This window comes from Caballeronia sp. ATUFL_F1_KS4A (genome assembly GCF_023630905.1).
Taxonomy (GTDB): Bacteria; Pseudomonadota; Gammaproteobacteria; order Burkholderiales; family Burkholderiaceae; genus Caballeronia; species Caballeronia zhejiangensis.
On the sequence record NZ_JALQEB010000013.1, the window covers coordinates 1 to 113584 of the forward strand.

At 63.5% G+C, this 113584-nt stretch carries 104 protein-coding genes, 2 tRNA genes and 1 riboswitch (1 of these 107 cut by a window edge); of the genes, 45 read left to right on the forward strand and 61 right to left on the reverse strand.

The features are described from left to right. A partial coding sequence (locus NCS03_RS11530) for a PLP-dependent aminotransferase family protein (protein ID WP_502799951.1) occupies positions 1-569 on the reverse strand: 569 nt, incomplete at its 3' end. A 166-nt stretch (positions 570-735) separates the two neighbouring features. Next, positions 736-834, reverse strand: a riboswitch (ZMP/ZTP riboswitch). 206 nt (positions 835-1040) lie between these two features. On the opposite strand from NCS03_RS11530, the gene ydfG reads away from it, so the two are divergent. The 9 genes from ydfG (at position 1041) to NCS03_RS11575 (ending at position 7770) form a co-directional block, all read left to right on the forward strand. Then, the gene (gene ydfG, locus NCS03_RS11535) at positions 1041-1787 is read left to right on the forward strand and encodes a bifunctional NADP-dependent 3-hydroxy acid dehydrogenase/3-hydroxypropionate dehydrogenase YdfG (protein WP_239295118.1); all 747 of its coding nucleotides are present in this window, start codon (positions 1041-1043) and stop codon (positions 1785-1787) included. Between the two features lie 127 nt (positions 1788-1914). Next, positions 1915-2376, forward strand: a complete 462-nt coding sequence (gene ybgC / locus NCS03_RS11540) for a tol-pal system-associated acyl-CoA thioesterase (protein WP_250440166.1) — start codon at positions 1915-1917, stop codon at positions 2374-2376. Between the two features lie 165 nt (positions 2377-2541). Beyond that, positions 2542-3219: a protein TolQ gene (gene tolQ, locus NCS03_RS11545; protein WP_008342801.1), complete on the forward strand. Its 678-nt coding sequence runs from the start codon at positions 2542-2544 to the stop codon at positions 3217-3219. 15 nt (positions 3220-3234) lie between these two features. Beyond that, positions 3235-3678 (forward strand): protein TolR, encoded by a 444-nt coding sequence (gene tolR, locus NCS03_RS11550; RefSeq protein WP_008342802.1) that lies wholly within the window; start codon positions 3235-3237, stop codon positions 3676-3678. Continuing rightward, positions 3675-4778, forward strand: coding sequence for a cell envelope integrity protein TolA (gene tolA / locus NCS03_RS11555; protein ID WP_034471522.1), 1104 nt, complete (start codon positions 3675-3677; stop codon positions 4776-4778). The genes tolR and tolA overlap by 4 nt, the downstream gene beginning before the upstream one ends. Positions 4779-4904: 126 nt before the next feature. Further along, entirely contained in the window at positions 4905-6197 is a 1293-nt protein-coding gene (gene tolB, locus NCS03_RS11560; protein WP_008342805.1) for a Tol-Pal system beta propeller repeat protein TolB, read from the forward strand. A 55-nt stretch (positions 6198-6252) separates the two neighbouring features. Next, positions 6253-6759: a peptidoglycan-associated lipoprotein Pal gene (gene pal / locus NCS03_RS11565; protein WP_008342807.1), complete on the forward strand. Its 507-nt coding sequence runs from the start codon at positions 6253-6255 to the stop codon at positions 6757-6759. A gap of 36 nt (positions 6760-6795) precedes the next feature. Beyond that, the gene (ybgF, locus tag NCS03_RS11570; RefSeq protein WP_008342809.1) at positions 6796-7545 is read left to right on the forward strand and encodes a tol-pal system protein YbgF; all 750 of its coding nucleotides are present in this window, start codon (positions 6796-6798) and stop codon (positions 7543-7545) included. A gap of 149 nt (positions 7546-7694) precedes the next feature. After that, positions 7695-7770: transfer RNA gene (locus tag NCS03_RS11575), tRNA-Lys, on the forward strand. Positions 7771-7835: 65 nt separating this feature from the next. Here NCS03_RS11575 and NCS03_RS11580 read toward each other — a convergent pair. Beyond that, complete coding sequence (locus NCS03_RS11580; protein ID WP_250457441.1) at positions 7836-8429, reverse strand: hypothetical protein; 594 nt, start codon at positions 8427-8429, stop codon at positions 7836-7838. Between the two features lie 176 nt (positions 8430-8605). On the opposite strand from NCS03_RS11580, the gene NCS03_RS11585 reads away from it, so the two are divergent. Beyond that, the gene (locus NCS03_RS11585; protein ID WP_250529191.1) at positions 8606-9670 is read left to right on the forward strand and encodes a helix-turn-helix transcriptional regulator; all 1065 of its coding nucleotides are present in this window, start codon (positions 8606-8608) and stop codon (positions 9668-9670) included. 4 nt (positions 9671-9674) lie between these two features. Here the strand turns inward: NCS03_RS11585 and NCS03_RS11590 are convergent, their stop codons facing one another. Both NCS03_RS11590 and NCS03_RS11595 read right to left on the reverse strand, forming a co-directional pair. Beyond that, a complete protein-coding gene (locus tag NCS03_RS11590) occupies positions 9675-13124 on the reverse strand; it encodes an ATP-binding protein (protein WP_250529192.1) in 3450 nt (1149 codons plus the stop codon). Between the two features lie 3 nt (positions 13125-13127). Next, positions 13128-14384 (reverse strand): metallophosphoesterase family protein, encoded by a 1257-nt coding sequence (locus NCS03_RS11595; RefSeq protein ID WP_034471513.1) that lies wholly within the window; start codon positions 14382-14384, stop codon positions 13128-13130. 149 nt (positions 14385-14533) lie between these two features. On the opposite strand from NCS03_RS11595, the gene NCS03_RS11600 reads away from it, so the two are divergent. Further along, positions 14534-14788: a hypothetical protein gene (locus NCS03_RS11600; RefSeq protein ID WP_175980481.1), complete on the forward strand. Its 255-nt coding sequence runs from the start codon at positions 14534-14536 to the stop codon at positions 14786-14788. Here NCS03_RS11600 and rsmA read toward each other — a convergent pair. From rsmA to NCS03_RS11620, 4 genes are all read right to left on the reverse strand, one after another. Next, positions 14770-15585, reverse strand: a complete 816-nt coding sequence (rsmA, locus tag NCS03_RS11605) for a 16S rRNA (adenine(1518)-N(6)/adenine(1519)-N(6))-dimethyltransferase RsmA (protein ID WP_250529193.1) — start codon at positions 15583-15585, stop codon at positions 14770-14772. The genes NCS03_RS11600 and rsmA overlap by 19 nt on opposite strands. A 27-nt stretch (positions 15586-15612) precedes the next feature. Then, positions 15613-16584 carry a 4-hydroxythreonine-4-phosphate dehydrogenase PdxA gene (pdxA, locus tag NCS03_RS11610; RefSeq protein WP_239295124.1) on the reverse strand — a complete coding sequence of 324 codons (972 nt, stop codon included), beginning with the start codon at positions 16582-16584 and terminating at the stop codon, positions 15613-15615. A gap of 4 nt (positions 16585-16588) precedes the next feature. After that, complete coding sequence (locus tag NCS03_RS11615; protein WP_008342825.1) at positions 16589-17932, reverse strand: peptidylprolyl isomerase; 1344 nt, start codon at positions 17930-17932, stop codon at positions 16589-16591. A gap of 135 nt (positions 17933-18067) precedes the next feature. Continuing rightward, a complete protein-coding gene (locus NCS03_RS11620; RefSeq protein WP_239295125.1) occupies positions 18068-20458 on the reverse strand; it encodes an LPS-assembly protein LptD in 2391 nt (796 codons plus the stop codon). A 227-nt stretch (positions 20459-20685) separates the two neighbouring features. Between NCS03_RS11620 and NCS03_RS11625 the strand changes: the two genes are divergently transcribed. From NCS03_RS11625 to purB, 3 genes are all read left to right on the forward strand, one after another. Next, the gene (locus NCS03_RS11625) at positions 20686-21711 is read left to right on the forward strand and encodes an aminoglycoside phosphotransferase family protein (RefSeq protein ID WP_250529194.1); all 1026 of its coding nucleotides are present in this window, start codon (positions 20686-20688) and stop codon (positions 21709-21711) included. Between the two features lie 6 nt (positions 21712-21717). Next, positions 21718-22419 (forward strand): N-acetylmuramate alpha-1-phosphate uridylyltransferase MurU, encoded by a 702-nt coding sequence (gene murU / locus NCS03_RS11630; protein ID WP_250529195.1) that lies wholly within the window; start codon positions 21718-21720, stop codon positions 22417-22419. Positions 22420-22495: 76 nt separating this feature from the next. Beyond that, a complete protein-coding gene (purB, locus tag NCS03_RS11635) occupies positions 22496-23884 on the forward strand; it encodes an adenylosuccinate lyase (protein WP_239295128.1) in 1389 nt (462 codons plus the stop codon). Between the two features lie 48 nt (positions 23885-23932). Here purB and NCS03_RS11640 read toward each other — a convergent pair whose 3' ends face one another. From NCS03_RS11640 to edd, 7 genes are all read right to left on the reverse strand, one after another. Continuing rightward, on the reverse strand, positions 23933-24430 hold the full coding sequence (locus NCS03_RS11640; protein WP_008342835.1) for a gluconokinase: 498 nt from the start codon (positions 24428-24430) through the stop codon (positions 23933-23935). 10 nt (positions 24431-24440) lie between these two features. Next, the gene (locus NCS03_RS11645; RefSeq protein ID WP_239295129.1) at positions 24441-25805 is read right to left on the reverse strand and encodes a GntP family permease; all 1365 of its coding nucleotides are present in this window, start codon (positions 25803-25805) and stop codon (positions 24441-24443) included. Positions 25806-26472: 667 nt separating this feature from the next. Then, positions 26473-27600, reverse strand: coding sequence for a YadA family autotransporter adhesin (locus tag NCS03_RS11650; protein WP_250529216.1), 1128 nt, complete (start codon positions 27598-27600; stop codon positions 26473-26475). Then, the gene (locus tag NCS03_RS11655) at positions 27509-28711 is read right to left on the reverse strand and encodes a DUF2827 family protein (protein WP_250529196.1); all 1203 of its coding nucleotides are present in this window, start codon (positions 28709-28711) and stop codon (positions 27509-27511) included. Before NCS03_RS11655 ends, NCS03_RS11650 begins: the two co-directional genes overlap by 92 nt. After that, on the reverse strand, positions 28708-29868 hold the full coding sequence (locus NCS03_RS11660; RefSeq protein WP_284504344.1) for a DUF2827 domain-containing protein: 1161 nt from the start codon (positions 29866-29868) through the stop codon (positions 28708-28710). The genes NCS03_RS11655 and NCS03_RS11660 overlap by 4 nt, the downstream gene beginning before the upstream one ends. A gap of 527 nt (positions 29869-30395) precedes the next feature. Then, complete coding sequence (eda, locus tag NCS03_RS11665) at positions 30396-31028, reverse strand: bifunctional 4-hydroxy-2-oxoglutarate aldolase/2-dehydro-3-deoxy-phosphogluconate aldolase (protein ID WP_250529197.1); 633 nt, start codon at positions 31026-31028, stop codon at positions 30396-30398. Between the two features lie 91 nt (positions 31029-31119). Then, on the reverse strand, positions 31120-33072 hold the full coding sequence (gene edd / locus NCS03_RS11670; RefSeq protein WP_239295135.1) for a phosphogluconate dehydratase: 1953 nt from the start codon (positions 33070-33072) through the stop codon (positions 31120-31122). Positions 33073-33371: 299 nt separating this feature from the next. Between edd and NCS03_RS11675 the strand changes: the two genes are divergently transcribed. Both NCS03_RS11675 and NCS03_RS11680 read left to right on the forward strand, forming a co-directional pair. Further along, positions 33372-34211: a MurR/RpiR family transcriptional regulator gene (locus tag NCS03_RS11675; RefSeq protein WP_241814131.1), complete on the forward strand. Its 840-nt coding sequence runs from the start codon at positions 33372-33374 to the stop codon at positions 34209-34211. A gap of 86 nt (positions 34212-34297) precedes the next feature. Beyond that, on the forward strand, positions 34298-36163 hold the full coding sequence (locus NCS03_RS11680) for a hypothetical protein (RefSeq protein WP_250460666.1): 1866 nt from the start codon (positions 34298-34300) through the stop codon (positions 36161-36163). On the opposite strand, the gene NCS03_RS11685 is transcribed toward NCS03_RS11680, so the two are convergent. The 9 genes from NCS03_RS11685 to NCS03_RS11725 form a co-directional block, all read right to left on the reverse strand. Next, complete coding sequence (locus NCS03_RS11685; RefSeq protein WP_239295138.1) at positions 36150-36566, reverse strand: CopD family protein; 417 nt, start codon at positions 36564-36566, stop codon at positions 36150-36152. The two genes, NCS03_RS11680 and NCS03_RS11685, sit on opposite strands and share 14 nt — an antisense overlap. A gap of 12 nt (positions 36567-36578) precedes the next feature. Further along, positions 36579-37850: a glutamate-5-semialdehyde dehydrogenase gene (locus tag NCS03_RS11690; RefSeq protein WP_250435180.1), complete on the reverse strand. Its 1272-nt coding sequence runs from the start codon at positions 37848-37850 to the stop codon at positions 36579-36581. Positions 37851-37938: 88 nt separating this feature from the next. After that, positions 37939-39030, reverse strand: a complete 1092-nt coding sequence (holA, locus tag NCS03_RS11695; RefSeq protein WP_008342853.1) for a DNA polymerase III subunit delta — start codon at positions 39028-39030, stop codon at positions 37939-37941. Positions 39031-39052: 22 nt separating this feature from the next. Continuing rightward, entirely contained in the window at positions 39053-39562 is a 510-nt protein-coding gene (locus NCS03_RS11700) for an LPS-assembly lipoprotein LptE (RefSeq protein WP_409014118.1), read from the reverse strand. A gap of 92 nt (positions 39563-39654) precedes the next feature. Then, complete coding sequence (leuS, locus tag NCS03_RS11705; protein ID WP_250459013.1) at positions 39655-42249, reverse strand: leucine--tRNA ligase; 2595 nt, start codon at positions 42247-42249, stop codon at positions 39655-39657. A gap of 192 nt (positions 42250-42441) precedes the next feature. Next, positions 42442-42882: an ExbD/TolR family protein gene (locus NCS03_RS11710; RefSeq protein ID WP_250529198.1), complete on the reverse strand. Its 441-nt coding sequence runs from the start codon at positions 42880-42882 to the stop codon at positions 42442-42444. A gap of 10 nt (positions 42883-42892) precedes the next feature. Further along, positions 42893-43558: a MotA/TolQ/ExbB proton channel family protein gene (locus tag NCS03_RS11715; RefSeq protein ID WP_239295143.1), complete on the reverse strand. Its 666-nt coding sequence runs from the start codon at positions 43556-43558 to the stop codon at positions 42893-42895. A gap of 6 nt (positions 43559-43564) precedes the next feature. Further along, positions 43565-44362, reverse strand: a complete 798-nt coding sequence (gene dapB / locus NCS03_RS11720) for a 4-hydroxy-tetrahydrodipicolinate reductase (RefSeq protein WP_250529199.1) — start codon at positions 44360-44362, stop codon at positions 43565-43567. Positions 44363-44480: 118 nt separating this feature from the next. Then, entirely contained in the window at positions 44481-45281 is an 801-nt protein-coding gene (locus tag NCS03_RS11725; RefSeq protein ID WP_033537302.1) for an outer membrane protein assembly factor BamE, read from the reverse strand. A gap of 194 nt (positions 45282-45475) precedes the next feature. Between NCS03_RS11725 and fur the strand changes: the two genes are divergently transcribed. Continuing rightward, positions 45476-45904 (forward strand): ferric iron uptake transcriptional regulator, encoded by a 429-nt coding sequence (gene fur, locus NCS03_RS11730; RefSeq protein WP_008342866.1) that lies wholly within the window; start codon positions 45476-45478, stop codon positions 45902-45904. A 141-nt stretch (positions 45905-46045) separates the two neighbouring features. Here the strand turns inward: fur and NCS03_RS11735 are convergent, their stop codons facing one another. Both NCS03_RS11735 and NCS03_RS11740 read right to left on the reverse strand, forming a co-directional pair. Continuing rightward, positions 46046-46555, reverse strand: a complete 510-nt coding sequence (locus NCS03_RS11735; RefSeq protein ID WP_008342867.1) for an ureidoglycolate lyase — start codon at positions 46553-46555, stop codon at positions 46046-46048. Positions 46556-46634: 79 nt separating this feature from the next. After that, positions 46635-47963 (reverse strand): C4-dicarboxylate transporter DctA, encoded by a 1329-nt coding sequence (locus NCS03_RS11740; RefSeq protein ID WP_239295146.1) that lies wholly within the window; start codon positions 47961-47963, stop codon positions 46635-46637. Between the two features lie 228 nt (positions 47964-48191). Here NCS03_RS11740 and NCS03_RS11745 point away from each other — a divergent pair, with 228 nt between their 5' ends. After that, positions 48192-48887 carry a FadR/GntR family transcriptional regulator gene (locus tag NCS03_RS11745; RefSeq protein ID WP_250529200.1) on the forward strand — a complete coding sequence of 232 codons (696 nt, stop codon included), beginning with the start codon at positions 48192-48194 and terminating at the stop codon, positions 48885-48887. A 53-nt stretch (positions 48888-48940) separates the two neighbouring features. On the opposite strand, the gene gap is transcribed toward NCS03_RS11745, so the two are convergent. Continuing rightward, positions 48941-49951, reverse strand: coding sequence for a type I glyceraldehyde-3-phosphate dehydrogenase (gene gap, locus NCS03_RS11750; RefSeq protein WP_250458997.1), 1011 nt, complete (start codon positions 49949-49951; stop codon positions 48941-48943). A 47-nt stretch (positions 49952-49998) separates the two neighbouring features. Then, positions 49999-52053: a transketolase gene (gene tkt, locus NCS03_RS11755; protein WP_239295147.1), complete on the reverse strand. Its 2055-nt coding sequence runs from the start codon at positions 52051-52053 to the stop codon at positions 49999-50001. 432 nt (positions 52054-52485) lie between these two features. Here tkt and NCS03_RS11760 point away from each other — a divergent pair, with 432 nt between their 5' ends. Both NCS03_RS11760 and NCS03_RS11765 read left to right on the forward strand, forming a co-directional pair. After that, positions 52486-52899: a VOC family protein gene (locus NCS03_RS11760; RefSeq protein ID WP_008342874.1), complete on the forward strand. Its 414-nt coding sequence runs from the start codon at positions 52486-52488 to the stop codon at positions 52897-52899. Positions 52900-52952: 53 nt separating this feature from the next. After that, entirely contained in the window at positions 52953-53690 is a 738-nt protein-coding gene (locus NCS03_RS11765; RefSeq protein ID WP_008342875.1) for a 16S rRNA (uracil(1498)-N(3))-methyltransferase, read from the forward strand. Positions 53691-53755: 65 nt separating this feature from the next. Here the strand turns inward: NCS03_RS11765 and NCS03_RS11770 are convergent, their stop codons facing one another. The 3 genes from NCS03_RS11770 to NCS03_RS11780 all read right to left on the reverse strand — a co-directional run bounded on the left by NCS03_RS11770 (position 53756) and on the right by NCS03_RS11780 (position 57523). Then, complete coding sequence (locus NCS03_RS11770) at positions 53756-54319, reverse strand: barstar family protein (protein ID WP_008342876.1); 564 nt, start codon at positions 54317-54319, stop codon at positions 53756-53758. 4 nt (positions 54320-54323) lie between these two features. Then, the gene (locus NCS03_RS11775) at positions 54324-54818 is read right to left on the reverse strand and encodes a guanyl-specific ribonuclease (protein ID WP_250529201.1); all 495 of its coding nucleotides are present in this window, start codon (positions 54816-54818) and stop codon (positions 54324-54326) included. A 410-nt stretch (positions 54819-55228) separates the two neighbouring features. Next, positions 55229-57523: an NADP-dependent malic enzyme gene (locus tag NCS03_RS11780; RefSeq protein WP_008342878.1), complete on the reverse strand. Its 2295-nt coding sequence runs from the start codon at positions 57521-57523 to the stop codon at positions 55229-55231. A gap of 242 nt (positions 57524-57765) precedes the next feature. Between NCS03_RS11780 and thiL the strand changes: the two genes are divergently transcribed. The 3 genes from thiL to NCS03_RS11795 are packed head-to-tail and all read left to right on the forward strand — an operon-like array spanning position 57766 to position 59806. Beyond that, a complete protein-coding gene (thiL, locus tag NCS03_RS11785) occupies positions 57766-58755 on the forward strand; it encodes a thiamine-phosphate kinase (protein ID WP_250529202.1) in 990 nt (329 codons plus the stop codon). Next, positions 58745-59278: a phosphatidylglycerophosphatase A family protein gene (locus NCS03_RS11790; protein ID WP_239295150.1), complete on the forward strand. Its 534-nt coding sequence runs from the start codon at positions 58745-58747 to the stop codon at positions 59276-59278. The genes thiL and NCS03_RS11790 overlap by 11 nt, the downstream gene beginning before the upstream one ends. 27 nt (positions 59279-59305) lie before the next feature. Continuing rightward, positions 59306-59806, forward strand: a complete 501-nt coding sequence (locus NCS03_RS11795) for a CinA family protein (RefSeq protein ID WP_008342881.1) — start codon at positions 59306-59308, stop codon at positions 59804-59806. A gap of 265 nt (positions 59807-60071) precedes the next feature. On the opposite strand, the gene pyrF is transcribed toward NCS03_RS11795, so the two are convergent. From pyrF to mpl, 16 genes are all read right to left on the reverse strand, one after another. After that, positions 60072-60884 carry an orotidine-5'-phosphate decarboxylase gene (gene pyrF, locus NCS03_RS11800; protein ID WP_250529203.1) on the reverse strand — a complete coding sequence of 271 codons (813 nt, stop codon included), beginning with the start codon at positions 60882-60884 and terminating at the stop codon, positions 60072-60074. 79 nt (positions 60885-60963) lie between these two features. Beyond that, positions 60964-62067 (reverse strand): aldose 1-epimerase, encoded by a 1104-nt coding sequence (locus tag NCS03_RS11805; protein ID WP_250529204.1) that lies wholly within the window; start codon positions 62065-62067, stop codon positions 60964-60966. A gap of 87 nt (positions 62068-62154) precedes the next feature. Next, on the reverse strand, positions 62155-63030 hold the full coding sequence (locus NCS03_RS11810; RefSeq protein ID WP_250529205.1) for an SMP-30/gluconolactonase/LRE family protein: 876 nt from the start codon (positions 63028-63030) through the stop codon (positions 62155-62157). Continuing rightward, positions 63021-63809, reverse strand: coding sequence for an SDR family NAD(P)-dependent oxidoreductase (locus tag NCS03_RS11815; protein ID WP_250529206.1), 789 nt, complete (start codon positions 63807-63809; stop codon positions 63021-63023). Before NCS03_RS11815 ends, NCS03_RS11810 begins: the two co-directional genes overlap by 10 nt. Before the next feature lie 704 nt (positions 63810-64513). Further along, positions 64514-65530 carry an L-arabinose ABC transporter permease AraH gene (gene araH, locus NCS03_RS11820; RefSeq protein WP_175982767.1) on the reverse strand — a complete coding sequence of 339 codons (1017 nt, stop codon included), beginning with the start codon at positions 65528-65530 and terminating at the stop codon, positions 64514-64516. A gap of 18 nt (positions 65531-65548) precedes the next feature. Beyond that, on the reverse strand, positions 65549-67063 hold the full coding sequence (araG, locus tag NCS03_RS11825) for an L-arabinose ABC transporter ATP-binding protein AraG (RefSeq protein ID WP_250435194.1): 1515 nt from the start codon (positions 67061-67063) through the stop codon (positions 65549-65551). A 56-nt stretch (positions 67064-67119) separates the two neighbouring features. Further along, a complete protein-coding gene (locus NCS03_RS11830) occupies positions 67120-68127 on the reverse strand; it encodes an arabinose ABC transporter substrate-binding protein (RefSeq protein WP_008342889.1) in 1008 nt (335 codons plus the stop codon). Between the two features lie 131 nt (positions 68128-68258). After that, a complete protein-coding gene (locus NCS03_RS11835) occupies positions 68259-69035 on the reverse strand; it encodes an SDR family oxidoreductase (RefSeq protein ID WP_250529207.1) in 777 nt (258 codons plus the stop codon). Then, positions 69032-69709 (reverse strand): 2-dehydro-3-deoxy-6-phosphogalactonate aldolase, encoded by a 678-nt coding sequence (locus NCS03_RS11840; protein WP_008342891.1) that lies wholly within the window; start codon positions 69707-69709, stop codon positions 69032-69034. Before NCS03_RS11840 ends, NCS03_RS11835 begins: the two co-directional genes overlap by 4 nt. Positions 69710-69724: 15 nt before the next feature. Further along, on the reverse strand, positions 69725-70699 hold the full coding sequence (locus NCS03_RS11845) for a 2-dehydro-3-deoxygalactonokinase (RefSeq protein WP_250458972.1): 975 nt from the start codon (positions 70697-70699) through the stop codon (positions 69725-69727). Then, positions 70696-71625, reverse strand: coding sequence for an IclR family transcriptional regulator (locus NCS03_RS11850; RefSeq protein ID WP_008342893.1), 930 nt, complete (start codon positions 71623-71625; stop codon positions 70696-70698). Before NCS03_RS11850 ends, NCS03_RS11845 begins: the two co-directional genes overlap by 4 nt. Before the next feature lie 348 nt (positions 71626-71973). After that, a complete protein-coding gene (mtgA, locus tag NCS03_RS11855; RefSeq protein WP_250529208.1) occupies positions 71974-72732 on the reverse strand; it encodes a monofunctional biosynthetic peptidoglycan transglycosylase in 759 nt (252 codons plus the stop codon). A 1-nt stretch (position 72733) separates the two neighbouring features. Then, positions 72734-73576, reverse strand: coding sequence for a shikimate dehydrogenase (gene aroE / locus NCS03_RS11860; protein ID WP_250435197.1), 843 nt, complete (start codon positions 73574-73576; stop codon positions 72734-72736). Next, a complete protein-coding gene (locus tag NCS03_RS11865; protein ID WP_033536347.1) occupies positions 73573-75627 on the reverse strand; it encodes a ribonuclease catalytic domain-containing protein in 2055 nt (684 codons plus the stop codon). The genes aroE and NCS03_RS11865 overlap by 4 nt, the downstream gene beginning before the upstream one ends. A gap of 62 nt (positions 75628-75689) precedes the next feature. Continuing rightward, positions 75690-76289 (reverse strand): YqiA/YcfP family alpha/beta fold hydrolase, encoded by a 600-nt coding sequence (locus NCS03_RS11870; RefSeq protein WP_250529209.1) that lies wholly within the window; start codon positions 76287-76289, stop codon positions 75690-75692. Further along, the gene (mpl, locus tag NCS03_RS11875) at positions 76286-77689 is read right to left on the reverse strand and encodes a UDP-N-acetylmuramate:L-alanyl-gamma-D-glutamyl-meso-diaminopimelate ligase (RefSeq protein ID WP_250435199.1); all 1404 of its coding nucleotides are present in this window, start codon (positions 77687-77689) and stop codon (positions 76286-76288) included. The genes NCS03_RS11870 and mpl overlap by 4 nt, the downstream gene beginning before the upstream one ends. 201 nt (positions 77690-77890) lie before the next feature. Here mpl and NCS03_RS11880 point away from each other — a divergent pair, with 201 nt between their 5' ends. From NCS03_RS11880 to NCS03_RS11920, 9 genes are all read left to right on the forward strand, one after another. Beyond that, positions 77891-78538: a hypothetical protein gene (locus NCS03_RS11880; protein WP_008342899.1), complete on the forward strand. Its 648-nt coding sequence runs from the start codon at positions 77891-77893 to the stop codon at positions 78536-78538. 18 nt (positions 78539-78556) lie between these two features. After that, positions 78557-79096: a TlpA family protein disulfide reductase gene (locus NCS03_RS11885; protein ID WP_175982757.1), complete on the forward strand. Its 540-nt coding sequence runs from the start codon at positions 78557-78559 to the stop codon at positions 79094-79096. Positions 79097-79623: 527 nt separating this feature from the next. Beyond that, positions 79624-80097, forward strand: a complete 474-nt coding sequence (accB, locus tag NCS03_RS11890; protein WP_008342903.1) for an acetyl-CoA carboxylase biotin carboxyl carrier protein — start codon at positions 79624-79626, stop codon at positions 80095-80097. A gap of 154 nt (positions 80098-80251) precedes the next feature. Next, positions 80252-81619, forward strand: coding sequence for an acetyl-CoA carboxylase biotin carboxylase subunit (gene accC / locus NCS03_RS11895; RefSeq protein ID WP_008342904.1), 1368 nt, complete (start codon positions 80252-80254; stop codon positions 81617-81619). A gap of 25 nt (positions 81620-81644) precedes the next feature. Further along, positions 81645-82547: a 50S ribosomal protein L11 methyltransferase gene (gene prmA, locus NCS03_RS11900; RefSeq protein ID WP_008342906.1), complete on the forward strand. Its 903-nt coding sequence runs from the start codon at positions 81645-81647 to the stop codon at positions 82545-82547. Positions 82548-82597: 50 nt separating this feature from the next. Then, positions 82598-83911: a zinc-ribbon and DUF3426 domain-containing protein gene (locus tag NCS03_RS11905; protein WP_250502632.1), complete on the forward strand. Its 1314-nt coding sequence runs from the start codon at positions 82598-82600 to the stop codon at positions 83909-83911. Positions 83912-84029: 118 nt separating this feature from the next. After that, complete coding sequence (tpx, locus tag NCS03_RS11910) at positions 84030-84530, forward strand: thiol peroxidase (RefSeq protein ID WP_008342910.1); 501 nt, start codon at positions 84030-84032, stop codon at positions 84528-84530. 120 nt (positions 84531-84650) lie between these two features. Beyond that, complete coding sequence (locus NCS03_RS11915; RefSeq protein WP_008342912.1) at positions 84651-85589, forward strand: carbohydrate kinase family protein; 939 nt, start codon at positions 84651-84653, stop codon at positions 85587-85589. A gap of 17 nt (positions 85590-85606) precedes the next feature. Beyond that, positions 85607-86086, forward strand: coding sequence for an outer membrane lipoprotein (locus NCS03_RS11920; protein ID WP_008342914.1), 480 nt, complete (start codon positions 85607-85609; stop codon positions 86084-86086). A gap of 225 nt (positions 86087-86311) precedes the next feature. Here NCS03_RS11920 and NCS03_RS11925 read toward each other — a convergent pair whose 3' ends face one another. The 4 genes from NCS03_RS11925 to NCS03_RS11940 form a co-directional block, all read right to left on the reverse strand. Then, positions 86312-87001: a histone H1-like DNA-binding protein gene (locus NCS03_RS11925; RefSeq protein ID WP_034471475.1), complete on the reverse strand. Its 690-nt coding sequence runs from the start codon at positions 86999-87001 to the stop codon at positions 86312-86314. 31 nt (positions 87002-87032) lie between these two features. After that, the gene (locus NCS03_RS11930) at positions 87033-87362 is read right to left on the reverse strand and encodes a hypothetical protein (RefSeq protein WP_250529210.1); all 330 of its coding nucleotides are present in this window, start codon (positions 87360-87362) and stop codon (positions 87033-87035) included. A gap of 103 nt (positions 87363-87465) precedes the next feature. Further along, positions 87466-88707, reverse strand: coding sequence for a ribonucleotide-diphosphate reductase subunit beta (locus NCS03_RS11935; RefSeq protein WP_008342919.1), 1242 nt, complete (start codon positions 88705-88707; stop codon positions 87466-87468). Between the two features lie 693 nt (positions 88708-89400). Beyond that, the gene (locus NCS03_RS11940; RefSeq protein WP_008342924.1) at positions 89401-89613 is read right to left on the reverse strand and encodes a DUF3820 family protein; all 213 of its coding nucleotides are present in this window, start codon (positions 89611-89613) and stop codon (positions 89401-89403) included. 122 nt (positions 89614-89735) lie between these two features. Here NCS03_RS11940 and NCS03_RS11945 point away from each other — a divergent pair, with 122 nt between their 5' ends. Then, the gene (locus NCS03_RS11945; protein WP_250440202.1) at positions 89736-91133 is read left to right on the forward strand and encodes an MFS transporter; all 1398 of its coding nucleotides are present in this window, start codon (positions 89736-89738) and stop codon (positions 91131-91133) included. Positions 91134-91977: 844 nt separating this feature from the next. On the opposite strand, the gene NCS03_RS11950 is transcribed toward NCS03_RS11945, so the two are convergent. The 4 genes from NCS03_RS11950 to NCS03_RS11965 all read right to left on the reverse strand — a co-directional run bounded on the left by NCS03_RS11950 (position 91978) and on the right by NCS03_RS11965 (position 97428). Further along, positions 91978-94980 (reverse strand): ribonucleoside-diphosphate reductase subunit alpha, encoded by a 3003-nt coding sequence (locus NCS03_RS11950; RefSeq protein ID WP_008342928.1) that lies wholly within the window; start codon positions 94978-94980, stop codon positions 91978-91980. A 574-nt stretch (positions 94981-95554) separates the two neighbouring features. Then, entirely contained in the window at positions 95555-96157 is a 603-nt protein-coding gene (gene ampD, locus NCS03_RS11955; protein WP_051996471.1) for a 1,6-anhydro-N-acetylmuramyl-L-alanine amidase AmpD, read from the reverse strand. Next, positions 96154-96492, reverse strand: coding sequence for a PP0621 family protein (locus NCS03_RS11960; protein WP_034471463.1), 339 nt, complete (start codon positions 96490-96492; stop codon positions 96154-96156). The genes ampD and NCS03_RS11960 overlap by 4 nt, the downstream gene beginning before the upstream one ends. A gap of 27 nt (positions 96493-96519) precedes the next feature. Further along, on the reverse strand, positions 96520-97428 hold the full coding sequence (locus NCS03_RS11965) for a cytochrome C assembly family protein (RefSeq protein WP_008342934.1): 909 nt from the start codon (positions 97426-97428) through the stop codon (positions 96520-96522). Between the two features lie 110 nt (positions 97429-97538). Between NCS03_RS11965 and ffh the strand changes: the two genes are divergently transcribed. After that, on the forward strand, positions 97539-98906 hold the full coding sequence (gene ffh, locus NCS03_RS11970) for a signal recognition particle protein (protein ID WP_008342937.1): 1368 nt from the start codon (positions 97539-97541) through the stop codon (positions 98904-98906). A 124-nt stretch (positions 98907-99030) separates the two neighbouring features. After that, positions 99031-99582 (forward strand): hypoxanthine-guanine phosphoribosyltransferase, encoded by a 552-nt coding sequence (locus NCS03_RS11975; RefSeq protein ID WP_008342939.1) that lies wholly within the window; start codon positions 99031-99033, stop codon positions 99580-99582. Positions 99583-99627: 45 nt separating this feature from the next. On the opposite strand, the gene NCS03_RS11980 is transcribed toward NCS03_RS11975, so the two are convergent. Next, positions 99628-100227: a MarC family protein gene (locus NCS03_RS11980; RefSeq protein WP_008342940.1), complete on the reverse strand. Its 600-nt coding sequence runs from the start codon at positions 100225-100227 to the stop codon at positions 99628-99630. Continuing rightward, on the reverse strand, positions 100227-101963 hold the full coding sequence (locus NCS03_RS11985) for a proline--tRNA ligase (protein WP_008342941.1): 1737 nt from the start codon (positions 101961-101963) through the stop codon (positions 100227-100229). The genes NCS03_RS11980 and NCS03_RS11985 overlap by 1 nt, the downstream gene beginning before the upstream one ends. A 221-nt stretch (positions 101964-102184) precedes the next feature. Here NCS03_RS11985 and NCS03_RS11990 point away from each other — a divergent pair, with 221 nt between their 5' ends. Both NCS03_RS11990 and NCS03_RS11995 read left to right on the forward strand, forming a co-directional pair. Further along, positions 102185-102829 (forward strand): RNA pyrophosphohydrolase, encoded by a 645-nt coding sequence (locus NCS03_RS11990; RefSeq protein WP_008342943.1) that lies wholly within the window; start codon positions 102185-102187, stop codon positions 102827-102829. 149 nt (positions 102830-102978) lie between these two features. After that, a complete protein-coding gene (locus NCS03_RS11995) occupies positions 102979-103542 on the forward strand; it encodes a CNP1-like family protein (RefSeq protein ID WP_033537265.1) in 564 nt (187 codons plus the stop codon). 61 nt (positions 103543-103603) lie between these two features. On the opposite strand, the gene proB is transcribed toward NCS03_RS11995, so the two are convergent. The 4 genes from proB to rplU all read right to left on the reverse strand — a co-directional run bounded on the left by proB (position 103604) and on the right by rplU (position 106577). After that, positions 103604-104722 carry a glutamate 5-kinase gene (proB, locus tag NCS03_RS12000; RefSeq protein WP_008342948.1) on the reverse strand — a complete coding sequence of 373 codons (1119 nt, stop codon included), beginning with the start codon at positions 104720-104722 and terminating at the stop codon, positions 103604-103606. 25 nt (positions 104723-104747) lie between these two features. Then, complete coding sequence (cgtA, locus tag NCS03_RS12005; protein ID WP_008342949.1) at positions 104748-105833, reverse strand: Obg family GTPase CgtA; 1086 nt, start codon at positions 105831-105833, stop codon at positions 104748-104750. A gap of 146 nt (positions 105834-105979) precedes the next feature. After that, on the reverse strand, positions 105980-106240 hold the full coding sequence (gene rpmA, locus NCS03_RS12010; RefSeq protein ID WP_008342952.1) for a 50S ribosomal protein L27: 261 nt from the start codon (positions 106238-106240) through the stop codon (positions 105980-105982). A 25-nt stretch (positions 106241-106265) separates the two neighbouring features. Continuing rightward, positions 106266-106577: a 50S ribosomal protein L21 gene (gene rplU, locus NCS03_RS12015; protein ID WP_008342953.1), complete on the reverse strand. Its 312-nt coding sequence runs from the start codon at positions 106575-106577 to the stop codon at positions 106266-106268. Positions 106578-106834: 257 nt separating this feature from the next. On the opposite strand from rplU, the gene NCS03_RS12020 reads away from it, so the two are divergent. The 8 genes from NCS03_RS12020 to zapD all read left to right on the forward strand — a co-directional run. Next, the gene (locus NCS03_RS12020; protein ID WP_250519775.1) at positions 106835-107827 is read left to right on the forward strand and encodes a polyprenyl synthetase family protein; all 993 of its coding nucleotides are present in this window, start codon (positions 106835-106837) and stop codon (positions 107825-107827) included. Positions 107828-107867: 40 nt separating this feature from the next. Further along, positions 107868-107944, forward strand: a tRNA-Pro gene (locus tag NCS03_RS12025). Positions 107945-108087: 143 nt separating this feature from the next. Continuing rightward, positions 108088-109377 (forward strand): HlyC/CorC family transporter, encoded by a 1290-nt coding sequence (locus NCS03_RS12030; RefSeq protein ID WP_034471461.1) that lies wholly within the window; start codon positions 108088-108090, stop codon positions 109375-109377. A 71-nt stretch (positions 109378-109448) separates the two neighbouring features. Further along, entirely contained in the window at positions 109449-110618 is a 1170-nt protein-coding gene (locus tag NCS03_RS12035; RefSeq protein WP_250529211.1) for a GspE/PulE family protein, read from the forward strand. Beyond that, positions 110615-111820, forward strand: a complete 1206-nt coding sequence (locus NCS03_RS12040) for a type II secretion system F family protein (RefSeq protein ID WP_034471457.1) — start codon at positions 110615-110617, stop codon at positions 111818-111820. Before NCS03_RS12035 ends, NCS03_RS12040 begins: the two co-directional genes overlap by 4 nt. 31 nt (positions 111821-111851) lie before the next feature. Next, complete coding sequence (locus NCS03_RS12045; RefSeq protein WP_175982749.1) at positions 111852-112775, forward strand: prepilin peptidase; 924 nt, start codon at positions 111852-111854, stop codon at positions 112773-112775. Positions 112776-112796: 21 nt separating this feature from the next. Then, the gene (gene coaE / locus NCS03_RS12050; protein WP_175982748.1) at positions 112797-113402 is read left to right on the forward strand and encodes a dephospho-CoA kinase; all 606 of its coding nucleotides are present in this window, start codon (positions 112797-112799) and stop codon (positions 113400-113402) included. Positions 113403-113573: 171 nt separating this feature from the next. Then, a protein-coding gene (gene zapD / locus NCS03_RS12055; RefSeq protein ID WP_008342965.1) for a cell division protein ZapD crosses the window boundary here: on the forward strand, positions 113574-113584 show its 5' portion. 745 nt of this gene lie beyond the right edge of the window; only the first 11 of its 756 coding nucleotides appear in the window; it begins with the start codon at positions 113574-113576; its stop codon lies beyond the right edge, outside the window.

Consider the following 113584-nt stretch of genomic DNA (forward strand, 5'->3'; position numbering starts at 1 on the left):
ATCTTCGAAAGGCGCTCGAAATCGATCTTCAGCGCAAACGCCGACGCGCCCGCGACGATCAGCTTCGGCTTGTGTTCCTTGGCGAGCGCTTCGGTCTTGTCGTAGTCGATGTCCTCGGCTTCGTTCAGGCCGTAGCTCACGACGTTGAACCACTTGCCCGACATGTTGACCGGCGAGCCGTGCGTGAGGTGACCGCCTTCGGCAAGGCTCATGCCCATGATCGTGTCGCCCGGCTTGAGCACGGCGAAAAACACGCCCTGATTCGCCTGCGAGCCGGAGTTCGGCTGCACGTTCGCGGCTTCGGCGCCGAAGAGCTGCTTCACGCGGTCGATCGCGAGCTGCTCGACGATGTCCACATATTCGCAACCGCCGTAATAGCGCTTGCCGGGATAGCCTTCGGCGTATTTGTTCGTGAGTTGCGAGCCCTGCGCGGCCATTACGGCCGGGCTCGTGTAGTTTTCCGACGCGATCAGCTCGATGTGATCTTCCTGGCGGCGGTTTTCCTGCTCGATCGCCTTGAGCAATTCGGGATCGACATTGGCGAGGGTACTTTCGGCTCTGTCAAACATACGTTTTCCGTGAGATCAAAACAGGTTGACCGGATCGCGCGTGCGCCACGTTCGAAGCAGACGCAAAAGACGCTGGAAACCGATGGAGTCCAGGCGCGGCGGATAGAGGAAGAATCCGGTTTCGCGGAACGGACAGCCACCAGCAACGCAGCGACGGCGTGCGGATCTCAGCTGCCCAGGCGAACGGCAAAACGACGCTCCGCGCTTCCTGGTGGGTCGCTCCACCTTGAATCCGAAGATTCTATCGCCAGTCACGCGGGGTTTGAGCGTTGTAGTGTAATGGCCGGCCATGCTTTAGGCAACCGGCTTACAGGGCAATCGGACGGGCGCGCAGCCACGCTTAAAGCACGATCGTTCGCGCCCACGGTTGCTTGCCGCGCCGCATCAATGGAAGTACGCTTTGCGCCGTTGCCGGACGCGTCGCCCTGCGCGCGTCGGCTTTGCCCGTCTCAGTCCATTCGGAGTCCGCTCATGATCGTTTTTGTCACCGGCGCGTCGGCCGGATTCGGCGCCGCCATCGCCCGCACGTTCGTCAAAGGCGGCCATCGTGTGATCGCCGCCGCGCGTCGCAAGGAGCGCCTGGTCGCGCTGTCGAACGAACTCGGCGACGCGCTTCTGCCAGTCGAACTCGACGTACGGGACGAAAACGCCGTCCGCGACGCCGTCGCGGCCCTGCCCGACGCGTTCGCGCAGATCGACGTGCTGGTGAACAACGCCGGACTCGCGCTCGGCCTCGAACCCGCGCAACGCGCGAATCTCGACGACTGGAAGAACATGATCGACACGAACTGCACGGGTCTCGTGACGGTCACGCACGCGATCTTGCCGGGCATGATCGAGCGCAATCGCGGACATGTGTTCAACATGGGATCGGTGGCGGGCACGTATCCGTACGCCGGAGGCAACGTGTACGGCGCGACGAAGGCGTTCGTGCGGCAGTTCAGCCTGAACCTGCGCGCGGACGTCGCCGGCACCGCCCTTCGCGTGACGGACATCGAGCCGGGGCTCGTCGGCGGCACCGAGTTTTCGAACGTGCGCTTCAAGGGCGACGACAGCAAAGCCGCGACTGTATATAAGGATGTGCAGGCGCTCACGCCCGAGGACATCGCCGACGCGATCTACTGGATCGCCACGCGCCCGGCACACGTGAACATCAACGCGATCGAGATGATGCCGGTCGCCCAGACGTTCGCACCGTTGCAAATTCACCGCGGCTGATTCCGATATCTGCCTAAGGATTTGGCGGGGGTGCTTCCGGTTCCGGTAAAATGCCGCCGATGAATATTTGTCAAAATGCGAGCCAGATCGTGTTTATGAGCCTCTGCGCGAGCGGAGCGGCGCAAAGGTGAGTGATCCGTTGACTTTCGAGTGGCCGATTCGGGTGTATTACGAGGACACCGACGCCGGCGGCATCGTCTTCTACGCGAACTACCTGAAGTTCTTCGAACGGGCGCGCACCGAATGGCTGCGCGCGTGCGGAATCGATCAGCAGCGTCTCGCCGATTCGAGCGACATCCTGTTCGTCGTGAGACGCACGGCCGTCGAATATTCGTCGCCGGCGCGCCTGGATGACGTCATTCGCGTTGTAAGTCGCATCGAGCGCCTCGGCCGTGCATCGGTGGATTTTCATCAGGAAGCGTGGCGCGACGGCATGCTGCTCGCGAGCGGCGACATTCGCGTTGCCTCGGTGGATCGCGCGTCGATTCGTCCGGCCGCCATTCCGGATGCGGTGATCGAAGGATTGAAGCGCGGCCCGCACGCGACGCTCGCCGCGGCATCGCGCGGCGCAGATCAAGACCGAGCCTGAACGATGAACTCATCGCACACCGAAGCGAAACCGGGCATCGGGAACAGAGGAAGCATTAACGAGCATGAGCCGGCCACGGCACGGCTTTCGTTTGATTCACATCCATTTCACGAAAGCATGACGCTTTGACCGGACGCCCCTTTCGGGACGTAACAGCAGACCTTTATGAACAATACACAAGACCTGTCGATCATTTCCCTCGTCGTTCACGCGAGCCTGCTCGCGCAGGCCGTGATGGCGCTGCTGTTGCTGCTGTCGCTCCTGTCGTGGACCTTCATTTTCCGCAAGTGGTTTGCCATTCGCCGCGCGCGCGCGCAGACCGAGCGCTTCGAGCGCGATTTCTGGTCGGGCGGCGACCTGCAGGCGCTGTATCAAAGCGCGGCGAACAACCGTCACACGATCGGCGCGCTCGAGCGTATCTTCGAATCCGGCATGCGTGAATTCCTGAAGGGCAAGGAGCGCCGGATCACCGATCCGGGCGCGATTCTCGACGGTTCCCGCCGCGCGATGCGCGCCGCGTTCCAGCGCGAAATGGACGTGCTCGAAGCGAACCTCGCGTTCCTCGCGTCGGTCGGTTCCGTGAGTCCTTATATCGGTCTCTTCGGCACGGTGTGGGGGATCATGAATTCGTTCCGCGGTCTCGCCAATGTGCAGCAGGCGACGCTCGCGAACGTGGCGCCCGGCATCGCCGAAGCGCTCGTCGCGACGGCGATCGGCCTCTTCGCCGCGATTCCCGCAGTGGTCGCGTACAACCGCTACGCGCACGACATCGACCGTCTGGCGATCCGCTTCGAGACCTTCATCGAAGAGTTCTCGAACATCCTGCAGCGTCAGGCGCACTAACAGAAGGAGTCCGCGATGGCAGGCCCCATTCGTTCCAGCATGCGCGGCGGCTCGCGCCGCGCGATGGCCGACATCAACGTCGTGCCATACATCGACGTGATGCTCGTGCTGCTCGTCATCTTCATGGTGACGGCGCCGCTCGTTTCGCCCTCGATCATCAATCTGCCGACCGTCGGCAATGCGCAGCCGCAGGAGCAGCAGCCGCCGCTCGTCATCAACATCAAGGCGGACGGCAGCATGAACGTGCGCTACAAGGAAGAAGGCGGCGCGACGCAAGAGCAGAAGATGACGATGAACGATCTCAACAGCTTCGTGCTCAACCGTCAGGAATCGCATCCGGATCAGCCCGTCGTGATCGCGGCGGACAAAACCGTGAAGTACGAAGTCGTGATGAACGTGATGTCCGATATGAAGGCGCGCGGCGTGAAGCGCGTCGGATTGCTCGTCAAATCGCAATGACCCTTTCGCACAGGCCGACACGCGCATCGTCCGCGCGACCGAATCGCCCGCCGCGTGAACGCGGCACGGGTAAGGCGTTCGCGCTCGCGGCGTTGATGCATCTGCTGCTCGGCTGGTTCCTGTATCACGGCATCAACTGGCAGAACAACACGCCGGCGGGCGCGGAAGCGGAAATCTGGACCGAGATTCCGGACACGCCCGCGCCGACGCCGCGCCCTGCCCCGCCGCCGCCCGCGCCGGTGAAGGTGCAGCCCGCGCCGCCGCCGGCGAAGGACGAAGACGCGGACATCGCGTTGCAGGAGAAGAAGCGCAAGCAGCAGGAAGCCGCCGCGCGCGAAGCGCAACTCGCCGAGCAGCGCCGTCAGCAGGAAGAGGCGAAGCAGGAAGCGGAAGCGAAGCGTCAGCAGCAGCTTGCCGCGCAAGCCGCCCAGCAGAAGGCGATGCAGGACAAGCAGAAGCAGATCGAGCAGCAGCGTCAGGCCGACCTGCAGAAGCAGCAACAGAAGGCGCAGCAGGACAAGCAGCGTCAGCAGCAGCAAGCCGAAGCGCAGAAGCAGGAACAGCTCAAGGAGCAGAAGGAGAAGGAGAAGGAACAGCAGGAAGCCAAGGCGAAGGCCGACGCGCAAGCCAAGGCCAAGGCTGAGTCCGACGCGAAAGCGAAGGCCGCGGCGCAAGCGAAAGCCAAGGCCGACGCGGAAGCGAAAGCCAAGCTCGATGCCGAGCGCAAGGCGCGTCTCTCGCAACTGCAAGGGCAGTTGGGCGGCGGCACGGCGGGCAGCGGCGAAGGCCTGGCCAAGAGCGGCACCGGCAAGGGCGCGGGCGGCAATGCGACCTCGCCTGGCTACGCCGAGAAGGTGCAGCGTCGCGTGCGGCCGAACATCGTGTGGGCCGGCGAAACGGCCGGGCTCGAGACGGTCGTGTCGGTGCGCTGCTCGCCGTCGGGCACGCTGCTGTCGGCGAATATCACGCGCTCGAGCGGCAACGAGCAGTGGGATCAGGCGGCACTGCGCGCGGTACAGCGCTCGGATCCGATGCCGGTGGATATCGACGGCAAGGCGCCTTCGAGCTTCACGATCACGCTGCGTCCGGCGGGCGGTTAACGCGCTAGTCAGCAGTGAAGCGCGCTTGAAAGCTCGCATTAAGCAGCGGGAACGAAATGTGCGACCGCGGGTCTGTTCTGCAGTCCGCGGACACTTGAAAACGCTTTTATCTGGAACCTATACAGCATGAGTTTGATGACGAAGCTTGGCCTGAAAACGCTGGTCGCGTCCTGCCTGATCGCAGCCGGCACCGCTGCACACGCCCAGTTGAACGTACTCGTGACCGGCGTCGGTTCGACCCAGTTTCCGATCGCGACGGCCAATTTCGCCAATGAAGCGAGTTCGCCGCAGCAAGTCAGCGCGATCATTCGCCAGGATCTGCAGCGCAGCGGCAAGTTCACGAATATCGACGCCGGCAGCGCGCCGGTCGCGGAATCCGATACGGTCGATCTCGGCGCGTGGAAGGCAAAAGGCGCGGACGCGTTCGTGTCGGGTAGCGTGAACAAGCTGCCGAACGGCCAATACGAAGTGCGCTTCCGGCTCTACGACACCGTCAAGCAGCAGAACCTGGGCGGCCTGTCGCTCGTCAGCGCCGAAAGCGGCCTGCGCATGAGCGCGCACAAGATCGCCGACTACATCTACGCGAAGCTGCTCGGCGGCCGCGGCGTGTTCGCAACGCGTCTGTCCTACGTCATTCAGACGGGCGGCCGTTATCAATTGCAAATTTCCGATTCGGACGGTCAGGACGCGAAGATCGCCCTCTCCAGCCCGGAACCGATCATTTCGCCGGCGTGGTCGCCGGACGGCACGAAGGTCGCATACGTGTCGTTCGAGAAAAAGAAGCCGGTGGTGTACATCCACGACCTGCCGACGGGACGTCGCGTAGTCGTGTCGAATCAGAAGGGCAACAACAGTGCCCCGTCGTGGTCGCCTGATGGCCGCAAGCTCGCGGTCGCGCTCTCGCGCACGGGCAACACGCAGATTTTCGAAGTCAACGCAGACGGCTCCGGCCTGCGCCGTCTGACACAAGGCAGTTCCATCGACACCGAGCCGTTCTACTCTCCTGATGGCAACTGGATTTATTTCACGAGCGATCGCGGCGGCCAACCGCAGATCTACAAGATGCCGGCGGCGGGTGAAAGCGCCGGCGCGGCCCAGCGGGTCACGTTTGCGGGTGCGTACAACACCAGCCCGCGCGTGAGTCCGGACGGCAAGCAACTCGCGTACATTTCGCGCACTGGCGGCGGCTTCAAGCTGTATCTGCAGGACCTCGCGTCCGGCACGGCGACGGGGCTGACCGACACGACGCATGACGAATCGCCGAGCTTCGCGGCGAATGGTCAGTACATCCTCTACGCCACCCAAGTGAACGGACGTGGCGTGTTGGCAGCCGTTTCGACCGACGGTCGCACGCGGCAAGTCTTGTCAGTTCAGGGCGGTGTGGTGCGCGAGCCGTCCTGGGGTCCGTTCATGCAATAAGTCCAGCAATAACGTTTCACATACAACGTTCAGCTACAACACAAGGAGAGGTACCATGATGTCGAAACTTCGTATCGGCCTGGCAGTTGCGATGGTCGGCGCATTGGCGGCGTGTCACTCGGGCGTGAAGCTCGACGAAGGCCAGAACAAGGGTGCAGTCGGCACGCAGCCGAACCCGACGGACGTGAAGCAGGTCAACATCGACCCACTGAACGATCCGAACAGCCCGCTCGCCAAGCGCAGCATCTATTTCGACTTCGACAGCTATGCCGTGAAGGACGACTATCAGCCGCTGCTGCAACAACACTCGTCGTACCTGAAGAGCCATCCGGAGCGTCACGTCCTGATTCAAGGCAACACCGACGAACGCGGCACGAGCGAGTACAACCTCGCGCTCGGCCAGAAGCGTGCGGAAGCCGTGCGTCGTGCAATGTCGCTGATGGGCGTCGCCGATTCGCAGATGGAAGCCGTGTCGCTCGGCAAGGAAAAGCCGACTGCAACGGGTCACGACGAATCGTCGTGGGCACAGAACCGCCGTGCGGACCTCGTGTACCAGCAGTAATTTACTTAACGTAACCAGTCACGGGTGAGTCGCCCTATGTTGTATCGCTTTCCCTTGCTGCGCGCGGCCGCAGCCGCGTGTGTAGTCGGTTCGACGATGCTGAGTGCGCCCGCGCACGCCGGCGTCTTCGACGACAACGAAGCGCGTAAAGCCGTGCTCGATCTGCGCACGAAGACTGACAGCCTGTCCAGTCAGTTGCAGGCCGCGCAGCGCACGATCCTCGATCAGCAGAATCGTATCGACCAGCTCAATCAGCAGGTCGCGACGGTTCGTGGCCAGAATGAGGATCTGGCCAACCAGGTCGCCACGCTGCAGAAGCAGCAGAAGGACTATTACGCCGATCTCGATTCGCGCTTGAAGAAATTCGAGCCGCAGCAAGAGACGATCGATGGCGTGACGGGTTCGGTGCAGCCGGGCGAGACGGAAGCGTTCAACGCAGCGTCGACTCAGTTTCGTAACGGTGACTACAAGAATGCCGCGGCGTCGTTCAAGGCGTTCGTGGCGAAGTACCCGCAGAGCCCGTATCAGCCGACGGCGCGGTATTGGCTCGGCAATGCGCTCTATGCGCAGCGCGACTACAAGGGATCGACTGCGATCTGGCAGGACCTGGTGAAGAGTTATCCGACGCATCCGCGAGCGCCCGAGGCGTTGCTCGCAATCGCGAACAACCAGATCGAGCAAGGTCAGAAAGCGGCTGCGAAGCAGACGCTTCAGCAGATCATCTCGCAGTACGCCGGCACGGAAGTCGCGCAGACCGCGCAGAGCAAGATGTCGCAAGTGAAGTAAGCGAAGCCGAAGTTCGGAGTTTCGCGCCTCTCGAGGAGAATGCCCGCGGGCAATGGAGCCGCGGGCGTTTTTCTTTCGATGATTTGATGATTCTTCAACCGAGCGGGTTGACAGATTCGCGAATCGAAGTTTATAATTTTGCCTCTTTCGGGTCGTTAGCTCAGCTGGTAGAGCAGCGGACTTTTAATCCGTTGGTCACAGGTTCGAATCCCGTACGGCCTACCAAGTATCAGGTAAAAAGCCCAGTCATTGCGACTGGGCTTTTTGCTTTGGCCGTTCGGTCCTTCGCATCACTGTTCCAGCAGCCTTAGCCGCGGCGTGAGCTCGAGCGCGGCGACGGCCTCGAACATATCGTTCGCTTCACTCAACGCACGGTCCGCTTCGGCCTTGCGCTTCTTGTAGCTCGAATGTCTGTTGAACCCGGCGCCCAGCAGCATCACGCCGACCAACGCACTCGGCCAGACGAAGTACGCCGCGAGCAGGCACAACACGCCCCAGAACGTGTAGGGCCAGAGCTTCGGCTCGGCGGGTATCGAATTGCGCGCCATCTCGATTCGCGCGAGCGCCCGTTCCAGTCCTTCGACGCAACCGCCGCGCTCCCGCAACCGCCCTTCGATTTCATACACCGCGCGCATCGTCTTCTCCTTCGACGGAAGCGACAAGGAACCGATGTCCGTCAGCAAGCTGATCGATTCGTTGACTTGCGCGAAGGATGGCGCCAACGACGCGAAGGTCTGTTCATGCTCGGGAAGCGCCATCGCTTTGCGGACGTCCGAACGCCCCACGCAGACCCCGTGCGAAAAGAAATATTGCTGGATCGCGCGCGATGTCCGGTTCTTGAGACCCGCGAGAAATTCCTCGTTGGCCTGTTCCCTTCTACTCATTGTTTTCGCTCCTCGACATGCTGGGGCCTCATCCCCCGGCGCCGCTATTCTTTCCGCTTATGTCGAAGACCGTCACCCGAAAAATCCGAAAGCCTGATGGCCGCCCCGTCCGATCAAGACACGATTTGTCTCGATAGTTTCTATAATCAGGAGCAACCTTTCCTCGCCTGCGCATCATGACCTCCAGCCTCGACGAAGCCATCCTCCGCGTGCTCCCTACCGAGCGCGACGCGACCGCGTGGCTATCGACGCCCGAAGTCCGCAGACGTCTCGAAGAGCGCGGTCATCGCGTCGGCTATACGAAGAAGGTGCAGCGTCATCTGACGGCGCTCGAAGCCGATGCGCGCGTCGTATCCATGCTCAACGGCCGCGAGCTGCTCTGGCAGCGCAAGCCGTGGCTGCACGGCTTGCAGGAAGGCATGAGCGGTTTGATGAGCGCATCGGAGGCGGTGGCGTTTCACATCCTCCAGCGCTTTGCGGGCAACAAGCTGCCGAATGCCGTCACGCGCGACATCGATCCGCTGTTCAAGGCCGCCGAATCGCGGCTGTCGCAGGAAACGGCGGACAGCCGCATCTATCGCGCGTGGGCGGACAAGATCGATTCCGTCGATGGCGCTTTCACGCTGATTCGGCCGAAGCTGCGTCCGGAAATCTTTCAGACGGTCGCGACCGCTACGTTCTTCGAGCGCGAACTGCTCGTGCAGTATCGCGCGGCATATCGGGGCGAACGCAGCGACGAACCGCGCACGAAAAAGCTGTGGCCGCTCGCGCTGGTCGAATCCGCGGGCGTGATGTATATGGTCGCGCAAGATCCGAGTCGCGCGCCGCGTCCGGAGAAAGGCGAAACGGAATGGACGCGCGCGCTGTATCGGCTGGACCGGATTCGCTCGGTTTCCGAGTCGGGCGAATCTTTCACGTATCCGGACGATTTCAAGCTGCGCAAATACATCGAAACGCAGCAGGTCTTCGACTTTCTGCCCGAGCCGCCGGTGCTGCTCGAACTTGCGTTCGAAGGCAACGCGGGCAATCAGTTGCGCGAATCGCCGATGTCGAAGGATCAGAAAATCGACACGTTGCCCGACGGCCGCATGAAAGTCACCGGCACCGTCACGCCAAGTCTCAAGCTGCGCTGGTGGCTGCGCGCGCTCGGCGCGGGGGTCGAGATTCTCGCGCCGCAAGCGTTGCGTGACGAGTTCGCCGAGGATTTCGTCAAGCTGGCGAAGCGCTATCGGACGAGCTGACGCATCAGCCCATATAACGCACGTTCACCTGCGGCCCGAACACCTCGCGCACGATATCGACGAGATGATCGTGGTGGCTCAGAAAGATCACCTGCGTGCGTTTCGCGATCTGCGCGAGCACGCGCAAGCCGGCGCGCGCGCGGCCATCGTCGAAGTTGATGAAGAGATCGTCGGCGACGAACGGCAACGCCGACGCCTTCTCGCCATGCTCTTCCAGCGCCGCGAGCCGCAGCGCGAGATACAGCTGATCGCGCGTGCCCTCGCTCATGCCGGCGATATCCACATGCTCGCCGCTCGCGCGAATCGCGGACAGCGCCATCGGCTGACGATCGTAATCGACGACGAGCCGCGAGAACGTGTCGAGCGTGAGCGCCGAAAAAATCGTGCTTGCGCGCGACAGCATCGGTCCCTGACGGCGCTCGCGATAACGGTCGATCGCCCACTTGAGCAGCGTCGACGCCGTTTCGACCTTGACGAAGCGCTCGGCGGCATCGGACATCGTGGCGAGCGCTTCCTGGCGTTTCGCTTCGGCGCGCGCGGCGTTCGCTTCGCCTGAAATGGCATTGAATTCGCGGCGCGCGGCGTCGAGTGCCGTCGCCGTTTCGCTCGCGATTCTCACCGATTCCGACAGCGCCGCGCCGATGCGCGAGAGCTCCGCCTGCACGTTCGACATGTCCGCGCCCTCCACTTCCGCGATGAGTTCGTCGAGCGTCAGGCCATCGCCGCCCTTGATGAGCGCGGCGCGCGCGTCGTCGACGGCGGCGGCCAGTTCGCGCTTCTTCTGCGATTGCGCGATGCGTGCCTGAAGCACGTCCGGCGTATCGACACCCGCCAGATCGTAGAGCGGACGCAGCGTCGCCTTCGCTTCCTCGACATCGGCGTGAGCGTGACGCACGTGCTCGCCCGCCGACGCGTGCTCCTTCTTCAAACGCTCACGCTCGCCATGCGCGGCGCAAGCGAGATCGAGACGCGCCGACAACGCCGTCGCAGTCGCGTTCGCGCCGAGCGCCGCGAGCGATTCGTCGAGTTCGCGCGCAAGGTGCGATGCCTCGGCGTCGAGCGCTGTTAGCGCCGCGCGCATCGCGTCGATCTGGCCGTTGCGTACGGTTTCGATGTGCGTCAGTTGCGCGCCGATCTTCTTCACCATGTCGATGGCCGCTTCCGCCGCCGCCTGCGAATCCGCTGCGTTCGCGAGTCCCGCTTTCGCGATCGCCGCCGACCACTCGCATTGCCAGCGTTCGAACGCTTCGCGCGCCGCCTTCGCCGCGCCTTGCCGCGCGATGCGCTCGGCTTGCGCTTCGTCGAGTTGCGCGGATACGTTGCGACGGGTGACCGCGGCTTCGTCGATGGCCGCGATCTTCGCCTCGGCCAGATCGCAGAGCGCGTCGAGATCGGCGCGTGCGTCCGCGTCGTCCAGATGCCGCGCGAGTTCGTCGCGGCGCGCGCGGGAATCGGCGGCTTCGCGCGCGAGTTCTTCGGCGCGCGCATCGAGCGTCTGCGACGCGGCCAGCGCCTTGTCACGCGATGCGATCCACGACGGCGCATCGTCGAGCGACATGTCCGCGATCTGCGACTGCGCGGCGAGCGCGCGCCACGATTCGTCGAACGATGTCAGCGCCGATTCTGCTTCGCGCACGCTTTGCTCGCGTCGCGCGAGCGTCGATTCTTCGTTCGCGACGCGCCGCTTCAAGGCCGCGAGTTGCGTCGCGTGATTCACGGAACCCAACTGACGATCGGCGAGACCATCCGCCGCGTGCATCGCCGTTTCGAAACCGGAAGCGCCTCGATCGAGCGCGACGTCGCCGGACCGGATCGCGCGCCACGCTGCATCGCGCGACGTACGCGCGTCCCGAACCTGATCGCCCGTCACGACATCGTGCGTCTCGACCAGACTGTCGAGTTCCGATCGCACGGCGTGCAGCGCGTCCTGCGCTTCCTTCGCGCGATCGGCCGCGAGCGTCAGCCGCGACGACAGATCCTGCCGCTGCGCGCGCAATGCGGCGATGCGCTCCGCCGCCGGCAGCGTCATCGACTTGAGTTCGCCGATCGGACGCGACCATCGCCCGAGCGACGCCATGCCCGCTTCGAGCAACTGTTGCGCGTCGCGCTTCGCAGCTTCGAGGCGCTGCTGCGTCGCGCTCGCATCGCGATACTTCTGCGCGGCACGCAATGCAGCGCGCAGACCCGGCGACACATCGCCGTTCGCGATCGCCGCGAGCTTCGTTTGCAGCATGACGATCTGCGCGGCGCATGCGTCGGCGGCTTGCTCCGCATTGCGCGCGGCGAGTTCGAGTTCGCCGCGTTCGAGCATCAGGCTCGTGACGGTCTGAAGCGCGAGCGCGCCGGGCATCGCGCCGCGCACGCCCGCTTCGTCGAGCGGCCAGCCGAGCTGCGCGCCGTCCTGCGCAATCTGGCGCAGCCGCAGCGCGACTTCCTGTTCGAGCCGCGCGATTTCGTTCGCGTGATCGGCACAGCGCTGTCGCGTGGCGTCGAGCGCACGAATGCGCGCTTGCGCGGCGAGGACCGCGTCGTCGATCACGATCGCGTCGAGATCGGCTTGCAACTGCGCGGCGGCTCTTGTGTGGACGTCGAGCGCGCTTTGCGCCGCCGCGAGCCGCTTCAGCGCGTTTTGCAGCGTCGCCTCGGCGTTCGCGGGCAGATCGACGGCATCGCCCAGTTCGCGCAATTGCGCGGCCTTCTCACGCCACACGTTCAAGTACGGCGCCACGCGCCTCACGCGCTCCAGCTTGGCGCGCTGCGTTTCGAGCTCCGTGCGGCGCGCGTCTTCATCGCGACGCTTCTCCTCCGCCTCTTCCACGGCGCCGTGCGCGCGACGCCACTGCGCCGTTCTCACGCTCGCCGTCTTCAGCTCGGCGGTGGCTTCGTCGTATTGCTTCAGGCCGATGTAATACGCGCGATCGCCCGACTTGCGCTTCGCCCACAGTCGATCGGCCTCGTCAGCGAGACGTTGGCGCACGTCGCCGAGACTCGCGATGCCCGCCGCCGATTGAAACAGCACCTGCCCGACATCGCTCGATGCATCGAGAATGGCTTCGCCGCCGCGCCGCAGCGCCTCGTGATTCAGGCAGTACATCTGCTCGAAGAAGCCTTTATCGGATGCGCCCAGAAACGTCGCCAGCGCGTCGGCGGGCAGCGCATCGCCGTTCGGCGTGCAGAGCGACGACTTGCGGCTCTTCGTACGATGGAACGCGAACGCGTCGCCGCCCGTTTCGATCGACGCCCCGAGCCGCAGATCGCTTTGCGGATGCACGAACGCAAGCGGCGAGCTATGCGGCATGCCGAAGAGCAGCTCGGAAATCGCGTTCTTGATGGTGGATTTGCCCGCCTCGTTCGGACCGACGACAAAGTGAAAATCGTGTTCCGCCGCCGGAAACTCCACCGTGTGATCGGTGAATTTGCCGTAGCGGATGAGTTCGAGCTTGCCGATACGCATGCCTTACTCCGCGTCCGATAATTGCGCGATCAGCCCCGAGCGCACTTCGGCGACGAGCTTAGCGATTTCGCCATTGCGCACGCGCTCGAGCTCCGGCACGGACTTCTGCAACTCGCTCGGCGCCTGCGACGCCAGTGCGATCAGCCTTTCCTTCAACATGCTCAGAAACTCCGGGTCGGATTCCGCTTCGATGAGAAGACCGTGAAGATCGGCGAGCGCATCGGTGCGGCCGGTGGCGGGCTCGCTGTGCGCGAGCGGCTCGGTCGCGATCCTCACTTTTTCGAGCCAGAGCCGGTCGTGGCTGATCGCGGCGATCTGCGCGAGGACTTCCGCGCGCAGTTGCGCTTCCAGCCCGAAGAGTTCGCCGTGCGCCGCGGTCGCGCCGGCGATCGTCACGCGCACGGCGTGCGGCACGGGCGCCGCGGACGATTCGACGAGCGCTTCGAGCGCACGTCCGACCGCGAGCGCGACTTCATCGAGCGTACCCGCCTGCGATGCGTCGACCGTCACGGCTTCCCAACGCAGCACGTCGATGAAAAGCCGCTCGACGCTCACCTCTTCCGCGTCCGAAACATTGACGATGACCGCGCCGCGCCGTCCCGTCTCGCGGATATTGCGTCCTTGCAGATTGCCCGGAAACACGATGGTCGACGCGTCCTGCCAGATCGCGTAATCGTGCACATGGCCGAGCGCCCAGTAGTGATATTCCTTCGCGTGCAGTTCGGCGACGGAGCACGGCGCGTAGCTCGCGTGCATCGATCCGCCTTCGAGCGCGGTATGCAGCACGCCGATATTGAAATATCCCGCGACCGGCGCCGGATACGCGGTGACGAGATTCGTCGTGACCGCTTTTTCCTTGAAGCTGTGGCCGTGAAGCGCGACCTTCAGATCCTCGATGAGAAAGGTCTGCGGCTTTCGCGTCGAGAACGTGTGGACGTTGTCGGGCAACTGAAGCTGGCTCGTCATTTCGCTTTCGGCGTCGTGATTGCCGAAGAGCACGTACACCGGAATGCCCGCGCGACGCAGCCGCCCCATTTCACGGCAAAAGAAGATGCCCGTGTTGTGATCGCGCCAGGTGCCGTCGTAGAGATCGCCGGCGATCACCATGAAGTCGACTTGCTCGTCGACCGCCACCGACACGAGCTTCGAGAAGGCCTCGCGCGTGGCGTTGCGCAGCATGTCCGCGGGCGCGTCCGCGTAGGCGGAGAGGCCGTGCAACGGGCTGTCGAGATGGATGTCCGCCGCGTGTATGAAGCGCATGGCGCTCGCTCCTTTCAATGGGACCGACGATCATAGCAGCCGGTCAAGACACATCGTGTCCCGATCGACGATGCGTCTTCGGGACGCGATATGTCCCGCCCCGCTCGCAGAATCACTCGTCCGGATTCAACGCGAACAAGGACCAGACGATGAACGCAACACTCGAACGAGACGCCACGATCACGAGCCCTTACACGCCGGGAAACGTCGATGCCGCAATCGGGCATCTGGAACGCGTGCTGTCGGCGGAAGGCGCGAATTCGCTGTTCGGCCAGACTTATTGGCGCACTCGCGTGCAGCAGGTGAGCGCGACGCGTGGCCTGCTTCACGAGCAGCGCGTGCGGCTGGAACGGCTGATGAAACTGCTGTCGGATGCGGGCCGCGTTCAGCCCTTCGAGCGCTGAACGGCTCGTGCCAGCGCGACGAATTCCGCGACCGGCACTTCCTCGGCGCGGCGCGTGAGATCGAAGCCGAGCGCGTCGAAATCGATCGCGTCGCGGTACGCGCTCAGGTTGTTGCGCAATACCTTGCGGCGCTGCGCGAACGCGGCTTTGACGACGTCGCTCAGCACGGTTTCGTCGACTTCGGGCAACTCGTGCGGCGCGAGCGGAATCATCCGCACGATCGCGGAATTCACCTTCGGCGGCGGATTGAACGATTCGGGCGGCACGTCGATCAGCTTGTCCATCACGTAGCGGTATTGCAGCATCACCGAAAGACGCCCGTAGTCCTTGCTCGCGGGCTCGGCGATCATGCGTTCGACCACCTCGTCCTGCAGCATGAAATGCTGGTCGATGACCTTGTGCGCGAACGTCGTCAAATGGAACAGCAGCGGACTCGAAATGTTGTACGGCAGATTGCCGACGATGCGCAGCGTCGGCTTCTCACTTTCGAGCGCGAGCGAAGCGAAATCGAAGTCGAGCGCATCGGCGGAATGCACGACGAGCCTGTCGCCGAAACGCTTTTCCAGACGGCCGATCAGATCGCGATCCAGTTCGACGGCGTGCAGCGGCGACTCGGGCGTGGCAAGCCGCTCGATCAGAGGCTCGGTGAGCGCCGCGAGGCCCGGCCCGATTTCGACCATGCGCTCGCCGCGCTTCGGCGCGATCACATCGACGATGGAATCGATCACGCCCTGATCGACGAGAAAGTTTTGCCCGAAGCGCTTGCGCGCGAAATGGCCTTGGTGTTTGGTCGACATACTGATTCGAATTGAATGCGCGCGAGTTCAGGCGCTGCGCTTGTGGCGCGCCATCGTAACGGCGGCATCGATGGCGGCGATCATGCTGCCCGGATCGGCGCGGCCCGTGCCGGCGAGATCGAGCGCGGTGCCGTGATCCACCGACGTGCGGATGATCGGCAAGCCGAGCGTCACGTTGATGCCTTCGCCGAAGGTCGCGTACTTCAGCACCGGCAAGCCCTGGTCGTGGAACATCGCGAGCACGCAATCGGCGTCTTTCAGATAGCGCGGCTGGAACAGCGTATCGGCGGGATACGGACCGGGCGCATCGATGCCGAGTGCACGGGCGCGTTCGAGCGCAGGCGTGATGACGTCGATTTCCTCGCGGCCCAGATAGCCGTTTTCGCCCGCGTGCGGATTGAGCCCGGTGACGAGAATGCGCGGCGCGGGCAAGCCGAAATGCGCGCGCAGATCGTGATCGATGATGGTGAGCGTTTCGACGAGACCGTCGATGCTGAGCGCCGCCGACACGTCCTTCAGCGGCAGATGCGTGGTCGCGAGCGCGACGCGCAACGGACGTTCGCTGGAACCCGCGAGCATCATCACGACGCGCGGCGTATGCGTGCGCTCGGCGAGGTATTCGGTGTGGCCCGTGAAGGGCACGCCGGCATCGTTGATGGTGCTCTTTTGCAGCGGCGCGGTGACGATGCCGTCGAACCGGCCGGAGACCGCGCCGTCGATGGCGGCATCGAGCAGACCGAGCACGTAGCGCCCGTTCGCCGCATTCAGTTTGCCCGCTTCGGCGGGAACGGCGAGCGCGTGATGTTCGATGTCGACCGAGTCGGGCCATGCGCCGCCCGCGCGGGACGTGAGCAGATCGCGATCGCCGAGCACCGTGAAGCGCGCCGATGGCCAGCGCTCGCGCGCCTCGCGTAGCGCCGCCGCCGTCAGTTCCGGGCCGACGCCGGCCGGCTCGCCGGTCGTAATGGCGATGGCGAGCGGTCGGGCATCGGCATTCATGCTGTTACTGCGCTTGGGCAGCGACGCCCTTGTACTGCACGTACGCGGTGTCGCGCAGTTCGCGCAGCCAGTCGGAATACGCCTGCTCGGCCTTGCGCTGGCCGATCGCCTGACGCGCGATGTCGAGTTGCTGCGACGCCGATCCTTCCGCATCCCGGCGAGCGAGCACCTGAATCAGGTGATAGCCGTACTCGCTGCGCACCGGATCGCTGACCGCGCCGTCCTGCAGGTTGTTCATCGCGCGCTCGAATTCCGGCACGGTCTCGCCCGGGCTGATCCAGCCAAGATCGCCGCCTTGCGACGCCGAACCGTCCTGCGAATACGTGCGCGCGAAGTTGGCGAAATCGCCGCCGTTCGCGACCTGCTGCTTGATATCGAGCAGCCGCTGGCGCGCGGCCTGTTCCGACATACCGTCCGACACGCGCAGCAGGATGTGGCGCACGTGCGTCTGCACGAGTTTCGGCGCATCGCCGGCGGTGCCCTGGCTCGCGCGGCGATCCACCAGCTTGATGATTTCGAAACCGCCGTCGGTGCGCAGCAGCGTCGGCACGACCTGGCCCGGACGCAGCGTCGACACTGCAGTCACGATGCCCGCCGGCAGCGAGCCGGGCGCGCGAAAACCGAGATCGCCGCCCTTGCCGGCGTCCGTGTCCTGCGAATTCTGTTTTGCAAGCTTGGCGAAATCGTCGCCGGCTTGCGCCTGCTTGAGCACCGCTTCGGCCTGCGCCTGAACCTTCGCGACTTCGCTTTCCGGCGCGTCCGACGGCAGCTTGAACATGATGTGCTGCAAACGCAGATCGCTCGCGTTGCGCGCGCCCGGACCGCGCTGGCTGGCGATGTAGTTCGCCACTTCGCCGTCGGACACGGTGATCTTGCTATCCACTTCCTTTTCGCGCAGCTTCGAGAGCGTGAGCTCCGTGCGCGCGTCGCGCATGAATGTGGACCAAGGCACGCCCTGCGCCTCGATGCGCGAGCGGTAGACGTCGAGCGTCATCTGGTTTTGCTGCGCGAGACGCGCGAGCGTGCGGTTCACGGTGGCGTCGTCGATGACAATGCCGTCTTCCTTCGCCTTCTGAAGCTGAATGCGCTCGATCACCATCTGATCGAGCACTTGCCGCTGCATCTGATCCGCAGGCGGCACCGGCGCGTTTTGCTGCTGGAGACGCTTGACGATGAGGGCGGTGCGCTCTTCCAGTTCGCGCTGTGTGATGACGCCGTCGTTCACCACCGCGACGACGGAATCCGCGACCTGCACATTGCGATTCGACAACGCCTGCGCACCGGCCGGCGAACTCAGGATCAGCGCGCCGACCAGCACGCCCGCTGCGATTGCCGTCGATCGAAACATATTCACGTTTGCCACAGATACTCCATCAAATACGGACTTCACCGTTCGTGTCCTGCTTGTGTGTCCTGCCCTGCGCGGCCGCCGACGCGCTCTTCGCTGCACGTCCGTGGACGCCGCGAGCCCGATGATCCGGCCTCACTCGTAATCGCTGTACCGGGAGAGCGGCGGCGCCGCTGCCGGCGGCGGCTGATAACCCTGAACGCTCGCGCGGAACGCGCTGACGAGCCCGTTGTCGACGTTCGACAAGCCCTTGAACGTCAACTGCGCGAGCACGCGCGTGCCCGAGGACGGCTGGCCCAGCGTGTTCACGCCGTTGGCGTAGCGCTGCATGCCGAAGCCGAACGCCCAGCAGTCGGCATCGTACTGGAAGCCCAGAAGCCCGTCGACGAGACGATGGCTCGCGAGATCATAGTTCACGCGGCCGACGGCATAGAGACGGTTCGTGAGCGGCCATTCGCCCGAGACCAGGATCTGGTTGATCGGCTCGTTCACCAGCGTTGTCTGGTTCGAACGCGTGTAGCGATAGCCGACGTTGATCACCTTGCGCGCGCCGGGACTGAACGCAAAGCCGATGCTCGAGCGCACGAGCTGGTTGTTGTCCACATTATATTGGAACGCAGTTTCCGAAGCGAAACCAGCACCCAGCTTGATGGCCGCGCCGGCGATCAGGTCGGAGTGCTTTGCCTGTCCCGGCGGCTGATCCGGCGAGATCGTGACGCGCTGGCTCTGGAAATAATACTGCTGCGCGATGACGAAACGCGCACGCTCGTCGCCCGTCGCCGGGTTGATGAAGCGCGTGGTCAGGCCGGCCGTCAGGCGATTTGCGTCCGCGATCCGGTCGTTCCCGACAAACGTGTTCGGCGTGTAGATTTCAGCGAGACCGAAGTCGGCTTCGGCGGTATCGAAGATCGGCGCGAAGTCCTGATTGTGATACGGCGTGTAGACGTAGTAGAGCCGTGGCTCCAGCGTCTGGATGTAGTCCTGCCCGAAAAGCCGCACCGAGCGGTCGAACACGAGGCCCGTGTCGAAGCTGAGCGTCGGGATCGATTCGGTGAAGTTCTTCGGCTGCCCCGCGACCGGCGGCGACGAACCCGCGACCTGCGTCGTCGCGATATGGCTCAGATCGTACGAGGCGAAGTGCCATTGCACTTTCGGCGTGACGAAATAGCCGGGCGCATTGACGCCGTAGCTCAGGTACGGATTGAAGTACAGCCGGTTGCCGTCGGTGGCGCCGTCGGTCGTGATCGTGAAGCGCGTGGCGTCCAGTTCCGCGCCGTAGTCGAAGCCGCCGACGTTGTACTTGTTGTACTGAACGTTGACCTGCGGCTCGCGGGCGTACGGCGGCGTCGAGGGTTGCAGCGTCTGCCAGCGCTGTTCGCGCGCGAGCACCGACCACGGGCCGTTGTTGTACGTGAGCCCCGCTTCCTGCTGATACAGCAGTTGCGTGCCGTTCAGGAACTGATTCGACGCGTTGCCCAGGTCTTCCGGATATTGATCGTCCGAAACCTTGTTGTAATTGATGTAACCGCCGAAGCCGCTGCCGAAGTTCTGACGGTGCTGCCAGAAGATCGCGTAGCGGTTCGAATGCGTCACGCGGTCATCGGGCAGATAGTTGACGTCGAGCGAGCCCGAGTACGTGGGCGACAGATAGCGATATGTCGCCTCGCCCAGTACGCCGCGCTTCGTCATGATGCGCGGCGTGATGGTCAGATCGCGATTGGGCGCGATATTGAAATAGTACGGGATCGTCGCTTCGAAGCCGGTCGTCGAACTGAGCGTGAAGGTCGGCGGCAGAAGGCCGCTGCGACGGTCGCCCGTCAGCGGAAACGACAGCCACGGGCTGCCGAAAACCGGCACGCCCTGGAAGAACAGCACGCCGTTGTGGGCGATGCCCTCTTCGGCGCCGGTGTCGAAATCGAACGACGTGCCCTTGATGTACCACGCCGGATCGGACTCGCACTGGCAGGCCGTGTACGTGCCGTGGTCGATGCGCGCCCGCTCGTTGTCGATCATGTCGGCGCGCGCGGCGCTGCCCGAGCCGCCCGTCAGATTGAAGCGGTACTTCGGGTTCGTCATGAACCCTTCATTCGCTTCCACCTTCAGATGCGCCTCAGGACCGACGAACGACACGCCGTTGTTGATCAGCCTGACATTGCCGAAAGCATCGGCCATGTCGGTGTCCTGGTCGTAGTGGAGCGCGTCGCCCTTGATGACCGTGACCGTGCGCCGGATCTCCGCCGAGCCCTTCGCCGCCATGTCTTCGTCGGTCGTGCCCGTCGCCTTGTCACTGAGGAGGAAGGTCGAGGGCTGCTGGCCGTTTTGCAGCGGGCGTTCCTGGAGCTCCGGCGCGAGGCGCAGGCTGCCCGGGCCGTCGAGCGGCTGCGGATAGGCGGCGTCGCCCACGAGCTGCGCGTGGGCAAGAGCGGGCATCAAGCCTGGAACGGATAGAAGCGCAGCGACGAGCCGCCGCCTGCGTGGCTTGTCGTCGCCTTTGATTTTCGATACGGGAAACTGTCGTGGCGGCATGTATGGGTGGCGGTTCGATCCCGTTCGCGTCCCACGCGCCCGATGCCGCCGGGCAGGCGGCCGCGCCTTTCCGCAGTCACGAACTTGACGGTCCGTTGCTAAGCGGGGACGACACTCGATCGAACGGTGACGCTCACAGTCGTCGGGAGCCTGGTGCCAGGCGTGAAACGGATCGCTTAAAAAAGTCGTGGGGTATTATATGGCAAGATGTTTGGCCCCTCGAATTTATGACGCACATTCCTTCCGACGCCCGCCTGAACCAGCTTCGCTCGTGGCTCGAAAACGTCGCCGGACCCTACCGGCTGAACGTCGCGAGCCTCGCTCCCGCCTCCGCCGATGCCAGCTTTCGCCGCTATTTCAGGCTCGAGAGCGATGCGGCGTTCGGCAAAACGCTCATCGCCGTCGATGCGCCGCCGCCGGAAAAATGCCGCGAATTCGTGCAGGTCGCCGGGCTTCTCGAGGCCGCGAACGTGCATGTGCCGAAAGTTTTGGAAACGGATTTCGACGCCGGTTTCATGCTGCTCACCGATCTCGGCACGACGACTTACATGTCGGTGCTCGACGAAAGGAACGCGCGGCCGATGATGCGCGCCGCGATCGACACGCTGATCCGCTTTCAGCAAACCGCGCGCGAAGGCGTGCTGCCGCCGTTCGACGAGGCGTTCCTGCGCCGCGAGATGGAGCTGATGCCCGAGTGGTTCATCGGACGCCATCTGGGCCGTGAAGTCGCCGCCGACGAACGCAAGACGCTCGACGCCACGTTCACGCTGCTCGTGCAAAGCGCGCTCGCGCAGCCGCAGACTTTCATGCTGCGTGACTTCATGCCGCGCAATCTGATGGTGTGCGAGCCGAATCCGGGCGTGCTGGACTTTCAGGACGCGGTGTACGGCCCGATCACGTACGACATGGCCTCGCTCATGCGCGATGCGTTCATCAGCTGGGAAGAAGAGTTTCAGCTCGATTGCGTCGCGTATTACTGGGAGCGCGCAAAAAAGGCCGGACTTCCCGTCGATGAGGATTTCGGCGAGTTCTATCGCCAGCTCGAATGGATGGGCCTGCAGCGCCACATCAAGGTGCTCGGCCTCTTCGCGCGGATTCACTATCGCGACGGCAAGCCGCGCTATCTCGCCGATCTGCCGCGCTTCATCGGTTATGCGCGCAAGGTCGCGGAACGCTACGCGCCGCTGTGGCCGTTCGCGCGTCTGCTCGATTCGCTGGAAGGGCGCGCGGTCGATGTCGGCTACACCTTTTGATTCACGATGACGCACGCTTTGAAAACAGCGATGATCTTCGCCGCCGGACGCGGCGAACGCATGCGCCCGCTCACCGACCTCTGTCCGAAGCCGTTGCTGCCGGTCGGCGGAAAGCCTTTGATCATGTGGCAGATCGAGCGTCTCGCGGCGGCGAGCGTCGAAACGATCGTCATCAATCATGCGTGGCTCGGCGATCAGATCGAAAGCGCGCTCGGCAACGGTTCTCAATGGGGCGTCGAGCTGCGCTATTCGGCCGAGACCGAAGCGCTGGAGACGGCGGGCGGCATCGCACGGGCGCGTCATCTGATCGGCGATGGCGTGTTCATCGCGGTAAGCGGCGACGTCTTTTGCGACTTCGATTACGCGACCTTGCGCGAGCGCGCCTCGACGCTCACTTCGATGCCCTCGCCCGGCATGCATCTCGTGATGGTGCCGAATCCGCCGTTCCATCCGAAGGGCGACTTCGCGCTGAACGACGGCACGCTCGCGCTGGAAGGCGAGCCGCGCTATACGTTCGGCAACATCGGTCTGTACGACACGCGCATGTTCGACGATCTCGCACCCGGCACGCGCCGCGCACTCACGCCGTACTATCGCGAAACCATCGCGGCCGGGCGCGCGAGCGGCGAGCTCTACGAAGGCCGATGGGAAAACGTCGGCACGCCCGCGCAGCTCCGCGCACTCGACGAGGAACTGCGGGCGGGGTGAGCTTCGGAGATTGGGACGCATCCGATGGTAAAATGCGCGGTTCTCGCGTCTTTTCCTTCCATTGCGACAAGCAATCATGTCCGATACCCGTCCCGATACCCTCTTTGCGCTCACCGCGCTCTCGCCGCTCGACGGCCGCTATGCCGCCAAGACCGAAGCCCTGCGCGACTGGCTTTCCGAAGCCGCGTTCATGCGCCATCGCGTGACGGTTGAGATTCACTGGCTGATCGCGTTGTCGCGCGCGGGTTTCGCCGAAGTGCCGCGCTTCTCCGACGCTTCCGAACAGTTCCTGCTGGGCCTCGCCGAGCGCTTCACCGCGCACGATGCGGCGCGCATCAAGGACATCGAACGCGTGACGAATCACGACGTGAAGGCCGTCGAATACTGGCTCAAGGAGTCGGTCAAGGGCCAGCCGGAACTGGAGCGCGCAAGCGAATTCATCCACTTCGCGTGCACGTCGGAAGACATCAACAACACATCGCACGGTCTGATGCTCGCCGGCGCGCGCGAACGCGTGATTTTGCCCGCGCTGCGCTCGGTGCATGAACGTCTCGTGAAGCTCGCGCACATGCACGCAGAGCAGCCCATGCTTTCGCGCACGCACGGTCAGCCCGCCAGCCCGACGACGCTCGGCAAGGAAATCGCCAATGTCGCGGCGCGTCTTGCGCGCGCGATCACGCGTATCGAAAAGGTCGAACTGCTCGGCAAGATGAACGGCGCGGTCGGCAACTTCAACGCGCATCTGTCGGCGTATCCGGACTTCGACTGGGAAGCGTTCTCGAAAGATGTCGTCGAAAATCGGCTGAAGCTCACGTTCAATCCGTACACGATCCAGATCGAGCCGCACGACTACATGGCCGAACTGTTCGACGCCGTCGCGCGCGCGAACACGATCCTGCTCGACCTCGATCGCGATGTGTGGGGCTACATTTCGCTCGGCTATTTCAAACAGAAGACGAAGGCCGGTGAAATCGGCTCCTCGACGATGCCGCACAAGGTCAATCCGATCGACTTCGAGAACTCGGAAGGCAATCTCGGCCTCGCGAACGCGACGCTGCGCCATCTCGCTGACAAGCTGCCGGTCTCGCGCTGGCAGCGCGATCTCACCGATTCGACGGTTCTGCGCAATATCGGCGTCGCCTTCGGGTACTCGCTGCTCGCTTACGACGCGCTGATCCGTGGCCTCGACAAGCTCGAAGTGAACGCGGCGCGTCTGAACGAAGATCTCGACAATACGTGGGAAGTGCTCGCCGAGCCGGTGCAGACGGTGATGCGCCGCTACGGCATCGAGAACCCGTATGAGCAATTGAAGGAACTGACGCGCGGCAAGGGCATCACGCGCGAGGCGCTGCAGACGTTCATCGGCGGGCTGGCGATTCCGGCCGACGCGAAGAAGCTGCTGCTGGAGATGACGCCCGGCTCGTATATCGGCAAGGCGGTGGAGCTGGCGAAGCGGATCAGCTAAGCAAAAAGACAAAAGCCCCGGAATTCCGGGGCTCTTTTCATTGGCGCGTCATTTGCGCGTCTTCAACTTCTCGAGCACGTTGTCGACGATCTGCTCGGGCGTGAGCTCGATGCTTTCCGTAATCGCCTCGTCCTCGCCGGGTTCTTCCAGTGTGTCCAGTTGGCTCTGCAACAGCGAGGGATCGAAGAAGTGTCCGGTGCGCGAACCGAGACGCTCGCGAAGCACATCCATCGTACCGTGCAGATAGATGAAGCACACGTCGCGATCGCCGTCGCGCAGGATGTCGCGATACGAGCGTTTCAGCGACGAGCACGTAAATACCGCCGTCTCGCCCGCACGCTGCTTTTCCTCGATCGCGGCACGAATGGTCTTGAGCCACGGCCAGCGATCCTCGTCGGTCAGCGGGATGCCCTTGTGCATCTTCTCCTTGTTCGCGGCGCTGTGGAACGCGTCGCCGTCGGTGAAAGTGCAGTGCAGCCGCTCCGCCAGCATCTCGCCGATGAGGGACTTGCCGGCACCCGACACGCCCATTGCGATCAAAATCATCGAAGTCTCCTTACACGAACATCGCGAGCACGAAGGTCAAGCCCAGGCCCATCAGAGAGATGATCGTTTCGAGCAACGACCACGTCTTGAACGTCTGACCGACCGTCATCCCGAAATACTCTTTGATCAACCAGAAGCCGCCGTCGTTCACATGCGAGAAGATCAGCGAGCCGGAGCCGGTGGCGAGCACCAGCAGTTCCGGGCTCGTGTGACCGCCCGCCGCGGCGGCGATCGGCGCAACGATGCCGCAGGCGGTGGTCATCGCGACCGTGGCCGAGCCCGTCGCCAGACGGATCAGCGCGGCGACGAACCAGCCAAGCAACAGCGGCGACAGACTCGCCGATGAGGCGCTCGCGACGATCTGCTGCGAGATCCCGCTATCGCGCAGAACTTGGCCGAAGCCGCCGCCCGCGCCGACGATCAGCGTAATGCCCGCGATCGGCGCCAAGCACTCGCCGCAGAACTTCTGAATCTGCTCACGGTTGAAGCCCTGCTTCGCGCCGAAGGTCCAGAAGCTGACCAGCACGGCGATCAACAGTGCCATATCCGACTGGCCGATGAAGCGCAGCAAATCGTTCGGCAGCGTTTTCGGCGTGAAGACCAGATCGGCCCAGCTACCGATCAACATCAGAATGACCGGCAGCAGAATGGTGAACAACGTGATGCCGAAGCTCGGCAAATCGCGCGTCTTCTCCGTATCGCCGTGCTTCTGGGTGAACTGGTCGGCGAGCGCGTTGGCGTCGGGCAGCTTGATGTATTTGTGGATCAGCAGCGCGAACAGCGGGCCGGCGACGATCGCAGTCGGCACGCCGACGAGCAGACCGTAGGCGATCGTCTTGCCGATATCCGCGTGATACGCCTGCACCGCGAGCAACGCGGCCGGGTGCGGCGGAATCAGACCGTGCACGACCGAGAGACCCGCGACCATCGGCAGGCCGATCAGCAGCAGCGACTTGCCGGTGCGCTTCGCGACGTTGAACGCAATCGGAATCAGCAGCACGAAGCCCACTTCGAAGAACACCGGCAAGCCGACGATGATCGCGACGACCATCATGGCCCAGTGAATGTTCTTCTCACCGAAGAGATTGATCAGCGTATTGGCGATGCGCTCGGCTCCGCCCGATTCGGCCATCATCTTGCCGAGCATCGTGCCAAGGCCGACGACGACAGCAATGTGACCGAGCGTATTTCCGTTGCCGGTTTCGAACGACTTCACGATTTTGTCCATCGGCATGCCGACCGCGAGGGCAAGCAATACGGACACGATCATGAGAACGAGGAACGGGTAAACCTTATAGCGGGCGATCATCAGGATCAGAACCGCGATCGCGATCACCGCGTAGAGCAGTAGCATGCTCCCGTGGACGGCTGGCATAACGCCTCCTTGATTTTGTTGAGGTTTTTTGCGCTATGTATGCGTTTGCCGTCGTTGCACTGCACACACGGCAACATCCGGCAAGCGCAAACACGGCGCTGGGCAACGGAATTTTACTTGTAAGCGAGGAAGTCGGCCGAGAAATGGCAGCGAGAAGCGCGCGCGTGCGAAACGCGGCCGAAAAAAAACCGACGCTCATGTAAGCGTCGGTTTCGAATGGAAGTTCAAGCCTTCTCGCCCGAACGATTTGCAATGCATCAGGCCGCCGGCTTCGTTGCCGCTGCGCACTGGAAGTCCAATTGCCGCGCGCGGCTTCCGCCTGGCCTGAGCTGCGGGTTGTCGAGGGCTTGAACCACGATTACTTGGCGATCCTCGCAAATCCGGGCAGCCTTCGACACGCAACTGTTCTGCGATTCGAACAGCCCCGAACAGGTGACGCGTTGCGCCCCGCTTTGACCGGCAACATTCAAATTTTGAGCGGAGTAGCTCAAGCCCGTGTCCGTCGTGCAAGCGGAGAGCACTCCGACTGCAGCGAGGATCGTGAAAAATAATTTAGACATTTCGCGTTTGACAGGTAATGGTCGACAAATGGCGAGTGATCGATCTGGGCAATCGCGTGACAACACGATTGCCCAGACTCCCTGACCGTCAGGTCAGGCGCTCACTCTTACCAGCGGTACGAAGCGTTAGCGCCGTACACCGTTCCGTTGCGGCTCGAACCAGCACCGGCCTTCAGCACCAGGTTCTGGGTGACACGGAGGTTGACCGCAACAGCCGCTGCCGCGTAACCCTGATACGTCGCACCGCCCACACCGACCGACATGATCTTGTCCTGGTCGATGTTCGGGATCATCGCCAACGCCGTTGCCGCAGCGATGCCCGAGTAGGCGTTACGACCCACCTCGGCGACGGCGCCTTGCATGCCATTCACGACGCTGTCGGTGTAGCTGTTCGATTGCGTGACCGCATCGTTCAACTGGTTGACGTTGACCAGATCCGCGCCTTCCGTACCGGCAGCCACGTTGGTGATCTGGCGCTCGCTACCCGCTGCGCCAACCGACACCGTGTTCGCACGATCAGCCACCGAGCTCGCGCCCAGCGCGACGGAGTCATCCGCCGTTGCCCGCGTGTTCGCACCGATAGCCACCGCGCCGACGCCGCTGGCAACCGCGCTCGAGCCATTGGCGACCGAGTTCGCACCCGTTGCCTGAGCCTTCGCGCCGCTTGCCGTCGCATGGGTGCCGCTTGCTACAGCCGCTTCGGTTGCACGATTGCCGTCCGCTGCGAACAACGGGTTATCGGAAGTCGTTATGTTCGCAATCTGGCTGGACAGCGCATCCAACTGCGCCTTGTTGACAAGGTCAGTCGGGGCGATGGCGGTACTCACATTGTGAATGGTCGTTCCGTCCTTGCCGGCCAGCGTGATGTTGCTGTAGTCCGTCTCTCCGGTCGACGTCGTGTCGAACGTGACGGCCGCCTTCGGCTTCCCGTTCGTACCGTCCTTATACAGGCTCGTTTCCTTCAACTGACCCACGGTCGCGACATCGTCGTCGTTGACACCGTCAGCGATATGCGTGATGCGCAGCTTGTCGGTCGAATTGCCGAAGGACACCGTATTTGCCTCATCGGCCACAGCGTTGGTCGCGAGCGCCACCGAGTTTTCCGCCGTCGCGCTGGCGTTGCCGCCGATCGCGATCGAGTTCTTACCGGTCGCCGACGAGTCTTGCAGGATCGAATTGGCGTGGAAGTACTTGATGCCCTTGCCATTGACGATCGAGCTCAACGAGGTCGACATACTGGTGACGTCGTTGATCACGGTGCTGATGGCCGTGGACATCGAACTCACGGTCGTCGACATCGAGCTGATACCCGTGGACAGCGAGCTGATCGACGTCGAGGTTGAAGTCGACAGCGAACTGATACCCGTGGACAGCGAGCTGATACCCGTGGACAGCGAGCTGATGCCAGCCGACAGCGAGCTGATAGCCGCCGTAGAGCGCTTCGTAATACACGTAGTTCTGCGGGTTTTCCCACTGATGGCTCACGACCGCGTCGACGGAAGCCGGCACGATCTGCGCGAACGGGAAGCGTCCTTCGAAGTTGCCGAGCCCGTGTCTCACATAATCGAGACTGTGCGCGAAACCGACGAACGCCGCGTGATCCTTCAGCTTGAACGTGTTGTAGGCCCATACGCGTTCGAGCATGTCCGGATTCTCGCGATGCGCCACGTCGCAGGCGAGCATCGGGATATAGCTCGTTTTCACCATGCAGACGTTCGGCTCGAAAATTCCGACGCGCCAACGCCGGCGCCCCGGCTGATAACCGAACTTCTGACCGTTCGACAGCTTCGCCGCTTCGCGTTCGAGCACGACCGGACTCCACAGGTGCGGCATGAGCTTGACCGGCGCGCGGAAGAGCGTTTCGAAGTACGGTTTGCAACTGACTTCGTATTCCGGCAGCGTCCAGACTTCGTCGTAAGGCGCGCCCGAAATCAGCAGCGCGTGCTGGAGATTGAAGACCATGCGCTCGATATCGATGACATAGTCGTTACCGACGCGCATCGTGATGACCTTGCCGCCCTTCTCGCGGAACTTGATCGCCCATTCCTTGCTGAGTTGCGCGCTCATTTCGATCATGACGTCGAGCTTGGACATGGCCGTTTCCATGTCGATGAGCGGCACAGGCGAATCGGACAGGAAACGCTTTGCGTCTTCGGGGCCGCCGTCGCCGCCGCCCGTCACCAGATAAGTCGATTTCACGCGCGGCGAGCGCATGAGCAACATCACGAGATAAAGGCAGTTCTGGAAGATGCCGTTTTCCCACAGCGACTGCTCGCCTTTGCGGATGAAAATGGAAACGCCGACGTTGATCCGCTCCGGCATGCGGGATTTGCTTTGCATGTTCATACGCCTACCTCGAGCTTGCTGCCCTCACAAAGGTTGATCAACCGTTCGGCGAACGCATCCAGGTTGGCTTGATTGAAAGGACTGACCGCGTCGATGACGCGCTGCGCGTTTGCGCGATATGCATTGAGATTGTCGTCATGCTCGCGGAACGCGCGCAGCAGCTGACGTCCGCCCTCTTGCGCGTCGAAGCCCGGATAGTAGTAGCCGGCATCCTTCAGCCACGGCGAATTGTGGACGAGCGGATAGCCGCCGTAGAGCACATCCAGATACAGGTAATTCTGATCGTTGCCCCACTGATGCGACACGACTGCATCGGCGAATTGCGCCATGAAGCCGGCGATATCGTTACGGCCATGGAACGTCGCCTTCGAGTCTTTCACGATGTCGAGCGAGTTGGCCATGTACATGAGCGTCGGGTGATCTTTCATGTGCATGGAATTGAGCACATGCATGGCGGACACGCTCGAACGATCCGCGCGATAGGCCTCTTCGCAGACGAGCATCGGAATGCTCGATGTTTTCACCACCGAAATATTCGGCTCGAACATTGCGACCCGGAAACCTTGCGGCTGGATGGCCGGTTGAGCCGACTTGTCCGCGCGGCGCTCGTAGCCGTAGCGCAGACCGTGCTCCTCGACTTCGACGATGCGGCTCTCGATGAACTGCGGATGCCAGATGAACGGAATGATATGAACGGGACAGCGATGCAGCGTACGCATCATCGGGATGGACGCGCGATCCTTCGACATCAGCCAGACCTGGTCGTAACGGTCCGCGCGCATGACGTGCACGGGCTTGTCGAACACTGGCGCTTCGACGAGCCCCACGTACGGCTGGCCGCAGCAGTAATACGCGACTTTCTTGCCACGCGCGCGCATGAGATCGAGCCATTCGGTGTCGAGCGCGCCGCCCATTTCAAAGATGACGTCGACGGCGTCGGTCGCCTCATGAATCCGCATGATGCGCAGGCCTTTCGACGCGGCGTCCACTTGCGGAGGCAATGCGTTCTGGTCGCCCACGTCGATGAGCGAAACACTCTCGATGATCGGAAGCTTTTGAAGCGCTTCCGACAGAAAGATCACGTTCTGGCCCAGGCCGTTTTGCCAGATGTTTTGGCCTTGATGCGTGACGACTGATATTCCGACTCGGATGGTCATCGGATTGGCATCCTAAAGATATTAAATTTCGCTTTCTGAAGAAGAGGTTCCGCGGCAAGTCGATCTTTCGGCCGGCACGGTTGAACGCGGGTGCGGCGGGATCGGCGCTGGTGCGAGCAGCATCGCGCGGAAGCAAGGAGGAATGGTGCAGAATGCGCCGAACCGTCCTGATCTTCTTCGCTTCCGCGATTGGATATATCGGGGAACTTCTGAAAGCTAAATATATAGAAGAATCTCTAGAATTCCCAGTGAATCAGGGATTAATGAGACTAGTCTTATCCGAGTCTTAAAATGCGCAAAACGTCTTAAACACAATGCGTTTCGAAATTTGGATTTATCCGATTCAAATATTGATCGAATCGCTTGACGAAAAAGCTTGATGTTCGCGCGCTCGACTGACGGCGCACGCGAAAGCATGTCGGAAGAGGAGCATCGTCGGGCACGAATTGCCCTGACCGAAAGGCGAAAAAACAAAACGCGCCCGGCCGCTCGCACGGCCGTGACGCGTTTTCGATTAGTGCAGCAATTTACTTATGCGGCGCCAATTCGCTCGCCGCCCGCGCGAGGCGTGTGACTTCTTCCCAGTTCAGCGCGGCGAGCGCGGCCTTCGGCGTGAGCCACGACCCACCGACGCACACCACATTCGGCTGCGCCAGGAAGCTCGATGCGGTTTCCGCCGTGATGCCGCCCGTCGGACAGAATTTCAGGTTCGGAAACGGTCCGTAGAACGCCTGAAGCATCGGAATGCCGCCCGCCTGTTGCGCCGGAAAGAACTTGACGATTTCATAGCCGAGTTCCATCGCCGTGATGATATCGCTTGGCGTCATCACGCCCGGCAGGAGCGGCAATCCGGCGTCCTGCGCGGCCTTGTGCATGTCCTTCGTGAGACCGGGCGACACGCCGAATTGCGCGCCCGCCTTCTTCGCCTGCGCGCAATGCTCCGGCTTCGTGATGGTGCCCACGCCGACGACGATATCGTCCGCCAGTTGGCTCGCGCGCTCGATCGCGCCGATGCCCGCCGGCGTGCGCAGCGTGATTTCCAGCACCTTCACGCCGCCCGCATGCAGCGCACGCGACACGTGCTCGCCTTGCTCGATCGTTTCGAAAGCCAGAACCGGGATCACCGGTCCCAGACGCACGATTTCGCTTACCGTTTTCATTTGATGCGACTCCTGGTTTTTGAGCGGCGCCCTTGGGGTCTGTCCGCGGGTTTCTCTCAGGTTCCGGGCGTTACGCCCTTCGTTGTTCCGTTCAGTGATTCGTGGCGTGCGCCTTGTTCAGCGCCGACGCAGCCGCCCGCGCATTGTCGCGAAGCGCGTTTCGTTCGGGCGCGGCGGCCGTCGCGTGCGCGTGTCCGTCGTGGCTTGCTGCCGCGCCGATCAACGCGCCGAAGACCGACGCGCCCTGCTCCGCCGGCAACGCCGCGCTGCGGAACACGCCGAACAACTCGCGGCCGAAGCCCGCTTCGTTCTCCGCCTGATGCAGCGGCGCCTCGACTTCGCGTGAAGCCCACTCGTTCGCATCGATTTCGATGTCGAGCACGCCCGCGGGCGCGTCGATCACGAGCATATCGCCGGTGCGGACCTTGCCGAGCGGACCTTGCAGCAGCGCTTCCGGCGATACGTGAATGACCGCCGGCACCTTGCCAGATGCGCCCGACATGCGTCCATCGGTCACTAACGCGACATGGAAGCCCTGATCCTGCAATACGCCCAGAAGCGGCGTCAATCGATGCAACTCCGGCATGCCATTCGCGCGCGCGCCCTGGAAACGCACGACGGCGACGAAATCGCGCTTCAGTTCGCCCTTGTCGAACGCTTCCTGCACTTCTTCCTGCGAATTGAAGACGATGGCCGGCGCCTTCACCACACGATGCTCCGGCGCCACCGCCGAAATCTTGATGACGCCGCGCCCGAGCTTGCCCTGCATCAGCCGCAGTCCGCCGTCCGGCTGGAACGGCTCGCCGATCGCGCGCAGCACCTTCGTGTCGTGGCTCTCTGCCGCGCCGTCGACCCATTGCAGTTTGCCGTCGATGAGCTTCGGCTCCTTGGTGTAATGCGACAGCCCTTTGCCGACGACCGTCTGCACGTCCTCATGCAGCAGCCCGCCTTCGAGCAGATTGCGCACGAGGAACGCGACGCCGCCTGCTGCGTGGAAGTGATTCACATCGGCCTTGCCATTCGGGTAGATCTTCGCGAGCAGCGGTACGACCTGCGACAGCTCGTCGAAATCGTTCCAGTCGATCACGATGCCCGCCGCCCGCGCGATCGCCACGAGATGCAGCGTGTGATTGGTCGAACCGCCCGTCGCGAGCAGCGCAACAATGCCGTTCACGATCGCCTTTTCATCGACGACATGACCGATCGGCGTGTAGTTGCCGCGTTCGAGCGTGATATCGAGCACGCGGCGCGCGGCCTCGGCGGTGAGCGCGTCGCGCAGTTCCGTATGCGGATGCACGAACGCCGCGCTCGGCAGATGCAGGCCCATCACTTCCATCAGCATCTGATTGCTGTTGGCGGTGCCGTAGAACGTGCAGGTGCCGTGACCGTGATACGCCGCCGCTTCGGCTTCGAGCAGCGCGCCGCGATCGCATTTGCCGGTCGCGAATTCCTGGCGCACCTTGGCTTTTTCGTCGTTAGTGAGACCGCTCGTCATCGGGCCGGCTGGGACGAAAATGGTCGGCAGATGGCCGAACTGCAGCGCGCCGATCGCGAGTCCGGGCACGATCTTGTCGCACACGCCGAGGCACAGCGCCGCGTCGAACATGTTGTGCGTCAGCGCGACGGCCGTGCTCATCGCGATGACTTCGCGCGAGAACAGCGACAGCTCCATGCCCGCGTTGCCTTGCGTGATGCCGTCGCACATAGCCGGCACGCCGCCCGCGAATTGCGCGATGCCGCCATGCGCGCGCGCCGCCTGCTTGATGATGTCCGGAAAGCTCTTGTACGGCGCGTGCGCGGAAAGCATCTCGTTGTAGGACGACACGATACCGATGTTCGGCTCGCGCACCGCCTTGATCGCGAACTTTTCCTGGCCCTCGAGGCCGGCGAAGCCGTGCGCGAGATTGGCGCAGGACAGCGCACCGCGCGCCGGGAACAGGCCGTGCGCCGCGTCGATGCGCGCGAGATAGGCTGCGCGCGTCGGCTTGCTGCGTTCGATGATGCGATCGGTGACGTTCTTGAGTTGCGGATGCGGGGAAACCATCAAAGCTCCTTCGTCTCACTCCCGGCTGCCTGCCGTTGAGATTGGGTTGAACATTGCGAGGGACGGCGTTTGAATCGTTGTCTTGTGATGGGCGCCGTGTCCCGCGAGTTTAGGAGAAAAACTACACGATGACAATCGAAAACCTGGCCAGAGCGATAAGCAGTCACATGAACAAGACGCTTATCGCACGGACGTTTACGGGATTTCCCTAAGATTCTGAATCCAACGTATGTAGTATTTGTACAAAACTGATCATCCGTTATAGTCCGTAGCAATTTTCAGAATAGGCGAGAATTCCGATGTTGCTGTCCCAAGTCGAAGCGATGCGCGCGCAACTGCGTCCGTCCGAGCGCAAGCTGGCTGAGTACGTGCTGGAAGCGCCGCGCGAGGTGCTCGACCTGTCGATGACCGAATTCGCCGCGCGCGCGGGCGTCAGCCAGCCGACGATTGCGCGTTTCTGTCAGGCGCTCGGCTTTTCGGGATTTCGCGAGTTCAAGATTCGCTTGGCGCAAGGCGTAGCAGCGGATGTTCCCACGGTGTATCGCGACGTACGCACCGACGAACCGGCCGCAGGCGTCGCGGCGAAGGTGCTCGACCGGACCATCGGCGCATTGATCGCGGTGCGCAACAGCCTGTCGTCGGACAGCGTCGCGGCGGCAATCGCGATGCTCGCGGATGCACGGCGCATCGAGTTCTACGGCGCGGGCGGGTCGGGCATCGCCGCGCTCGACATGCAGCACAAATTTTTTCGGTTGGGCGTGCCGTCTGTCGCATACTCGGACCCGCACACCTACACCACCTCGGCGGCGCTTCTCGGTGCGGGCGATGTCGTCGTCGCGATATCGAATACAGGACGCACGCGGGACATTCTCGATGCGTGCCGATCGGCGCTGAACGGCGGGGCGAAGGTTATCGCGATCACGCACGGCAACTCGCCGCTCGCGCGTCTCGCGACAGTCGGATTGTTCGCGAACGTCGATGAAGACACCGACATTTTTTCGCCGATGACATCGCGCGTTTCGCATCTCGCGATCGGCGACATTCTGGCGGTCGGCCTCGCCCTGGCGCGGGGACCCGCGCTGGCGGAAAAGCTTGCGGAAGCGAAGGACGTGCTCGAAGGGCGGCGGGTGGGTGCGTAAGCGGCGAAGTTCGCTTCGACGTCGAACGAAGGGCGATGCATCGCCTATTCTTCCCACAAACCGGATGTCTTGCAGGACCATGCAACATGGACTGTTCCTTCACTGTCGAGCGCTTCGAATCCTGTGTTTATGGCGGAAAGCCGGACGAAGCCATCGCGCTGCTTTGCGAATTCGATCATTACCTGCGCGATGTTCCATTTCCTGATTTGCTGACTCTTGTGGCGCCTTCCGCGATATGGCCGACACCCAGCAGGGAGCGCCAACTCGAACGCTTCGTCAGCCGCGTGGCGGCGGCCATCGTTGCACTCCTCGGGAATACGGAAATCACGCTCACGGAATCGCGGTTTCTGAAATTCTCAGGCTGCCGCTCGCTTGTCCAGCGCTTTCTCGGCGCGGCGCCGCTTACCAATGCAGACCATCTCGCACGGGGTTTTCTTCCGGTGGTCCACGAGGATGGAACCGTGCAACTGCCCTATCCTGACGCGGTGAAACGGCTCAATCTGCTGTGCAATTCCGAATCGCGCCTGACGCTGGATTATTCCGCCTGCATGCGTGCGGACCCCATTCCGACGCTCAATCTCGCCATTGCGACAGCCGGCGAAATGCTTCCCGGCACAACCGAAGCGCACCGCAAACGTGAGGCGCTCCTCAGCTGGCTCGACAGGACACTTGACCAGCAGAGCGATCTCTGGGAAATCGAGATGGACCCGCTGCTGGGCCTTTACATGCACTGCACCTATGCCGAAATCGAGGACAGGCATGCAATCAAACGCAGCATCAACAAGCTCGTGCGCAAGACGCTCGCGGCGACGGGCCTGACCGATCTCGACACGAAGCTCACCGCGTCGCGACGGGCCGAACGAGCCCGACCGCTCATGCTCGTCGTGCTCGAAGCATTCGGCGATGGCCATTCGATCATGCGTACTCATTCGCTCAATTTGCAGGCCGCGCGCGCTCGTTTCGATATCGTCGCGATGTGCGATGCCGACGCAATAGGCGAACTCGGACGGCAGGTCTTCACGCGCGTGATCGAATTGCCAGTCAAAGAAGGCTTCCGTCGCACACTCGCCGCGATTCGCGAATTCGCCGAACGCGAATGCCCCGACGTCCTCTACATGCCGAGCGTGGGCATGTCGTTGTTGACGCTCAACGTGTCGAACATGCGGCTCGCGCCGATTCAGATCGCGGCATTGGGCCATCCCGCGACCACTCGTTCGGACTGTATCGATTACGTCAGCGTGGAAGACGATTACGTCGGCGATCCGGCATGTTTCAGCGAAAAGCTATTGAGACTTCCGAAAGATGGCCAGCCTTATCGACCTTCGGGCGCGATGAAGGCGATCGACTTTCCGGCAAAGAAGCCGTCGGCGGAAATCAACATAGGCATTGCTGCCAGCCTGATGAAGCTCTCGCCCGGTTTTCTGGCGGCATGCCGAAAAATTTCCGAGCGCAGCCGCGCCCCGGTCCGCTTCCATTTTCTGACTAGCGGTGGAAACGCCGTCGCGCTGTTGCACCTGGCGAAATCCGCCGCGGAGACGTTTGCGAAACGGAACGCGCTAATCGTTCCGCAGCAGCCCTACATGAAATACATCCGCTATCTCAACGACATGGACATGTTCCTGAGCCCCTTCCCGTTCGGCAACACGAACGGCATCGTGGACGCGTTCACCGTCGGTTTGCCGGGCGTGTGCAAGACAGGGCGGGAAGTGTTCGAGCGCATCGACGGCGCCATGTTCATGCGCGCGTACATGCCCGGCTGGCTGGTCGCGGACACGGTCGAGGAATATGTCGAAGCGGCGGTCAGGCTCGCGAACAATCACGAAGAACGCGAATCGCTGCGCCGCTACATGCTCGAGAAGAATGTGGTCCAGCGTTTCTTCGAAGGCCGTCCCGAAGTGTTCGGGGAAATGGTCCTCGATCTGGTGAAGCACGAACGCGTCAGAACGGCTTGATCACGACGAGCAGCGTCGCGCCGAGCAGCCCGAGCACCGGCAGCTCGTTATACATCCGATACCACTTGTCCGAACGCTTGTTTTCGCCGCGCTGAAACGTGTGCAGCAAGCGCCCGCAATATGCATGATAGGCGATCAGCAAGACGACGATCGTCAGCTTAGCGTGCAGCCAGCCCTGCCCCGCGCCGATGCCCACGACGAGCCACAGCCACAGCCCGCACGCGAGCGCGGGCACGGCGATGAACGTCATGAAGCGAAAGAGCTTGCGCGCCATGAGCAGCAGGCGCGCGGTGGCCACGGGGTCTTTCTCCATCGCAAGGTTCACGAAAATGCGCGGCAAATAGAACAGCCCCGCGAACCATGAAGCGACGAGCACGATATGCAGCGATTTGATCCAGAGCATCGGTTCTGATTTTCATTGACGGACTTCGCCGCGCCCCAGCACGACATATTTGAGCGACGTGAGCCCTTCGAGACCGACCGGTCCGCGCGCATGCAGCTTGTCGTTCGAGATGCCGATTTCCGCGCCGAGACCGAATTCGAAGCCGTCCGCGAAACGCGTCGATGCGTTGACCATCACGCTCGCCGAATCGACTTCGCGCAGGAAGCGCATCGCGCGGTCGTGGTCTTCGGTGACGATGGCGTCCGTGTGGTGCGAGCCGTACGTGTTGATGTGCTCGATCGCCTCGTCCAGATCGCCGACGACCTTGATCGCCAGCACCGGCGCCAGATATTCCGTGCTCCAGTCTTCTTCGGTCGCGTCGACGAGCGAGCCGACGTGCGCCGCTTCGAGCACGGCGCGCGCTTGCCCATCGACGCGCAACTCGACGTCCTTCGCCTGGAACGCGCGCGCGAGTTGCGGCAGCGCCTCGTTCGCGATGCCGCGCGCGACGAGCAGCGTTTCCATCGTGTTGCAGGTGCCGTAACGATGCGTCTTCGCGTTGTCGCAAATGGCCGCTGCTTTCGCGAGATCGGCGCGATCGTCGACGTAGACGTGGCAGATGCCGTCGAGATGCTTGATCATCGGCACGCGCGCTTCTTCCATCAGGCGCGCGATCAGGCTCTTGCCGCCGCGCGGCACGATCACGTCGACGAATTCGGTCATCGTGATGAGCTTGCCGACCGCCGCGCGATCCGCCGTCTCGACGACCTGCACCGCGTCCTGCGGCAAGCCCGCCGCTTCGAGCCCGACGCCGATCAGCTTCGCGAGCGCCGTGTTGCACTCGAGCGCCTCGGAGCCGCCACGCAGAATGGTCGCGTTGCCGGATTTGAGACAGAGCGCGGCGGCGTCGATGGTCACGTTGGGCCGCGATTCGTAAATGATGCCGATCACGCCGAGCGGCACGCGCATCTGCCCGACCTGAATGCCGCTCGGACGGAACTTGAGCCCGCTGATCTCGCCGATCGGATCGGCCAGCGCGGCGACCTGACGCAAGCCTTCGACCATCGTGTTCAGCGCCTTGTCCGAAAGCGTCAGGCGGTCGATGAACGCCGCGTCGTGACCCTTCTCGCGCGCGCGGGCGAGATCGCGCGCATTCGCTTCCTTGAGCGCTTCGCGCTCGCGCTCGATGGCGTCGGCCACCTTGATGAGCGCCGCGTTCTTCGCCGCCGTGGACGCCCGCGCCATCGCGCGCGACGCCTTGCGGGCGCGGCGGCCGAGGTCGGTCATGTATTGATCGATGTTCATCGTGGGTCTCGTTGCGTCGGCGCTGCGCGCGTCGAAAAGTTCATTCTAAGCTGTTGCGCAGATTGCAACAGCGCGTGACGGAAGCGTTCTAGCGACGCGGTCGTGGCGCTGGCGCGGGCTGCGCCGTCTTGCCGCCGTGCGCGACGGCCATCGCCAGTTCGAACATGCCGGCCCACGGATCCGGCGGCGGCTCGCTGCCGCGCTTGCCCGTGCTGCCCGACAGTCCCTTCACCTGGCGATCCAGCCGCGCCGCCAGCGACAGCGCCTTTTCCAGCGCCTCGTCCGTCACGCGCGAGAGCGCCGGGCCGATCAGCCGTTCGCGCGGGCCCCAGACGCGGTTCTCGCGCATGAGTGTCGCGAGCGGCTTGCCCGATGCGACGCCGCGCTTGATGCGCAGCAGCGTGCGAACTTCCTCGACGAGCGCCCACAGCACGAGCACTGCCGCCTCGCCTTCGCCTTTGAGGCCATCGAGCATGCGCGCGAGACGGCCGACATCGCCCGTCAGCATCGCTTCGTTGAGTTTGAACACGTCGTAGCGCGCGACGTTCAGCACCGCGTCGTGAATCTGCTCGAACGTGAGCACGCCCTCGGGATACAGCAGCCCGAGCTTCTGGATTTCCTGATGCGCGGCGAGCAAATTGCCTTCCACGCGTTCCGCGATGAACGACAGCGCGCGCCGCCCTTCCTCGCCCGGCGCGACACGCTGGCCTTGCTGCGCGAGGCGCTGGCCAACCCACATGGGCAATTGCGCGCGCTCGATCGGATCGACCTTCAACGCGACGCCCGCGCCCAGCAACGCCGTGAACCAGCCGGATTTCTGCGTCGCGCCGTCGAGACGCGGCAGCGTGACGAGTGTCACGACGTCCGGGTTATCGGCGTCGGCGAGCGTCTTCAGCGCTTCCGCGCCTTCCTTGCCGGGCTTGCCAGTCGGAATGCGCAGTTCGATCAGTTGACGGTCGCCGAACAGCGACATCGACTGCGTTGCGCCGATGAGCGCGCTCCAGTCGAATCCACGCTCGACCGTGAACACCGTGCGATCGGTGAAGCCCGCCGCGCGCGCCGTTGCCCGAATGCGGTCGCACGCTTCCTGCGCGAGCAGATGCTCGTCGCCGTAGACGACGTACAGCCCTTTCAGGCCTTTCGCGAGATGCGCTTCGAGCGCGTCGAGCTTCAGTTGCATGATGCCAAGCGAACCCGGCCGATCAAAGCGGCGGCACCGGCAGCGGCGCGCGCGGCGAGACGCCCGGCGTCTGCTCGCCCGGCGCCGGATGCAGCGAACGCACGGTCGCGAGACGGCGCGTCAGCTGATCGACCGCGTCGTTGCGCATGTCGTTGTAGAGCAGCGTCGCTTCCTGCGATTTCGCGAGCGTGTATTGATCGCTGTATGTCATCGAGCGATTCAGCGCGATGGTGCTCGGCGGAATCAGTAACGTGCCGTCGGCGCCGAGCAGTGTGTAGTTCAGCGAGAAGACGAGCTCGTATTCCTGGATCACGCCCTGCGCGTTCAGGCTCAACGTGCGCATGCCTTGGCCTTCGTTCAGATTGAGCGTCGCGTCCGGCTTCTCGAACGGTTTGACGATCACGGTGTCGCTGCCGCCCTGAACCATGCGCTCGAGGCGCGCGACCATCTGCGGCGTGCCGCCGGTGATCGCGAGCCGCTTGAACGCGTAGTCCTGCTGGCCGCGAAGCTGGAAGCCGCACGCGGACAGCATCGCCGCGCCGCCGAGGAGCGGGACGAACGAGAGAAACGAGCGCCTGCTCGCGCTGACTTTGCCGGTCACATCCACTCCCTTGGTTGTGCGCATCAGACGACCACGTTGACGAGACGCCCCGGCACCACGATCACCTTCTTCGGTGTGCGGCCTTCGGCGAACTTCTCGAACATTTCGTGCGCGATCGCGGCCTTTTCGATGTCTTCGCGCGATGCCTCCTTCGCGACCGTCAGCGCACCGCGTACCTTGCCGTTGACCTGCAGCACCAGCTCGATTTCCGACTGCTCGAGCGCGGCTTCGTCGACCCTCGGCCAGGGCGCGTCGAGGAGCGGGCCGAATTCCTTCTCGTAGCCGAGTTCCGACCACAACTGGAACGTGATGTGCGGCACGACCGGATACAGCACGCGCAACAGCACGCCGAAGGTTTCGTTCAGCACGCCGGCGCCGACGTTCTTCGCGCCTTCGACCGCGTTGAGCATCTTCATGGCGGCGGACACGACCGTGTTGTACTGCAGACGGCCGTAGTCGAAATCGGCCTGCTTCAGCACGGTATAGATTTCGCGGCGCAAGGTCTTCTCGGCGTCGCCGAGTTTCGATGCGTCGAGCTTCGCGTGCTGACGCAGCGCATCGGCGTTGTCATGCGCGAAGTGCCACACGCGGCGCAGGAAGCGGCTCGCGCCTTCGACGCCCGCGCCCGACCATTCGAGCGACTGCTCGGGCGGTGCGGCGAACATCACGAAAAGGCGGGCCGTGTCGGCGCCGTACTGATCGATCAGCGTTTGCGGATCGACGCCGTTGTTCTTCGACTTCGACATCTTCTCGACGCCGCCGAGCACGACCGGCTGGCCGTCCGCGTTCAGCGTCGCGCCCGTCGGGCGGCCCTTTTCATCGTGCGTGACCGTGACTTCGAGCGGGTTGTACCAAGTCTTCTTGCCGCTCGCGTCCTCGCGATAGAACGTTTCGTTCAGCACCATGCCCTGCGTGAGCAGATTCTTCGCGGGCTCGCTGAACTTGATGAGGCCCATGTCGCGCATGACCTTGGTCCAGAAGCGCGAGTACAAGAGGTGCAGAATCGCGTGCTCGATGCCGCCGATGTACTGATCCATCGGCATCCAGTAATCGGTGCGCTCGTCGACCATCGTCGGCGCGTCCGGCGCGGTGTAGCGCGAGAAGTACCAGGACGAATCGACGAAGGTGTCCATCGTGTCGGTTTCGCGCTTCGCCGCCGCGCCGCACTTCGGGCACGTGCAGTTCACGAACGCTTCCGACTTCGCGAGCGGGTTGCCCGAGCCGTCCGGCACGAGGTCTTCCGGCAGCACGACCGGCAGATCTTTCTCCGGCACCGGCACGTCGCCGCACGACGGGCAATGGATGATCGGAATCGGCGTGCCCCAGTAGCGCTGGCGCGAGATGCCCCAGTCGCGCAAACGCCAGGTGACCTGCTTGTCGCCGAGGTTCTTCGCCTTCAGATCGGCGGCGATCGCGTCGATGGCTTCTTCCGTCGTCAGGCCGTCGTACTTGCCGCTGTTGATGAGCCTGCCCGCGGTCTTGTCGCCGTACCATTCTTGCCAGGCGTCGGTCGAGTACGTCTTGCCCTCGACATCGATCACCTGTTTGATCGGCAGCTTGTACTTCTTCGCGAACGCGAAATCGCGCTCGTCGTGCGCCGGCACGCCCATCACCGCGCCTTCGCCGTAGGACATCAGCACGTAATTGCCGATCCACACTTCGACTTGCGCGCCCGTCAGCGGATGCGTGACGAAGAAGCCGGTCGGCACGCCCTTCTTTTCCATCGTCGCGACATCGGCTTCGGCCACGCCACCGCGCTTGCATTCGTCGATGAACGCCTGGAGATCGGCGTTGTCGCGCGCGAGGCGCGTGGCGAGCGGATGCTCCGCCGCGACCGCCGCGAACGTGACGCCCATGATCGTGTCGGCGCGCGTGGTGAATACGCGCAACAGTTTCGCTTCGCCGTCGATTTCATACGGGAAGCCGAAGTTCACGCCGAAGCTCTTGCCGATCCAGTTCTGCTGCATGATCTTGACGCGCTCGGGCCAGCCGAGGCCGTCGAGATCGTCGAGCAGTTGATCCGCGTAATCGGTGATGCGCAGGTAGTACATCGGGATTTCGCGCTTTTCGACGAGCGCGCCCGAGCGCCAGCCGCGCCCGTCGATGACCTGCTCGTTGGCGAGCACGGTCTGATCGACCGGATCCCAGTTGACCGTGCCCGTCTTCTTGTACGCGATGCCCTTTTCCAGCATCTTCAAGAACAGCCACTGGTTCCACTTGTAGTAATCCGGCGAGCAGGTGGCGACTTCGCGCGACCAGTCGATGGCGAGGCCCATCGACTGCATCTGCTTCTTCATGTACGCGATGTTCTCGTACGTCCACTTCGCCGGCGGCACGTTGTTCGCCATCGCCGCGTTTTCGGCGGGCATGCCGAACGCGTCCCAGCCCATCGGCATCAGCGTGTTGTGGCCGTTCATGCGCAAGTAACGGTACATCACGTCGTTGATGGTGTAGTTGCGCACGTGACCCATGTGCAGCTTGCCCGACGGATACGGCAGCATCGAGACGCAATAGAACTTGGGCTTGGCCGACGTCTCGGTCGTCCGGTAGACGTCGTTCGCGCGCCAGTTGCTCTGCGCGGCGGATTCGACGTCGGCGGGTGCGTATTTATCGTGCATGGTGTGGTTTGGCTTCGGCAAATGCTGGGAACGGACTTTGGGACTCGCCGCTATCGATTCGGGCAACGAGTCCGGGCGCTGCGGCATTGCTGACACGGCGCGGCGTCGGAATTCGGGCCTGCTGGCTCGGGCCAAGGCCCGCCGAACGGGGAAATCGCGATTATACCGTTCGATGCGCGCCGGTTCGCGCGCTTATTGCGCGGGCGCTGGCTGCTGCGGTTTCGCGGGCTGCGTGACGAAGCCGATGCGCTCCAGACCGGCCTGCTGCGCCGCGCCCATTACCTGCGCGATGACGTCGTAGCGCGTCGCGCTCGACGCCCGCAGATGCAGTTCCGGCTTCTGCGCGCTCTTGCCCGCGTCGGCGAAACGCGCGCGCATCTGATCGAAAGTGACGGGCGTGTCGTTCCAGAAGAGCTTGCCGGCGTCGTCGATGGACAGCGTGACGGTTTGCGGCGTCTCGCGCGCGGGCTGCGACGAGACTTTCGGCAAATCGAGCCGGATCGCGTGCGTGAAAAGCGGCGCGGTGATGATGAAGATGACGAGCAGCACGAGCATGACGTCGATGAGCGGCGTCATGTTGATGTCCGCCATCGGCGCACCGTTCGTCTTCTTGTCGAGTCCGCCGAAGGCCATCGCCGCGTTCCTATTCGGCCGGACCGCACACGAACGCATGCAGATCGTGCGCGAATCCGTCGAGTTCCTCGGAAATCTGCCGCACGTAGCGCCCGAGAATGTTGTACGCGAGCACGGCGGGAATCGCGACGACGAGACCGAACGCCGTCATGATGAGCGCCTCGCCGACCGGCCCGGCGACGTTTTCGATCATCGCCTGACCGCTCGACGCGATGTTCGACAGCGCGTGATAAATGCCCCAGACGGTGCCGAGCAAGCCGACGAAAGGCGCCGTGCTCCCCACCGATGCGAGCAGAACCTGACCGAATTCGAGCCTTCGTTGCGAACGCAGCAACGCATGACGCAGCGCGCGCAACACGCGCTCGCTGCGCTCGACGCGGGCGAGCATCGCGCCGGGCATTTCAGCTTCCGATGCGCGCCACGCGGCTTCAGCGAGTGGCAGAAACACACGCTCGCGATCCGCGCGCTGCAATGCGCCGATGCCGTCCTTCAAACTCGGCGCCTGCCAGAAACGCTGCAATGCGCGCGGACCTTGCCACTTGGCGCGCGCCAGAATCCACGCCTTCACGAGCAGGAAACACCAGCTCGCGAGCGACATGGCGAGCAGCAGACCCGCGACCGCGTGCGTCACGGCATCGCCGGATTGAAGGTAATGAATGACGCCCGTTGCTGCCATAAAAAATCAGCGCAGGCCGAGTACGTCCTGCATGTCGAAGAAGCCCTTGTCGTGCCCTTCGAGGAAACGCGCGGCGCGCAGCGCGCCCTGCGCGTACGACAGACGGCTCGCCGACTTGTGCGTGATTTCGATGCGCTCGCCGATGCCCGCGAAGAGCACCGTGTGATCGCCGACGATATCGCCGCCGCGAATCGCGGAAAAGCCGATCGTCGACGGATCGCGCTCGCCGGTCACGCCTTCGCGCGCGTACACGGCGCAGTCCTTCAGATCGCGGCCGAGCGCCTTGGCGATCACTTCGCCCATGCCGAGCGCGGTGCCCGACGGCGCATCCACCTTATGACGATGGTGCGCCTCGATGATCTCGATGTCGTAGCCGGTCGCGAAATGCTTCGCGGCGAATTCGAGCAGCTTCAACGTGACGTTCACGCCGACGCTCATGTTCGGCGCGAACACGACGCCGATCTTCTCGCCCGCCTGCTTCAGTTGCGCTTTCTGCTCGTCCGAAAAGCCGGTCGTGCCGACGATCATCTTCACGTTGTGCCGCAGCGCCGCTGCCAGATGCGCCATCGTGCCTTCGGGACGCGTGAAGTCGATGAGGGCGTCGGCGTCGGCGAACACGCGCTCGATGTCGTCCGTCAGCAACACGCCCGTGGTCTTGCCGAGGAACGCGCCCGCGTCCTGTCCGAGCTGCGGCGCGCCGGGGCGGTCGAGGGCGCCGGCGAGTTGCGCTTCGGGCTCGTTGAGGACAGTTTCGATCAGCATCCGGCCCATGCGGCCCGACGCGCCGGCAATGGCGATCTTCATGGCAGTCTCGTGTTGAATCGCGCGCGGCACGCGCGACGGATGATGCGAATGGGCTGTGCGGATGAAGCGGCGCCGCGTCGACGCATGGCGCGGCTTCGTCCTCGAGCGGCTGAACTGCTTACTGGCTTTGCTGCGGCAGATAGAACTGCGCCTGGCCGCTTGCGTTGGCCGGAGCCGGCGACGAACCCGCCGGACCGACCGCGCTGCTGTCCGGAATGTTGATCGTCTGCGGGCGGCGCTGCAGCTGAATCTGCGAGTTGCTGCCGGAACTGTTGGTGGAACCCGGCGCGCCGCCCGAGCTCGTCGGCGCGCTGCTGAACGCCGAGGAGCGCTGACGCCCCGTCGGCATTTCGACTTGCGCCGTTGCGCGGTTCGCGGCCTGCGCGGCTTCCTGGTTCGCATCGCCGGCAAATGCCGCTGCCGTATTCGGTTGCGTCGACGGCTCGCCGACCGGCGCTGTCACCGCCGCGGTCGACGCCACCGGCGCGGATGCCGCCGCCGGCGTCGCGGGCTTCGCGACCTTGACGCCCTTGTCGCCGTCGATTTCGGCGAGCAGCTCGAGGTTCGACGGCAGATTCTCGCCGCCCGACCAGCTCACGACGCGATCGCTCGCGAAGTTGACGACGAAGTCACGCTGCTGAACGACGGATGTCGACCCACGCTTGAAATAGAACACGTAGTCCCAGCGATCGGCGTGGAACATGTCCGTCAGAAGCGGCGTGCCGAGGAGTTGCTTCACCTGATCACGCGACATGCCGACCTGCATCTGCGCCGCGGCTTCCGCCGAAACGAAATTGCCTTGCACAACCGTGATCCGGTACGGCGTGATGCTTTGCGCGATCTTCTGCGTGACGCTGTCGTACGTCGAGCAGCCGGCGAGCAATGCGGCCAAGGTTGCTGCTATTACGGTTCCCCGCATGCGACGGCTCTCCCTGCAATTCGATAAATATTTGGAAAACATTTCACCTTTCACGCGAGGCGCTTCAAGGCCGCACTCATTTCGGCCCTCATTCAGCTAATTCACCTTGACGCCTTGACGCCGCTTGGGATGTCAGGATTTGGCAAAACGCATTACTATGAGAACCTTGAATTGTACTCTAGGGATGCCTAGCCATGACCAATCCCGCCGATCTCAAGAATATCGGGCTCAAGGCGACCCTGCCCCGCCTCAAGATTCTCGAAATTTTCCAGCACAGTCCGGTGCGCCATCTGACCGCTGAAGACGTGTATCGAAGCCTGCTCAACGAAGAGCTCGATATCGGTCTTGCGACGGTTTATCGCGTGCTCACGCAGTTCGAGCAAGCCGGCCTGCTGTCGCGAAGCAATTTCGAATCGGGCAAGGCCGTCTTCGAGCTCAACGAGGGATCGCACCACGATCACCTCGTGTGCATCGACTGCGGCCGCGTCGAAGAGTTTTTCGATGCGGAGATCGAACGCCGTCAGCAATCGATCGCGAAGGAACGCGGTTTCAAGCTCCACGAGCATGCGCTCGCGCTGTACGGCGCATGCACGAAGGAAAACTGCCCGCACCGCAAGCATTGAGCTTCGCGCGCCGCTCTTGGGCGCGCGGATGAAAAAACCGCCGTTCATCTCGCGATGGACGGCGGTTTCGTTTCGCCCGTACGTTTCATGTTATGCGCATGCGATCGATTCGCAATTGCATTTCGATTACCGCATGTTGTATCAAGCTGCGCGCGCGGCCGCTTCGATCAGCGCGTAACGTTCGGGCAGGTCGATTTCGTCGCAATTCGGCAAGTCGCCGCCGCGATCGACGACGATGAAATCGCCCGGCTCGTCGAGCACGATCAGCGGGTGATGCCACACGCCGCGCGCATAGTTCACGCCCTGCCAGCCGCGCGCGTAAAAGGCCCGCAGACCAGCCGCATCGAACTCGCCCGCAGGCGCGACGACCACGAGATAGCGCACGTCCGCGAGCGGCACGAAAGCCTGACTGCCGAGCGGATGGCGCTCCATCATCGAAACCACGACCGGCTGCGGGCGCGGCTGGCCGCGAAACACGTTGATAAGCGGCCGCCCTCCGCTTTCGAAGCCGACTTCCACGTTCGCGAGATCGTGAAAGCGCTCCGTCGTGCCCGCGTTGATCGGGAAATGACGCGCGCCTTCGAGTTCGATGACATCGCCGAACGGGGCGAAGGCTTCGCGCGTGAGCGGTTCGAGCGTCAATGTTTTCATTCGATTCCTCCGAAGATGCGCGATTCCGCGAGGTGCGTGTCGCGACAGTCGGTCATTTCAATGCCCGGGTTGCGTCGAGTCAGATCGCGTGCGCGTGTTCGTTGCCGTGCGCGCCTTGCTCCGATTGCGGCGCGGCGGGCACGAAGCGATACTCGGCGTCCTGATCGAGCACGCGTTGGGCGCGCGCCCGGTCGATGTCGTTCTCCCAGACGCCGACGACCACCGTCGCCACGCAGTTGCCGATCAGATTCGTCACCGCGCGCGCGATGCCGACGAACCAGTCGACCGGCAGGATCAGCACGAGGCCGAGCACGGGAATGGCGGGAATGGCGGAGAGCGTCGCGGCAAGAATCACGATGGCGGAGCCGGGAATGCCGTGCGCGCCCTTCGACGTCACCAGCGACACGAGCACGACGACGATCAGGTCATGCATCGACAGCGGCGTGTTGGTCGCCTGCGCGATGAAGATCACCGCGAGCGTGAGATAGATCGAGAAGCCGTCGAGGTTGAACGAGTAGCCGGTCGGAATCACGAGACCGACGGTCGAATCCTTCACGCCCATCCATTCGAGCTTGCGCATGATCTGCGGCAGCACGGCATCCGACGACGCGGTGCCGAGCACGATCGACAATTCCTCGCGCAGATAGCGCACGAGCTTGAAGATCGAGAAGCCCGCGAGGCGCATCACGATACCCAGCACGACGAACACGAACAGGAAGCAGCTCGCGTAGAACACAATCACGAGCAGGCCGAGCTGCTTGAGCGACGCGACGCCGTACTGGCCGGTCGTGAAGGCGATCGCGCCGAGCACGCCGAGCGGCGCGAGCTTGATGATGAACGCCATGATGCGGAAAAACACATGCGACAGCTCGTCGATGAAAACCGTCACGCGCTGTGCCTTTTCGCCGAGCATCGAGAGCGCCGAGCCGAACAGGATCGCGAACACGAGCACTTGCAGGATGTCGCCTTTGGCGAAAGCGTCGATCGCGGTGTCGGGGATGATCTTCAACAGGAAGCCCGCGGTGTCCTTCAGGCTTTTTGCGTGCTCCGTGTAGGTCGCGAGCGACGCGGCATTGAGCGAATGCAGATCGATGTTCATGCCGACGCCCGGCCGCGTGAACCATGCGAGCAGCGCGCCGATGACAAGTGCGAGCGTCGTCATGATCTCGAAGTAGACGACCGCCTTCAGCCCGACGCGTCCCACTTTCTTCAGATCGCCCGCGCTCGCCATGCCGCTCACGACGACGCAGAACACGATCGGCCCGATCACCATCTTGATGAGCTTCAGGAAACCGTCGCCCAAAGGCCGCAACGACTGGCCGAAATGCGGAAACAGCGCGCCGACCACCACGCCGATGACCAGCGCGATCATCACCCTGCCGAACAGCGAATTCAGAAATCTCGACACGACCGTCTCCTCGTGTAATGTCTCGGGACCAGAGCAACTGTTCCGACTGGTCGGACCAGTGCTGTGATGGGGAATATTAGAAAGCCGATATAGAGCCGTCAAGGAAGCATTGGTAGCGGTTTACCCTGTTCCGGCCGGGTACGGAAATGGCCGCGACACGGTCGTTCACACGTGCGCACGGCACGCGCATACAATGGCGGTCAGACCGGCCAATTCAGTTTTCTTCCTATGAAAAACGTCCCGCATACCGTGGCCGACGCCGCCATCGCGACCATTCGCGAGCGCATCGAATCGAGCATGTATCCGGTCGGGAGTCTGCTTCCGGCGCAGCGGCAGCTATCGGAAGAATTGGCGATCAGCCGGGCGTCGCTACGCGAGGCGCTCTCGACGCTCGAAGCGCTCGGCATGCTGCATATCCGGCCCGGAAAAGGCGTGTATGTCAGCAGTGCGCAGGCAAGCAACGCACATCCGTGGCGCTTCGCCGATCAGGCGTCGTTGCCCGACACCTATCAGATGCGCTTCGCGCTGGAGGGATTCGTCGCGCGGCTCGCGGCGCATTCGATCGGCGACGCGGACATCGACTGGCTCGACGACAATCTCGACTCGCTGCACGCCGCGTTGACCGAATCGGCGCTGGAAGAAGCCGCGCAACTCGACTTCGCGTTTCACATGCGTATCGTGAGTCTCGCGGGCAATGCGGCGATCGAATCGATCCTGCGCGGCAGCGCCGACATCATGAAGGAGAGCCAGCGGCTGCCGTTCTATCGGCGCGAACTGGTGTTATCGACGTATCACGAACACGCGGTCATCATCGAGGCTCTGAAGGCGCGCGACGGCGAGAAGGCCGGCCGCGCGATCGAAGGTCACATCGTCAACGCGGCGCAGCGTGCGGGCGTGCATTTTCCCGTTCCGAGCAAAGCTTGAGGCGAAAAAAAGCCGCTCCGAAGAGCGGCTTTGTCGTTTCAGCAGGCTGAAACTTACTTCGCGTTCGCGAGGGCGACCGCCGTATCCAGCATGCGGTTCGAGAAGCCCCATTCGTTGTCGTACCAGCTCGACACCTTCACGAGACGGCCCGACACCTTGGTGAGCGTCGAATCGAACGTCGACGAAGCCGGGTTGTGGTTGTAGTCGATCGAGACCAGCGGCGCATCGTTGTAGCCGAGCACGCCCTTCAGTTCGCCTTCCGACGCTTCCTTCATGATCTTGTTGATCTCATCGACCGTCGTATCGCGCGCGGCGATGAACGACAGATCGACGACCGACACGTTGATCGTCGGGACGCGGATCGCGTAGCCATCCAGCTTGCCGTTCAGCTCGGGCAGCACGAGGCCGACGGCCGAAGCAGCGCCCGTCTTCGTCGGAATCTGGCTGTGCGTGGCCGAGCGCGCGCGGCGCAGGTCTTCGTGGTAGACGTCCGTCAGAACCTGGTCGTTCGTGTACGCGTGGATCGTGGTCATCAGACCGTTCACCAGGCCGATCTTGTCGTTCAACGGCTTTACGAGCGGCGCGAGGCAGTTCGTCGTGCACGATGCGTTCGAGATGACCGTGTCCGACGCCTTCAGCACGTTGTGATTCACGCCGTACACGATGGTCGCGTCGACGTCCTTGCCGCCCGGCGCCGAGATGATGACCTTCTTCGCGCCGCCCTTGATGTGCGCGCTCGCCTTTTCCTTCGTCGTGAAGAAGCCGGTGCACTCCATCACCACGTCGACCTTCAGCTCGCCCCACGGCAGTTCGGCCGGGTTGCGGTTCGCCAAAACGCGGATCTTGTCGCCGTTGACGACGAGGTAATCGCCGTCCACCGACACTTCGCCCGGGAACTTGCCGTGCGCCGTGTCGTACTGCGTCAGGTGCGCGTTGGTCTTGGCATCGCCGAGGTCGTTGATGGCGACGATCTCGATGTCGTGCTTCTTGCCGTTTTCATAGAGGGCGCGCAGCGTGTTGCGGCCGATACGGCCATAGCCGTTGATTGCAACGCGAATCGTCATGGTCTATCTCCTTGGCTTAAAAAAACCTGCTTCGCTGACCGCGAATTTTACTGCGCGGCGAGGACGGCCTTCGCCGTCGCGACAACATGCTCCACCGTGAAGCCGAAATGCTTGAACAGCGCGCCCGCCGGAGCCGACTCGCCGAACGTGTCGATGCCGACCACGCCGCCTTCGAGGCCCACGTACTTGCGCCAGAAATCCGTCACGCCCGCTTCGATCGCCACGCGCGCCACGCCCTTCGGCAGCACGCGCTCACGATACTCGGCGTCCTGCTTGTCGAAGACGTTCGTGCACGGCATCGACACGACGCGCGCGCCGATGCCTTCCTTCGCCAGCGCCTCGACGGCTTGCATCGCGAGCTGCACTTCCGAGCCGGTCGCGATGAGGATGATCTTGCGCGCGGGGATATCGTCGTTCCAGTCGCGCAGCACGTAGCCGCCCTTCGCGATGTTGGCGATCTGAATGTCGTTGCGCGGCGAGAATTGCAGATTCTGGCGGCTGAAAATCAGCGTCGACGGGCCGTTGTGCGCGATCGAATGCGTCCACGCGACCGCCGTTTCGACCGTATCGGCCGGACGCCACGTCTGCAGATTCGGGATCAGGCGCAGGCTCGACACATGTTCGATCGACTGGTGCGTCGGACCGTCTTCGCCGAGACCGATGGAATCGTGCGTGAAGACGAAGATCGAGCGCGACTTCATCAGCGCGGCGACGCGCAGCGCGTTGCGGCTGTAGTCCGAGAACGTCAGGAACGTGCCGCCGAACGGACGATAGCCGCCATGCAGCGCGATGCCGTTGATCGCAGCCGACATGCCGAACTCGCGCACGCCGTAGTTGATGTGATTGCCCCACTGGATGCCCGCGTGTTCCGGATTCGCGTTTTCGGCGTCGCCTGCGGCGCGAACGGCTTTGGAAGCCTTCCAGTTGGTGAGGTTCGAGCCGGTCAGGTCGGCCGAGCCGCCGAGCAGTTCCGGCAGTGCCGCGGCCAGCCCTTCGATGGCGTTCTGCGAGGCCTTGCGCGTCGCGATGGTTTCGGCCTTCTGATTCGCGTCCTCGATGATCTTCGCGGCAGCTTCGGCCCAGTTCGCCGGCAGCTCGCCGCTCATGCGGCGCGTGAATTCGCTCGCTTCCGACGCGTACTTCGCGCGATAGGCGTCGAACGCCTTGTTCCATTCCGCTTCGGCGTGCGTGCCTTGTTCCTTCGCGTCCCACGCCGCATACACTTCCTGCGGAATTTCGAACGGACCGTAGTTCCAGCCGATCGCCGCGCGCGTCGCCGCGATTTCCTTGTCGCCGAGCGGCGCGCCGTGCGCGTCGTGACCGCCCGCCTTCGTCGGCGCGCCCTTGCCGATGACCGTGCGGCAGCAGATCAGCGTCGGCTTGTCCGACTTCTTCGCGGCGGCGATAGCGGCATCGACTGCATCGACGTTGTGGCCGTCCACGGCGCGGATCACGTTCCAGCCATACGCTTCGAAGCGCTTCGGCGTGTCGTCGTGGAACCAGTGCTCGACGTGGCCGTCGATGGAAATGCCGTTGTCGTCGTACAGCGCGATCAGCTTGTTGAGCTTGAGCGTGCCCGCGAGCGAGCACGCTTCGTGCGAAATGCCTTCCATCAGGCAGCCGTCGCCAAGGAACACGTACGTGTAGTGATCGACGATCTTCGCGTCAGCCTTGTTGAATTCGGCGGCGAGCAGCGCCTCGGCGAGCGCCATGCCGACCGCATTGCCGACGCCCTGGCCGAGCGGGCCCGTGGTCGTCTCGACGCCGGCCGTGATGCCGTATTCCGGATGGCCCGGCGTCTTCGAATGCAGTTGACGGAAGTTCTTGAGCTCGCTCATCGGCAGGTCGTAGCCGGTGAGGTGCAGCAGCGAATACAGCAACATCGAGCCGTGACCGTTCGACAACACGAAACGGTCGCGATCGAACCAGTGCGGATTCGCGGGATTGTGCTTCAGATGGCGCGACCACAGCGCGACGCCGATTTCCGCCATGCCCATCGGCATGCCGGGATGGCCGGAGTTGGCTTGTTGAACGGCGTCCATGGCGAGCGCGCGGATTGCGTTGGCCATGAGGGCGGTCTGGCTGGAGGTCGGGATCGTCATGTCGAGTCTGGGCAGGTGCTGAAATGATCCGCGGTGCTTCTCTTGCAGTACTTCTCACTCGGGCCGGACCCGCACACACCACGTTTTCAGGACCGGAACGACTTGGAAACGACGAGAAACGACGAGGATCGGAAGCCCATCATTCTAACAGACCGGTCCGATTGACACGCGTCTGTAAGGGCGCAAATCCGGTGCGTCCGGACGTCCCGGGCGCGGGCATGTTCCGTGCACTTCACGCGTCGCCGCACTGTCACGGCGGCATGACAATCCGTGACCTTACACGGTAACGCGCGCGGTCAACGGACGTTCATCTGGCGAAATCCGTCCGGCGCGCGGCGTATCGCGCAGGTTCCTTGCCGGTCCATTGATCGTACGGCTTCATGGCAAAATGTTTCCCAATGTGCAGCAGCAAGGCTTCAAGGAGTGCTTTCGATGACCGACCCTCGCCCCGCCGACGTGCCCTGGCTGACTCCGTATCTCACCGTGCGCGACGCACGCGTGAGCATTGCGTTTTATGAAAAAGCGCTAGGCTTCGCGGTGCGCGACAGCGTCAACGACGACGGCACGGTCATCCATGTCGAGATGACGTATCGCGGGCAGTTGATCGTGATGTTCGCGCCCGAAGGCGCGTACGGTTCGCAGGCGCGCACGCCGAAGAGCGCGGGGCAAATGGCGCCGCAGTCCTTCTATTTATACGTCGATGACGTCGACGCCACGTTCCATCAGGCGCTCGCAGTCGGCGCGAAGGCGCTCATCGAGCCGCAGGACCAGTTCTGGGGCGACCGCTTCGCGCAGATCGAAGATCCGGACGGCTATCGCTGGGCGATCGCGCGGCATCTGCGCTGAGCGCGCAGGCATTCTCACTATCCGCGGACGGCCGAGTCCGCGATCAATCATTCATGCCACGTTTTCATGTCGACGGCCCGCTCTGCGCAGGCCAAACCTTCGCCCTTCCGGATGACGTCGTGCGTCATGTGCACGTTCTGCGTCTGCAAACGGGCGATGCAATCACACTCTTCGATGGCCGCGGCGGCGAATATCGCGGCGAGCTCGTCGATATCGCCAAACGCGCGGCGACCGCGCGCATCGACGAACACAGCGATCGCGAAGCCGAGCCGCCGTATCGCGTGACGCTCGCGCAAGGCGTCGCGGGCGGCGACAAGATGGACTGGCTCATCGAGAAGGCGGTGGAACTCGGCGTCTCGGGCATTGCGCCGATCACGGCCGAGCGCGGCGTCGTGCGTCTCGCCGGCGAGCGCGCATTGCGTCGTCAGGCGCACTGGCAGGCGCTCACGCGCGCGGCGTGCGAGCAATGCGGGCGCAATCGCGTGCCCGAGGTTGCGCCGCCGCGCGATCTCGGCGCCTGGCTCGCCGACCTGCCCGCCGCCATCGACGGCGAACTGCGCCTCCTTCTCTCGCCGCGCGCCGAAGTCAGCTTTGCATCGTTGCCCGTCGATCCGCCGGCGAGTCCCGTCACTTTGCTGATCGGTCCGGAAGCGGGTTTTTCGCCCGCGGAAGAAACCGCGATCGTCGATGCGGGTTTTTCCACGCTCGGGCTCGGCCCGCGCGTGCTGCGCACGGAGACGGCGGGCATTGCGGTGTTGGCGGCGCTGGCCGCGCGCTGGGGCGGCTGGTAAAGAAATAGCCCGATGGAAACCCATCGGGCTATTTTCCTGCTTTGCGCCGGCCTTGGTTCGAATGCTCAGACGAACGAATAGAACACGCGGAAAGCCACTTTCCTTTCCGCCCAGAATTCCGCCGCGTCGCGGAATACGTCCAGCAGCACTTCGCGGCCTTCCTTGTCGAACTTCTGCGCGATCGGCAGTTGTTCCAGCACGATCACGAAACCCGGTTGCGAGCCCGCCTTGTGAACGAGATCGGTGAGCGAATCGTAAAGCGCGTCGTAGTTCTTGCCGAAGTGTTTGGGAAAGAGAAACGAAAGAGCGATAGTCTCGAGCACTTCCTGTTTGCTCTGCGCATGGCCGAGATACGCGTACAGGAAATGCTGGCCGAGGCGGTTCGCTTCGTCCGCGAGATCCTGCACCCGGAACGCGCGAATCGACTGCACGATGTTCGGCCGCACGGTTGCGAACAGCGATTCCGAATCCTCTTGCGGATGGAGCTCCTCGGGCCTGGTCTCGTCGTCGGGTCTGTTGTCGTGTTCTGTCATGCGTAGCCGCAATACTCGCTGGAACAGGTTGCCATCGCCGGTGGCGAAAAGATCACCCGCGACGCTGTGGTCGTGCGCGTAGATGTTGTCGCTCATGCCGTTAATCCCGTAGTTGATCCGCAATGCGTTTGAAACTGGCGTAGTGGTCGTCCGTGTAGTAGCAATCGTCGAGCTTCTTCTTCGGACCGCCACACACGATCCGGCGCGCGCCGCGATCCCGCGCGCGAGGCGTGGGAACGGTGTATTCGTGGTAGTAGCCGCGTGGATGCCGCGGAAGCAAACGCTCGCGATTGCCGAACACGACGCCGTCCTTCTCGAAAGGGAAAGGGCCGCCCGCTTCGATCAGCCGCAAGGTTGCGACCGCCTGCTTGGGCAACTGCGCAATGTAGACGGTGGCCAGCCCGTCGCGCTCCTGCTCGCCGGTCGCTTGCGGTTGCCGCATCTGCGCTTCACGGACCGGTTCGGCCGGCGAGACGGGCGCCGGACTCGCCGAAGCAACCATCTCCTGAACGCCGCTTCGAGGTTCATCCTTGCCGCACGCGCCCAACAGGACGCTCAAGGCGACGAAAAACGAAAGAGCCCTCGCGCGTGTCACCAAACGGTTGTCCTCGCGTTACACCAGAATTCACGACCATGAAAGATGTAAGGGTATCGCTAATGACAGGGCGAAGCAACGTTCGCCCGAAAATCGGAAATTTTTTCGCAGTTTGGACCGATCCCGCAAATTCTGATGACGTAATCATCCGAAGAATTAGCCGAAATCTGAGAGATTTCTATCCCAGTCAGGATAATAATTTGCTCGTGGGATCTGAAGCGTTGGACGAGCCGCCTCACTCGTCGCCAGTTTCGCGGCATCGCGCTTGCCGTTCGACCCCGCTTTTTGCGTGTAAAGCAAACACTCCTTTGCTTTTTTTCGCGGCGTGCCGTGTGTCCACGGCACGCTTTTTTTTGCGCAAAAAAAGCGGCGGGAAAGCCCGCCGCGTTCTTGGTCAAAGCAAGCCGCGATCAGCGCGCCGCCGATGCATCCGCCACCAGCAATGCCGTCATGTTGACGATTCGCCGCACCGTCGCCGATGAAGTGAGCACGTGAACCGGCTTCGCCGCGCCGAGCAGGATCGGCCCGATCGCGATGCCGCTTCCCGCCGCCGTCTTCAGCAGGTTGTACGAGATGTTCGCCGCGTCGATGTTCGGCAGGATCAGCAGGTTCGCGTCGCCTTCGAGCGTCGATTCGGGCAGCACTTCCTTGCGCAGACGCGCATCGAGCGCCACGTCGCCGTGCATTTCGCCGTCGACGTCGAGATCGGGCGCGCGTTCCTTGAGGATCGCGAGCACGTCGCGCATCTTCTGCGCGGTCGGCGCATTGCTCGTGCCGAAGTTCGAATGCGACAGGAGCGCGATCTTCGGCACGATGCCGAAGCGCTTCACTTCTTCCGCCGCGAGCATCGTGATTTCGGCGAGCTGCTCGGGCGTCGGATCGACGTTCACGTGCGTATCGACGATGAAAATCTGACGCCCCGGCAGCACGAGCGCGTTCATTGCCGCGTACACGTTCGCGCCTTCCTTCTTTCCGATCACCTGATCGATGAAGTGCAGATGACGATGCGTCGTGCTCACCGTGCCGCAGATCATGCCGTCGGCTTCGCCCTTCTGCACGAGCATCGCGCCGATCAGCGTCGTGCGGCGGCGCATTTCGAGCTTTGCCATCTGCTGGCTGATGCCTTTGCGCGCCATCATCTTCGCGTACGTCTGCCAGAAATCGCGATAGCGCTCGTCGTGGTCCGTATCGACCACGGAGAAATCGACGCCCGGCGCGAGACGCAGGCCGAATTTCTGGATGCGTTGCTGGATGACCGCCGGACGGCCGATGAGAATCGGCTTCGCGATCTTTTCATCGACGGCGATCTGCACCGCGCGCAGCACGCGCTCTTCCTCGCCCTCCGCGAACACGATGCGCTTCTTCTCCGGCTCGACGCTGCGCGCGAGCTGGAACACGGGCTTCATCGTCGTGCCGCTGTGATAGACGAACTGCTGCAGATGCTGCTCGTACGCTTCCATGTCCTCGATCGGACGCGTCGCCACGCCGCTGTCCATCGCCGCCTTCGCGACGGCCGGCGCGATCTTCACGATGAGACGCGGATCGAAAGGCTTCGGAATCAGATATTCCGGGCCGAACGACAAATCCTGAATGCCATAAGCCGTCGCGACGATATCGCTCTGCTCCTGACGCGCCAGTTCCGCGATGGCGTTCACCGCAGCGATTTCCATTTCCTTCGTGATGACGGTCGCGCCGACATCGAGCGCGCCGCGGAAGATGAACGGGAAGCACAGAACGTTGTTGACCTGATTCGGATAATCCGTGCGGCCGGTGGCGAGCACGGCGTCCGGGCGCACTTCGAGCGCGAGTTCCGGCAGGATTTCCGGCGTCGGATTCGCGAGCGCCAGAATCAGCGGCTTCGCGGCCATCTGCTTGACCATGTCCTGCTTGAGCACGCCGCCGGCCGAAAGCCCGAGGAACACGTCCGCGCCTTCGATCACTTCGGCGAGCGTGCGCGCGCTCGTTTCGCGCGCGAAGAGCTCCTTGTCCGGGTCCATCAGCTCCGTGCGGCCCTTGTAGACGACGCCGGCCAGATCCGTCACGAAAATGTTCTCGCGCTTCATGCCGAGATCGACGAGCAGATTCAGGCACGCCAGCGCCGCCGCGCCCGCGCCCGACGCGACCAGCTTCACTTCGCCGATGTTCTTGCCGACCACCTTCAGACCGTTCGTGATCGCCGCCGCGACGACGATAGCCGTGCCGTGCTGATCGTCGTGGAAGACGGGAATTTTCATGCGCTTGCGGCATTCGCGTTCGACGATGAAGCAGTCCGGCGCCTTGATGTCTTCCAGATTGATGCCGCCGAAAGTCGGCTCGAGCGCGGCGATCACGTCGACGAGCTTGTGCGGATCGCTTTCGTTCAGCTCGATATCGAACACGTCGATGCCGGCGAACTTCTTGAAGAGCACGGCCTTGCCTTCCATCACCGGCTTCGATGCAAGCGGCCCGATGTTGCCGAGGCCCAGCACGGCCGTGCCATTGCTGACGACGCCGACGAGATTGCTGCGCGCGGTGAAGCGCGCGGCGTTCAGCGGATCTTCGACGATCGCTTCACACGCGAACGCGACGCCCGGCGAGTAAGCCAGCGCGAGGTCGCGCTGGTTGATCATCTGCTTGGTGGGGGCGATCGCGATCTTCCCGGGAACCGGAAATTCGTGATAGTCGAGCGCAGCTTCGCGCAACTTGGTATTAGCGTCAGTCGTCATAAGGCGGGCTAGCAGTGCGGGAATTAGAATGGAAGTTCGAACGCATTGTAGCGCCAATCAGTCGCGGTTTCGGACCGCGCTCCATGCATTTCGGCTACAAGTGCCATGACTGGAAAACGTCTGGTCGGTCCGTCCGGCAAGCCTTCGCGGGCATCGGCCGAGTGTTTTCGAGATGCGGCGCCGGTTTCGGCGCGCTGTGTTTTTCATCGTGCATTGCAACAATCAACCTCAAGCGCCGACGCATGCTCTCCGAGTTTTCACTGATCGACCGTTTCTTTGCACGCCGCGCGACGGCGCCTTCCCCGCGTCATGACGAGGAGGCCGCGAAGCCGCTCGGCATCGGCGACGACTGCGCGCTTATCGCGCCGCCGGTTGGCCATCAGCTCGCCATTTCGACGGACATGCTGGTCGAAGGACGCCACTTCTTTCCCGATGTCGATCCGTACGCGCTCGGTCACAAGGCGCTCGCGGTGAACCTGTCCGATCTCGCCGCGATGGGCGCGAAGCCGCACGCGTTCACGCTCGCGCTCGCGTTGCCGCGCGCCGACGAAACGTGGCTCGAAGCGTTCAGCAACGGTCTCTTCGCGCTCGCGGAACGTCACGATTGCGCGCTCGTCGGCGGCGATACGACGAGCGGGCCGCTCAACATCTGCATCACGGTGTTCGGCGACGTGCCGCAGGGTGCGGCATTGCGTCGCGATGCGGCGCGTCCCGGCGACGACATCTACATATCCGGCACCTTGGGCGACGCGCGCGCGGGCCTCGGCGCGATTCGCGGCGAGTGGTCCGCGCCGGAAGCTTCCGCCTGGCGGCGCGCGCTGGAGCGCCCGGAACCGCGCGTCGCGTTGGGCATGGCGTTGCGCGGCGTGGCGCACGCGGCGCTCGATATCTCCGATGGCCTCGCGGGCGATCTCATGCACATCCTGAAGCGTTCGGGCGTGCGCGCGGTCGTCGATGCCGATGCCGTGCCGTGCTCCGATGCCGTGCGCGCGCTGCCCGAAACCGCGCGCCGACAATGCACGCTCGCGGGCGGCGACGACTACGAGCTCTGCTTCACCGCGCCCGTCGATGCCCGCGACGCGCTCGCCAAGATCGCGACGGACGTGAAAGTGCCGCTGACGCGCATCGGTACAATCGAGTCATCCGGTGCGCCCGCAATCGCCTGGCGCGATGCGTCGGGCGCCCCGCTCTCCCTGACGTTGCAAGGCTTCGATCATTTCCATGCAGACTGACCCCACGCTAGCGGGCGACCCGGCCGCGCCGCGCAGCAAGCCGCGCCGGGCGAGCGCGCGCTTCATGCTCGACCATCCGCTTCATATTCTTTCGCTCGGCTTCGGCAGCGGACTGTCTCCCATCGTGCCGGGCACGGTCGGCACGTTATTCGCATGGGTGTCGTTCGTCGTGTTCAATCCGCATCTGACGGTCGCGGAATGGGGCGCGCTGATCGTCGCCGGCTTCATCGCCGGATGCTGGTTCACCGGCTTCACCGCGAAGAAAATGGGCACCGACGATCCGTCGCCGGTCGTGTGGGACGAGATCGTCGCGTTCTGGCTCGTGCTGCTGCTCGTCACGCCCGCGACCTTCACCGGGCAATTGTGGGCGTTCGTCGTGTTCCGCTTCTTCGACATGGTGAAACCGCCGCCCATCCGATATTTCGATCGCCGGTTGAAAGGCGGTTTCGGCATCATGTTCGATGATCTCGTCGCGGCGTTCTTCACGCTGCTCGTGATCGCGCTCTGGCGCATGACCGTCTGATTTTTTCCATCCATCGAGACTACCGCCATGCCAACCGACACCGTCGTTCACCAACTTGCGATTCGCGTCGGCAACAAGCTGCACGCCGAACGGCTGATGCTCGCCACCGCCGAGTCGTGCACGGGCGGCATGGTCGCGACCGCCATCACCGATATTTCGGGCAGCAGCGCGTGGTTCGAGCGCGGCTTCGTCACGTATTCGAATCTCGCGAAGATCGAGATGATCGGCGTGCCCGCGACGCTGATCGAACAGCACGGCGCGGTCAGCGAGCCGGTCGCGAAGGCCATGGCCGAAGGCGCGCTGCGCAACAGCCGCGCGCAGGTCTCGGTGTCGATTACGGGCGTGGCGGGACCGGCGGGCGGCAGCGAGGCGAAGCCGGTCGGTACCGTGTGCTTCGGATGGAGCAATCGTCTGAATACGCAGATCGAGACCCAGCATTTCAAGGGCGACCGCGAACAAGTGCGAACGCAGGCCGCCGCGCATGCGTTGCGCAGGCTGCTGGAGTTCATGGATCAGAGCGAGCGCTGAGCGCGCGTCGATCGCATGAACAAGCGCATCGACAATCCGGCCGATTCCGTCACGTTCAGCAAGGATCAGGTGGCCCGCTGGATGGGTCGGAAGACCTTCGGCCGCAATCGAACGTCACATTGCCGACCGAGCCGCCGTTGTACATCGCCATCGTTAAGCGCTCGCGGCGGGCATTCTGTCCGAAGATGCGCGCGCGGTGGAGAAGTTCTCCGCCGAAGACATCGAGGCGCTGTTCGCGCCTATTGCCGATAGTTGAAGCGCGCGCTCACCGATACTGATTGATCGTATCGCGCGTCTTCTTCGCGGCTTCGCCCGCGGCTTGCGCGTAATCATCGCCCTTGCCGGCGTAGATGATCGCGCGCGACGAATTGATCAACATGCCCGTTCCGTTCGCGGTGCGGCCCGCGCGCACGGTTGCTTCGACATCGCCGCCCTGTGCGCCGATGCCCGGAATCAGAAGCGGCATGTCGCCGACGATCCCGCGTACCGTTTCGATTTCCTTCGGAAACGTCGCACCGACGACGAGGCCCAACTGGCCCTTGTCATTCCACTTTTCCGCCGCGAGCCTGGCGACGACCTGATACAGCGGCTTGCCATCGGTCGTGAGAAATTGCAGATCGGAGCCGCCCGCGTTCGACGTTCGGCACAGCACGATCACGCCCTTGCCCTCATGCGCGAGATACGGCTCGATGGAATCGAAGCCCATGTATGGATTCACGGTGACGGCATCGGCCCGATAGCGCTCGAACGCTTCCTTCGCGTACTGCTCGGCCGTGCTGCCGATATCGCCGCGCTTCGCATCGAGAATCACCGGAATGCCGGCGTGCTTCTCGTGGATATGCGCGATCAGCGCTTCGAGTTGATCTTCCGCGCGATGCGCCGCGAAGTACGCAATCTGCGGCTTGAACGACGATGCATACGGCGCGGTTGCATCGACGATGGTCTTGCAGAACTCGAAGATCGCGTCGGCGCGGCCGTTGAGTGCGCCGGGAAACTTCGCCGGCTCCGGGTCGAGGCCGACGCACAAAAGCGATTGAGTCCGCGACCACGCGGCATTGAGCGATTCGATGAAGGACATGGCGGGAAGATGTTGAAAACGTCGATGCCACGCATTTTAACGTGCGTGGCGTCATCTTCCGTCGCGCTTCCGGCGCGGATCAGCGCGCCGCGTCCCGTGCCCGCGCCTTCGCGCCTGCCCGCGTGCGCGGCCTTCCGCGCCGCGTCGCTTCCCCGGTGCGCTCGACGGTGAAGCGGAATTCCCGCGACAAGCGTTCGCCCGGTTCGAGCACGGTCATGCCGTTCGCTTCCCCACCGCCGGGCAGATTCACCGCGTTGATCGGATGATCGACCGGCTCGAAGCAGAAAAAGCTTTCGCCGGGCGGCGCGTAGAGCACGTAGTAATCGGTGTCGGCGGCGATCGTCAGCGACAGGCGGCGCTTCGGCCACAGCACGCTCGTGCGCCCGCTCCATCCGGTGAACGCGTTGTTGACCATTTCCGATGGCATCGGATACGCAACGCCGAATTGCCACGCGGGCGGCGTCGGAACATGCCGCACAGGCAGCCAGTCGTCGCCGCACAGCCACACGCCGCCCGCCGCCGCCGACAACTCCGTGTCCGCCTCGCGCATCAGGAACGGATGCAGCCCGAGGCCGAACGGCAGCGCTTCGTCGCCGGTATTTTCGACATCGAGCGTCACGGCGAGCGTCGCTTCGTCGAGCGTGTAAGTCTGCGCGGCGCGAAACGCGTAAGGCGTGCCGCCGCTGCGATCGAGCGTGAGACGCACGCGCGCGGAATCCTGCTCCGCGACTTCCCACGCGCCGAGCCAGCCATCGCCGTGCAGCGGCAGCGGTTCGCCCGCGCGATTGCACGGCACGTCGATCGAGCGTCCGGAAAACTGAAAGTGTCCGTTGCCGATGCGGTTCGAATACGGCAAAAGCGGATAGCACGCGAGCTGATTCGGATCGGTGTCCGGTCCCGGCTCGACGCACGGCCGGAAGATCGGCACGAGCGTGCCTTCGTGCCGCCAGTCGAAGCGCGTGATGCCGCCGCCGAGCGACGGTGCCAGCTCGAGCCGCAAATGCGCGTTGGCGAGCGTGATGCAGCCGTCGACATCGGCGCCGCCCATCGCGACGACCGCGGTGCTCGGGCCGGGACGGATCGGCGGTTCGGTGGCGGCGGCGAGACGCGCACGGCGGGTGTTCGCCTGTTCCTTGGACGTCGATGCAGGATTCGGTCTTTGCTCTGTTCGCGCGACAGCCATGACTCGTGCTCCATCGAGAGGCGAAGAACCCGGCGTTGCCGGGATGGGTCGGGCGGCGCGTCGATCGCGCGCCGCCTCGTGTTCTGGTTACGCCTTGCCCGCAAATACGGCTTCCGCGATGCCGCGTGCACCGGGCGTCGCGACGAACACGCCGCCTGCGTGCGCGTCTGTTTCGCCGAGGCCGATGCGCGCCGTCGTCACATACAGCGTGCCGAAGTCCGCGCCGCCGAACGCGGCGCAACTCGGCTGCGCGCTCGGCACGTCGATGCGCGCCGTCTCGCGGCCGTCGCTTCCGTAGCGCACGACGCGCGCGCCGCCCCACTGCGCGTTCCACAAGCCGCCGTCCGCATCGACGATCGAGCCGTCGGGCACGCCGGTCGCATCCGTCAGCTCGACGAACACGCGGTCGTTGTCGAACGTCGGATAGTCGCATACGCGAATCTGACGCGTGGGCGAGTCGCAGTAGTACATCGTCGCGCCATCGGGCGAGAAGCCGATGCTATTCGAGATCGCGCAATTCCCGAGCGGCAGCTTTTCCAGCGACAGATCCGCGTTCAGCCGATAAAACGCGCCGACCGGTTGCGCATCGTCCACATCGTGTTTCGTGCCGAACACGAAGCTCCCTTCGCGGTCGCAACGGCCGTCGTTGAGGCGCGTCGGCAGATCGGCTTCGACTTCCATGATGGTTTCGATCTTGCCCGTCGCGATTTCATGGAACGCGAGCCGCGATGCGAGGCCGAGCAGCAGGAAACGCGCATCGGCGCACGGCGTGAAGCAGGCGAGCCGCTCGGGCATGTCGAACGATTCGCTCGCGCCGTCGCGCGGATCGTAGCGCCACAGCTTCTTGCCTTCGATATCGGTCCACCAGAAGCGGCCGCTCGCGGCGCACCACGTCGCGCCTTCGCCGAGCGAACACTGGCTGTCGATGAGAAGTTGCGCTTGCATCGGATTCATCAGACCCATCCTCCGTCGACGATCATGTCCTGCGCCGTGATCATTCTGCTGTCGTCCGATGCGAGAAACAGCGCCGCGCGCGCGAGGTGTGCGGGCAGCAGTTCTCCGTCGATGCACTGGCCTTGCTTGATTGCTTCCTTGCCGGCCTCGTCGAGCCACAGACGCTTTTGCTTTTCGGTCATCACCCAGCCCGGCACGAGCGTATTGACGCGGATGCCGAATTTGCCGAGATCGCGCGCGAGGCCGCGCGTCATGCCTTGCACTGCCGATTTCGACGTCGTGTAGACGGGGAAGTTGCCTTGCTTGAGCATCCAGCTGATCGAGCCGAGATTGATGATCGAGCCGCCGCCCGCGCGCTTCATGTCGTCGATGACGGCCTGCGCCGCGAAGAATTGATGGCGGATGTTGACCGCGATGCCTGCATCGTACGACTCGGGTGTGACGTCTTCGATTGCGTGGCGTTTGTCGTTGGCGGCGTTGTTGACGAGCACGTTGATGGGGCCGAGGGCGGCTCTTACATCGGCGATGCCTTTGCGTAGTGCGTCGATGTCGGTCAGGTCGACGTTGAGGAACATCGGGCGCGTTTGGCCTTCTTGCAGAGCCGCGCCGAGGCGGTCGGCGAGCGCTTCGCCAGCGTCGGTGTCGATGTCGAAGAAGGCGACTTTCGCGCCCTGATCGAAGAAGTGTTCGACGAAGCCTTCGCCGATGCCGGTTGCGCCTCCGGTTATCAGCACTGTTTTGCCTTGCAGGCTGGGGTATCTTGCGAGGTTCTTTTCGATCGTTGGCATTGGGTTTTGTCTCTCCTTGCTGCGCTTGTCGCGCTTGTTTGCTTTGCGCTTTTCGCCGGATCCCGGTTTCTTAGTGGTCTATTAGCACTGCCCCTGTGCGGGGCGGCACTCACTTTCTTTGCTGCTGCAAAGAAAGTAAGCAAAGAAAGCAGCTTCCGATACGCCCGCGGTCACACGCAATTTGGGTAGTCCTCTCGTCGTTCGTGGGCTGCCTAACGAGTGCCCTCATAGGCCCAACCCGACTTGGCTCGCGCACGGTCTGCCTTCACTCGCCACACACCAAACTGGTTCAGCACCAAATAGCTCCAGCCCGCTTCGCGGCCGACCGGTCAATCGGGTCCGCGCGTGCTTCTTTGCTGCCGTCTCCATCTCACTGCACTTGCCGCCCGCTGGTTTCCCTTGCATACCCGGCGGCAGCGCGTAGCGCTGTGCCGAAGCCATTTCGTGCTGAACCAGCGTTCTCAACACCTTCGGGCGGCGGACCGTGCGCGAGCCAAGCCCGGTTAGTCCTTCGAGGGCACTCTTTAGGCGAGTGCCGCCTGGGACGAGAGTACTACCCAACGTGCGTGTGACCGCGGGCCTGAAAAGCTGCTTTCTTTGCCTACTTTCTTTGCAGCAGCAAAGAAAGTAGGTGCCGCCCCGCACAGGGGCAGTGCTAATAGACCGACACGAAAACGGGATCCAGCGACATCAACCGCAAAACATCAATCCCGCGACCCGCGATTCTTCAACTGATCGAGCAGAACGGCAGCAAGCAGGATAGCCCCTCTCACGAGGTACTGATAAAACGCGTCGATATTCAAAAGGTTCATGACGTTCTCGACAGTACCCATGATGAGCACGCCAATCACGACACCGGAAATCGTCGCCCTACCGCCCAGCAGAGAAACACCGCCAAGAACACAAGCAGAAATGACATTGAGCTCGAAGCCTTGAGCGGCATTCGGCTGCCCCGACGTGATCCGCGAAGCGAGAATAACCCCAGCCAGCGCGGTCACAGCGCCCTGAATCAAAAAGATCCACACACGCGTGCGCTCGACATTGATCCCCGCGAGCCGCGAAGCCTCGGGATTACCGCCGATAGCCAATGTATTACGTCCATACACCGTCTGATTGAGCAATACGCCAAAAACGATGAAGCACGCAAGCGTGACCCAGATAGGCAGGGAAATCCCGATCATCGACAGACTGCCGAGCGCGATGAACGTATCCGACGACACACCCACCGCCTGCCCGTGCGACACGATGAACCCGAGCCCGCGCACGATTTCCATCGTCGCCAAGGTCGTAATCAGCGCATTGATTCGCAGATAAGCAATCACCGCGCCGTTCACAAACCCGATCACCGCACCCGCAGCCACCGCCGCGATGATCGCGATGAACGTGTTGTCCGTCGCATTCAGAACCATCGCGCACAGAACACCGGCGAAGGCGATCGTCGAGCCCACCGACAAGTCGAAGTCGCGCGACGCGAGGCAGAACATCATCGTGCACGCGACCATGCCGATCTGCGAGATCGACAGCGCGAGGCCGAGCATGTTCTCGATCGAGAAGAAGTGATCGACGGTCAGCGACATCGTCACGAACATCACGATGAAGATCACGATCAGGCTGTATTCCGTGATCTGCTGCCACCACTTCTGCTTGTCGTTCTTTTGCGGGATCAGCGCGTTCGCGACGCTTTCCGTCGCCTGCCCCACGATGTTTTCTCTTGCTTCCATGATTCGCTCCTCTCGTCTTTACGCCGCCTGCGCGACCGTTTCCGCCTGCGGCAGCGCAAGGCTCAACACTGTTTGTTCGCTCGCCTTCTCGCGCGCCAGTTCGCCCGCGATACGCCCCTGCCGCATCACGACGATCCGGTCCGACACGCCCAGCACTTCCGGCAATTCCGACGAAATCATCACGATCGCGCAGCCGCGCTCCGCAAGCTGATAGATCACGTTGTAAATCTCATGCTTCGCGCCGACGTCGATGCCGCGCGTCGGTTCGTCGAGAATCACGACCTTCAGGTCCGGCTCCGCGAGCCAGCGCGACAGAATCGCCTTCTGCTGATTGCCGCCCGAAAGAAAACGGATGCGCTGCTTCCGGCTCGGCGTCTTGATCTTCAGCAACTGGATGAAGCGCTCGGCCGTCTGCGCCTCCTTCTTGCGATCCAGAAACAGCCCGCCGCGCAGATAGTGTCGCCGGCACGAAATATTGATGTTCTCCGCGACCGTCGCCATCGCGACGATGCCTTCTTCCTTCCGATCCTCCGGACACAGCACGATGCCGTGACGAATCGCCTCGCCGGTGCTGCGAACCTTGATCGGCTTGCCGTCGAGCACGATGTCGCCGCCCTTCTTTCTGTCCGCGCCGTAGACGAGATGCATCAGCTCGCTGCGTCCCGCGCCGACGAGCCCGAAGAAGCCCACGATCTCCCCGCGCTTCACTTCGAAGCTCGCGGGCGCGCTCAATGCATCGCCCTCCACGTTCTTCACGGAGAAGCGCACGTCGCCCAAAGGACGCGCGCGATAGTTGTAGATGTCGCTGATCTCGCGCCCGACCATTTCCTGCACGAGCGTTTCGCGCGGCACATCCGCGAGCGAAAGATGCGAGGCGATCTTGCGCCCGTCGCGGAAAATCGTGCACGCGTTGCACAGTTCGTAAATCTCGTCCATGCGATGCGAGATGTAGATCAGCGCCCGGTTATCCGCCTGCAGATCGCGCACGAGCTTGAAGAGCACTTCCGTCTCGCGATGCGACAGCGAACTCGTCGGTTCGTCGAGCGCGATCACGCGCGCGTTGCGCAGCAGCGCCTTGCAGATTTCGACCATCTGCCGCTGCGCGATCGACAGCTTGCGCAGCTTCGCATTCGGATCGAGATCGACGCCCATCGCCGCAAGCCGCTCGCGTACGTGCGCCTTGGCCGCGCGCTTGTCGACCCAGCCGAGCCGGTTCGGCAATGCGCCGAGCAGCAGATTCTCGGACACGGTCAGATCCGGCACGTACTGCAATTCCTGATGAATCACCGCGATGCCCGCGGCAATCGATGCCGCCGCGCTCGCGAAATGCACTTCCTTGTCGTCGATGAGCACGCGCCCCGAATCGGGCTGATACTCGCCGCCGAGAATCTTGAGCAAGGTCGATTTGCCCGCGCCGTTCTCGCCCATCAAACCGTGAACTTCGCCGGCGTTGACGTCGAACGACACGCCGTCGAGCGCGCGCACGCCTGGAAACACCTTGCCGATATTGTCAAAACGCAGCGTCGCTGACACATCGCCTCCTATTCTCGAGCGGACCGCACGCGCGGCCCGCTTCCCTCACGAAAGACTTAGTTCGATGCCAGTCCCATCTGCTGGCGCACCGATGCCACGTTTTCACGCGTAGCCAGCATGCCGGTCGTGAGCGTGAGCGGCGGCGGCGCCTTGCCGTCCTTGATCCACGCGTACATCAGCTCGGACGTCTCTTCGCCGTGGCGCTTCGGGCTGATGATGACGGTGCCGTAGAAGCCCGTCGGATTCGGCTTCTTGAACTCGTTCAACGCCGAGTCCGATCCGCCGATACCAATGCCGATCATGTTGTCCGCCTTGAAGCCGCGGCCTTCCGCTGCGCGCACCGCGCCGAGGACGGCTTCGTCGTTCAGGCCGTAGGCGACCCAGTGCTTGTATTGCGGATTCTTCGTCAGCGCGATGTTCGCGGCGTTGAACGCGTTCTCGGTGTCGGTCTTCGCCTGCGGCGCGGCGACGATGTTCGCCTTCGGGAAACCGGCGGCGACGAGCGCATCGGTCGCGCCGGCCGTGCGGTCATGCGCGGTCGGCAATTGCTCGTAAGTCACGTCGATCGCGCCGACATCCTTCATGTCCCAGCCGCGCTTCTTGATCTCGGCGGCGATGCCGTCGCCCACCTGCTTGCCGATGTTGTATGCGGAAATGCCCATGTGCGGCACGGATTCGATCGGCTTGCCCGAACCGTCGACGAGGCGGTCATCGACCGTCATCATCTTGAGCTTGTCGGCCTTCGCCTTCGCGACGATGCCCGGCCCGAGCTTCACGTCCGGCGTGCAGATGATGAAGCCCTGCGCCTTCTGCGCGGCGAGGTTGTCGATCGCGCTCATCACCTTTTCACCCGACGGCGCGCCGATCTTCACGAGCGTGAAGCCCTTTTCCTTGGCGGCGATTTCGGCGAACTTCCATTCGTCCTGGAACCACGGCTCTTCCGGCTGCTTCACGAGGAAGCCGATCTTGACCTCGTCGGCGGCCTGCGCGACCGGCGCCGCGATCATGGACGCGCTCGTTGCCGTGGCAGCGGCGATCAGCGTGAGGAACAGTCTGCGTTTCATTTTTTGTCTCCCGACTTTTTCCGATGTCGAAAAATGCCCGCGCGCGGGCGCTACGAAGTGTGTGGCCGCTTTCTTGTTGATTGATGTCCGCACAGCGGCCAGTGCGTCATTCCTTCGTGATCTCGTTTGCTTCAGTCGTGGTACAGCGCGCTTCGCCCGCCATCCACGGTGATACAGCTCGCGTTGATGAACGGCGCCTCGTCCGATGCGAGGAACACCGCCGTCATCGCGACTTCCCGCGGCTCGCCGATACGCTTCATCGGCTGAAGATCGAGCGTCGCCTGACGCGCGGCCTTCGGATCAGCCTGCGAATTCCACCAGTCGAGCGTCAGTTGCGTTTCGATGTAACCCGGCGCGATCGCATTCACGCGCACGTTGTTCGGCGCGTACTCGATGCCGAGCGCGCGCGTGAGGCCGATCACACCGTGCTTCGCCACCGGATACGGAAAGCAGCCCGGAATGATCTTGAAGCTGTGCGTCGACGCGATGTTCACGATGCTGCCGCGCCCGCGCTCGACCATGCCCGGCAACACCGCGCGGCAGCCGTTCCACACGCCGTCGAGATCGACGGCGAAGCAGCGGCGCCAGTCGTCGTCGGTCATCGTGAGCGGATCGCAGAACACGTTGATGCCGGCGTTGTTCACGAGCACGTCGAGCGGGCCGAGCGCGGCTTCGGTCTGCGCGACGGCTTCCTTCACCGATGCGCTTTGCGTCACGTCCGTTTCGACCGCGATGACGTTCGCGCCGGTTTCTTCCCCGATGCGCTCGGCCGTTTCGCGGGCCGTGCCGATGTCGAGTTCCGCGAGCGCGACGCGTGCGCCCTCGCGCGCGAACGCCAGCGCGATCGCCGCGCCGATGCCGCGTCCCGCGCCCGTGACAATCGCGACCTTGCCGGCGAGGCGGTTCATTTGGCTGCGCCTCGTGCAACGGCCAGTCCGTCGATGAACGCCTTCGCGTGCCGCGCCGTGACGTCCGCGCTCTGGCCCGGCTTGTAGAGCGCCGAGCCGAGGCCGAAGCCGTTCGCGCCTGCGCTCAAGAACGGCTCCATGTTGTCCGGCGCAATACCGCCGACCGGCACGAGCGGCACGTCCTTCGCGATCACCGCGCGCCATGCCTTCGTCACCGTTGGGCCGAGTTGCTCGGCGGGAAACATCTTCAGCACGTCCGCGCCGTTCTTCAGCGCGAGAAACGCCTCGTTCGGCGTCGCGACGCCCGGCGCGCACGCGAGACCTTGCGCCTTCGCGGCGCGCACGACATCGGCGTCGCTGTGCGGCATCACGATGAGCTCGCCGCCCGCGGCCTTCACGCTATCGACGTAACTCGGATGCAGCACCGTTCCCGCACCGACGATCGCATCGGCGGGGAGCGTCTGACGGATCGCCGCGATGCTGTCGAACGGCTGCGGCGAATTCAGCGGCACTTCGACGATGCGAAAGCCCGCTTCATAGAGCGCGCGGCCGTGATCGGCGGCTTCGGCGGGCGTGACGCCGCGCAGTATCGCGATCAGCGGGCACGCGGCGAACGCCTTTGCGAGACCGGCGTGCATGCCGTAGGGCGCGGGCAGATTGATGGGAGGCTGCATCGTGTTCTCTCCTTTTCAGGCCGCGCGCCTGGCCGCGACCAGCCCGGCCAGCGCGGCGATTCCATAAAGGCCGTGCTCGGTGGCGTGCGCGACCGTGGCGGCATCGTGGCATCCGAAACGCGCGAGCGCGGCGCGATAGCGATTGCAAAGCGCATCGTTGCCGATCAGGCGCAGGGGCTTTCCCGCGAGCGCGGATTGTTCGCGCGCAAGCACTTCGTTCAGCCCGCGCAATTCATGGCCGATCAACAGGCCCGACAAATAATCCGATTGCTGCTCCGCGCTCAGTTGGCCCGTGAGGCCGAGCGTGCGCGTGCTGAAGATCGTCGCGAGCACGCCGGGATGACCGGCATCGCGCGCCGTCTCGACGCCGCGCAGGAACGCCTGTTCGTCGTGCGTCGCGGTGGGATGCATCGTGCGGCCGAGGATCGTGTGATCGCGCAGCGCGCTGAAGGTCTCGCCCGTCATGAAGGTGTAGAAACGCTCGATGCGCTCATCGGCGACGAACGCCCACTTCGCGTGCGTGCCCGGCAGTCCGATCAGCGCGCCGCCCGCGTTTCCGAGCGCCGGCTCGCTCGCCAGCGCGCCGAAAATCTGCGTTTCCTCGCCGCGCATCACGTTGGGCAACACGCCGCGCTCCAGCACGCCCGGCACGACATGCAGCACGACGCCGCGCGCCGTCTTCACATCGACGATGCCCGCGACGAGCGCATCGGCGTTCGCCGGCGTTTCGACGTACGGCGCTTCGACCCAGCCCTGCGCGCTGCCGACCATGCCCGCCGCGATCACCGGCAAGTGCGCGTGCGCGTCGAGCCACGCGCCGCAGGTTTGCTCGAACGCCTGATCGAACCCGCCCGCCGGCAGATTCATGATGCCCGCCGACGATGCGCGCGTATCGAGGGCGAGACCGTCGGCGCCAAGCAGATAGGCGCGCAGCGAAGTCGTGCCCCAGTCGAGCGCGATGAGCGCGGGCGTGGAAACGGATGCGGTCATCGCTTGATCCTGCGGGCGGCCTGCGGCGCGCGCCAGCCAAGTTCCTCGGAGATCGCGTGCGCTTCGCGCTGCACGACCGGAATCAGTTCCTCCATGCGCTCGTGCGGCATGTAGGGAATGGTGCTCGCCACCGACAATGCCGCGACGATCGCGCCCGACGCATCGCGCACCGGCGCGGCAACGCAGCGGATCGACGCCTCGTTCTCTTCGAGATCGAACGTGAAGCCGCCTTGCGCATAGCGCGTCATGCGCTGCTGGAAGGTGTCGAAGTCGGGGCGGTTGTCGGGCTTGAAGCTCATTCTCGCGAGCACGCGATGCGACGCTTCCAGCAGCTTCTTCCACGCGTTCGCTTCGAGGTCGAGCATCATCGCCTTGCCGATGCCCGTCGACGCGAGCGGCATCCGGTGCCCGACGCGCGAACGCATCTCCAGGCCGCGCGTGCCCGGAATCTTGTCGATGTAGAGCACGTCGTCGCCGTCGCGCACGCCGAGATGGATCGTGTCGTGCGTATGCTCGGCGAGCGCCTGCAGATGCGGTCGCGCGACGGTCGTGAGCGGCATCTGTTCGAGCGCGATCGTGCCGAGTTCGATGAGCTTCGGCCCGAGCAGATAGCCGCCCTGCACCTGACGCAGATAGCGCGCTTGCACGAGCGAGCTCACGAGCCGATGCGTCGTGCTGCGCGTCGTGCCGAGCGCCGCGCCGAACGCGCGCAGGTCGCGCGCGCCGTTCGCGGCGGCTTCGAGAATCGCGAGGCCGCGCAACAGCGTCTGCGTGCCCGCCTGCTGCGGTGTGATGTCGACGAGCGCGCTCGGCAGCGCGATGGCGTCGGGATCGGGTGTGTGCTTCGTCCCGCTCGCGCCGTTGGACTTGGCGCGCGCTGCGCCCGCCTCGGCGACGTCGGTTTCAGGGGTCTGGAATTTGGTCATGGCGCGAATCCCTCGTCGATCACGATGCGCGCCGGATGACGCACGCGGGCGCGTCCCCGATGGAATGAGCGTACGAATCGTGCAAGGAGGCCCGCGAGCGCGGGCGTGCGATCGAATGCATGACGTGTCTCCATTGTTCTGGTCGTGCGCGCCGGAAGTCGCTCCGGTCGTCGCCCGCGTGTGCCGTTTCAGGCTTTGGCCGGATTGTAGTTCCGGCTCTTCGATTTATTCAATATGTGATCGTCGTGCTCACATAATGGGAGATAATCTTGCAGCCGAAAGCTTCTGGAAAACAAAAAAGCCCTGAATTATCAGGGCTTTGCATTGTTTATCGCGGCCAGCTAAATTTCACTGCGGCAGTTCCGCCGCCCCCATCCGCCGTGCGATGACGCCCGCGCGCTGCGACAAATACGGCGCATTGCGATGGTCGTCGAAATACTTCGGGCGCGGCAGCATCACCGCAAGCCGCGCGCTCTGCCAGGCCGTCAGTTTCGCCGCCGATGTCTTGTAGTAATACCGCGCCGCCGCTTCCGCGCCGTACACGCCGTTGCCCCACTCGACCGAATTCAGGTAGATCTCGAAGATGCGTTCCTTGTCCATCCAGAACTCGAGCATCCAGGTGATGACGAGCTCCTGCGCCTTGCGCACATAGCTCTTTTCGCGCGACAGAAACAGGTTGCGCGCGAGCTGCTGCGAAATGGTCGAGCCGCCCGCGACGATTTTTCCGCGCGCCTTGTTCTTCTCCCACGCCTGAAGGATGGCGTCGGTTTCGTAGCCGTTGTTATTGACGAAATTCGCGTCTTCCGAAGCGATGATCGCGCGCTTCAGATTGCGCGAAATCTGCTCGTACGGCACCCAGGTGCGTTGCAGCGAAATGCCCGGATGCGTCTTCGCGAGCGTCCACGCGTCGGCGCGCATGAAGGCCGTCGGACCGGGATTGACGATCGTCCAGATGCCGATCTGCGCGAAGAACCACATTTGCGTCGCGATCAACGCGATGCCGAGCACCGATACGCCGTACGCGATCCAGCGCGCCGGGCCGAGCCGCACCGCTTTGCGCACGCGCGGCGAGCGGCTGCCCTGGCTGCCGACGGGCGCGGTGGTCATGTCAGGCTTTCGCGGCCAGCGCGGCGCGCAGATCGCGCAGCACCGCGCCGCCATCCGGGCGCACGCCGCGCCAGATGAAAAACGATTCGGCGGCCTGCTCGACCAGCATGCCGAGACCGTCCGATGCGCGCGCGCCGAGCTTCGACGCGTGTTGCATGAAGACGGTCGGCTGCGCGCCGTACATCATGTCGTAGGCGAGCGTGCCCGCGCCGAACGCGCCGTCGTCGCAATCGGGCAAGGCGGCGTCGAGGCTGCCCGCGGTCGCGTTGACGATCACGTCGTACTGCCCGGCTTCCGCGCTGTCGGCGCCGCCGCCCGAGAAACGCACGCCGCACTCGGACGCGTTCTGCGCGAACTGATCGACGAGCTGATGCGCCTTCGCCGCCGTGCGGTTGACGATGGTGAGCGCCGCCGGCGCGCGATCGAAGATCGGCAGCACGACGCCGCGCGCCGCGCCGCCCGCGCCGAGCAGCAGAATGCGCGCGCCTTTCAGACTCACGCCGAGATTCACTTCGATGTCGCGCACGAGCCCGACGCCATCGGTGTTGTCGCCGCGCACGCCATCCGGCCCGAAGGCGAGCGTGTTCACCGCGCCCGCCGCTGCCGCGCGCGGCGACAGCGAATCGGCGAGCGCGTGCGCTTCGAGCTTGAACGGCACGGTGACGTTCATGCCGCGTCCGCCCGACGCGATGAACGCCTTCACTTCACGCGTGAAGCCATCGAGCGGCCCGAGAATGCGGCCGTATTCGATCGGCTCGCCGGTCTGCGCGGCGAACTTCGCGTGAATCCACGGCGATTTGCTGTGCTCGATCGGATTGCCGATCACCGCGTATTGGTCTTTCATGGCGTCGGTTCCTGCGCGTTGTCGGGCGTTTCCGGTTGTGGCTGCTCCACCGACGCTTCCGCCTGCGCTTCGGCTTCGCTTTCGGCAGAAAGATCGCTCGTCTCGATGATCTCTTCTTCCGCCTCTTCTTCCTCGACCGGCGCGCTCGCGGACGGCGCGTCGATCACATGCAGCAGACGGCACGATGCTTCGACCGTCAGCTCGTCGATCGATACGACTTCGAGCATCACACGCGTGCCGCGCGCATGCACGCCGAGGCCGGGCACGTGCAGGATCAGCGGGATCTCTTCGAGCCGCACGAGATCGTCCTTGATGACCGAAGCGGGAACGTGCTTCCTGTTCTCCTGCTTGAGCCAGCGCAGGCACCAGAAATACTCCATGCGGCGCTGGTGATCGGCATACGCGGTGTACGTGTCGTCGAAACCCTGCACGACGGCGAAAAGGTCCGCGTCCTTCGGCTTGAACGGCGCGGCGAGCTTGGCCGTCACGCCATGCTGCACGCACGCGAGCAACTGCCATTGATTGACGAGGTCGACATAACGGCGCAGCGGCGACGTGCTCCACGCATATTGCGCGACGCCCAGGCCTTCGTGCGGCGCGGGCGTCGTCTGCATGCGCGTGCGTTTCGGTCCCGGACCGCCGAAGCCGCGCTGCGAACGATAGATGCCCGGCACGCCGTGATCGTTGAGGAACGCGCCCCACGACGAATTCGCGAGAATCGCCAGTTCCGCGACGATCAGATCGAGCGGCGAACCGCGACGGCGCGGCGTGATCGTGATGTGCTCGCCATCGACATAAAAGTTGAAGTCGTTGTTGCGCTGCACTTCGCGCTTGAGGCCGTAAGTCGCGCGCGCCTGCTGACGCTTTTCGAAGAGCGCCTGCGCGAGCGGCCACAGCACCGCGATGTCTTCCTTGTGCGGATAGTCGCCCGTGCCGGCCGCGAGCGTTTCCTCGGTGACGAACTCGTCGAGATGGTTGTGGCGCAGGTTGCTCTTCACGAACACGCGTTCGGCGCGCGTTTCAGTGGCGACGATATCCTGCGTCTCGCGATTCACGATGATGTACAGCGACAGCGCTGGGCGCAGCCCGCCCTCGCCGAGCGTGAACACGTCGACGACGTTGTCGGGCAGCATCGTGATCTTGTCGCCGGGCATGTAGACCGTGGAGAGACGACCGCGCGCGATGGCGTCGATCGTGTCGCCACGCGTAATGCCGAGCGCCGGCGCCGCGATGTGGATGCCCACGCGCACGCGGCCATCCGAAAGATGCTCGACGGAGAAGGCATCGTCGATTTCGGTGGTGGTGACGTCGTCGATGGAGAACGCTTCGACGTGCGCTTCCGGCAAATCCTCGGGCAGCGGTCCCGGCTGCACCGACGGAAAACCGATGCCGTGCGGGAAGAACTCCGACAGGAACTTCGCCTCGTGCAACTGTCGGGGCGACGCGATGCCGCCGCATTCGAGCATCAGCCGCGCCTGCGAGATGCCGCGCGCCGCCGCCGCCGCTTCGAGCGCCTTGTACTCGATCGAATTCTTGTCCGGCTTCGTGAGCAGGCCGATCGCCTTGCCCTTCAGCGCATCGGGCAGCTTGCCCGCCTTCAGTTCCTCTTCCCAGCCCTGCTGCACGAGCGCCTGCTGACGCTTGCGTTCGAGCGACGCGAGCGCCATCTGCAATTGTTCCTGCGGCGCGCGCTGATACTGGCCGCGCCCTTTGCGCCGGAAGTAAACCGGCGCGCCGTGCATGCGCAGGACGAGCGCCGCGCGTTCGGCGGGTCCGAACTTGTCGCCGAAGTAATCCGCGCCGAGCGCGGCGAACGGAAATTCCTCGTCGGGCGCGCATTCCCACAGGAAGTCGAGATCGATCTCCTGCGCGATGGCGTCGGCTTCCTGCATCAGATCGCCGGCTGCGGGCTTCTCGAACTCGATCAGCACGTCTTTCGCGCGCACTTTCGCGCGCCGGCCGCCCGGCAATTCGACCTGGAACGCGTCGCCCTGTTTCGACAACACCGATCCGGCCTTGAAACTACCCGATTCCTCGAAGAAAACGTTCACTCAATACTCTCGTAAAACGGTGGACCGGGCCGCGCTTGCCGCGCGCCGGCGAATGAATGGGCTCAGGCGGCTGCGGTCGCGCGCACGGGTGGCGGCGCCTGGTCGCAGAACGCGATGACATCGGCGAGATAAGCCGGGAAGTCGCTGATCGCGTGATCGCTGCCCTGAATCAGCGTGGTTCGCACGCCGGGATAATGGTCGAGCATCGTGCGGTAATCGAGCACTTCGTCGCCCGTCGCCGCGATCAGATAGTAGCGCTCGGGCCGCGTGATCGATTCGACCTTGAGCGCGCGCAACTCGTCGAGATGGCGCGGCAGCACGGTGATCGTTCCGCCGCCGTGCCACAACGGCTGCTCGCCGAGAAAATGGCTCAGATCGCGATCCGGCACGACCGCCGGATTGAGCAGCACGGCGCGCCAGCCGTGTTTCTCCGCGAGATACGTCGCGTAATAGCCGCCGAGCGAACTGCCGACGACGGTCACATCGCCCGCTTTCTCGCCCGCCGCGAGCGGTTCGGCCAGAGCGACGGCATCGCACGGCGACACCGGCAGCGACGGGCACTGCCATTCGCCGAGCCTCCCGAGTTCCGCGAGCCGCGCGTGCATCACGCGCGCCTTGAACGATTGGGGAGACGAGCGAAAGCCGTGCAGATAGAGAATCACGAATGTCCTCCTGCGCCACGCGCCGAAAGCGCGTCGAGCAGTTTCTGATGGACGCCGCCGAAGCCGCCGTTGCTCATCACGAGTACGTGGTCGCCGGGGCGCGCGGCGGCCGCGACCGCCTTCACCAGAGGTTCGATTTCGTCGAATGCCCGCGCCTTGTCGCCGAGCGGTGAGAGCGCTTCTGCGAGATTCCAGCCGAGCTTGTCGCGGCCTTCGCGCGCGCCGTAGCCGAAGACGAGATCCGCGCCCGCGAGACTCGCCGGCAATTGCGCTTTCATCGTGCCGAGTTTCATCGTGTTCGAGCGCGGCTCCAGCACGGCGAGGATGCGCGACGTATCCGAATTGCCGATGCGCGTGCGCAGGCCCGCGACGGTTGTCTCGATTGCGGTCGGATGATGCGCGAAGTCGTCGTAGACGGTGACGCCGTCGACGCTGCCCTTCACTTCCATGCGCCGCTTGACGTTGCGAAAACTCGCGAGCGATTTCGCCGATTGCGCCGCCGGCACGCCGACCGAGCGCGCGGCCGCGATCGCAGCGAGCGCGTTCATCCGATTGTGCTCGCCCTGCACCTGCCAGTCGACGACGCCCTGGCGCTCGCCTTCCCAATACACGGCGAACTGCTCGTCGACGGCGGCGCCTTGTTCGACGGGCAGCGCCTGCCATCCGCCTTCCACGCCGAAGCGTTCGACGCCCGACCAGCAGCCGCGCGTGAGCACCCGTTCCAGCGCCGCCTCGCGCCCGTTCGTGACGATGCGCCCGACGCCCGGCACCGTGCGCACGAGGTGGTGGAATTGCGTTTCGATGGCCGCGAGATCGGGGAAGATATCGGCGTGATCGAATTCGAGATTATTGAGCACGGCCGTGCGCGGACGGTAATGCACGAACTTCGAACGCTTGTCGAAGAATGCCGTGTCGTACTCGTCGGCTTCGATTACGAAAAAGCTCGAATCGGTCAGGCGCGCGGAAATGCCGAAGTTCAACGGCACGCCGCCGATCAGAAAGCCGGGATTCATGCCCGCGTCTTCGAGCAGCCATGCGAGCATCGAGCTCGTCGTGGTCTTGCCGTGCGTGCCCGCCACCGCGAGCACCCATTTGCCGTTCAGCACATGTTCGCCGAGCCACTGCGGGCCGGATGTGTATGGCAGGCCGCGATCGAGGATGGCTTCCATCAGCGGATTGCCGCGCGTCACCACGTTGCCGATGACGAAGAGATCCGGCTCGAGCGCGAGCTGCTCGATGCCGTAACCTTCGATCAGTTCGATGCCCTGGGCTTCGAGTTGCGTGCTCATCGGCGGGTAGACGCCGGCGTCGCAACCGGTGACCTTGTGGCCCGCCTCGCGCGCCAGGACGGCGAGTCCGCCCATGAAGGTGCCGCAGATGCCGAGGATGTGGATGTGCATAAACCGTGTCGCGCCGCGCGGGCGATTGAGATGCGAAAACAGGAACGGCGCCGTACCGGTGAACCTGAGGGCAAACCCGTGCAGAAAGGCGCCTGAAGGCGCATATTGTAACCGAGCAGGCTAAGCGCTTTTCCCCCGGCGCAAGCCTGCCGCCCTTGGCCCGCAAAAGGGCCGCTCGAGCTTATCTAGTATCATTCCGGCATGGTTCGCAAATCACATTTCGATCCGCAGCGCGTGCGCGAGGAAATCGCGATCGCTGCCGCGAGGATGATCGCCGAAGACGGCCTCGACTACTCCACCGCCAAGCGCAAGGCTGCGCGGCAGGTCGTCGGCGAGGCGAAGATCGGCGGCGAGTTCCTGCCGGATAACGACCAGATCGAAGAGGAAATCCGCGAGTATCAGGCGATTTTCCAGAGCGACAGCCAGCCAGCCGTGCTGCGCCGGATGCGCGAAGTCGCGCTCGACTGGATGGAGCGCCTGACACCCTTCGATCCATATCTGACGGGCGCGGTGCTCAACGGCACCGCAGGCGAGCACTCCGATATTCATCTGCAATGCTTCTGCGACAATCCCAAGGAAGTCGCGATTTATCTGCTGAACGCGAACGTGCAATACGACGTGTCGGAGACGCGGCACTTCGCCGGGCGCGGCTATGTCGAGACGCTGAGCTTTCTGCATCGCGCACGCGACGAGGAGCCGGTCGGCGTGCATATCGCGCTCTACGGTCCCGACGATCTGCGCGGCGCGGTGCGCGCGGACAACCGCGGCCGCCTCGCCCGCGCGAACGCGGCGGCCGTACGCACGCTGCTCGATCACCCCGATGTCCCGCCGCTCGAGATCAGCGGCTGATCTATCTTCTCTACGCTCATGAAAAGCACACGCATTCTGGCGGCCCTCGTGGTCGCCGTCGCCGCGACCGTCGGCGGCTTCTACGCGGGCCATCTGTTCACTGGCGGCGATACCGTGGCCGCGACGCAGCCGAGCGGCAACGCCGTCGATCAACTGTGGAAGGCGACGCCGCCGGGCGCTTCCGGCACGTCGCAACCGCTCGCGGCGTTCAAGGGCAAGCCGGTCGTCGTGAACTTCTGGGCGTCGTGGTGCGGACCGTGCGTGAAGGAAATGCCGACGCTCTCCGCGATGCAGCGCGATTACGAAAAGAAAGGCATCACGTTCATCGGACTCGGCGTCGATAGCGAGAAGAACGTCAACGATTTTCTTAAGAAAGTGCCGGTCGCCTATCCCGTCTACGTCACCGGCTTCGGCGGCGCGGATCTTGCGCGTAGCTTCGGCAATAATGCGGGCGGCCTGCCGTTTACCGTCGTGATCGACGCGAATGGGAAAATCCGCTCCACGAAACTGGGCGAAGTCGACCCGGCCGAGTTGAAACATACGCTCGACAGCCTGTAAAAATTGGCTGCGTGTACGCCGTGGCTGCGTCGAGTAAGCTGCGAGTTAGCACGCAGTACGCCGATCTTGCTGGAAATTCGACGCGACTCCCAATACGCGGCGGTAATTTGTCCCATGGTTGCGAGCCGGACTGCACAGTAAAACTAGACAAAATTCTCTAAACGGCGCTAAAGTGCGCCGAATTCCGCACAACCCGAAGCGACTATGACAACTCTGCCGGTGCCATGTGGCCCCCTCGCCGTCAAGTCCGACCTCCGCAAAACGGCGGTCGGAAGGCGTGGAGCATCCGCAGCCGTCATCCGCGTGCTGTTCGGGCGCGCGCTTCGAAGCGACCACGCCGATACGTTCGACATGAACGCTACCGGCGTGCCGACCGATTCTGCAGCCGTCGTTTGCGCGGGCGCTTTCGCGAGCGCGCGTGTGGGACGGCTGGCCGCGCCGACTCGCGGCTGAGCAGTCAGAACACCCACAAATCAAGTCAAGTGCCGGGCAGTCCCGGTCTCCAAGTATTGAAAGGGGATTTTTCGATGGACCTTCGTAAACTGAAAACGCTGATCGACCTCGTCTCGGAATCCGGCATCTCGGAGCTGGAAGTGACGGAAGGCGAAGGCAAGGTTCGCATCGTCAAGAACGCCGCGCCGGTCTACATGCAGGCGCCGCAGCAGTACGCACCGCAGGTGCAGTCGCCGGCCGCGCCGCAATTCGGCGGTGCAGGCGAAGCCGGCGCGCCGGCAGCCGCTGCGCCCGCGGCCGCCGCGCCGCAAGGTCACATCGTGACCTCGCCGATGGTCGGTTCGTTCTACCGTGCGCCGTCGCCGGGCGCGGATCCGTTCATCCAGGTCGGCGATACGGTGAAGGAAGGCCAGACGCTGTGCATCATCGAAGCGATGAAGCTCTTGAACGAAATCGAAGCGGACAAGGCCGGCGTCGTGAAGGAAATCCTCGTCGAGAACGGCCAGGCGGTCGAGTACGGCCAGCCGCTCTTCGTGATCGGCGACTAAAGGCGCACCGGGCCGTGCCGCGGATGCGCCTCGCAGCCGCCGCCCGGCCCCGCCGCGCCGGCGCGCTTCATGCGGCATCGATCCGTCGAGAAGCGCGCCGCCGATTGGATCCCCGAGGGCCGCTCGCGCGAGCCCGTTGATGAGCCGACCCACTATGTTTGAAAAAATTCTCATTGCGAACCGCGGCGAAATCGCGCTTCGCATCCAGCGCGCGTGCCGCGAGCTGGGCGTCAAGACAGTCGTCGTCTATTCCGAAGCCGACAAGGAAGCGAAGTACGTCAAGCTGGCCGACGAAGCCGTGTGCATCGGACCGGCGCCTTCGAATCTCTCGTACCTGAACATGCCGGCGCTCATCAGCGCGGCCGAAGTCACCGACGCCGAAGCCATCCATCCCGGCTACGGCTTTCTCTCCGAAAACGCCGACTTCGCCGAGCGCGTCGAGCAATCGGGCTTCACGTTCATCGGGCCGCGTCCCGAGACCATCCGCCTGATGGGCGACAAGGTCACCGCCAAGCAGACGATGATCAAGACCGGCGTGCCGTGCGTGCCGGGCTCCGAAGGCGCATTGCCGGACGATCCGCGCGAGATCGTGAAGATTGCGCGCGCAATCGGCTACCCCGTCATCATCAAGGCGGCGGGCGGCGGCGGCGGGCGCGGCATGCGCGTGGTGCACACCGAAGCGGCGCTCGTGAACGCCGTCAACATGACGCGCGAAGAAGCGGGCCGCGCCTTCGGCAACCCGCAGGTGTACATGGAGAAGTTTCTCGAGAACCCGCGCCACATCGAGATTCAGGTGTTGTCGGACTCGTTCCGTAACGCGATCTGGCTCGGCGAGCGCGACTGCTCGATGCAGCGCCGTCACCAGAAGGTGATCGAGGAAGCGCCGGCGCCGGGCATTGCGCGGCGGCTGATCGAGCGCATCGGCGACCGTTGCGCCGACGCGTGCAAGAAGATGGGCTATCTCGGCGCGGGCACGTTCGAGTTCCTGTACGAGAACGGCGAGTTCTACTTCATCGAAATGAACACGCGCGTGCAGGTCGAGCATCCGGTGACGGAACTCATCACGGGCGTCGATATCGTGCAGGAGCAGATCCGCATCGCCGCGGGCGAAAAGCTCTCGATCCGCCAGAAGGACATCCAGTTCCGCGGCCACGCGATCGAGTGCCGCATCAACGCGGAAGATCCGTTCAAGTTCACGCCGTCGCCGGGACGCATCACGTCGTGGCATACGCCGGGCGGCCCGGGCATTCGCGTCGATTCCCACGCGTATGCGAACTACTTCGTTCCGCCGAACTACGATTCGATGATCGGCAAGCTGATCGCGTTCGGCGCGACGCGCGAGCAGGCGATCAACCGCATGCGTATCGCGCTGTCGGAAATGGTCGTCGAAGGCATTTCGACGAACATCCCGCTGCATCGCGAGATGATGATCGACGCGAAGTTCGTCGAAGGCGGCACGAGCATTCACTATCTCGAGAACAAGCTGGCCGCGCGCCAGGCCGCCGTCGCCGAAGAGTCCTGAAGCACGCCTTATTCAGAGAGATAGCATGAGTTACCGGGAACTGATCGCCGAGCTGGATCGCGAGCACGCGGAAGCGCTGTCGGATGCGCTGCTTGAAGTCGGCGCGCTGTCGGTGTCCGTCGAAGACGCCGACGCCGACACGCCCGACGAACAGCCGCTCTTCGGCGAGCCGGGTCTCGTGCCTGAAAAGCGTGCGTGGAACCGTTCGCGCGTCGTCGCGCTGCTCGCCGAGGACGCAGATCCCGACGTGCTGCTCGCCGCGGCCGCGAACGAGATCGGCCTCGCGGCAACCCCGCAGTTCACGGTGCGCGAGGTCGAGGAGCAGGACTGGGTGCGTCTCACGCAGGCGCAGTTCGATCCGATCGCCATCGGCGAGCGTATCTGGGTCGTGCCTTCGTGGCACGACGCGCCCGATCCGAACGCGCTCGTGCTCGAACTCGATCCGGGCCTCGCGTTCGGCACCGGCAGCCATCCGACCACGCGGCTTTGCATGGAATGGCTGGAGCAGTCGGTGAAGCCGGGACAATCGCTGCTCGATTACGGCTGCGGCTCCGGCATCCTCGCGATTCTCGCGAAGAAGTGCGGCGCCGATCCGGTCGTCGGCATCGACATCGATCCGCAAGCGGTCGAGTCGGCGCGTCAGAACAGCGAGCGCAATCGCGCGGACGTGATCTACGGCCTGCCCGATGCGTGCCCCGCCGGCGAGTTCGATATCGTCGTCGCGAACATCCTCTCGAATCCGCTCAAGCTGATGGCGTCGATGCTCGCCGCGAAGGTAAAGCCGGGCGGCAGAATCGCGCTGTCGGGCGTGCTCGCGCGCCAGGCCGACGAGGTCGCGGCGGTCTATGCGAAGTGGATCGACATCGGCGTTTGGCGCGAGCACGAAGGCTGGGTATGCCTCGCGGGAACGCGGCGCGAAAGCCTTTAGAATAGCGCCATCCTCCACGATCAGGCCGTCAGGCCAACGGCACTTCTTATATGGCGCTGGCAACCCGCTGCCCCCACTGCGAAACCGTATTCAAGCTGGACCCGCATCTGCTCGCGCCGCATGACGGCCGCGTGCGCTGCGGACACTGTCAGGAAGTTTTCGATGCCGCGCATCATCGCTTCGAGCTTCCGGACGAGCCGGCCGCGGCAGGCGTCGCTCAGCATGCCGCGATCATCGACGATGATGCCGCCGTCGGTCCCGCGACAAGCTCGGGCGCAGGCCACGCTGCCGCCGCCGATGCACCCGCGCATGTGACCGCGCCGCCCGATGCGCCGCTCAAGCCGCGCCCGTTCGCGCCGCGCAACCTCGATCTCGGCGCGCCGAGTTCCATCAAGCATCCCGATGCCGACAGCGAAGGCACCGTCTATGCGAACGCTCCTGCAGCGTCGAGCGCGTCGAGCCAGACTCGCGCCGCGCCGCCGCGCAGCGAACCCGATCAAGCCGATGCCGCGAACGAGCCGTCCGCGTTGCCTTCGGAACCCGCCCGCCTGAAGCAGTACATTCGCGTCGGCGTGCCGCATCCCGATGCCGCGAACTCCGAGCAAGCCGACGATACGCCGCTCGGCGAACCGCCCGTCGCGCCGCTCGCCAATGCTGTCGACGATCGCGCCGAGCCGTTCATCGGTCCGGTTCATCAGCCGGACGCGCCGCCCGCGCGCGCCGCCGCGGAACCGGCCGTACCCGCATGGCGCGACGACGCGGAGCCCGGTTTCGGCGCCAAGAAGCCGCCCGCTCCTGCTCGGCGCGTCAGCGCGAACGAGGCGTTTCCCGTGATTCGCGAGTCGCGGGAAACGCGCGCGCCGGTGCGTGGCCGCGGCGGAGCCGGGAAGGCGGGACGTGTCGTGGGCGTCATCGTCGCCGTGCTGCTGGCGTTGCTGTTGCTCGTGCAGCTCGCATGGTGGCAACGCGAAACGTTGATGGTCTACGTGCCCGGCTCGCACGCGCTCTATTCGAACGTCTGCGATCAGATCGGCTGCACGATCTCGCCGCCGCGCGACATCGACGGATTGCAGATCGAGAGTTCCGGGCTGCGCCAGGTGGACGGCCCGCACAAGCTCGAACTGAAATTGTCGCTGCGCAACCGGATGGACGTCGCGCTGGCGTATCCGGCGCTCGAACTCACGCTGCTCGACGACAAGAACAACGTCGCGATCCGGCGCGTGCTCTGGCCGCAGGATTACGCGCGACCGGGTACGATATTCGCCGTCGGCCTCGCGCCGCAAAGCGCGCAACCGGTGATCGTCCGGCTCGATACGGGCGACGCGGTTGCCGCCAATTACCGGGTTCAGGTCTTTTACCCGTGATGTCGGGCAGGCGCGCGAACGCCGCCTGCCCCGGTTCCACACGACGCGCGTCATGCTCCTCGCGGCGCCTGCACGCGCGATTTTCCCGTCAGCATCTGACAATTCTCTGGAGCGCAACATGAGTCAAGTTACCCTCGGCGGCAACCCTATCGACGTCAGCGGCACGTTCCCGGGCCCGGGCCAGCAGGCGTCCGAATTCACGCTCGTCGGCGCCGATCTCGGCGACGTCAAGCTCGCGAACTTCGCGGGCAAGCGCAAGGTGCTGAACATCGTGCCGAGTCTCGACACGCCGACCTGCGCCACCTCGACGCGCAAATTCAATGAAGCGGCCGCCGGCCTGAACAACACGGTCGTGGTCGTGGTTTCGGGCGATCTGCCGTTCGCCGCGAAGCGCTTCTGCACGACCGAAGGTATCGCCAATGTCGTGACGGCATCGACGTTCCGCGGCCACGAATTCGCGCAGGCTTACGGCGTCGACGTGACGAGCGGCCCGCTCAAGGGTCTGACGGCGCGCGCCGTGGTCGTGCTCGACGAGAACAACAAGGTGCTTCATTCGGAGCTCGTGCCCGAGATCAAGAATGAGCCGAACTACGATGCAGCGCTCGCCGCGCTGAAGTAAATCGTCTCGCCGGACCGCTTCCGACCGGAGCGGTCCGCGCATACGAGGCACGGTGAAGCGCTCGCCGCGCGCCGTATGCGGATTTCTCTCCTCGGCCCCTATCTATAAAGGACGTTCGCCTTGGCTACGCTCATTTGCGGCTCGCTCGCCTACGACAACATCATGACTTTCCAGGGGCGCTTCGGCGACCACATCCTGCCGGATCAGGTGCACATGCTGAACATCAGCTTCCTGGTGCCGACGATGCGGCGCAACTTCGGCGGCTGCGCGGGCAACATCGCGTATGCGCTGAAGCTGCTCGGCGGCGATCCGAAGATCATGGCGACGCTCGGCGCGGCGGATGCGCAGCTCTACATCGACCGGCTCGACGCGCTCGGTTTGTCGAAGGAATACGTGCGCGTGCTGGCCGATCAGCACTCGGCGCAATGCTTCATCACGACCGATCTCGCGAACAACCAGATCACCGCGTTCCACCCCGGCGCGATGATGGAATCGCATCTGAACCGCGCCGACGAAGCGCAGGGCATCTCGCTCGGCATCGTCGCACCGGACGGCGCTCAAGGCATGCGCGAGCACGCCGAAGGGCTGGCGCGCGCGGGCGTGCCGTTCGTGTTCGACCCGGGCCAGGGATTGCCGATTCTGGACGGCGTGGAACTTTGTCGCATGATTGAACTCGCCACCTACGTGGCGGTCAACGATTACGAAGCCAAGCTGCTGAGCAACAAGACCGGCTGGTCGATCGAAGACATCAAGAGCCGGGTCGATGCCCTCGTCGTCACGCGTGGCGAACACGGCGCGCAGATCTATCATGAAGATGGCGTGGCCGAGATTCCGGTCGTCGCGGCGCGTCAGGTGGTCGACCCGACCGGTTGCGGCGACGCATTCCGCGGCGGGCTCCTGTACGGCATCGAAAACAAGCTTGGCTGGGAGAAAACGGGTCGTCTCGCGAGTCTGATGGGTTCGCTGAAAATCGAACATCAGGGGCCGCAAACCTACGCGCCGACGCGCGCCGAAATCGAAGAGCGTTTCAAGCAGGCCTTCGGAAGCAGCCTGTTCTGAATGATTGGAGTGAAGGAATGAAAACGGTAAGTCGTATCGCGCTGGCCATGGCGCTCGTCGGCTCGGTGGCGCTGACGGGCTGCGCCTACAACAGCAGTTCGTCGGACGTCTACACGGCGTCGCAGGCGCAGCGTGAGGAAACGGTGCGCATGGCGACCGTCGAAAGCGTGCGCGGCGTGAAGATCAGCTCGAACAACGGCCAGCCTACGGGCCTCGGCACGATCGGCGGCGGCGCGCTCGGCGGCGTCGCGGCGGCGAGTGCGATCGGCGGCGGCAACGGTTCGATCATCGCGGGCATCATCGGCGGGCTGGCTGGCGCCGTCGCGGGCAACGCGGTCGAGAATAGCGTCGCGATGAAGAACGGTCTCGAGATCACCGTGCGCCTCGATAACGGCGACCTGCGCGCGATCACGCAGACCGCGAACGGCGAAGTGTTTCAGGCGGGCGAGCGAGTGCGTCTGTTGTCGAGCGGCGGCGTCACGCGCGTCACTCACTGACGAGGGCATTCAGCGGACAAATAGCGCCGCGTCATTCTAAGAATGCGCATGTATCGAAAGATGCATGCGCTTTTTCTTTTTCGACGCCCCGAGCAAGCGATGAAATTCGTTGGCCGAAGCGAAAAACCCGCCGCCAGGTTTCCCCGACGACGGGTTCAGGCCGGGTAGGCATACCCGGACTAAGGGCACAGCGCACTGTGCCTGGGTGCTGCGTACTGCGAGAGCTTACGGACGGCTGCCCGTCGGGAACGGCCATGCCGCTGCCGGGTTCAACGCCGTCTTGACCGCAGCAGCCGGAGCGGCCGGAGCAGGCGCCGAGACGGTCGTTGCCGTCGTGGCAGGAGCGGCAGCCGTGGTCTTCTTCGCAGCAGCGGCCTTCTTGGCCGGAGCCTTTTTCGCGGGGGCCTTCTTCGCAGCGGGTGCGGGCGCAGCAGCAGGCGCAGGCGCAGCGGCTGCGGTCTTCGCAGCAGCCTTTTTCGCGGGAGCCTTTTTCGCAGCGGCCTTCTTCGCTGCGGCCTTCTTCGCCGGCGCCTTCTTCGCCGCGGTCTTCTTCGCAGCGGCCTTCTTCGCAGGCGCCTTCTTGGCTGCGGCCTTCTTCGTCGCTACTTTCTTGGTCGCGACTTTCTTCGCTGCGGCCTTCTTCGCGGGAGCCTTCTTCGCCGCGACCTTCTTTGCAGCAACCTTCTTCGCCGCTACTTTCTTGGTCGCGACTTTCTTCGCTGCGGCCTTCTTCGCGGGTGCCTTCTTCGCCGCGACCTTCTTCGCTGCGACCTTCTTCGCCGCTACTTTCTTCGCTGCAACCTTCTTCACAGCGACCTTCTTGGCCGCAACCTTCTTCGCCGGAGCGGCCTTCTTGGCGGTGACTTTCTTCGCTGCAGCCTTCTTTGCGGCGGGTTTTTTCTTGGCAACTGCCATGGTTTTTCTCCTTCAGGTTTTCAGATGAGAGTCAGTTCAAACAACACCCTTCGTCAAAACCCGCTTCCCACGTGTCGCCTTCTCTATAACGCACGCTACGAAGCGGATTATTCATCGGCGTACGCTGATCCCACCTGCTTACGCTAATGAATACGGCAAGGCGCGCCGTGCCCCGAGGCACCGCGCGCCAAATTGAGTCAGCACCGCTTCTTCGCGGCACCGGCCATCGCTTGATCGAGCCAGCGAGCATGCCGCTGGCATTTTCCGGGGGGAAGTTTGCCCATCCCTTTTCAGGGAGCGCAAAACGCCTGTCTTCTATTCGGGCCACACGGCCCGCCAAGTCAGTAGGCGCACTTTGCATCAGGCGACCGTTCTCCTAAACCTTGTCGGCCGGGCGCGCGTGAGCGACACGCTGCTGCCCGTCCGTCCCATCGATTTCGTCTGCAACACGTCCTGGATTTTTATTATTCCCAGGTGAGCGCGCCGCCGGTTTGATACTCAATCACGCGTGTCTCGAAGAAGTTGCGTTCCTTCTTCAAGTCGATCATTTCGCTCATCCACGGGAACGGGTTTTCCTCGTTCGGGAAGAGCGGGTCCAGTCCGATCTGCTGGCAACGCCGGTTGCAGATGAACCGCAAGTAGCTCTTGAACATCGACGCGTTCAGGCCGAGAACCCCGCGCGGCATGGTGTCTTCAGCGTAGCGATATTCAAGATCGACAGCCTGCTTGAAGAGCTCGCGGATCTCTGCCTTGAAGTCGGCGGTCCACAGTTGCGGCTCTTCCAGCTTGATCTGGTTGATGAGGTCGATGCCGAAATTGCAGTGCATCGATTCATCGCGGAGGATGTATTGATACTGTTCCGCCGCGCCCGTCATCTTGTTCTGGCGACCCAGCGCCAGAATCTGCGTGAAGCCGACATAGAAGAACAGGCCTTCCATGATGCAGGCAAACACGATCAACGACTTCAGCAATTTCTGGTCCGCTTCGAGCGTGCCGGTCGTGAAGGCCGGGTCGGTCAGCGTGTTGATGAACGGAATCAGAAACTCGTCCTTGTCACGGATCGACTTGACCTCGTGATACGCGTTGAAGATCTCGCTTTCATCGAGGCCCAGCGATTCGACGATGTACTGGTACGCGTGCGTGTGGATCGCCTCTTCGAACGCCTGGCGCAGCAGGAACTGGCGGCACTCCGGAGCGGTGATGTGACGGTACGTGCCGAGCACGATGTTGTTCGCGGCGAGCGAGTCCGCCGTGACGAAGAAGCCGAGGTTGCGCTTGACGATGCGGCGCTCGTCGTCCGAGAGACCGTTCGGGTCTTTCCACAGGGCGATGTCGCGCGACATGTTCACTTCCTGCGGCATCCAGTGGTTCGCGCAACCGGCGAGGTACTTCTCCCACGCCCACTTGTACTTGAACGGGACGAGCTGATTGACGTCGGTCTTGCCGTTGATGATGCGCTTGTCGGCGACATTGACGCGCGCTTCGCTTTGCGCGGCGATCGCGCTGGCGGAAGGCGTTGCGGCTGCGGGCGGAACGAAGCCATCGGAAAAGATGTTGTTCGCCTGAGCAATCTGATGGGCAGCTTGATGAGTTGCAGCTTGCGCTGCCTGCGTACCGAAAGTCGTGCCTTGAGCGTTACGCAACGGGTTCTGTTGCGGAGCGCTCGAGGGAGCTACGGCAGTGGTCTCGTCATCCCAGTTGAGCATAAATTCTCACCATCAATTTAGATCGGTTTGTACCATCTTTTCATGAGCGATAAAAGAGTTTGCTCATGAAAATTCTCGTTTTCATGCGATTTAGATTCGACGTTGCTACCTGCATACAACACTTGGCTCGAAGCCGTGTGTGTGAAGCTCGATGCGACATCTCTTGAATCGAGTGTGAAGCGGTCCTGATCGAGTGACTTCCGTGACATCGCAGCGTGCTTTCGCGTGACTTCATCGCTGCTCTGCAAGCCTTGTCGCGCAAGGCTCTGCGGACGACGCTGCTTGTGCGATGCGAAGCACGCGCGCTTCATTGCGAAGATCCGCTCGATGCTGTGTTGCCAAGCGCGAACGCATCGAAGCGTGACGCGTTGCGATCATCGATCGAAGTCTCTCGTCGACCCGCGATGCGATGCAAAACATGCGTCGCGAATCGATGAACGCGCGACCTTCATGCGCTCCTCTTCGATGAGCTTCGATGTGTGTGACCGCACGCACTTCGCATCGCTCGATACACGCTGACGCAAGCACTTCGATGGAGCGTCGATGCCTGCTGCGCGCGTCGAATTCGTTGCCGAAGTTTAGCATTTGACGTCTCGTATTTCCACAATATCTTGTGCTTGCAAATCTCGCCAACACAATCTATTGCGTGTTTACGCGACGATCCGTCTCACGCGAAACCGCGCTGCGCAAGGCTCATCGGCCGCGCAACGGATCGAGCAGCGAGCGCAGATTGTTGTGATCGATCTCGTGCATCAACGCGAGCAGGCTGCCGAGTTTGCCTTGTGGAAAACCCTCACGCGCGAACCACGCGAGATAGTGACCGGGCAGATCGGCGATGAGCCTGTCCTTGTATTTGCCATAGGGCATCGTCTGCGTGACGAGACGCTGCAGGTCTTGCGGGTCCATCGCTTCTTCACTCCTCGTTCAATGTTCATCGCACCACGCAGCGCGCTTCGATCCTTCAGCGATTGCTGCATATCGGTGCCATAATCGCCGCTCTTGCCACCGAGAGTCGATCGCGAATCAACATGCCGCTGGCCGTCCAAGCTTTCATTGCCCCTCTCATCGTCGCGTGCGCGATGTTCATGGAAAGCGTCGACGCCAACGTCATCGTTACCGCGATTCCTGAAATGGCGCGCGCGTTTGGACGCGATCCCGTGACGCTGAAGGTTGCGGTCACGAGCTACGTGCTCGGACTCGGCGTCTTCATACCGATCTGCGGATGGGTCGCCGACCGCTTCGGCGCACGCGCCGTGTTCCGCACGGCCATCGGCGTGTTCGTCGTCGGCTCGCTGTTGTGCGCGGCTTCCACATCGCTTGGCCCCTTCACCGTCGCGCGCTTCATCCAGGGCGTCGGCGGCGCGATGATGGTGCCTGTCGGCCGCATCATCATCTTTCGCTCGGTGCGCCGCTCCGAGTTCATACGCGCGATGAACTACCTCTCGGTGCCCGCAATGCTCGGACCAGCGGTCGGGCCGTTGCTCGGCGGCTTCATCACGACGTATCTGCACTGGCGCCTGATCTTTTTCATCAACATCCCGATCGGCATCGCGGGCATCTGGCTGACCAACCGCTACATCGCCAACTCGCACGAGGAACATCCGGGCCGTCTCGACTGGTTCGGTTTCTTTCTCTCCGCGAGCGCGGGCGTGCTGCTGTTGCTCGGGCTCTCGCTCGTCGGCGGCGAACTGATTCCGCAGCGCGTCGCCTTTGCGATGTGCGTCGCCGGCGCGCTGATGGTCGTGCTGTACTGCGTCCACGCGCGACGTGTGGAGAAGCCGCTGCTCGATCTGCGCTTTTTCCGCGTGCCGACGTTTCAGGCGAGCGTGCTCGGCGGTTCGATGTTTCGCATCGGGCTTGGCGCCGTGCCGTTTCTTCTGCCGCTCGCGCTGCAGGAGGGTCTCGGCATGAGCGCGTTCAAGTCCGGCGCGATCACGTGCGCGTCGGCTTTCGGCGGCATGTTCATGCGCTCGTTCGCATCGCGCGTGCTGCATCGCTTCGGCTTCCGTCAGACGCTGTTCTACAACGCGGCGTTGTCGGGTATCGCGATCGCGGCGTGCGGCGCGTTCTTTCCCGGCACGCCGGCCTGGGTGATCTGGGCCGTCGTGCTGCTCGGCGGCTTCTTCCCTGCGTTGCAGTTCACGAGCCTCAACTCGCTTGCTTACGCTGAGATCGAAACACGCGATGTGGGCCGCGCGACGAGTCTTGCTAGCTTCGTGCAGCAGGTTTCGCTCGGACTCGGCGTGACGATCGCGGGGATCACGCTCGAGCTCTCGCAATATCTGAACGGTCATGCGAGTGTGCAATGGTCGGATTTCTGGCCGGCGTTTGTCGTCGTCGGGCTGTTCTCTTTTCTTTCGATGCCGATTACGGCGCGGCTTTCGCATGATGCTGGGACGGAGATTTCTCGCGGTACGCGGGGGTGAGTTCGTTGTTTTGCGTTTTGTTTCGCCGGATCCCGTGATCGTGTCGGCTCGGTGTTTCGCCGGATCCCGTGATCGTGTCGGCTCGGTGTTTCGCCGGATCCCGTGATCGTGTCGGTCTATTAGCGTTGCCCCTGTGCGGGGCGGCACTCACTTTCTTTGCTGCTGCAAAGAAAGTAAGCAAAGAAAGCAGCTTCCGATACGCCCGCGGTCACACGCAATTTGGGTAGTCCTCTCGTCGTTCGTGGGCTGCCTAAAGAGTGCCCTCATAGGCCCCATCGGGCTTGGCTCGCGCACGGTCCGCCATCACTCGCCGCACAACAAACCGGTTCAGCACGAAATGGCTCCGGCCCGCTTCGCGGCCGACCGGCCAATCGGGGAAGCATGCGCTTCTTCACTAACGCCTCCATCTCACTGCAACCGCCGCACGTTGGTTTCCCTCGCATACCCGGCGGCAGCGCGTAGCGCTGTGCCGAAGCTCTTTCGTGCTGAACCAGCGTTCACAACGGTTTCGGGCGGCGGACCGTGCGCGAGCCAAGCCCGGTTATTGTGATGAGGGCACTCTTTAGGCGAGTGCCGCCTGGGACGAGAGTACTACCCAAATTGCGTGTGACCGCGGGCCTGAAAAGCTGCTTTCTTTGCTTACTTTCTTTGCAGCAGCAAAGAAAGTGAGTGCCGCCCCGCACAGGGGCAACGCTAATAGACCGACACGAAAGCGGGATCCGGCGAAACCGAAACCCAAACGCAAAGCAAAAAGCAAAAAGCAAAAACGGACCGGCACCGACCGCTTCCATAAGCAGGAAGCACCCAGCACCGGTCCGCAGAGACCGACTCTCAGCTCAAAACCTTACTGACAAGCCTCACACTCATCGAAGCCCGGATCGCCGGGGCGCATCATACAGACGGGACCATCGGCTTCCTGAGCCGCCTCCACCGCCGGCGCGCTCGCGGCAGCAGCATTGAAGCCACCATTCCCGGCAGCCGACGCCGCACCGCCACCAAACCCGCCAGCCGCACCCGCCCCACCGTCACCGGAAGAAGAAGGCACCGCATTCAACGCACCGTGCGCCACGGTCGACTTCTCGACGTGCGTCGCCGCCATCGTGCGGAGGTAGTACGTCGTCTTGAGACCGCGAATCCAAGCGAGCTTGTAGACCTCGTCGAGCTTCTTGCCCGACGCGCCCGCCATGTAGATGTTCAGCGACTGCGCCTGATCAATCCACTTCTGACGGCGCGACGCCGCTTCCACGAGCCACTTCGGGTCGACTTCGAACGCGGTCGCGTAGATCGCGCGCAGATCGGCCGGAATGCGGTCGATGCGCGAAAGCGTGCCGTCGAAATACTTCAGATCGGACACCATCACTTCGTCCCACAGGCCGCGCGCCTTCAGATCACGCACGAGGTAGTCGTTGACCACCGTGAATTCGCCCGACAGATTCGACTTCACATACAGGTTCTGGAACGTCGGCTCGATACACGCCGACACGCCGATGATGTTCGAAATCGTCGCCGTCGGCGCGATCGCCACGCAGTTCGAGTTGCGCATGCCGTACGTCGAGATGCGCGAGCGCAGTTGCGCCCAGTCCATCGTCTCCGAGGTATCCACTTCGACATAACCGCCGCGCGCCTCGGCCAGGAGCTTCAGCGAATCCTGCGGAAGAATGCCGCGATCCCACAGCGAGCCGCGATACGTCGCGTAACGACCGCGCTCTTCCGCGAGTTCCGTCGACGCGTAGTACGCGTAGTAGCAGACGGCTTCCATCGAACGATCCGCGAACTCGACCGCCTCGCCCGACGCATAAGGCGTGCGCAGCAGATGCAGGCAGTCCTGGAAGCCCATGATGCCCATGCCGACCGGACGATGCTTCAGGTTCGAGTTGCGCGCCTTCGGCACCGCGTAGTAGTTGATGTCGATGACGTTGTCGAGCATGCGCATCGCGACGCTGATCGTGCGCTTGAGCTTCGCGTGGTCCAGCGCGTAGCTGCCATCGGCCTGCTTCACCATGTGCGCGACGAGGTTCACCGAGCCCAGATTGCAGACGGCGATTTCCGTCTCGCTCGTGTTCAGCGTGATTTCGGTGCACAGGTTCGACGAGTGCACGACGCCGACGTGCTGCTGCGGCGAACGCACATTGCACGGATCCTTGAACGTGATCCACGGATGGCCCGTCTCGAACAGCATGCCAAGCATCTTGCGCCACAGTTGCGCCGCCGGCAGCTTCTTGAACAGCTTGATTTCGCCGCGCGCGGCTTTCTCTTCGTAAGCGACGTACGCCTTTTCGAAGTCGGCGCCGAACAGATCGTGCAGGTCCGGGCAGGTCGACGGCGAGAACAGCGTCCAGTCGCCGCCTTCGACGACGCGCTTCATGAACAGATCGGGAATCCAGTTCGCCGTGTTCATGTCGTGCGTGCGGCGACGGTCATCGCCGGTGTTCTTGCGCAGCTCGAGGAATTCCTCGATGTCGAGGTGCCACGATTCCAGGTACGCGCACACCGCGCCCTTGCGCTTGCCGCCCTGGTTCACCGCGACGGCCGTGTCGTTCACGACCTTCAGGAACGGCACGACGCCCTGCGACTTGCCGTTCGTGCCCTTGATGTGCGAGCCGAGCGCACGCACGCGCGTCCAGTCGTTGCCGAGGCCGCCCGCGAACTTCGAGAGCAGCGCGTTTTCCTTCAGCGCTTCGTAGATGCCGTCGAGATCGTCGGCGACCGTCGTCAGATAGCACGACGACAATTGCGAGCGATGCGTGCCCGAATTGAAGAGCGTCGGCGTCGACGACATGAAGTCGAACGACGACAGCACGTTGTAGAACTCGATCGCGCGCGCTTCACGGTCGATCTCGTTCAGCGACAGGCCCATCGCCACGCGCATGAAGAATGCCTGCGGCAACTCGATGCGCGTGCCGTCGACGTGCAGGAAGTAGCGGTCGTACAGCGTCTGCAGGCCGAGATAGCCGAACTGCAGATCGCGATTCTGATCGAGCGCGGCGCCGAGGCGCTTGAGGTCGAACTGTTGCAGCTTGTCATCCAGCAGGCCGGCTTCGACGCCGCGCTTGATGAACTGCGGGAAGTATTCGGCGTAACGCTCGCCCATTTCGGCTTGCGTCACTTCCTCTTCGAGAATTTCGCGGCGGATCGTGTGCAGCAGGATGCGCGCCGTGACCTGACTGTACGCCGGATCCTTCTCGATCATCGTGCGCGCGGCGAGAATGGCCGAATCGTAGACCTGCGACATCGGCACGCCGTCGTACAGGTTCTTCACCGTCTCCGCGACGATCGGCTCGGCGGACACCGCATCGCCCAGATTCGCGCACGCGGAGACGATCAGCGCCTTCAGCGCTTCGAGATCGAGCGGACGCGTGACGCCGTTGTCCGTCACGTTGATCGCGCCTTCGTGCGACTGCGCGTTTTGCGCGGCCGAGCGCTCTTGCGAACGCTGCTGCGTGCGCTTCTCGCGATACAGCACGTACGCGCGCGCGACGTTGTGCTCGCCGCCGCGCATCAGCGCGAGCTCGACCTGATCCTGAATGTCTTCGATGTGGAAAGTCCCGCCGTGCGGACGGCTGCGCACGAGCGCGCGCACGACGGCTTGCGTCAGTTGCTCGACTTGCTCGCGCACACGCGCCGAAGCTGCGCCCTGACCGCCGTTCACCGCGATGAATGCCTTCGTCACGGCGATCGCGATTTTCGTCGGCTCGAACGACACCACGCTTCCGTTGCGACGGATGACCTTGTAGTCGGCAAACGTCGTGTTCGGCGCGAGCGCCTGAGCGCCCACGCCCTGCGCACCGCTCATCGGCTGTGCGGATGCGCCTTCGAATGAAGTCGTGGCGTTTTCGGTGGTTTGCATGTGCAAAACTCCTGGTGTTCGATTGGTGCGGATGGTCCGCGGATTTATCACTTATGCCGCGCGCGTGACGAACTCGTCGTGAAAGTCGCGCGGTGTTTTGGCGGTCAAGCCGGGCTGTGAATGCAGCAGGCTGAAAACACGAATCGCGGCGCTTACGGCCCGCATTGTCATTGGCGTCTCATGCGGTGCCCGCGTTGGCGCGCGGTGTCGGTCGACGCAATTCGCGCTTGCTTGCATGCCTTCTTCACGGTGCTGCTCGCTGGCGCCCGACGCGCCCGACGCCTCTCTCCTCGCAAAGAGAAACCGTCTCGCGCATCGCCCCGGGCCAGCCAAACTTCTTCTACGCCGGAAAGCCGACGGCGCCGGCTCACTGGAGCGGGCGCCGCGTCAACAACACAAGATCTAGTGCAAAGTACGTCTGTCGGCACCAAGTATAGTGGACAACATCGCAGTCTCAAAAAGTTTTATTTGCCCTGAGTCTGCGGTAGCGGGGTTGACTTTTGCTATAGCAAAGCGCGACAAGGCCTCGCGCGCGACGCTGCTGCGCCGCAACGAGAAAGACCTTACGCAGCGCTCAGATGTTGGATTGAAACGGAAAGAACGACGGCGGCAGCGCGCTGCCGTGACGCAGACGCGACCACTCGAAATGCGGGCCCGGATCGGTCTTGCGGCCGGGCGCGATGTCCGAGTGACCCGCGACTGCATCGATCGGATAGCGCTTCACCACGACTCGCACGAGCGCGGCGAGCGCGTCGTACTGCGCGTCTTCGAAGGGCACGCGATCGCTGCCTTCGAGCTCGATGCCGATCGAAAAGTCGTTACAGCGCTCGCGCCCGCAGAACGACGAGACGCCCGCGTGCCACGCGCGTTCGTCGCAGGAGACGAACTGCTCGATCGCGCCGCCGCGACGGATCACGAAGTGCGCCGACACGCGCATGCCGCGCAGATGATCGAAGTACGGATGCGCGTCGTGATCGAGCTTGTTGAGGAAGAAATCGGCGATGGCGTTCGTCGTGAAATCGTCGGGCGGCAGGCTGATGTTGTGCACGACGATGAGCGTCGGCACCGCGTCGCCCGGACGCGCCTCGAAGTTCGGCGACGGCAGGCGCGTCGCGTGCGTGAACCAGCCTTGCGCGTCGATATGCGGATCGCGCTGTCTGACGACGTTGGTGTTCATCGTGCGTCGCGTCCGGTCGGACGGGCCGCGTAATGGCGCGCGTGATCGCTGCAGCAGAAGCGCTCGCCCGCGACGATGATCGATTCGCTGCGCGGCGTGTGCACGCCACACTGCGCGCAACGGATGAGCGGATCGGCGAGTTGCGGCGCGCTCGCGGCCGCGCCGTTGCCATGACCGTTGCCGCTGCGGGCGCGGCGTGCGTCATGCGCTCCGCCCGCGGTCGCGCCGCCGGCTGGCGCGTCGCCCTGCTGCGCGCGCTCGTTCGCGCGGCGCAGCTTCTTCAGAAGCCACTGGCACAGGAAAAAGAGGACGATCAGAAAGAAGAAATTTCGCATCGATTCAATGCCGATAGATCCAGACGCTCAGACGACCGCGCGATGCAGCAGCACTTCGAACACGAAGCGGCTGCCGACGTACGCGAGCAGCAGCGCGGCGAACGACGCCAGCACCCAGCGCAACGCGGCGCGTCCGCGCCATCCGGAGAGGCGGCGCGCGGTGAGCAATGCGCCGAACATCAGCCAGGAGACGAACGCGAACACGGTCTTGTGATCGAAGCGCAGCGCGCGATCGACCAGTTGCTCGTTGAAGGCGATGCCCGACACGAGCGTGAGCGTGAGCAGCACGAAGCCCGCCGCGATCAGGCGGAACAGCAGCTTTTCAAGAGTCAGAAGCGGCGGCAGCGTGTCGAGCCAGCTCGCGAGCCAGCCATTGCCGGTATGACGCGTCGCGAGGCCGCGCATGCGCTGCAGGCGGCGTTCGAGCATCAGCATGAGCACGGCGTGCAGCGCGGCGATCGCGAAGAGTCCGTACGCGATGTTCGCGATCAGGAAATGCAGCTTGAACATCGGCGCGGCGGAATACGACAGCACGCGCACGCCGCCGAAGACGAGCGGCAACAGCGACGCGATGCACGCGAGCGGCAATACGAGCAGGCGCAGGCCGTCGAGCGGAAAGAAGAAGCTCTCGATCCAGTAGATGCCCGCGCCGAGCCAGAACATCGCGGAGAGCGCGAACGCGAAGCCGAAGATCATCGCGTTCTGGGGAAAGATGGTCGTGTGCAGCAGGAGGCCGTGCACGAGCAACGCTACTAATAATAGAGCGCGGCCCAATCCGCCCATGTCCGGCGATTTTTTGGCCGCCGCCGGCGATGCGATGCCCGGAGGCACGCCGGCCAGCGCCGGCTCCACGGCCGTGTGGCGATGCGCGCGCCAGCCCGCTACGGCGAGTCCGCCATAGAGAAGCGCAGTGAGGGCATACAGTACAATATCCATGTTCGAAGTTTACACTAGGCCCTTGAATCACGACGTTTTCTCCCTTGCGGCAACGCGGGGCGATTACGTCGTTTTGCGCTGAAAAAGGGCCGCATTCACTACCGTTTCCCATGCTCGATAACCTGACTCAACGGATGGCCCGCGTCGTCAAGACGCTGCGCGGCGAAGCCCGGCTCACCGAGGCCAACACGCAAGAGATGTTGCGGGAAGTGCGTCTCGCGCTGCTCGAGGCCGACGTCGCGCTGCCGGTCGTGCGCGAGTTCATCGCGAAGGTGAAGGAAAAGGCGCTCGGCGAGGAAGTGCTGTCGAGCCTGTCGCCGGGTCAGGCGCTCGTCGGCGTCGTCCAGAAGGAACTGACGGCCGTGATCGGCGGCGATTACGAAGGCAAGGCAGCCGAGCTGAATCTGGCGGTCGCGCCGCCCGCCGTGATCCTGATGGCCGGTCTGCAGGGTGCGGGCAAAACCACCACGACCGGCAAGCTCGCCAAGCTGCTGCGCGAAAAGAGCAAGAAGAAGGTCCTCACCGTTTCCGTCGACGTGTATCGCCCCGCCGCTATCCGTCAGTTGCAGACGGTGACGGAACAGGTCGGCGCCGACTTCTTCCCGTCGGAAGCGAATCAGAAGCCCGCGGATATCGCGCGCGCGGCGATCGACTGGGCGAAGCGGCACTATCACGACGTGGTGATCGTCGATACGGCCGGCCGTCTCGGTATCGACGAAGCGATGATGAAGGAAATCAGCGAGCTGCACGCGCTGCTCAAGCCCGCTGAAACGCTCTTCGTCGTCGACGCCATGTTGGGGCAGGACGCGGTCAACACCGCGAAGGCGTTCAACGACGCGCTGCCGCTCACCGGCGTCGTGCTCACCAAGCTCGACGGCGATTCGCGCGGCGGCGCGGCGCTTTCGGTGCGCAACGTCACCGGCAAGCCGATCAAGTTCGTCGGCGTCGCGGAAAAGCTCGACGGCCTCGAAGTCTTCCATCCGGATCGCATGGCGAACCGGATTCTCGGCATGGGCGACATTCTCGCGCTCGTCGAGGAAGCGCAACGCGGCGTCGACAGCCAGGCCGCGCAGAAGCTCGCCGACAAGGTCAAGAAAGGCGGCGACTTCGATCTGAACGACTTCAAGGCGCAGCTCTCGCAAATGAAGAAGATGGGCGGCCTTTCGTCACTCATGGACAAACTGCCCGCGCAGTTTCAGCAGGCCGCGCAAGGCGCGGACATGAACAACGCGGAAAAGCAGATGCGCCGCATGGAAGGCATCATCAATTCGATGACGCTGCAGGAACGCGCGAAGCCGGAGCTCATCAAGGCGGCGCGCAAACGCCGTATCGCCGCGGGCGCGGGCGTGCACGTTCAGGAGGTGAACCGCATGCTCAACCAGTACGAGCAGATGCGCGGCATGATGAAGAAGCTGAAAGGCGGCAACCTGCAAAAGATGATGCGCGGCATGAAGGGCATGCTGCCCGGCATGCGCTGACCCGCACTTTTATTGAACCCGCGTTCTCTTCGGGCGTCCGACTCGAAAGAAACGCGGGTTTATCATATGGCGCACGCCGCCGTTTTTTTCCACACTTAGAAGTCAGCCTTTCCCGCTTCCCCTTATGAATCGCGAAGAAGCCCTCCATATTTTCAGCCACTCAGAAGAGATCGTGACGGCTGACGAAGTCAACGCATCGATCGGCAAGATGGCCACGGCCATCAAGGCTGCGACGAAAGACGACTTCCCGCTCGTGCTCTCGGTCATGGGGGGCGCGGCCGTGTTCACCGGCATGCTGCTGCCGCATCTCGACTTCCCGCTCGAGTTCGATTACATCCACCTGACGCGCTATCGCAACGCCATCAAGGGCGGCAGCGAGATGCAGTGGCGCGTGGCGCCGGCGGAATCGGTGAAGGATCGCGTGGTGCTCGTGCTCGACGATATTCTCGACGAAGGCGAAACGATGGCCGCGATCCGCGATCGCATCATGGCGATGGGCGCGAAGACGTTTCTGTCCGCGGTGCTGTGCGAGAAGATCATCCCGAAGGCGAAGCCGCTGCGTCCGGATTTTTGCGGATTCGAAGTGCCGGATCGTTACGTGTTCGGCTGCGGGATGGACGCGAAGGGTTACTGGCGTAACCTGCCGACGATCCGGGCGTTGACGGAAGGGGCGTGATCCCCGCCCGTATCCAAAAGAAAAGCGGCCCGCGGGCCGCTTTTTTCATAGCTGATGCACGAAAGTGCGTATGCCCGTGAGCATCATCTCGACGGAAATCGCGACAAGGACAAGCCCCATCAAACGCTCGAAAGCCGTCACCACGCGCTCGCCGAGCCATTGCTGAATCTTCTCGGCGAGAATCAGCACGATCGCGCAGACGATCATCGTCACCGTGAGCGCGCCGATCCATTCGAACATTTTGCCGGGCGCCTGCGACGTCAGCAGCATCACCGTCGCGAGCGCCGATGGCCCCGCCAGCGCCGGAATCGCGAGCGGCACGATCAGCGGCTCGCCGCCGCGCGAATCGCCGCCCATCGCGCCGTCCGGATGCGGAAAGATCATGCGCAGCGCGATCAGAAACAGCACGATGCCGCCCGCGATGCGCAACGAGACATCGGTGAGGTTCATCGCGCGCAGGAAGCGATCGCCCGCCAGCATGAACACCAGCAGAATGACGAACGCGATCGCCACTTCGCGCAGCACGACCACGCGGCGCCGCTCTTTGGCGACGCCGCGCAGCGCGTTGATGAAGATCGGGATATTGCCGAGCGGATCGGTGATCAGCAGCAGCAGGATCGTCGCCGACAGGAAGTTGTACTGCATTACTTCGCGAGCGCGGCCCGCACTTTCCCGACGACGACATCGGCGGCTTCATCGACCGGCAGCAGCGTGGCTTCCGCGTCGCGGCGGCCCTGATATTCCAGCTTGCCTTCCTTCAGCCCGCGATCGCCGATCACGATGCGATGCGGCACGCCGATCAATTCCCAGTCCGCGAACATCACACCCGGACGCTCGCCGCGATCGTCGAGAATCACGTCGATGCCGGCCTGCTGCAGCGTCGCGTACAGCTTGTCGGCCTGCTCGCGCACGGCGTCGCTGCGGTCGTAGCCCATCGGGCAGATCACGACTTCGAACGGCGCAATGGCTTCCGGCCAGATAATGCCCTTGTCGTCGAAATTCTGTTCGATTGCCGCGCCCAGCACGCGCGTCACGCCGATGCCGTAGCAGCCCATCTGCATCGGCGCGGGCTTGCCGTTTTCGTCGAGGAAGGTCGCGCCCATCGAATCGGAATACTTCGTGCCGAGCTGGAACACGTGACCCACTTCGATGCCGCGGCAGATTTCGAGCGTGCCCTTGCCGTCGGGCGACGGATCGCCCGCGACGACATTGCGAATGTCCGCGACTTCCGGCTCGGGCAGATCGCGGCCCCAGTTCACGCCGGTCGTGTGGTAATCGACCTCGTTCGTGCCGACGACGAAGTCGCTCATGTTCGCGACCGTGCGGTCCGCGATCACGCGCACCGGCTTCTTCGTGTTGAGCGGACCGAGGTAGCCCGGCGGCGTGCCGAACCATTCGACGATCTCGGCTTCCGTCGCGAAGCGATAGCCCTTCAGGCCCGGCAGCTTGCCCGTCTTGATGTCGTTGAGCGAGTGATCGCCGCGCAGCATCAGCAACCAGATGGTCGGTTCGGCGCCTTCGTTGTCGGTCGCGAGAACGATCGACTTGATCGTGCGTTCCAGCGGAATGTTCAGAAGCTGCGCGACCGCCTCGCACTTCGCGGCGCCGGGCGTGGGCGTCTTCTTCAGTTCTTCGGTCGGCGCGGCGCGTTGCGCGATGAGCGGCAGCGCATCGGCGGCTTCGACGTTCGCCGCGAAGTCCGAGCTCGGGCAATACGCGATGTCATCCTCGCCCGTATCGGCGATCACGTGGAATTCATGCGAACCGCTGCCGCCGATCGAACCGTTGTCCGCCGCGACCGCGCGGAACTCCAGCCCGATGCGCGTGAAGATGCGCACGTAGGCTTCGTACATCTTGCGATACGACTCTGCGAGGCCGTCGAGGTCCTTATCGAAGGAATAGGCGTCCTTCATGATGAATTCGCGGCCGCGCATCACGCCGAAGCGCGGGCGGATTTCGTCGCGGAACTTCGTTTGAATCTGATAGAAGTTTACCGGCAACTGGCGATAGCTCTTGATCTCGCGGCGCGCGATGTCCGTCACGACTTCCTCGTGCGTCGGGCCCATGACGAAATCGCGCTCGTGGCGATCCTTGAAACGCAACAGTTCCGGGCCGTATTGCTCCCAGCGGCCCGACTCCTGCCACAGTTCGGCGGGCTGCACGGCGGGCATCAGCAATTCGAGCGCGCCCGCGCGGTTCATCTCTTCACGCACGATGGCCTCGACCTTGCGCACCGAGCGCAGACCGATCGGCATGTAATCGTAGATGCCGCCCGCGACGCGGCGGATCATGCCTGCACGCATCATCAGCTTGTGGCTGACGATCTCGGCGTCGGCGGGAGCTTCCTTCAGGGTGCCGATGAAGAAACGGGATGCTTTCATTCAAATTTTCCAAATGCGGCGCGCTTCGGAGCGGATAGCGCCGAAGCAGGCGGATCAAGGTGAACGACGGAACGACCGGCGAGAAAAGAAGATTTTGCCGCCTGCCGGATGCTCTGGCAAAGACATTCACACGGATGCCCCGAATTGGGGTTCGTGCCAGTGCGTCGAGGCCAATAACTGTTTATAATCAAAGCAATTTTAAAGGATTTGAAGGTGGCTGTATGCTGGATCGTGAAGGCTTTCGCCCGAACGTCGGCATCATCCTCTTGAACGCGCGCAACGAAGTGTTTTGGGGCAAGCGGCTGCGTGAACATTCCTGGCAGTTTCCGCAAGGGGGCATCAAATACGGTGAGACCCCTGTGCAAGCGATGTATCGGGAGTTACACGAAGAAACCGGCCTGCTACCGGAGCATGTAAAAGTTGTGGGTCGCACGCGCGACTGGCTGCGTTATGAGGTGCCGGACAAGTTCATCAAGCGCGAGGTGCGCGGACATTATCGCGGTCAGAAACAGATCTGGTTTCTGCTGCGCATGGTGGGCCGCGATTGCGACATCTGCCTGCGCGCGACGGACCATCCGGAATTCGATGCCTGGCGCTGGAACGAGTATTGGGTACCGCTGGATGCGGTCATCGAGTTCAAGCGCGACGTTTATCAAATGGCTCTATCCGAGCTGTCCCGCTTTCTGCGGCGTACCAACTCCCGCGGTGAGCGCGGCGAGCGAGCCGCGCATCACGGACCGCGCTATCCACGCGTCGTCCAGACGATGACGATCGAAGCTCCTGCCGTTACTGCCTCCGGCGCGGCAGTTCAGGCAGAATGCACGGTCAGCGAAGAAGTGCATGTGATCGTGCAGCGCTCATCGTGAATCCGGGCACTGCAACGCTTCGAGCACTTTGACACTCAACTCGATTGCGATCGATGGCACGGCGAACTTCTCGCCGTGCCATCTCGCTTTGTTCCGCCGGGCGGGCGCATGAAGCCCGCGCGCATGTTTCCGGGAAGACCCAATTGAAAGTGAATGCCTCACTCGCGGTAATCGCGGCATCCGCGGCAGCGCTCGCCGTGCTCGCCGGCTGTTCCAGCAACAAGGCGCCGTCCACGCAGGACGACGGCGTGTTCACCTATCTGCTCGACCGCAAGCCGAACTGGACCGAAGAAAAAATCGACACGATGCCACCGCTGCCGCAGGCATCGAATCTGGTCGCGTTCAACGTGTCGCAGAACACGCCGCTCACGTTCGCCGTCGACAAGACCACGCTCACGGTCGGCAAGGATGGCGTCATTCGTTACGTGATCGTCGCGACGAGTCCGGCGGGCGCGCGCAACGTCAACTATGAAGGCATTCGTTGCGACACCTACGAATGGCGTCGCTACGCGAGCATCAACGACGATCAGAACGGCTGGGATCAAGGTTCCGCATTCGACTTCAAGCGCATCGAAAACGGCGAGCTGAACGCGTATCAGGCGGCGCTCTATCAGGATTATTTCTGCACGAGCAAGCTGCCCGTCGGCACCGCGAAACAGATCGTCAACAACATGGAATACAAGCGCACGCAAAGCGTGATCAATCTGCGCTGATTGCGCCGCGCGTCGGCGTGACGATGTGAAAACGCCCGCTGATTCAGCGGGCGTTTTCGTTTCAGACGAGCACGAGATTGTCGCGATGGATCAGTTCCGGCTCCAGCATGTAGCCGAGCACCGATTCGATCTCGCCGCTCGGCCGCCGATGAATCAGCCGCGCCTCCGAACTGCTGTAGTTCGTGATGCCGCGCGCGACTTCCTGCCCTTGATCGTCGACGCACGCGATTACTTCGCCGCGATCGAAGGCGCCTTTCACGTCGATGACGCCGATCGGCAAAAGGCTCTTGCCGTCGGCGGTGAGCTTGTTGACCGCGCCCTTGTCGATGACGACATGCCCGCGCACCTGCAAGTGATCCGCCATCCACTGCTTGCGCGCCGCCATGCGTGCGGTGCGCGCGATGAGTTGCGTGCCGATCATCTCGCCCGATGCGAGGCGCGTGAGCACATCGGCTTCGCGGCCGCTCGCGATGACCGTGTTCGCGCCGCTGTGCGCGGCACGCTTCGCCGCGAGAATCTTGGTCAGCATGCCGCCGCGTCCTAGGCTCGAACCCGCGCCGCCCGCCATCTGCTCGAGTTCGGGCGTGCCGGCGTCGGCTTGCTCGACGAGCGTCGCGTTCGGGTCCTTGCGCGGATCGGCGGTGAAGAGGCCACGCTGATCGGTGAGAATGACGAGCGCATCGCCTTCGATCAGATTCGCGACGAGCGCGCCGAGCGTGTCGTTGTCGCCGAACTTGATTTCGTCGGTGATGACGGTGTCGTTCTCGTTGATGATCGGCACGGCGCCCAGGCGCAGCAGCGTGAGCAGCGTCGAGCGCGCGTTCAGATAGCGTTCGCGATCGGCGAGATCGGCGTGCGTGAGCAGAATCTGCGCGGTGCGGATGCCGTGCGCGCCGAAGCTGCTTTCGTAGACTTGCGCGAGACCCATCTGGCCGACCGCGGCCGCCGCCTGCAATTCGTCGATTTCGCGCGGTCGCTTTGTCCAGCCGAGCCGGTGAATGCCTTCCGCGATCGCGCCCGAACTCACGAGCACGACTTCCTTGCCCTGTTCGCGCAGCGCCGCGATTTGCGACGCCCAGCGCGAGATTGCCGCATGATCGAGCCCGCGACCGTCATTGGTGACGAGGCTCGACCCTACTTTCACTACGATTCGCTTCGCAGCGGCGATGACCGAACGCATCGTGCGCTTTCTCCTCGTGGTTGCTTTATTCCTTCGTTTCGTCGTCGCGGAAGCGCACGTCGGCGGCGAGATCTTCCGCTTCAGCCGCGCGCGATGCGTCCGAATGCTGCGAGATGTAATCGTAGATCGCGTAGGTGAGCGCCTCGCAGCCCTGACCGGTCAACGCCGAAATCTCGTAGACCGGACCGTCCCATTCGAAGCGCTCGACGAAATCGGCGATGCGCGCCTCGCGTTCGTCTTCCGGCACCATGTCGAGCTTGTTCAGCACGAGCCAGCGCGGCTTCTCGTAAAGCTGCTCGTCGTACTTGCGCAGTTCGTTGACGATCGCCTTCGCTTCCGCGACCGGATCGACGTTTTCATCGAACGGGGCCATGTCGACGAGATGCAGCAGCACGCCCGTGCGCTGCAAGTGCCGCAGGAAACGATGCCCGAGGCCCGCGCCTTCCGCCGCGCCTTCGATGAGACCCGGAATGTCCGCGATCACGAAGCTCTTGCTCGGCCCGACGCGCACTACGCCGAGATTCGGCGCGAGCGTCGTGAACGGATAATCCGCGATCTTCGGCCGCGCGTTCGACACCGACGAGATGAAAGTGGACTTGCCCGCGTTCGGCATGCCGAGCAGACCGACATCCGCGAGCACTTTCAACTCGAGTTTGAGCATGCGGCGCTCGCCCGGCTTGCCGTCGGTTTTCTGACGCGGCGCGCGGTTCGTGCTCGACTTGAAATGCAGGTTGCCGAGGCCGCCCGCACCGCCCTTCGCGATCAAGACCTGCTGATTGTGCTCGGTCAGATCGGCGATGATCTCGCCCGTTTCCTGATCCGAAATGATCGTGCCGACCGGCATGCGCAGCGTGATGTCGTCGCCGCCCTTGCCGTAGCAATCCGCGCCGCGGCCGTTTTCGCCGTTGCGCGCCTGATGCTTCTTGGAGAACCGGTAGTCGATCAGCGTGTTGATGTTGCGGTCGCCGACCGCGTAGACGCTGCCGCCGCGCCCGCCGTCGCCGCCGTCCGGTCCGCCGAACGGGACGAACTTTTCGCGGCGCATCGACGCGCTGCCATCTCCTCCGTCGCCGGCGATGACTTCGATCCTCGCTTCGTCAATGAACTTCATGCGTTGCTCCGTCCCGTGTATTCGCTCTATTTTGCCGTGACCGACCTGGCCGGTCACTCATAACCAATTTTTGACCGCACCAAATAAAAATGGCCCCGCGAACTTCGCGGGGCCATTTCTTCGGTCCTGAAGCCCGTGCGTAAAACTTACGCTGCCGGGACGACGACGACCGTGTGCTTCTTCGCAGCGCCCTTGGTCACGAACTTGACGTGACCGTCGGCCAGCGCGAACAGCGTGTGATCCTTGCCGATACCGACATTCTCACCCGGGTGCATGCGCGTGCCGCGCTGGCGAACGATGATGCCGCCTGCGTTGATTGCCTGGCCGCCGTACACCTTCACGCCGAGGCGTTTGCTCTCGGAGTCGCGGCCGTTGCGGGAAGACCCGCCTGCTTTTTTGTGTGCCATTTGCTTAGCTCCTTAACCGATGCGCTTACGCGTTGATCGCGTCGATGCGCAGTTCGGTGTAGTTCTGGCGATGGCCAGCGTGCTTTTGGTAGTGCTTCCGGCGGCGCATCTTGAAGATGGTCACTTTCTTGTGACGACCTTGGGACACGACGGTAGCCTTGACGGAAGCCCCACTGACCAGCGGCGTACCGAACTGAATCGATTCGCCTTCGCCTACTGCGAGAACCTGGTCGAGCGTGATTTCAGCGTCAATGTCTGCCGGTATCTGTTCTACTTTAAGTTTTTCGCCAACGGCAACTTTGTACTGCTTGCCGCCGGTTTTTATGACCGCGTACATTGAGAACCTCACTCAGAATTCTTTTTCCACGCACCACGCGGGGAAAACACGCGATTATACATAGAGTTACGCTCGACGTCAAAGCGCCGTGACGATGCCCGCGCGGGCAGCGCAACGCGCGATCCGGCTCCGAACCTCGGCGAAAACGAAGCGAATCGCAGCCGAAATTCGCCGACATTGCGCGAGTCGGAACACCGGACCACCCGGCGTCTGTCGGATTCGCCTTATAATCCGCCGGATTACCCTTTTTGCCGATCATGTCGTCCACCGCCACTTCCTCTCCCAACGCCGCCGCGCTGCTCGCCCCGATCGCCGAGGACATGCAGCAGGTCAATCGCGTCATCCGGCAGCGCCTGGCATCAGAAGTGATGCTGATCAACCAGATTTCGGAGTACATCATCGGCGCGGGCGGCAAGCGGCTGCGGCCGGCGCTGCTGCTCCTCGTCTCGGGCGCGCTGGGCGACACGACCGGGCATCGTCACGAATTGGCGGCGGTGGTTGAGTTCATCCACACGGCGACGCTGCTGCACGACGACGTCGTCGACGAATCGGATTTGCGCCGCGGCCGCAAGACCGCGAACGCGCTGTTTGGCAATGCGGCAAGCGTGCTGGTCGGCGACTTCCTGTATTCGCGCTCGTTCGAGATGATGGTGAGCGTCGGCAAGATGCGCGTGATGGAAATCCTGTCCGTCGCGACCAACATCATTTCCGAAGGCGAAGTGCTGCAACTGCTCAACATGCACGATCCGGACGTGGACGAAGCACGCTACATGCAGGTGATCCGCTACAAGACGGCGAAGCTGTTCGAAGCGGCGGCGCAGCTCGGCGCGGTGCTTTCGGGTGCGGATGCGCGGACCGAAGCGGCGGCGGCGGAGTTCGGCCGGCGCATCGGCACGGCGTTCCAGATCATGGACGACTGGCTCGACTACACCGGCACGCCCGAATCGATGGGCAAGAACGCCGGCGACGACCTGCGCGAAGGCAAGCCCACGCTGCCGCTCATTTATTTGATGGAGCACGGCACGCCGGACCAGGCGGCCCTCGCACGCGAGGCGATCGAGCAAGGCGGCACGGATCGCTTCGACACGATCTTCCACGCAATCACGTCGTCCGGCGCGCTCGATCACACGCTGGAATGCGCGCGCAAGGAAGCTCAGGCAGCGGCAAATGCGATTTCTTCATTTCCCTCTTCCATCTACAAAGATAGCCTGCTAGAATTATGTTCTTACTCGACGTCACGGCAGTCTTGAACGAGACTGAAGCAGCGTAAGAGTCCAAGTTGGTCAAATTCGGGGTGTAGCTTAGCCTGGTAGAGCGCTACGTTCGGGACGTAGAGGCCGGAGGTTCGAATCCTCTCACCCCGACCAGAATTGCAAAAACCCGCATGGTTCGCCATGCGGGTTTTTTATTTCCGGCGGCAAAACCGCGTACGCTGGCCGAAAGGCCGAGGGCGAGCTTGCCGGCCCGTCTGCTATATTGCCTCCCATCTCCGCCCCTACTCGATCACCGCGTGGACAACCTTCCCTTATGGGCGCAAATTTGCGCCATTTTTCTGCTTCTCTTCCTTTCCGGCTTCTTCTCGATCTCCGAAACGTCGATGATGGCGCTCAATCGCCATCGCCTGAAATATCTGGCGAGCCAAGGATCGCTACGCGCCCGCACGACGCAAGGCCTGCTCGCGAAGACCGATCAGCTTCTCTCGGTCATCCTGATCGGCAACAACCTGATCAACACGATCATCCCGGTGCTCACGACATCCATCGCGCTGCGCACCTTCGGCCATAACAACCTCGTCCTGTCGATCACGACGGGCGTCATTGCATTCCTGATCATCGTGTTCGCGGAAATCGCGCCGAAGATCGTCGGCGCGACGTATCCCGAGAAAGTGGCGCTGCCGGCGAGCCTCGTGCTCGCGCCGCTCATGCGCGTCGCGCGGCCGCTCATCTGGTTCGTCAATCTGTTCGCCAACGCGATCCTCGCCGCACTGCACATCAACACGAAGGGCAAGCGCGATCAGCGGATCTCGCCCGAAGAGTTGCGCACCATCGTGCTGGAAACGGGCAGCTTCATGCCGACCAAGCACCGCAGCATCCTGCTCAATCTGTTCGATCTGGAGAACATCACCGTCGATGACGTGATGATCCCGCGCCGGCGCATCGAAGCGCTCGACTTCGACGCGCCCTTCGAACAGATCCTGCACCAGCTCGAGACGTGCTACCACAACAAGCTGGTCGTCTTTCAGGGCGACATCGATCGCGTGCTCGGCATTCTGCACGTGCGCAAGACGCTCTCGGCGCTGCACAACCAGGAACTCGAGCGCGACACGCTGCGCGAACTGCTCACCGAACCGTATTTCGTGCCCGCGGGCACGCCTGTCTTCCAGCAATTGCAGTACTTCCAGGAAAGCGGCCACCGTATCGCGATCGTGGTCGACGAGTACGGCGAATTGCAGGGCCTCGTCACGCCGGAGGACATCATCGAAGAGCTGATCGGCGAATTCACGACGACGATTCCGCGCGGCGCCGGCTCGCGCGGCGGCTGGGACGAGAGCGGCGAGTGCATCGTGGCGGGCAGCATGCCGTTGCGCGAACTGAACCGCTGGCTGCATCTGTCGCTGCCGACGGACGGCCCGAAAACGCTCAACGGCCTGATCCTCGAAACGCTCGAAGACATCCCCGACGGCGACGTTTCGGTGCAGATCGCGGGCGTGACCTTCGAAGTGATGCGCAGCGACGATCAGGCGATCCGAACCGTCAAGATTTTCCGCCCGCCCGAAGGCACGCGACACGCGCTGCGTTAGCCATTCGGACGACTGTGCGCCGGCGGCCGAGGACGGGATCATCGGATCATCTCGACTCGACCGCCGACGCCATGATTTCCCCTTCCTTCCGCGAAACGCCATCCGACCACGAGACGCCCGCCGTCTCGCTGCTCACCGACACCTTGCGCGAAGCCGCCGAGCGCGGCGCGTCCGATATCCATGTCGAACCGTCCGAGCGCGCATGGCGCATCCGGCTGCGCGTCGATGGCGCGTTGCACGTATTGAAGCGCCCGCCGCCCCATTTGCGCGATGCGTTCGTCACGCGGATCAAGGTGCTGGCGCGAATGGACATCGCCGAGCGGCGCGTGCCGCAGGACGGCCGGCTGCGGCTGAATCTGCCGGGCGGGCGGATCGGCGACTATCGCGTCAATTCGCTGCCGACGCTCTTTGGCGAAAAACTCGTGCTGCGGCGGCTCGAAGCGCTGCCGCCCGACCTTTCGCTCGCCTCGCTCGGTCTCGACGACGCGCAAGGCCGCGCGGTCGAATCGGCGATTCGCGTGCCGCACGGTCTCGTCCTCGTGACCGGCCCGACCGGCAGCGGCAAGACCGTATCGCTCTACTGCTTCCTCCAGATGCTCAACGCGGAAGCCCGCAACGTGTGCTCGGTCGAGGATCCTGTCGAAATTCAACTTGCGGGCATCAATCAGGTGAGCGTGCGCGAAAAGGCGGGACTGACCTTCGCCGTGGCGCTGCGCGCGTTCATGCGTCAGGATCCGGATGTCATCATGGTCGGCGAAATACGCGACGCGGAAACGGCGGACGTCGCGGTGAAGGCTGCGCAAACGGGCCATCTCGTGCTCTCGACCTTGCACACGAACGATGCGCCCGCCGCGATCGCGCGTCTCATCGATATCGGCGTCGCGCCTTACAACCTCGCGTCGGCGCTCAAGCTCGTCACCGCGCAACGGCTCGTGCGCAAGCTGTGCGAGTTCTGCCGCGCGCCGTCGGCGTTGGCGCTCGCGGACGGGTTTCATCCGTTCGAGCCGCGCGGCTGTCCGGCGTGTCATGGCGTCGGTTATCGCGGGCGCGTCGGCGTGCACCAGGTGATGCCGGTATCGGATGAACTGCGCGAGTTGATCGTCTCGCGCGCCGCGACGCATGCGATCGCGCGCGCGGCGCAGGCGCAAGGCATGCCCGCGTTGCGCGATGCGGCGTTCGCGCGCGTGCGCGAAGGCGTAACGAGCGTCGCCGAAGCAGTCGACGCGACGGAGATCGAATGATGAACGACGCGCTCGAACTGCGCTTCGCGTGGCGCGGCATGGACAGCGAAGGCCAGCCGATGCGGGGAAAGATCATCGCCGCCGACGCACTCGCGGCCCGCGCGTCGCTGCGGCGCGAAGGCGTGATCGTCACCTTGCTCGAAACGCTCGGCGCCGCGCCGCCGCCCAAAGCGCGGACCGCCGACGTGACCGTCTTCACGCGACAGCTCGCCGGCCTGCTGCGCGCGGGACTGCCGCTCGTCGGCGCGCTCGAATTGCTCGCCGGCAGCGCGTCCGCCAGCGGAATGCCGCGCATCGTGCGCGCGCTGGCCCGCGATATCACGCGCGGCGTGCCATTCTCGGGCGCGCTGGCACGGCATCCGGCTGCGTTCGGCACGCTGTACTGCCAGCTGGTTTCGGTCGGTGAAGTCGCGGGTGCGTTGCCGACGGTGCTCGCCCGCCTCGCCGACGACCGCGAGCGGGCGGCGTCGCAACGGGCCAGATTGCGCGCCGCGCTCACCTATCCCGTGATGGTGCTGCTGCTTTCGCTCGCGATTACGGCGGGATTGCTGATCGGCGTCGTGCCGACCTTCAAGACGATCTTCGACGGCTTCGGCGCCGCGCTGCCCGCGCCGACGCGTTTCGTGCTCGCGCTTTCGGACGGCGTCGCGAATGTCGGCGTGCCGTTCGGGATTGCAGCCGCATCTGCGGTATTCATCGGATGGAATTGGATGAAGCGTTCGCCCGATGCACGCGCCGCCGCCGATCACGCCGCGCTGCGCCTGCCGCTTGCAGGCAAGCTGCTGCGCTCGCTCGCGGTCGCGCGATGGAGCCGCGCGCTCGGCACGCTGCTCTCGGCGGGCACGCCGCTGTCGGATGCGTTCAACTCACTCACGCATGCCACAGGAAACCGCGTGTTCGACCGCGCCACCGTCGACATCGCCGCGCGCCTGCACAACGGCGAGCGTCTCGCGGCCGCAATGCGCGCCGTCGGATGCTTTCCGCAGGACGTCGTGCAGCCGATCGCGGTCGCCGAAGAATCAGGCTCGCTCGATGCGATGCTTCTCGATCTAGCCACGCTCGCCGACCGTCAGGTGGACGAGCGCATCGGCGGCTTCGCGAGTCTTTGCGAGCCGATCGTCATCGCGGTGCTGGGCGCGCTCGTGGGCGGCCTTGTCATCGCGATGTATCTTCCTGTCATTCAGCTCGGCAACGTGGTGTAGCATCGCGGGCCAAAGCAACCGTTCGTCCATCATGCAGCCTTCGTTCGATCCGACCGCCGCGCATTTCGCGAGCCGCTATCTGGCGGCGTTCGCGGCGCTGCCCGTGGCCGTGCAGTACGGGTTCGCCATCGTGTTCGGCCTCGTGATCGGCAGTTTTCTTACTGTCGTCGTGCATCGTCTGCCCGTCATGCTCGAACGCGCGTGGCGCGCGGAAGTCGACGCAGCCATTCCCGAGGCGTCCGATGCCACCAAATTCGCCGCCGCCGATCCCTATCCCGAGCGCTTCAATCTCGCCGTGCCGCGCAGCGCGTGCCCGCATTGCAAGCACGTGCTGCGCGCGTGGGAAAACATTCCCGTCATCAGCTATCTGGCCCTGCGCGGACGTTGCTCGGCATGCGGCGCACGCGTGAGCCCGCGCTATCCGCTGACCGAACTCGCGACCGGCGCGCTGGCGGCGCTATCGCTTTACGCGTTCGGTCCCACGTGGCCCGCGCTGGCCGCGTTCGGTCTATGCGCGGCCTTGCTGACGGCAGGGCTCATCGACTACGACACACGCTATCTTCCCGATGTGCTGACGCTGCCCTTGCTTTGGGCCGGGCTTCTCGTCAATTTCGGCGAAGGCGGATTCGCGACGCTGCACGACGCCGTGACGGGCGCAGTCGCAGGCTATCTGTTCCTGTGGTGCGTGTACTGGCTCTTCAAGCTCGTGCGCGGCGTGGAAGGCATGGGCTACGGCGACTTCAAGCTGCTCGCCGCGATCGGCGCGTGGCTCGGATGGTCGGCGCTCGCGCAAGTGCTTCTGATCGCGGCCGTCGCGGGCGCCGCGTTCGGCATCGTGGCGACGTGGCGCAAGCGCATGCGTTTCGAAGAGCCGTTGCCGTTCGGACCGTTTCTCGCGGCGGGCGGCGCGATCACGCTTTTCATCGGCACGCCGCTTTATGCATTGTTAGGTTGATCGAACCGAACGGAGCAACGGATGTTCAGCATTGGTCTTACCGGCGGCATCGGCAGCGGCAAGAGCACGGTCGCTGATCTCTTCGCAGCGCGCGGCGTGCCGCTGATCGACACGGACCTTATCGCGCATCGAATCACGGCGCCGGGCGGCGTCGCGATGCCGCTCATCGCGAGCGAATTCGGCGACGGATTCATCGCGGCGGACGGCTCGCTCGATCGCGCGAAGATGCGCGCGCTCGTCTTCGCCGACGACACCGCGAAGGCGCGCCTCGAAGGCATCGTTCATCCGCTGATTCGCGCCGAGACGGAACGCCAGCGGTTCGCGGCGCAGGGCGCGTATCACATCGTCGTGGTGCCCTTGCTCGTCGAGTCCGGTGAATGGGCGAGCCGCGTGTCGCGCGTGCTCGTGGTGGATTGCCCCCTCGAGACGCAGATCGCTCGCGTCATGCGGCGCAACGGCTTCACGCGCGAACAGGTACTCGCGATCATCGCGAAGCAGGCGTCTCGCGAAGCGCGTCTCGCGGCTGCCGACGACATTGTGCTCAACGATGAAACCGCCACGCTCGACACGCTCGCGCAGCAAGTCGAAACACTGCACGGCCGTTATCTTTCGCTTGCGTCCGCATGACGCGACGGCGATCGCCTGAGTTAGCGAAATCGTCGAAAAGTTCCCCGTTTTCCGCCGAAACGAGCCATTCGGCGCCCGAATATGGCCCGATTTGCTAGGGTGAGGATGCGGCATTAGAATGTGCTCACTTCCGCTCATGGAAGCAACCGACCCACGCCGAGGCGAGCGCGCTTGATCCTTTA

Excerpts from the sequence above, each read along its gene's own strand:
- ydfG (WP_239295118.1), top strand. The coding sequence starts at position 1,041 with ATGATCGTTTTTGTCACCGGCGCGTCGGCCGGATTCGGCGCCGCCATC.
- tolQ (WP_008342801.1), top strand. The coding sequence starts at position 2,542 with ATGAACAATACACAAGACCTGTCGATCATTTCCCTCGTCGTTCACGCG.
- tolR (WP_008342802.1), top strand. The coding sequence starts at position 3,235 with ATGGCAGGCCCCATTCGTTCCAGCATGCGCGGCGGCTCGCGCCGCGCG.
- tolA (WP_034471522.1), top strand. The coding sequence starts at position 3,675 with ATGACCCTTTCGCACAGGCCGACACGCGCATCGTCCGCGCGACCGAAT.
- tolB (WP_008342805.1), top strand. The coding sequence starts at position 4,905 with ATGAGTTTGATGACGAAGCTTGGCCTGAAAACGCTGGTCGCGTCCTGC.
- pal (WP_008342807.1), top strand. The coding sequence starts at position 6,253 with ATGATGTCGAAACTTCGTATCGGCCTGGCAGTTGCGATGGTCGGCGCA.
- ybgF (WP_008342809.1), top strand. The coding sequence starts at position 6,796 with ATGTTGTATCGCTTTCCCTTGCTGCGCGCGGCCGCAGCCGCGTGTGTA.
- NCS03_RS11580 (WP_250457441.1), bottom strand. The coding sequence starts at position 8,429 with ATGAGTAGAAGGGAACAGGCCAACGAGGAATTTCTCGCGGGTCTCAAG.
- NCS03_RS11585 (WP_250529191.1), top strand. The coding sequence starts at position 8,606 with ATGACCTCCAGCCTCGACGAAGCCATCCTCCGCGTGCTCCCTACCGAG.
- NCS03_RS11590 (WP_250529192.1), bottom strand. The coding sequence starts at position 13,124 with ATGCGTATCGGCAAGCTCGAACTCATCCGCTACGGCAAATTCACCGAT.
- NCS03_RS11595 (WP_034471513.1), bottom strand. The coding sequence starts at position 14,384 with ATGCGCTTCATACACGCGGCGGACATCCATCTCGACAGCCCGTTGCAC.
- NCS03_RS11600 (WP_175980481.1), top strand. The coding sequence starts at position 14,534 with ATGAACGCAACACTCGAACGAGACGCCACGATCACGAGCCCTTACACG.
- rsmA (WP_250529193.1), bottom strand. The coding sequence starts at position 15,585 with ATGTCGACCAAACACCAAGGCCATTTCGCGCGCAAGCGCTTCGGGCAA.
- pdxA (WP_239295124.1), bottom strand. The coding sequence starts at position 16,584 with ATGAATGCCGATGCCCGACCGCTCGCCATCGCCATTACGACCGGCGAG.
- NCS03_RS11615 (WP_008342825.1), bottom strand. The coding sequence starts at position 17,932 with ATGTTTCGATCGACGGCAATCGCAGCGGGCGTGCTGGTCGGCGCGCTG.
- NCS03_RS11620 (WP_239295125.1), bottom strand. The coding sequence starts at position 20,458 with ATGCCGCCACGACAGTTTCCCGTATCGAAAATCAAAGGCGACGACAAG.
- NCS03_RS11625 (WP_250529194.1), top strand. The coding sequence starts at position 20,686 with ATGACGCACATTCCTTCCGACGCCCGCCTGAACCAGCTTCGCTCGTGG.
- murU (WP_250529195.1), top strand. The coding sequence starts at position 21,718 with ATGACGCACGCTTTGAAAACAGCGATGATCTTCGCCGCCGGACGCGGC.
- purB (WP_239295128.1), top strand. The coding sequence starts at position 22,496 with ATGTCCGATACCCGTCCCGATACCCTCTTTGCGCTCACCGCGCTCTCG.
- NCS03_RS11640 (WP_008342835.1), bottom strand. The coding sequence starts at position 24,430 with ATGATTTTGATCGCAATGGGCGTGTCGGGTGCCGGCAAGTCCCTCATC.
- NCS03_RS11645 (WP_239295129.1), bottom strand. The coding sequence starts at position 25,805 with ATGCCAGCCGTCCACGGGAGCATGCTACTGCTCTACGCGGTGATCGCG.
- NCS03_RS11650 (WP_250529216.1), bottom strand. The coding sequence starts at position 27,600 with ATGTCGACCTCGTTGAGCTCGATCGTCAATGGCAAGGGCATCAAGTAC.
- NCS03_RS11655 (WP_250529196.1), bottom strand. The coding sequence starts at position 28,711 with ATGAACATGCAAAGCAAATCCCGCATGCCGGAGCGGATCAACGTCGGC.
- NCS03_RS11660 (WP_284504344.1), bottom strand. The coding sequence starts at position 29,868 with ATGACCATCCGAGTCGGAATATCAGTCGTCACGCATCAAGGCCAAAAC.
- eda (WP_250529197.1), bottom strand. The coding sequence starts at position 31,028 with ATGAAAACGGTAAGCGAAATCGTGCGTCTGGGACCGGTGATCCCGGTT.
- edd (WP_239295135.1), bottom strand. The coding sequence starts at position 33,072 with ATGGTTTCCCCGCATCCGCAACTCAAGAACGTCACCGATCGCATCATC.
- NCS03_RS11675 (WP_241814131.1), top strand. The coding sequence starts at position 33,372 with ATGTTGCTGTCCCAAGTCGAAGCGATGCGCGCGCAACTGCGTCCGTCC.
- NCS03_RS11680 (WP_250460666.1), top strand. The coding sequence starts at position 34,298 with ATGGACTGTTCCTTCACTGTCGAGCGCTTCGAATCCTGTGTTTATGGC.
- NCS03_RS11685 (WP_239295138.1), bottom strand. The coding sequence starts at position 36,566 with ATGCTCTGGATCAAATCGCTGCATATCGTGCTCGTCGCTTCATGGTTC.
- NCS03_RS11690 (WP_250435180.1), bottom strand. The coding sequence starts at position 37,850 with ATGAACATCGATCAATACATGACCGACCTCGGCCGCCGCGCCCGCAAG.
- holA (WP_008342853.1), bottom strand. The coding sequence starts at position 39,030 with ATGCAACTGAAGCTCGACGCGCTCGAAGCGCATCTCGCGAAAGGCCTG.
- NCS03_RS11700 (WP_409014118.1), bottom strand. The coding sequence starts at position 39,562 with ATGCTGTCCGCGTGCGGCTTCCAGCTTCGCGGCCAGCAGGACTACGCG.
- leuS (WP_250459013.1), bottom strand. The coding sequence starts at position 42,249 with ATGCACGATAAATACGCACCCGCCGACGTCGAATCCGCCGCGCAGAGC.
- NCS03_RS11710 (WP_250529198.1), bottom strand. The coding sequence starts at position 42,882 with ATGGCCTTCGGCGGACTCGACAAGAAGACGAACGGTGCGCCGATGGCG.
- NCS03_RS11715 (WP_239295143.1), bottom strand. The coding sequence starts at position 43,558 with ATGGCAGCAACGGGCGTCATTCATTACCTTCAATCCGGCGATGCCGTG.
- dapB (WP_250529199.1), bottom strand. The coding sequence starts at position 44,362 with ATGAAGATCGCCATTGCCGGCGCGTCGGGCCGCATGGGCCGGATGCTG.
- NCS03_RS11725 (WP_033537302.1), bottom strand. The coding sequence starts at position 45,281 with ATGCGGGGAACCGTAATAGCAGCAACCTTGGCCGCATTGCTCGCCGGC.
- fur (WP_008342866.1), top strand. The coding sequence starts at position 45,476 with ATGACCAATCCCGCCGATCTCAAGAATATCGGGCTCAAGGCGACCCTG.
- NCS03_RS11735 (WP_008342867.1), bottom strand. The coding sequence starts at position 46,555 with ATGAAAACATTGACGCTCGAACCGCTCACGCGCGAAGCCTTCGCCCCG.
- NCS03_RS11745 (WP_250529200.1), top strand. The coding sequence starts at position 48,192 with ATGAAAAACGTCCCGCATACCGTGGCCGACGCCGCCATCGCGACCATT.
- gap (WP_250458997.1), bottom strand. The coding sequence starts at position 49,951 with ATGACGATTCGCGTTGCAATCAACGGCTATGGCCGTATCGGCCGCAAC.
- tkt (WP_239295147.1), bottom strand. The coding sequence starts at position 52,053 with ATGACGATCCCGACCTCCAGCCAGACCGCCCTCATGGCCAACGCAATC.
- NCS03_RS11760 (WP_008342874.1), top strand. The coding sequence starts at position 52,486 with ATGACCGACCCTCGCCCCGCCGACGTGCCCTGGCTGACTCCGTATCTC.
- NCS03_RS11765 (WP_008342875.1), top strand. The coding sequence starts at position 52,953 with ATGCCACGTTTTCATGTCGACGGCCCGCTCTGCGCAGGCCAAACCTTC.
- NCS03_RS11770 (WP_008342876.1), bottom strand. The coding sequence starts at position 54,319 with ATGAGCGACAACATCTACGCGCACGACCACAGCGTCGCGGGTGATCTT.
- NCS03_RS11780 (WP_008342878.1), bottom strand. The coding sequence starts at position 57,523 with ATGACGACTGACGCTAATACCAAGTTGCGCGAAGCTGCGCTCGACTAT.
- thiL (WP_250529202.1), top strand. The coding sequence starts at position 57,766 with ATGCTCTCCGAGTTTTCACTGATCGACCGTTTCTTTGCACGCCGCGCG.
- NCS03_RS11790 (WP_239295150.1), top strand. The coding sequence starts at position 58,745 with ATGCAGACTGACCCCACGCTAGCGGGCGACCCGGCCGCGCCGCGCAGC.
- NCS03_RS11795 (WP_008342881.1), top strand. The coding sequence starts at position 59,306 with ATGCCAACCGACACCGTCGTTCACCAACTTGCGATTCGCGTCGGCAAC.
- pyrF (WP_250529203.1), bottom strand. The coding sequence starts at position 60,884 with ATGTCCTTCATCGAATCGCTCAATGCCGCGTGGTCGCGGACTCAATCG.
- NCS03_RS11805 (WP_250529204.1), bottom strand. The coding sequence starts at position 62,067 with ATGGCTGTCGCGCGAACAGAGCAAAGACCGAATCCTGCATCGACGTCC.
- NCS03_RS11810 (WP_250529205.1), bottom strand. The coding sequence starts at position 63,030 with ATGGGTCTGATGAATCCGATGCAAGCGCAACTTCTCATCGACAGCCAG.
- NCS03_RS11815 (WP_250529206.1), bottom strand. The coding sequence starts at position 63,809 with ATGCCAACGATCGAAAAGAACCTCGCAAGATACCCCAGCCTGCAAGGC.
- araH (WP_175982767.1), bottom strand. The coding sequence starts at position 65,530 with ATGGAAGCAAGAGAAAACATCGTGGGGCAGGCGACGGAAAGCGTCGCG.
- NCS03_RS11830 (WP_008342889.1), bottom strand. The coding sequence starts at position 68,127 with ATGAAACGCAGACTGTTCCTCACGCTGATCGCCGCTGCCACGGCAACG.
- NCS03_RS11835 (WP_250529207.1), bottom strand. The coding sequence starts at position 69,035 with ATGAACCGCCTCGCCGGCAAGGTCGCGATTGTCACGGGCGCGGGACGC.
- NCS03_RS11840 (WP_008342891.1), bottom strand. The coding sequence starts at position 69,709 with ATGCAGCCTCCCATCAATCTGCCCGCGCCCTACGGCATGCACGCCGGT.
- NCS03_RS11845 (WP_250458972.1), bottom strand. The coding sequence starts at position 70,699 with ATGACCGCATCCGTTTCCACGCCCGCGCTCATCGCGCTCGACTGGGGC.
- NCS03_RS11850 (WP_008342893.1), bottom strand. The coding sequence starts at position 71,625 with ATGACCAAATTCCAGACCCCTGAAACCGACGTCGCCGAGGCGGGCGCA.
- mtgA (WP_250529208.1), bottom strand. The coding sequence starts at position 72,732 with ATGACCACCGCGCCCGTCGGCAGCCAGGGCAGCCGCTCGCCGCGCGTG.
- aroE (WP_250435197.1), bottom strand. The coding sequence starts at position 73,576 with ATGAAAGACCAATACGCGGTGATCGGCAATCCGATCGAGCACAGCAAA.
- mpl (WP_250435199.1), bottom strand. The coding sequence starts at position 77,689 with ATGCACATCCACATCCTCGGCATCTGCGGCACCTTCATGGGCGGACTC.
- NCS03_RS11880 (WP_008342899.1), top strand. The coding sequence starts at position 77,891 with ATGGTTCGCAAATCACATTTCGATCCGCAGCGCGTGCGCGAGGAAATC.
- NCS03_RS11885 (WP_175982757.1), top strand. The coding sequence starts at position 78,557 with ATGAAAAGCACACGCATTCTGGCGGCCCTCGTGGTCGCCGTCGCCGCG.
- accB (WP_008342903.1), top strand. The coding sequence starts at position 79,624 with ATGGACCTTCGTAAACTGAAAACGCTGATCGACCTCGTCTCGGAATCC.
- accC (WP_008342904.1), top strand. The coding sequence starts at position 80,252 with ATGTTTGAAAAAATTCTCATTGCGAACCGCGGCGAAATCGCGCTTCGC.
- prmA (WP_008342906.1), top strand. The coding sequence starts at position 81,645 with ATGAGTTACCGGGAACTGATCGCCGAGCTGGATCGCGAGCACGCGGAA.
- NCS03_RS11905 (WP_250502632.1), top strand. The coding sequence starts at position 82,598 with ATGGCGCTGGCAACCCGCTGCCCCCACTGCGAAACCGTATTCAAGCTG.
- tpx (WP_008342910.1), top strand. The coding sequence starts at position 84,030 with ATGAGTCAAGTTACCCTCGGCGGCAACCCTATCGACGTCAGCGGCACG.
- NCS03_RS11920 (WP_008342914.1), top strand. The coding sequence starts at position 85,607 with ATGAAAACGGTAAGTCGTATCGCGCTGGCCATGGCGCTCGTCGGCTCG.
- NCS03_RS11925 (WP_034471475.1), bottom strand. The coding sequence starts at position 87,001 with ATGGCAGTTGCCAAGAAAAAACCCGCCGCAAAGAAGGCTGCAGCGAAG.
- NCS03_RS11930 (WP_250529210.1), bottom strand. The coding sequence starts at position 87,362 with ATGCAAAGTGCGCCTACTGACTTGGCGGGCCGTGTGGCCCGAATAGAA.
- NCS03_RS11935 (WP_008342919.1), bottom strand. The coding sequence starts at position 88,707 with ATGCTCAACTGGGATGACGAGACCACTGCCGTAGCTCCCTCGAGCGCT.
- NCS03_RS11940 (WP_008342924.1), bottom strand. The coding sequence starts at position 89,613 with ATGGACCCGCAAGACCTGCAGCGTCTCGTCACGCAGACGATGCCCTAT.
- NCS03_RS11945 (WP_250440202.1), top strand. The coding sequence starts at position 89,736 with ATGCCGCTGGCCGTCCAAGCTTTCATTGCCCCTCTCATCGTCGCGTGC.
- NCS03_RS11950 (WP_008342928.1), bottom strand. The coding sequence starts at position 94,980 with ATGCAAACCACCGAAAACGCCACGACTTCATTCGAAGGCGCATCCGCA.
- ampD (WP_051996471.1), bottom strand. The coding sequence starts at position 96,157 with ATGAACACCAACGTCGTCAGACAGCGCGATCCGCATATCGACGCGCAA.
- NCS03_RS11960 (WP_034471463.1), bottom strand. The coding sequence starts at position 96,492 with ATGCGAAATTTCTTCTTTCTGATCGTCCTCTTTTTCCTGTGCCAGTGG.
- NCS03_RS11965 (WP_008342934.1), bottom strand. The coding sequence starts at position 97,428 with ATGGATATTGTACTGTATGCCCTCACTGCGCTTCTCTATGGCGGACTC.
- ffh (WP_008342937.1), top strand. The coding sequence starts at position 97,539 with ATGCTCGATAACCTGACTCAACGGATGGCCCGCGTCGTCAAGACGCTG.
- NCS03_RS11975 (WP_008342939.1), top strand. The coding sequence starts at position 99,031 with ATGAATCGCGAAGAAGCCCTCCATATTTTCAGCCACTCAGAAGAGATC.
- NCS03_RS11980 (WP_008342940.1), bottom strand. The coding sequence starts at position 100,227 with ATGCAGTACAACTTCCTGTCGGCGACGATCCTGCTGCTGCTGATCACC.
- NCS03_RS11985 (WP_008342941.1), bottom strand. The coding sequence starts at position 101,963 with ATGAAAGCATCCCGTTTCTTCATCGGCACCCTGAAGGAAGCTCCCGCC.
- NCS03_RS11990 (WP_008342943.1), top strand. The coding sequence starts at position 102,185 with ATGCTGGATCGTGAAGGCTTTCGCCCGAACGTCGGCATCATCCTCTTG.
- proB (WP_008342948.1), bottom strand. The coding sequence starts at position 104,722 with ATGCGTTCGGTCATCGCCGCTGCGAAGCGAATCGTAGTGAAAGTAGGG.
- cgtA (WP_008342949.1), bottom strand. The coding sequence starts at position 105,833 with ATGAAGTTCATTGACGAAGCGAGGATCGAAGTCATCGCCGGCGACGGA.
- rpmA (WP_008342952.1), bottom strand. The coding sequence starts at position 106,240 with ATGGCACACAAAAAAGCAGGCGGGTCTTCCCGCAACGGCCGCGACTCC.
- rplU (WP_008342953.1), bottom strand. The coding sequence starts at position 106,577 with ATGTACGCGGTCATAAAAACCGGCGGCAAGCAGTACAAAGTTGCCGTT.
- NCS03_RS12020 (WP_250519775.1), top strand. The coding sequence starts at position 106,835 with ATGTCGTCCACCGCCACTTCCTCTCCCAACGCCGCCGCGCTGCTCGCC.
- NCS03_RS12035 (WP_250529211.1), top strand. The coding sequence starts at position 109,449 with ATGATTTCCCCTTCCTTCCGCGAAACGCCATCCGACCACGAGACGCCC.
- NCS03_RS12040 (WP_034471457.1), top strand. The coding sequence starts at position 110,615 with ATGATGAACGACGCGCTCGAACTGCGCTTCGCGTGGCGCGGCATGGAC.
- NCS03_RS12045 (WP_175982749.1), top strand. The coding sequence starts at position 111,852 with ATGCAGCCTTCGTTCGATCCGACCGCCGCGCATTTCGCGAGCCGCTAT.
- coaE (WP_175982748.1), top strand. The coding sequence starts at position 112,797 with ATGTTCAGCATTGGTCTTACCGGCGGCATCGGCAGCGGCAAGAGCACG.